The 81036-nt window shown below is 52.7% G+C and carries 68 protein-coding genes and 1 riboswitch (1 of these 69 running past the window's edge); of the genes, 41 read left to right on the forward strand and 27 right to left on the reverse strand.

Going from position 1 to position 81036, the window contains the following annotated elements; translation table 11 throughout:
- Positions 1-1136, reverse strand: partial view of an acyltransferase family protein gene (locus GCU45_RS29435; protein WP_152402547.1) — the 5' portion only. Its footprint begins 973 nt before the window's first position; 1136 of the gene's 2109 nt are visible here — the first part of the coding sequence; its start codon is at positions 1134-1136; its stop codon lies off the left edge, out of view.
- 268 nt (positions 1137-1404) lie between these two features.
- On the opposite strand from GCU45_RS29435, the gene GCU45_RS29440 reads away from it, so the two are divergent.
- The 9 genes from GCU45_RS29440 (at position 1405) to GCU45_RS29480 (ending at position 14250) form a co-directional block, all read left to right on the forward strand.
- Complete coding sequence (locus GCU45_RS29440) at positions 1405-2295, forward strand: GNAT family N-acetyltransferase (protein WP_152402549.1); 891 nt, start codon at positions 1405-1407, stop codon at positions 2293-2295.
- 298 nt (positions 2296-2593) lie between these two features.
- Entirely contained in the window at positions 2594-3997 is a 1404-nt protein-coding gene (locus GCU45_RS29445; RefSeq protein WP_145156888.1) for an NAD-dependent malic enzyme, read from the forward strand.
- Positions 3998-4265: 268 nt separating this feature from the next.
- Positions 4266-5285 (forward strand): glycoside hydrolase family 130 protein, encoded by a 1020-nt coding sequence (locus tag GCU45_RS29450; protein WP_152402552.1) that lies wholly within the window; start codon positions 4266-4268, stop codon positions 5283-5285.
- A 52-nt stretch (positions 5286-5337) separates the two neighbouring features.
- Positions 5338-6642, forward strand: a complete 1305-nt coding sequence (locus GCU45_RS29455) for an ABC transporter substrate-binding protein (protein ID WP_152402554.1) — start codon at positions 5338-5340, stop codon at positions 6640-6642.
- Positions 6643-6760: 118 nt separating this feature from the next.
- Positions 6761-7636, forward strand: a complete 876-nt coding sequence (locus GCU45_RS29460; protein WP_152402557.1) for a carbohydrate ABC transporter permease — start codon at positions 6761-6763, stop codon at positions 7634-7636.
- Positions 7637-7653: 17 nt separating this feature from the next.
- Positions 7654-8484: a carbohydrate ABC transporter permease gene (locus GCU45_RS29465; RefSeq protein ID WP_076167609.1), complete on the forward strand. Its 831-nt coding sequence runs from the start codon at positions 7654-7656 to the stop codon at positions 8482-8484.
- A gap of 30 nt (positions 8485-8514) precedes the next feature.
- Positions 8515-10323 carry a cache domain-containing sensor histidine kinase gene (locus GCU45_RS29470; RefSeq protein WP_152402558.1) on the forward strand — a complete coding sequence of 603 codons (1809 nt, stop codon included), beginning with the start codon at positions 8515-8517 and terminating at the stop codon, positions 10321-10323.
- Positions 10313-11902 (forward strand): response regulator, encoded by a 1590-nt coding sequence (locus GCU45_RS29475; RefSeq protein ID WP_167527262.1) that lies wholly within the window; start codon positions 10313-10315, stop codon positions 11900-11902. Before GCU45_RS29470 ends, GCU45_RS29475 begins: the two co-directional genes overlap by 11 nt.
- Before the next feature lie 29 nt (positions 11903-11931).
- Entirely contained in the window at positions 11932-14250 is a 2319-nt protein-coding gene (locus GCU45_RS29480; RefSeq protein WP_152402562.1) for a glycoside hydrolase family 3 N-terminal domain-containing protein, read from the forward strand.
- 110 nt (positions 14251-14360) lie between these two features.
- On the opposite strand, the gene GCU45_RS29485 is transcribed toward GCU45_RS29480, so the two are convergent.
- The 5 genes from GCU45_RS29485 to GCU45_RS29505 all read right to left on the reverse strand — a co-directional run bounded on the left by GCU45_RS29485 (position 14361) and on the right by GCU45_RS29505 (position 19762).
- The gene (locus GCU45_RS29485; protein WP_089546679.1) at positions 14361-15197 is read right to left on the reverse strand and encodes a 1,4-dihydroxy-6-naphtoate synthase; all 837 of its coding nucleotides are present in this window, start codon (positions 15195-15197) and stop codon (positions 14361-14363) included.
- Positions 15194-15862 (reverse strand): futalosine hydrolase, encoded by a 669-nt coding sequence (locus tag GCU45_RS29490; RefSeq protein ID WP_152402565.1) that lies wholly within the window; start codon positions 15860-15862, stop codon positions 15194-15196. The genes GCU45_RS29485 and GCU45_RS29490 overlap by 4 nt, the downstream gene beginning before the upstream one ends.
- Before the next feature lie 176 nt (positions 15863-16038).
- Positions 16039-17187, reverse strand: a complete 1149-nt coding sequence (locus tag GCU45_RS29495) for a Ger(x)C family spore germination protein (RefSeq protein WP_152402567.1) — start codon at positions 17185-17187, stop codon at positions 16039-16041.
- A 3-nt stretch (positions 17188-17190) separates the two neighbouring features.
- On the reverse strand, positions 17191-18675 hold the full coding sequence (locus GCU45_RS29500) for a spore germination protein (RefSeq protein WP_152402569.1): 1485 nt from the start codon (positions 18673-18675) through the stop codon (positions 17191-17193).
- Positions 18665-19762 carry a GerAB/ArcD/ProY family transporter gene (locus GCU45_RS29505; protein ID WP_152402571.1) on the reverse strand — a complete coding sequence of 366 codons (1098 nt, stop codon included), beginning with the start codon at positions 19760-19762 and terminating at the stop codon, positions 18665-18667. The genes GCU45_RS29500 and GCU45_RS29505 overlap by 11 nt, the downstream gene beginning before the upstream one ends.
- 211 nt (positions 19763-19973) lie before the next feature.
- On the opposite strand from GCU45_RS29505, the gene GCU45_RS29510 reads away from it, so the two are divergent.
- Together GCU45_RS29510 and GCU45_RS29515 are read left to right on the forward strand one after the other, a co-directional pair.
- The gene (locus GCU45_RS29510; RefSeq protein WP_244169189.1) at positions 19974-20996 is read left to right on the forward strand and encodes a UDP-N-acetylmuramate dehydrogenase; all 1023 of its coding nucleotides are present in this window, start codon (positions 19974-19976) and stop codon (positions 20994-20996) included.
- 196 nt (positions 20997-21192) lie between these two features.
- Entirely contained in the window at positions 21193-21792 is a 600-nt protein-coding gene (locus GCU45_RS29515) for a nitroreductase family protein (protein ID WP_152402573.1), read from the forward strand.
- 77 nt (positions 21793-21869) lie between these two features.
- Here the strand turns inward: GCU45_RS29515 and GCU45_RS29520 are convergent, their stop codons facing one another.
- Positions 21870-22307 carry a MarR family winged helix-turn-helix transcriptional regulator gene (locus GCU45_RS29520; RefSeq protein WP_145137697.1) on the reverse strand — a complete coding sequence of 146 codons (438 nt, stop codon included), beginning with the start codon at positions 22305-22307 and terminating at the stop codon, positions 21870-21872.
- 173 nt (positions 22308-22480) lie between these two features.
- Here GCU45_RS29520 and GCU45_RS29525 point away from each other — a divergent pair, with 173 nt between their 5' ends.
- Complete coding sequence (locus GCU45_RS29525) at positions 22481-24025, forward strand: MDR family MFS transporter (protein ID WP_152402575.1); 1545 nt, start codon at positions 22481-22483, stop codon at positions 24023-24025.
- Positions 24026-24149: 124 nt separating this feature from the next.
- Here GCU45_RS29525 and GCU45_RS29530 read toward each other — a convergent pair whose 3' ends face one another.
- Both GCU45_RS29530 and GCU45_RS29535 read right to left on the reverse strand, forming a co-directional pair.
- Positions 24150-25175 carry a sensor histidine kinase gene (locus GCU45_RS29530; protein ID WP_244364333.1) on the reverse strand — a complete coding sequence of 342 codons (1026 nt, stop codon included), beginning with the start codon at positions 25173-25175 and terminating at the stop codon, positions 24150-24152.
- Between the two features lie 89 nt (positions 25176-25264).
- The gene (locus tag GCU45_RS29535; RefSeq protein WP_152402579.1) at positions 25265-25951 is read right to left on the reverse strand and encodes a response regulator transcription factor; all 687 of its coding nucleotides are present in this window, start codon (positions 25949-25951) and stop codon (positions 25265-25267) included.
- Between the two features lie 366 nt (positions 25952-26317).
- Between GCU45_RS29535 and GCU45_RS29540 the strand changes: the two genes are divergently transcribed.
- On the forward strand, positions 26318-26725 hold the full coding sequence (locus tag GCU45_RS29540) for a DUF6223 family protein (RefSeq protein ID WP_152402581.1): 408 nt from the start codon (positions 26318-26320) through the stop codon (positions 26723-26725).
- 139 nt (positions 26726-26864) lie between these two features.
- On the opposite strand, the gene GCU45_RS29545 is transcribed toward GCU45_RS29540, so the two are convergent.
- Positions 26865-27650 (reverse strand): alpha/beta hydrolase, encoded by a 786-nt coding sequence (locus GCU45_RS29545; RefSeq protein WP_208837083.1) that lies wholly within the window; start codon positions 27648-27650, stop codon positions 26865-26867.
- Positions 27651-27887: 237 nt separating this feature from the next.
- Here GCU45_RS29545 and GCU45_RS29550 point away from each other — a divergent pair, with 237 nt between their 5' ends.
- Together GCU45_RS29550 and GCU45_RS29555 are read left to right on the forward strand one after the other, a co-directional pair.
- A complete protein-coding gene (locus tag GCU45_RS29550; RefSeq protein WP_341874533.1) occupies positions 27888-28856 on the forward strand; it encodes a helix-turn-helix transcriptional regulator in 969 nt (322 codons plus the stop codon).
- Between the two features lie 217 nt (positions 28857-29073).
- The gene (locus GCU45_RS29555) at positions 29074-29670 is read left to right on the forward strand and encodes a TetR/AcrR family transcriptional regulator (RefSeq protein ID WP_152402585.1); all 597 of its coding nucleotides are present in this window, start codon (positions 29074-29076) and stop codon (positions 29668-29670) included.
- Positions 29671-29759: 89 nt separating this feature from the next.
- Here GCU45_RS29555 and GCU45_RS29560 read toward each other — a convergent pair whose 3' ends face one another.
- Positions 29760-30650, reverse strand: coding sequence for an NmrA family NAD(P)-binding protein (locus GCU45_RS29560; protein WP_152402588.1), 891 nt, complete (start codon positions 30648-30650; stop codon positions 29760-29762).
- 38 nt (positions 30651-30688) lie between these two features.
- Entirely contained in the window at positions 30689-31081 is a 393-nt protein-coding gene (locus GCU45_RS29565; RefSeq protein ID WP_152402590.1) for a nuclear transport factor 2 family protein, read from the reverse strand.
- Positions 31082-31365: 284 nt separating this feature from the next.
- On the opposite strand from GCU45_RS29565, the gene GCU45_RS29570 reads away from it, so the two are divergent.
- The 5 genes from GCU45_RS29570 to map all read left to right on the forward strand — a co-directional run bounded on the left by GCU45_RS29570 (position 31366) and on the right by map (position 41532).
- Complete coding sequence (locus tag GCU45_RS29570) at positions 31366-36831, forward strand: HAMP domain-containing protein (protein WP_152402591.1); 5466 nt, start codon at positions 31366-31368, stop codon at positions 36829-36831.
- 255 nt (positions 36832-37086) lie between these two features.
- Positions 37087-37425, forward strand: coding sequence for a protein YmzB (locus GCU45_RS29575; protein ID WP_152402593.1), 339 nt, complete (start codon positions 37087-37089; stop codon positions 37423-37425).
- Between the two features lie 121 nt (positions 37426-37546).
- On the forward strand, positions 37547-38128 hold the full coding sequence (locus GCU45_RS29580; RefSeq protein ID WP_105443472.1) for a TetR/AcrR family transcriptional regulator: 582 nt from the start codon (positions 37547-37549) through the stop codon (positions 38126-38128).
- Positions 38129-38354: 226 nt separating this feature from the next.
- Positions 38355-40619 carry a YhgE/Pip family protein gene (locus GCU45_RS29585; RefSeq protein ID WP_152402595.1) on the forward strand — a complete coding sequence of 755 codons (2265 nt, stop codon included), beginning with the start codon at positions 38355-38357 and terminating at the stop codon, positions 40617-40619.
- A gap of 166 nt (positions 40620-40785) precedes the next feature.
- Positions 40786-41532 (forward strand): type I methionyl aminopeptidase, encoded by a 747-nt coding sequence (gene map / locus GCU45_RS29590; protein ID WP_076169476.1) that lies wholly within the window; start codon positions 40786-40788, stop codon positions 41530-41532.
- A gap of 81 nt (positions 41533-41613) precedes the next feature.
- On the opposite strand, the gene GCU45_RS29595 is transcribed toward map, so the two are convergent.
- The 6 genes from GCU45_RS29595 to fabV form a co-directional block, all read right to left on the reverse strand.
- Positions 41614-41814, reverse strand: coding sequence for a hypothetical protein (locus GCU45_RS29595; RefSeq protein WP_076167546.1), 201 nt, complete (start codon positions 41812-41814; stop codon positions 41614-41616).
- Between the two features lie 78 nt (positions 41815-41892).
- The gene (locus GCU45_RS29600; RefSeq protein ID WP_152402597.1) at positions 41893-43038 is read right to left on the reverse strand and encodes a Ger(x)C family spore germination protein; all 1146 of its coding nucleotides are present in this window, start codon (positions 43036-43038) and stop codon (positions 41893-41895) included.
- Positions 43035-44885, reverse strand: a complete 1851-nt coding sequence (locus GCU45_RS29605) for a spore germination protein (RefSeq protein WP_244364335.1) — start codon at positions 44883-44885, stop codon at positions 43035-43037. The genes GCU45_RS29600 and GCU45_RS29605 overlap by 4 nt, the downstream gene beginning before the upstream one ends.
- Positions 44882-45973: an endospore germination permease gene (locus tag GCU45_RS29610; protein ID WP_152402598.1), complete on the reverse strand. Its 1092-nt coding sequence runs from the start codon at positions 45971-45973 to the stop codon at positions 44882-44884. Before GCU45_RS29610 ends, GCU45_RS29605 begins: the two co-directional genes overlap by 4 nt.
- A 266-nt stretch (positions 45974-46239) precedes the next feature.
- Positions 46240-47649 (reverse strand): aspartate ammonia-lyase, encoded by a 1410-nt coding sequence (gene aspA / locus GCU45_RS29615; RefSeq protein ID WP_152402600.1) that lies wholly within the window; start codon positions 47647-47649, stop codon positions 46240-46242.
- A 642-nt stretch (positions 47650-48291) separates the two neighbouring features.
- Complete coding sequence (fabV, locus tag GCU45_RS29625; protein WP_152402602.1) at positions 48292-49482, reverse strand: enoyl-ACP reductase FabV; 1191 nt, start codon at positions 49480-49482, stop codon at positions 48292-48294.
- Positions 49483-49776: 294 nt separating this feature from the next.
- On the opposite strand from fabV, the gene GCU45_RS29630 reads away from it, so the two are divergent.
- Entirely contained in the window at positions 49777-50112 is a 336-nt protein-coding gene (locus tag GCU45_RS29630) for an antibiotic biosynthesis monooxygenase (protein ID WP_076167530.1), read from the forward strand.
- 55 nt (positions 50113-50167) lie between these two features.
- Here GCU45_RS29630 and GCU45_RS29635 read toward each other — a convergent pair whose 3' ends face one another.
- Positions 50168-51352, reverse strand: coding sequence for an MFS transporter (locus GCU45_RS29635; protein WP_152402604.1), 1185 nt, complete (start codon positions 51350-51352; stop codon positions 50168-50170).
- Between the two features lie 163 nt (positions 51353-51515).
- On the opposite strand from GCU45_RS29635, the gene GCU45_RS29640 reads away from it, so the two are divergent.
- The 3 genes from GCU45_RS29640 to GCU45_RS29650 all read left to right on the forward strand — a co-directional run bounded on the left by GCU45_RS29640 (position 51516) and on the right by GCU45_RS29650 (position 54001).
- A complete protein-coding gene (locus tag GCU45_RS29640) occupies positions 51516-52280 on the forward strand; it encodes an exodeoxyribonuclease III (protein WP_145137695.1) in 765 nt (254 codons plus the stop codon).
- Between the two features lie 202 nt (positions 52281-52482).
- Entirely contained in the window at positions 52483-52761 is a 279-nt protein-coding gene (locus GCU45_RS29645) for an ArsR/SmtB family transcription factor (RefSeq protein ID WP_076167525.1), read from the forward strand.
- Between the two features lie 70 nt (positions 52762-52831).
- Positions 52832-54001, forward strand: a complete 1170-nt coding sequence (locus GCU45_RS29650) for an MFS transporter (protein WP_152402606.1) — start codon at positions 52832-52834, stop codon at positions 53999-54001.
- A 100-nt stretch (positions 54002-54101) separates the two neighbouring features.
- Here the strand turns inward: GCU45_RS29650 and GCU45_RS29655 are convergent, their stop codons facing one another.
- On the reverse strand, positions 54102-55331 hold the full coding sequence (locus tag GCU45_RS29655) for an aminopeptidase (protein WP_152402608.1): 1230 nt from the start codon (positions 55329-55331) through the stop codon (positions 54102-54104).
- A gap of 209 nt (positions 55332-55540) precedes the next feature.
- Here GCU45_RS29655 and GCU45_RS29660 point away from each other — a divergent pair, with 209 nt between their 5' ends.
- The 3 genes from GCU45_RS29660 to GCU45_RS29670 are packed head-to-tail and all read left to right on the forward strand — an operon-like array spanning position 55541 to position 59042.
- Positions 55541-57124 carry an efflux RND transporter periplasmic adaptor subunit gene (locus GCU45_RS29660; protein ID WP_167527263.1) on the forward strand — a complete coding sequence of 528 codons (1584 nt, stop codon included), beginning with the start codon at positions 55541-55543 and terminating at the stop codon, positions 57122-57124.
- Complete coding sequence (locus GCU45_RS29665; protein WP_145021275.1) at positions 57121-57813, forward strand: ABC transporter ATP-binding protein; 693 nt, start codon at positions 57121-57123, stop codon at positions 57811-57813. The genes GCU45_RS29660 and GCU45_RS29665 overlap by 4 nt, the downstream gene beginning before the upstream one ends.
- Entirely contained in the window at positions 57810-59042 is a 1233-nt protein-coding gene (locus GCU45_RS29670) for an ABC transporter permease (RefSeq protein ID WP_152402612.1), read from the forward strand. The genes GCU45_RS29665 and GCU45_RS29670 overlap by 4 nt, the downstream gene beginning before the upstream one ends.
- Before the next feature lie 189 nt (positions 59043-59231).
- On the opposite strand, the gene GCU45_RS29675 is transcribed toward GCU45_RS29670, so the two are convergent.
- Together GCU45_RS29675 and GCU45_RS29680 are read right to left on the reverse strand one after the other, a co-directional pair.
- The gene (locus GCU45_RS29675; RefSeq protein ID WP_152402614.1) at positions 59232-60077 is read right to left on the reverse strand and encodes a bifunctional 5,10-methylenetetrahydrofolate dehydrogenase/5,10-methenyltetrahydrofolate cyclohydrolase; all 846 of its coding nucleotides are present in this window, start codon (positions 60075-60077) and stop codon (positions 59232-59234) included.
- A 67-nt stretch (positions 60078-60144) separates the two neighbouring features.
- Positions 60145-60228, reverse strand: a riboswitch (ZMP/ZTP riboswitch).
- A gap of 61 nt (positions 60229-60289) precedes the next feature.
- Positions 60290-60898 (reverse strand): TetR/AcrR family transcriptional regulator, encoded by a 609-nt coding sequence (locus GCU45_RS29680; RefSeq protein ID WP_152402616.1) that lies wholly within the window; start codon positions 60896-60898, stop codon positions 60290-60292.
- A gap of 274 nt (positions 60899-61172) precedes the next feature.
- Between GCU45_RS29680 and GCU45_RS29685 the strand changes: the two genes are divergently transcribed.
- On the forward strand, positions 61173-61940 hold the full coding sequence (locus GCU45_RS29685) for an SDR family NAD(P)-dependent oxidoreductase (RefSeq protein ID WP_152402617.1): 768 nt from the start codon (positions 61173-61175) through the stop codon (positions 61938-61940).
- 207 nt (positions 61941-62147) lie between these two features.
- Positions 62148-62939, forward strand: a complete 792-nt coding sequence (locus GCU45_RS29690; protein WP_152402619.1) for a hypothetical protein — start codon at positions 62148-62150, stop codon at positions 62937-62939.
- 46 nt (positions 62940-62985) lie between these two features.
- Here the strand turns inward: GCU45_RS29690 and GCU45_RS29695 are convergent, their stop codons facing one another.
- On the reverse strand, positions 62986-64101 hold the full coding sequence (locus GCU45_RS29695; protein WP_152402621.1) for a VanZ family protein: 1116 nt from the start codon (positions 64099-64101) through the stop codon (positions 62986-62988).
- Positions 64102-64339: 238 nt separating this feature from the next.
- Here GCU45_RS29695 and GCU45_RS29700 point away from each other — a divergent pair, with 238 nt between their 5' ends.
- Positions 64340-65692, forward strand: coding sequence for an amino acid permease (locus tag GCU45_RS29700; RefSeq protein ID WP_152402623.1), 1353 nt, complete (start codon positions 64340-64342; stop codon positions 65690-65692).
- Positions 65693-65836: 144 nt separating this feature from the next.
- Positions 65837-66817, forward strand: coding sequence for a hypothetical protein (locus GCU45_RS29705; RefSeq protein WP_152402625.1), 981 nt, complete (start codon positions 65837-65839; stop codon positions 66815-66817).
- Between the two features lie 88 nt (positions 66818-66905).
- Here GCU45_RS29705 and GCU45_RS29710 read toward each other — a convergent pair whose 3' ends face one another.
- Complete coding sequence (locus tag GCU45_RS29710; RefSeq protein ID WP_152402627.1) at positions 66906-67562, reverse strand: DUF2306 domain-containing protein; 657 nt, start codon at positions 67560-67562, stop codon at positions 66906-66908.
- A gap of 234 nt (positions 67563-67796) precedes the next feature.
- On the opposite strand from GCU45_RS29710, the gene GCU45_RS29715 reads away from it, so the two are divergent.
- The 4 genes from GCU45_RS29715 to GCU45_RS29730 all read left to right on the forward strand — a co-directional run bounded on the left by GCU45_RS29715 (position 67797) and on the right by GCU45_RS29730 (position 71175).
- Positions 67797-68384, forward strand: coding sequence for a TetR/AcrR family transcriptional regulator (locus GCU45_RS29715; protein ID WP_152402630.1), 588 nt, complete (start codon positions 67797-67799; stop codon positions 68382-68384).
- 453 nt (positions 68385-68837) lie between these two features.
- Positions 68838-70022, forward strand: coding sequence for an MFS transporter (locus GCU45_RS29720; RefSeq protein ID WP_152402632.1), 1185 nt, complete (start codon positions 68838-68840; stop codon positions 70020-70022).
- A gap of 166 nt (positions 70023-70188) precedes the next feature.
- On the forward strand, positions 70189-70401 hold the full coding sequence (locus tag GCU45_RS29725) for a hypothetical protein (protein WP_076167490.1): 213 nt from the start codon (positions 70189-70191) through the stop codon (positions 70399-70401).
- A 225-nt stretch (positions 70402-70626) separates the two neighbouring features.
- Positions 70627-71175, forward strand: a complete 549-nt coding sequence (locus GCU45_RS29730; protein WP_152402634.1) for an NADPH-dependent FMN reductase — start codon at positions 70627-70629, stop codon at positions 71173-71175.
- Between the two features lie 201 nt (positions 71176-71376).
- Here the strand turns inward: GCU45_RS29730 and GCU45_RS29735 are convergent, their stop codons facing one another.
- Positions 71377-72252 carry a LysR family transcriptional regulator gene (locus tag GCU45_RS29735; RefSeq protein WP_152402636.1) on the reverse strand — a complete coding sequence of 292 codons (876 nt, stop codon included), beginning with the start codon at positions 72250-72252 and terminating at the stop codon, positions 71377-71379.
- A gap of 117 nt (positions 72253-72369) precedes the next feature.
- Here GCU45_RS29735 and dapA point away from each other — a divergent pair, with 117 nt between their 5' ends.
- On the forward strand, positions 72370-73269 hold the full coding sequence (gene dapA, locus GCU45_RS29740; protein ID WP_152402639.1) for a 4-hydroxy-tetrahydrodipicolinate synthase: 900 nt from the start codon (positions 72370-72372) through the stop codon (positions 73267-73269).
- A gap of 75 nt (positions 73270-73344) precedes the next feature.
- Here dapA and GCU45_RS29745 read toward each other — a convergent pair whose 3' ends face one another.
- Positions 73345-73878, reverse strand: a complete 534-nt coding sequence (locus GCU45_RS29745; RefSeq protein ID WP_152402641.1) for a GNAT family N-acetyltransferase — start codon at positions 73876-73878, stop codon at positions 73345-73347.
- 459 nt (positions 73879-74337) lie between these two features.
- On the opposite strand from GCU45_RS29745, the gene GCU45_RS29750 reads away from it, so the two are divergent.
- From GCU45_RS29750 to GCU45_RS29765, 4 genes are all read left to right on the forward strand, one after another.
- The gene (locus GCU45_RS29750) at positions 74338-75297 is read left to right on the forward strand and encodes an AAA family ATPase (protein WP_152402643.1); all 960 of its coding nucleotides are present in this window, start codon (positions 74338-74340) and stop codon (positions 75295-75297) included.
- 12 nt (positions 75298-75309) lie between these two features.
- A complete protein-coding gene (locus tag GCU45_RS29755) occupies positions 75310-75942 on the forward strand; it encodes an RNA ligase family protein (RefSeq protein WP_105443449.1) in 633 nt (210 codons plus the stop codon).
- Positions 75943-76249: 307 nt separating this feature from the next.
- On the forward strand, positions 76250-77056 hold the full coding sequence (locus tag GCU45_RS29760; RefSeq protein ID WP_152402645.1) for a hypothetical protein: 807 nt from the start codon (positions 76250-76252) through the stop codon (positions 77054-77056).
- A 48-nt stretch (positions 77057-77104) separates the two neighbouring features.
- On the forward strand, positions 77105-78355 hold the full coding sequence (locus GCU45_RS29765) for an MFS transporter (RefSeq protein WP_152402647.1): 1251 nt from the start codon (positions 77105-77107) through the stop codon (positions 78353-78355).
- A 209-nt stretch (positions 78356-78564) separates the two neighbouring features.
- Here GCU45_RS29765 and GCU45_RS29770 read toward each other — a convergent pair whose 3' ends face one another.
- On the reverse strand, positions 78565-79623 hold the full coding sequence (locus tag GCU45_RS29770) for a 2,3-butanediol dehydrogenase (protein WP_152402649.1): 1059 nt from the start codon (positions 79621-79623) through the stop codon (positions 78565-78567).
- A gap of 323 nt (positions 79624-79946) precedes the next feature.
- On the opposite strand from GCU45_RS29770, the gene GCU45_RS29775 reads away from it, so the two are divergent.
- A complete protein-coding gene (locus tag GCU45_RS29775) occupies positions 79947-80972 on the forward strand; it encodes a LacI family DNA-binding transcriptional regulator (protein ID WP_076167468.1) in 1026 nt (341 codons plus the stop codon).
- Positions 80973-81036: the final 64 nt, after the last annotated feature.

The raw sequence follows: 81036 nt of genomic DNA on the forward strand, positions 1-81036 counted from the left end.
AGCGGAATCTGATCAACGCCCAGTTTGCCGGAGCGCAGCTTCTTCAACCCTTTTCCCAATAACCCTTTGCGGATCGGTTCTTCGATTAATGTATACGACAGCGCAGCCAGCGCAATGCTGGCAGCCACCTGAAATACGGCTTTCAGGACGCTCACGTCTCCGGCTCCGCTTGTTGTGGATAAAATGATTACTGGATAATGCCATATGTATATGCCGTAGGAGCGAACGCCGAGCCATCGCAGCGGCTTGCAGCCAATCAGACGGCCCACCCGGCTAGCCGGGTGGGCGAGCACGGCCACGGCGGCGGCTGCGACCAGCGACAGAAGGACCAAGCCGCCGGGATACAGAAATGCGTCGTATTCGTTGGTGGTCCAGATCATGACCAGAATCGCTGCTATGCTGAGTATGCCGATGCCGTCCAGCAAGCGCCTGGAGAACCGGTCGATCCGGGGAGACAGCTTGCGGCTAGGCCAAATAATGCTGAGCGCGGCTCCTATAAGGAGCGAAAACGCCCGTGTATCCGTCCCATAATAAACCCGGCTGGGATCCGTCCCCGGATCGTAGATGACCAGCATCGCCAGGGCCGATACCGCCGCGGCTGAGAGCATGAACAGAAACATTTTTCCCCGCCGCGGGGCGAGCTTCAGACCGATCAGCATAAGCAGCGGCCACAGCACGTAAAACTGCTCCTCAACCGATAACGACCACAGATGTCCGAGCGGCGAGACGGGACCGAATTTTTCAAAGTACGAAACCTGGTGGTAGATCAGATACCAATTGTTGACATAAAAGAGTGACGAGATCGCGTCGCCCTTTAAAACCGGCATCGTAGACGGCCGCGCCAATGTTACCCAGGCGGTCACGGCAGCGAGCATGACGATCATGGCGGGAAGCAGCCTCCGGCACCGTCTGATCCAAAACTGCTTCAGGTCAAGTGTTCCGCTCCTTCGCCACTCGGCAGTAAGAAGATCGGTGATCAAATATCCGGACAGGACGAAAAATATGCTGACGCCAAGCAGTCCCCCCGGCGCCCAGCCGACGTTCAGATGGTACAAAATGACAGCGAAAACAGCCAGGGTCCGGAGTCCGTCCAGTCCCGGCATATATCTTTTATCATTCGGCGAGAGATGAATCATAGCGGCTTACCCGGCTTTCCAGGCAGGTGAGCGGCGCTGTTGTTAACGGCTATGTATGAACCTCCTGAGATGTATGTGCGCATTCTTTAGCTGCCTCCAGACATGGATGATCGGTGAAACATAAGTTTACCATGTCATACTTTATCATAGGCCACCGGAGGGAAAGTTACAAAATGATTGCGTTCATTTCACATTTTATTCATTATGTATATAGATTGAACTAAAGCTTTGATGAACTTCCGTTAGATCTGCTGAAAGTGGGGAATGAATGAAAATGAATGTAATCATGAGAAGAATGAGTGAATTTTCGCCTGCCGAGCTTACGGATCTTTGGAACGAAGGGTTTAAGGGGTATTCGGTCCCCATCACGATGAGCATGGACATGCTCCTCAAGAGAAGTGCAGATCAAGGATTGTCGCTCGCCCAGTCGATCGTCGGCTGTGTGGACGGTATTCCCGTCGGTTTTGTCATGAACGGTCTGCGGAATACCGGCGGCGTGAAGACAGCATGGAACGGGGGAACAGGGATCATCCCGGCGTATCGGGGCAAAGGCATCGGCAAGCTGCTGATCAAGGCCAGCCTTGAGCTGTACAAAGCGGAGGGTGCGGATGTCGCCCTGCTCGAAGCGCTGAGCGATAACAAGCCGGCGATATCGCTGTACGAGCGGATGGGATATGAGGTCATTGACGATCTCGTCTTCTATGAATGCAAAAGCCTGAAAGATGAAGTGCTGACGAGTGGCGGTTCCGGGAAGTACGAATTCCGCAGGGGCATTCCGCAGGATATCCAAAGGCTGCACGTGCCGGTCAGTAACCAGCCTTGGCAGACGCAATGGGAGAGCGTGGTGAACGGCGAATCGCTGATCGCGTTCGATCCGGAAGGTCAGCCTGCCGGTTACGCACTGTATAAAAGGGGTTTCGATGATCAGGGGACGCATACCTCCACGTCGCTGTTTCAATGCAAGGTTCTGGGCGGGCAAAGCGAAGACGCTTTGGCGCTGATGAAGGGCCTCCTAAGCGAAGTGTTTGGGCCGTCCAGCCTTGGACTGACCCTGCGTACCGTCAATATTCCCGGGTCCGAAACGATGCTGACGGGCGTGCTGAAGGAAGCTGGTTTTGGCATATCGGTCAGCCAGGTACATATGAAACGCAGCGTGTAACGGCTCAAGCGTTTATAAACTATACACGGGCCGAAGCTGCCGGTGGGAGCGCTGAGTTACTCCCGATCTTCATGGATATGTCTGACGCTTGTGCAGTTTCGCGGTTATTGTTAAGATATGATGCGGGCGGTTTCGATCCGAAAAGTCAAAACCGGACGAGCTTTTGGCCTGAATATGGATCAGCTTATGATAGAATTGCAATCGGTTACAAAGCCGGGTCGTCAGACTTCGGACAAATGACAAATGGCTTTAACAGCACGGGTGACTATTTTTAAACCTTGAATCAGGAGGATGCATCATGGCGAATACGAGTATTATTCTTAGGGTTGAGCTGGATCACGGGAAGGTAACTTTTGGAGATGTCGCAGCCGCGATCAGTAAATCGGGAGGGGACATCACCTCCATCGACGTCATCCGCCCCGGGAAGGATTCTTCTGTACGGGATATTACGGTAGAAGTGGTCGACACGCAGGAGGACCGCGTCGTTGAATCGCTGAAGCGGCATGACGGTATCAAGCTGATCAACGTGTCCGACCGGACCTTTCTCGTTCACTTGGGCGGCAAAATCAAGGTTCAGCCGACGCTGCCGATCAAAAACCGGGACGACTTGTCGCGTGTGTATACGCCAGGCGTGGCCAAGGTGTGCACTGCGATCCACGAAGACCAGGATAAGGCTTATTCGCTCACGATTAAACGTAATACGGTAGCGGTCATCACTGACGGTACAGCCGTTCTCGGGCTTGGGGATATCGGTCCGCATGCGGCGGCTCCCGTGATGGAAGGCAAGGCGATGCTGTTCAAGCAGCTTGCCGGCGTCGATGCGTTTCCGATCTGCCTGGACACGACGGACACGGAGGAAATTATCCGGACGATCAAGGCGATCAGCCCGATTTTCGGCGGCATCAACCTGGAGGACATCAGCTCTCCGCGCTGCTTCGAAATCGAGACGCGGCTGGCCCAGGAGCTGGATATGCCGATATTCCATGATGACCAGCATGGTACGGCCGTAGTCGTCATCGCCGGTCTCTTGAACGCCCTGAAGGTGGTCAACAAACGGATGGAGAATATCCGGGTCGTCGTGAACGGCATCGGTGCGGCGGGCGTATCCATTTGCAAAATGCTCCTCAGCGCCGGCGTAACGAAGCTGGTTCCGGTTGACCGAGAAGGCGCTATCGTCAGGGGAGGTACATACAGCCATCCGATGTGGCAGTGGCTGGCAGACCAGCCGCAGGTCGAAGCGAACGAAGGCTCGCTTAAAGAGGTCATCAAAGGGGCCGACGTATTCATCGGCGTATCGCGCGGCAATCTGCTGAACGGGGAGGATATCCGCAGTATGGGGCCGGATCCGATCGTCTTTGCGATGGCGAATCCAGAGCCGGAGGTGTCGCCGGAAGAGGCGATTCCGCATTCCCGGGTCTACGCGACCGGGCGCAGCGATTATCCGAACCAGATCAACAACGTGCTCGTCTTTCCGGGCCTGTTCCGTGGAGCACTTGACTGCCGGGCCCGCTGCATCAACGAACCGATGAAGCTGGCGGCGGCGCGGGCGATCGCTTCGGTCGTCTCGGGCGGAGAGCTGAACGAGCTGTACATTATCCCGAGTATTTTTAACGAGCAGGTTGTAATCGAAATCCGCAAAGCCGTAGTCCAGGCGGCGATCCTGACCGGGGTGGCGCGCAGAATTCCGAAGGACTTCAGATAAAACGCGGGGTTTCCCGGCTTAGAGCAGCTGACTTGTTCTCGTGCATACAACAATAGCAAAACCGTCCCATGTAAAGCGGTGTCACCCGGACATCGCAGCAAGGGGCGGTTTTTGTTTGCTCTCCGTGATTTATAACTGACAACTGACATAAGTAAAACGATCTGCATTATTCGGATGTTTTCGAAAGTCTATGGGATATTTTGTGTTTTGGCCGGGAGCTATAATAACCGTGACGAGAAAATAAAGGGCTTACAAGGAGGCTTTCCCCATGAAGATCACAAGACATCCGGAAAATCCGATCGTCGTTCCGGGCATATATAATTGGAGAAAAGTAACCGTATTCAATCCGGCGGTAATCATGGATAACGGTAAATTCTACATGATAGAACGGACGGCGGAATCACTGACTCCGTGCAAAAACGTGCTGGGGCTTCTCGAAAGCGAGGACGGCGTCCATTTCTCCCATGTCAAGGATGAACCGATTATCACACCGGACATGCTCGGTTTTCCTTACGGGAGTGTTCAGGACCCGCGGATTGTCAAGATTGAGGGCACGTACTATTTGAATTACGCGCTGCGCCCATGCGCGATGAGCTACTATCCGACCGGATCGGGTGTACCTGAGCGTTCCATACCTTCCTATCCGGACGGGTGGGGCGAAGAAGAGGGACACTGGCTAACCCGTTCCTCTATACTTAAGTCGGACAATCTCTTGGACTGGGAGTTTGTATCGGACACGACGCCGCTGGATATCAATGACCGCGACAATATTCTGTTCCCCGAAAAAATAAACGGGAAATACTACCTTCTTCGGCGTCCTGAAGAATATGTCGGGGAAGCTTACGGCACGGAGAAAGCCGCGATGTGGATCACAAGCTCGGAAGACCTCATCCACTGGGACGAGCCTGTGCTTCTCGCCAAAGCCGAAAATCCGGATTGGGAATCTAAAAAAATCGGCGGTTCCACCCCTCCGGTACGTACGGATCACGGCTGGCTGGTCCTTTACCATGGGGTGGACGAGGACACGGTGTACCGCGTTGGAGCGATGCTGCTGGATTTGGAACAACCGGAGAAAGTCATCGCCCGGACGAAAAATTACATTATGGAGCCGGAAACTTATTACGAGAAATTTGGCTACCAAATCCCGAACGTCATTTTCCCGACGGGCAACGTGGTAAAAGACGGACTTCTCTATATTTATTACGGCGTGACAGATACGGCGATTGCGCTGGCTACCGTTCCGCTGGATGACCTGGTGCAGCATATTTTGAGCGAATCTTTGGTGTAGGACAGCTCCGGTATTCGAGAATATTACTTTATATGAAAAGAAGGGGAAAGGTATGAAAAAATCACAGAATCGATTGAAATGGCTGATGACAGGATTGGTTGCCGTCATGATGGTGATTACTGCTGCATGCGGCAATAATCAGGCGGATGGAGGAGCAGATGCCAAGAACGGGAAAGTGACGCTGACCATGATGCATCCTTGGACATCGCCAAACGTGGACAATGATGTGTATAAGAAACGGATCGAAGAGTTCGAAAAACAGCATCCCGATATCATCATTAAGCAGGATGGAGTGCCTTCTGCCCAATACAAGACCAAGCTGCGTACCCTCGCTGCAGGCAACAATTTGGCCGACATCGACGTGTTATGGCCGGGAGCGGATCTGGCTCCGCTTGTAGACGGTAAACTGCTTGCACCGATCAATGACATGATGGACCAGTGGAACAGCATTCTTCCAGAAAGCGCGCTGGCCGGCTTTAAAGTCGGCGACCAGCAATACGCCATCCCTACCAAGCAGACATTCGTGGATATTATCTACTATAACAAAGAGATGTTGGCCAAAGTGGGCTACGATCAATTCCCGGATACCTATGAGAAATTCATCGATGCAGTGAAAAAGCTGAAAGACGCGGGAATGACGCCGATTTCTTTAGGAAACAAAGAGCAGTGGCCGCTGCAATCCTCCTACCTGTCCATCATTGGTGACCGGTTTACGGGCAGCGACTTCTTGACGAAAGTGATGAACAAGGAAGCCAAGTTTACCGACCCGGATTTCGTCAAGGCGATCTCCGTCATTGATGAGCTCAGCAAACTGAAAGCGTTTAATACCGACGCTAACAATATGGATACGGTGCAGGCCCAGGATTACTTTATCCAGGGAAAAGCGGCAATGCATATTTCCTCTTCGACCGTTGACGGCCGCATTCGTATCCAAAACGATGAAGGGGACAAGTTCGGAATCGCGCTGTTCCCGAAAGTGGATGGCGGAAAAGGTGATCCTGCCAAGAGCGCCGGCGTCGTACAATACGGCATCGGGATTAAGAGCGGACTGGACGAGAAAAAGCAGCAGGCCGCCGAGGAATTTCTGAAGTTTTTTGTGAACGAGGATTTGTATAAACAATTGATCAGCAGCGGGGTCGTTGTTCCTGCAAAGGTGGACATTCCCACAGATGCAAGCAAGTATTTGAAAGAAATGATGGAACTCACCAGTAAGGGAACCGCTCCGGTATTTGACAGCGTGATTCCGACACAGGTGGTTGACGTCATGCAAAACGGCCTGCAGGCGCTAACTGTTGGCCATGGGACTCCGGAGCAGGTAGCCAAGGATGTTCAGGAAGCTTTCGATAACATGAAATAGAATGGCACTGCGAGCCTGTTCGTGTCTGAAATGAAAAACGTGAAGGAAACCTGGGCTACCGGGTTTTCTTCCTTTTATCAGATCGCATGAGCGGGGTGAAGAAAAGGAGGGACCACATATGCACACCTTAAAAAGGACGAAGCTGGCCATCTTTCTTGGCTTGTTTCCTGCGCTTCTCATCTACCTGGGAATCGCCATCGTTCCGATCGGACTGTCGCTGTACTACTCGCTAATGGATTGGAACGGCATCGGCTCCATGAGCTTTGTCGGCTTGGATAACTACTTGGATATTTTGAAGGACGACATTTTTTGGCTGTCGGTCAAAAACAATCTCATCATCATGGTAACAGGGCTGGCAGGCCAGATCCCGCTCGGGCTTGTGCTCGCCCTTTTGCTTAACCGCAAGATGAAAGGATCCGGATTCTTCCGGACAATAGGTTTCATGCCCGTTGTCATTTCTTCGGTCATGGTGTCCATGATCTGGGGTATGGTGTACAACACGGAATATGGAATGCTGAACAATGTACTCGGTTTATTCGGTGCTGAGAGCTGGAAGCAGAATTGGCTAGGCGATTCCAAATGGTCTATGCTGTCCATCAGCATCGCCTACATTTGGCAAAACTGCGGACTCTATATGGTTATCTTTCTGGCTGCATTGCAGAACATTCCGGACGAGGTTAACGAAGCGGCCGCACTGGACGGGGCGACCGGTCTAAAGCGTACGCTGCGCATCACGATTCCGATGATCCGCGGGACGATTATGGTGGGCGTTGTATACAGCATAAGCAACTCTTTCCGTGTATTTGATCTTATTCAGATCATGACCGGAGGCGGTCCTGCCCATCAGACCGAGGTCATGACGATTTACATGTACAATAGCGCCTTTATGAATATGCGCTACGGATATGGGAGTGCCGTTTCGATACTGATACTACTGTTCAGTTTGATTGTCATAAGTCTGTTAAACCGACTCGGAAGAGAAAAGAACGCTTAAAGGAAGGAGGTTATCCCTTGGTCAGAAAGTCCAAACTGTTCCATATAATTGCATACACTTTTTTGAGCCTGTTCGCTATTATAAATATAGTTCCGTTATTTTGGATGGTCGTCAATTCGTTTAAGGAAGAGCAGGAATATTCCAGAAGTCCGTTTTCGCTCCCGTCGCATTTGCAGTTTTCCAACTATGCCGGTGCCTGGAAAGTTGCCAATATGAACACGTACTTTTTGAACAGCATCATCATTACCTTCGTGTCGTTGGCCGTCACGGTACTGCTCGGTTCGCTCGCCGCCTATTTTTTGTCTCGGTTTACGTTTAAGCTGCGGGGTACCGTGTATGGGTTGTTTCTGTTAGGCATGCTGGTGCCTATTCACGCGACACTCATTCCGATCTTCCTGATCATGCAAAAGGTACATTTGCTGGATACGCGGTTAGCATTGATTCTGCCCTATACGGCGTTCCATCTTTCCTTGACCGTGTTTATCCTGGAAGGCTTCATGCGGGGATTTCCGAAGGATCTGGAAGAATCGGGGGTCATGGACGGTGCAGGAATTTATCGTATTTTCTGGTCGATCCTTCTTCCGATCACAAGACCAGCCCTGGCTACGGTCGTTATACTAAATTTCATTTATAACTGGAATGAATATTTGTTCGCCCTTGTACTCATTACTTCGGGTTCCCTAAAGACGCTGCCTCTGGGTCTTTCTAACTTTGCCGGCATCGAAACGGCCAGTATGACACTGCAGATGGCCGCGCTTACGATTGCCTTGATCCCGATTATTATCTTCTATCTGCTGCTGCAGAAGCAGCTGGTAAGCGGTATGACGGCAGGGGCGGTCAAAGGGTGATGCGCAGGGCAGCTTGAAGGAGAAGATCGCATGAAGACAAGCTTCAGAAGGCATCTAGGCAATTTCAGCTTGAAAAAGAAGGCGCTTGTCATATTTTTGCTGTTCGTCCTTTTGCCGACTCTCGGCGTTGGCGTCGTCGTTCAGCATAAATTTAATCAGATCCTGGAAGAGCGCTTTATCAACTCGACCAAACGCAATTTGGACAATGTAACGAATCAGCTTGAAGAACAGACCGTGATGGTGAAGGACATTGCCAATTATTTGATTCTCAGCCCGGATATGAGAACTTTTCTAAGAAGCAGCCCTCCGCTCACGAGCGATCAAAAGACGGATCTCAAGCGGAAGATCGAAGACTTTCTGACGTTCCAGCTGATGTCGAAAAGCTACATCCGTTCGATTGAAATTTCCGGACTGAACGGGAGTTTTATCGGGATGGGAGAACCGTTCTACGGGGACGAGTCGCGGTGGATGGAGCTGGCAAGGCAGCGGAAGGGAGGGATCGTCTGGACGGAAGGCTACGATCTGGACAGCGGATGGAACGGACGTGTCCGCGTGCTGTCCTTGTTTCGTTTGCTTAACTCGTACAGCGAAATTACTAAACCTCTGGGCAGCTTGATCATTCGTCTGGATGAGGCGAGCATCGTGGAGCTTCTGGAAAAAGGGATTTTCGAGGAGGGCAGCGGGAGCGTGTTCATCGTTGGGGATCAGGGGCAGATGATTATGGAATCGAAGCATCATTTGCCGGAGGCCTATGTGCCGGACAACGCCCTGATGAATGAGCTTGAGAACAGCAAAGATGGCTTTATTACGGCAAAAATAGAGGACAAGCGGTATCTGACGCTTTATAACCGGATCGAAAATACGGACTGGACGATCATCTCGATGATTCCGGAAGTGAAGCTTAATCAGGAATTCCGTAGCGTCAAAATATTGATGATCTTCATTATCGCCGTGATACAGCTTCTCGGACTCACGGCGCTCATCGGGTTCCATTATACGATTATCCGTCCGATTCTCCGGCTGAAAAAGGAGACGAACCGCGTGACCTACGGCGATTATAACGCTCGGGTTCCGGTCAATTCCCATGACGAAATTGCCGAGCTTAACCGTAAATTCAATGAAATGGTGGTCACGATTAAGGAATTGATTGAGCATAAATATAAGCTCGAGCTTCGCCAGCGGGAATCGGAACTAAAGCTTATGCAGAACCAGATGGACCCCCATTTTTTGTATAATACGCTTGATATGATCCGCTGGACGGCAAGGCTGGAAAAAGCGTCGAAATCGAGTCAGCTGATTGAGATGCTCTCGAAGTTTTTCCGCAGCAGCATCGACAACGGGAACTACGAGACGACTCTGTACAAAGAAATGGAGTTCGTGCGGTCGTATTTGTTTTTGCAGCAGAATCGCCTTGGTGACAAGCTTCAGTATGCGCTGTTCATGGAGGCTGGGATCGAGCAGGTGCCGATTCTGAAAGCGACCATTCAGCCCTTGGTGGAGAACTTTATCAAACACGGTTTGGACAAAAATAAGCCGCGGTATATCGTACATGTGAAATGCTACAAAAACGCCGGCGAAATCTGGATCGATGTGGTTGACAATGGGTCGGGAATGGAGCCGGAGCGTAAAGAAGAAGTTCAGGCCGCGCTGGAACATGCGGGGGCGGACGTCAACAGGGAGGGCGCCATGATGAACATACACGATAGACTTTCGATCTATTTCGGTGAAGGGTTCGGGCTGCAAGTCGTTCAGACTTCTACGGACGGGACTTGGGTGCGGCTCCGGATTTCCGATGCTGACATACAGCTTAGCCTGGCGGTGGATGAAAATGACGGTTAACCCGGAACAGTCCAGAAAAATCAGGATGCTCATCGTCGATGATGAAGCCGTGATCCGCAAAGGACTTCATCATACGATCGATTGGGCAGATTATGGCGTCGAAGTTGTCGGAGAAGCGGAAGATGGCATAGAGGCGCTGCAGCGAATCGCCGAATGCGGCGGCGTAGATCTCGTTCTCTCAGATATCCGCATGGACGGCATGGATGGGCTTCAGCTTGCTGAGCGGTTGAAGGTCCTCTTTCCGGAGGTGTGCATGATTCTGGTCAGCGGCTACGAGGATTTTGATTACGCGCGCCAGGCAATGCGGCTTGGTGTGACGGATTACTTGCTTAAGCCGGTGGACGTCGATGAACTGACAGCCGTCGTGAAGGGCGTTGTCAGCCGGGTCGACCGACAGGAGCATATGGGACTGCAGGAAGCGAGACTTTGGTTTGCAGGTCTTGTAAGAAGCGGTTTTGCTTCCGGCAAAGTTCCCGCCTGCCTGCTGGGGACGGAGTATCGTATTGTGGCTTCGCAGATCGCCGATTATCATACCCGGTTTGGCGGAACGGCGTCAGATGAATTGGAAGCGCTCCAAAATCGATGGAGTAAGGCGATTAACCATCTGTTTAACGACAATCATTGCCTGGAATCGGTATCCGTCCTGAAGAACGAAAATCTGATGATTTCGCTGATCGTGGTGAAAACCCCTCAGGAGCGTCCGGTCTGGGATGAACTGCTAAGCGGAATGATTGCATGCCTTGAAGAAATAGGTACCGTTTACCTCGGCGTCTCAGCACTTTTCAATACGCTTGAGCTTGCTGCATCCGCATGCACGGAAGCGGTCAGTCTGCTGCCGTATTATGTTCTGGAAGGTCAGCAACTGCTGCTTCCTGAATACCGGAAAGCCATGGAGATGCAGAGGGTGATTCCAAACTATGACACGGTGACGGCTGTCCGGGAGCTGGTCAGCAGGCTTTTTAAACAGGATCCTGTAGAATTGGGTGCATTTATCGCTGATATGTTTGCCGTTTTTCGGGAAAATGGACTTTTACTGGAGGATATCCTTCATATTTATGAAGAATTATGGGTACTGCTGCGCCAGCAGCTGCGCCGAAGCGGAATGCCGGATATGGATGCCGGATTCAAGGCGGCTGCCGACTTGAGCATTTACAATTCTTATCCTTCCCTTCAAAATCTAGTGCTGGACGAGATGCTGGAACTGCAGCACCAAGTCAACGTCAGCGGGCTTGATAAGTCTTACTGGATTATCGAGAAAGCGAAGAGGTACATGGATGATCAATTCAGGATGGATTTAAAGGCTTCTGAGGTTGCTTCCTGGCTGAAAATCACGCCAAGCCATTTCAGTTATATATTTAAGCAGAGTACGGGCAAGGGCTTCACCGAGTATATGAATGAGAAACGGATTAACCATGCCAAAAAGCTCCTTGCGACGACCCATGATAAAGTATTCGAGATTGCAGACCAGGCGGGGTACAAGGAGTATAAATATTTTGTGTCGGTTTTCAAGACCTATACGGGAATGACTCCGAAGGAATACCGCGGGTTGATGGCCGGTAAAAAGGCCGAGGGAGAGTAGCGAAGGAGATATCGGAAGGAGACCTAAGGATGGAGAAATATAGGCAGCCCGGTTATTCAATCGAAGAAAGGGTCCAAGATTTGATCGAGCGGATGACGCTGCAGGAAAAAGTAGGACAGCTGAATCAGCGGATGTATGGATGGGACGCTTATGTCCGGACAGGCGAAGAGATCACGCTGACCGATGAGTTTAAAGAGGAGGTCGCCCGCTTCGGAGGAATGGGTGCGCTGTACGGATTGTTCCGCAGCGATCCTTGGTCTGGCGTTCATTATGGTAACGGAATCCCGACAGAGAAAAGCGCGGAAGCCGCCAACAAGGTTCAGCGTTATGTCGTCGAAAATACGCGCCTCGGGATACCGGTTCTGCTGACAGAGGAGTGCCCTCATGGGCACCAGGCGTTGGACGGAACGCTGTTTCCAGTCAACCTGGGCGTAGGCGCCACCTGGAATCCGGATCTGATGCAGCGCGCCAGTTCATACATCGCGTCAGAGATCCGGAGCAGGGGAGCCCATATTGGACTTGTATCGGCTCTTGATATATTGCATGACCCGCGCTGGGGGCGTTCCGAAGAATGCTTCAGTGAAGATCCTTATCTGGCTGCGCGGTTTACGGAAGCGGCCGTACAGGGAATGCAGGGGACTACGCCCGAAATGCTGGCGGGTTCAGACAAAGTGGCTGTTGTGCTCAAGCATCTCTGTGCCCAAGGGGCTGCACAAGGCGGGCGGAACGCCGGGCCTGCGGCGATCGGCGAACGGGAGCTGAGAGAGATTCATCTGCCTGGCGCCAATGCTGGGGCAAAGGCGGGAGCAGCGGGCTTTATGGCTGCCTATAATGAAATCGACGGAATTCCCTGTCATGCCAATCATGCCCTATTAACAGGCATCCTTCGGGAGGAATGGGGATTCGAAGGGATCGTCATGGCCGACGGCGTCGCCGTAGACAGGCTTATAGCGCTGACGGGGAGCCATGAGTCTGCTGCTGCCCTCGCATTGTCTGCAGGGGTTGATCTGAGCTTATGGGACACTGCGTTTTCCACTCTGGAAAAGGCGGTGAGCCAGGGGTTGGTCTCCGAACAAACGATCGATCGTGCAGTAAGCCGGGTGCTTCGCCTCAAGTTCCGGCTCGGACTGTTTGACCGCCCATATGCAGATGAGACCCGGGCCATTTCGGCTGTAGGCGCGCCGGCAGCGCGGGAAACCAATCTTCAGCTGGCACGGGAGTCCATCGTCCTGCTTAAAAATACGAATCAGCTGCTGCCGCTGAACATTCCGAAAGGGGAGAAGCGGAAAATCGCAGTGATCGGTCCAAACGCCGATCGCTTGTACAATCAATTGGGTGATTATACGAGCGTGCAGCGAGAAGGGAATGGGACGACCGTTCTACAAGGCATTCGAACGCGCGCACCGGAAGGGACCGAAGTGGTCTTTGCGCTTGGCTGTGGAATCCGGGACGAATCAACAGCAGGCTTTACGGAAGCTGTAGCCGCCGCCCAGGACGCGGATGTGGCGGTGTTGGTGCTCGGTGGAAGCAGCGCCCGTCAGTTTAACGGGGCCTTTGACAGCAATGGTGAAGCCATCGTGGGAGAAGGAAGTCCCTCCGAAATGGACTGCGGCGAAGGCGTAGATTTAGCCAGTCTTTCTCTTGGCGGTGTTCAGGAACAGTTGGTTGAGCGAATCGCTGCTACGGGCGTACCGATCGTTGCCGTCATGATTCAAGGCCGCCCTCATGCATTAACCGGTATTGAGGCGCACTGCGATGCGATATTATGTGGGTGGTATCCTGGAACGGAAGGGGGACAGGCCATTGCGGAGATTCTGTTCGGGAAGGTGAATCCAAGCGGGAAACTGCCGGTTTCGATGCCCCGTTCCGCGGCTCAGCTGCCCGTTTACTATAATCAGAAGGACCCGGGAAGACCGCGTCATTACGTTGATATGCCTTCATCTCCACTGTTTCCTTTCGGTTATGGGCTTAGCTACACGACATTTGAATACAGGAATGTTTCCCTTTCAACTGATCGGATCAAGGTGAGCGAGTTGGAAGCTGGAGGACACGTAAGCGTCACTGTCGGGATTGTTAATGCCGGGCCGCGCAGTGGCGCCGAAACGGTCCAATTATATATTCAAGTGCGGGAATCTGGAATTAGCCGGAGGATCGCCGAACTCAAGGGATTCCGGAAGATCGAATTGGCGTCAGGGGAACAGCAGAGCGTTGTCTTCAAACTTGGTCACGAGGAGCTGGCTTTTTGGAATCAGGACATGCAGTTTAAGGCACAGTCCTGCCGGGTGCGGATCATGATCGGGGGAAGTTCCGTGGATACAGTTGCAACGGAATTATTGATCGTCCCTTAAATGAAGCCAGATCGTTGTCATCGAATTTGCCTGACATAGATAAAACCCGCCTTCCAGGAGGCGGGTTTTTATGCTGTTTGATTTGATAGGTTTTTGTTACGATCATCTGCTTATTTGCGCAGCGCTTCCGGATCAATCGGAGGAACCAGGCCTTCGCCGGCCGCCCGGGTCAGCAGCGAAGTGATCGCGGCGTATCCGTCGTCCCCGAGGTTGCGCGTAAAGTCGTTGACATACAGGTCAATATGCTGCTGGGCAACGTCAGGATCCAGCTCCTGGGCATGGCTCAGCACGTATTCCCGGGAAGCTTCGGGATGGGCCCAGGCGTATTCGACGGACTGGCGGATCCAGTCTTCGATCGCGTCCAAGTCGAGGGAGCGCTTGGCAATAATCGCGCCGAGCGGAATCGGCAGGCCGGTATCGCTTTCCCACCAGCTGCCAAGATCCGTCATCAAGGATAATCCGTAGGACGGATACGTGAATCTGGCTTCGTGAATGACCAGTCCTGCGTCAATCAAGCCGTCGCGGACGGCAGGCATAATTTGGTCGAACGGCATGACCACGATTTCGCCAATCCCGCCGGGTACGTTCTGGGCGGCCCACAGGCGGAAGAGCAGGTAGGCCGTCGATTTTTCGCTCGGGACGGCAACCCGGCGTCCGCTAAGTTCCGAAGGGTCGGCTTGGCCGCCTTTGGTCAGTACAAGCGGTCCGCAGCCGCGGCCCAAGGCTCCGCCGCATGGAATCAAGGCGTATTCGTCCAGAACCCATGGCAGGGCGGCATAAGAAATTTTAAGCACGTCCAGGTCGCTGCCCGGGTTCGATGCCAGGTTATTCGTAATATCAATATCCGCGTAGGTGACTTCCAGCTCCGGTGCGGCGGGAATGAGGCCGTGCGCCGCAGCATGGAAGACAAAAGTGTCGTTGGGACAAGGGGAAAATGCAATTTTCATCGTTTTAATACCTCCACTAAGATTGAGCTTGCTGCTTCAAGTGCTTCGAAAGCTTCTTTCATCCGCCAGGCGGAACGGTCCCGGGGACCGATGGCATTCGATATCGTACGGATTTCCAGGCAGGGGAGTCCGAACAGCCGGGCGGCTTCAGCCACGCCGAAGCCTTCCATCGCTTCCGCGGCAGCGTCCTCGTACCGCTGCCTTAACGCGGCGGCGGTTTGCGCCGAGCCGGTCCCGGTCGTGACCGTCAGGACGGCACCGCTGCGAACCGCCAGTCCGGCAGTAGCCATGGCTTCTTCGAGGCGGCGGACGAGCGGAAGATCCGGCTCGAGGCGGGAAGAGCCGAACCCAAGCTCGTCCACGCTGAGAAAGCCGTCCGGCGTCTCCGCGCCAAGATCAGCCGCGATCAGCTGATCGGCAATGACGATCGAGCCGATGTCGGCCCGATCCGTAAATCCGCCGCCGATGCCGGCGCTGATGACCAGGCCGTATTCATTACCGGCAAGAACACGAGCCGTACGGGCGGCGGCGGAGGCCGGTCCGACGCCGGCCAGCTCGACGTCGATAAAATCCGGGCTGCCGAGTCCGCGAAGAACCGCCTCCCGCTCGGCCTCGACGGCCGTCATGATCAGCACCCGGGAGTGATTGGTTGTTGGTGAATTCATGTGCGTACCTTCTTATCGTATATTTTACAGGCCGTATATGCAGCTTCAATATATAACCTTATCCTGATCGGAGGCTTGTGTAAAGTGCAGAAGGCGTGAAGACGGATCGCTGAGTGTTGATAAGGAAGAAAACCCCTGGGCCTATTTTGGCCACAGGGGGGTGATGTACCATGCATTCATTCGATGGTGTAGGTGTTGGCATGCTTAATCAAGACTTTCACCTTCACGTCATCAACGTTAATTTTAGAAAGAACCGGCCCCCTGGAGAGGGTTTGTTTCCAAAGGTCATAGTGATGACGGTATAACCATTCCTCGAACCCGAACAAGTCGATATGTTTGCTCTTCGCGTCGTTAAACTCCTTCAAGATGTCCTCTTTCAGGATCGACTGGGCCTTCTGTTCCATCGCATGATCCGTCGCGCCAAACCCTGTACCGGTACGCTTCTCTAGTACTGTGGCATTGACCGTAAGGTTGATATTTAAGTTTATGCTGTCTGACGTATCCCGATTTAACGAAATTTTTGTATTTGGCGTCGTCAAATTCAACGTGTTATTTCCGCCGGCTTTTTCGGTAATGTTGAGCGGATATCTCGGCATGTGGCTGTACCGGATCAGTCTGGCTCCCATCATGTCCTCCTCACCGACCCATCCCTCGTTCGCTCCTTTGTTGATGACGAACACGCCGGTGAGCTCCATCATGGAGGGAGTTTTATCTTTCTGATTGGCCACCCATTTGCGCTCCGTTACGGACAGGACGGGAAGCAGGACGCTGGTTGCAGGCTCCCGGACGCTGCTTACTAATTTTTGCAGCTGGATTGGCATGATCCCGGATCGCTGTTTATAGGTCTCCTTTGGCTCGAACATTTCCAGCATCAAGGGAGATTGATTAAGGGTTGTGTCTGCCGTAAAAATCGACGTGATCGGCTTTTCGGTTCCGTACACCCAGGAAGTATACCGCAGCTCCCTGGAACGCAGGAGGCTGTCGAAAATTTCCTCGAGCTTTCCGACCGCGGATTTCGTAAGGACAATCGCTTTTACGTGCGTCCACAGCGTATGATGCTGGGCAGTTCTATAAAGATCGTTGATGGCCAATAACACGGTGGGGCCTTCTCCGATGCCTACCCAGGTGGAAGCAGGCTTGGATTCTCCGCTGCCTTCCTTGGTGCCGACGGCGGAGAAATCGGTCAGCTTGACGTATACGACGTAATGGTCCTTCTCGTAATCGATGCCGAGCGCCGTCACGATATTCATATCCTGTACAGCCTTCAAGTCCCAGCAGCCGGTCAACAGCAGGGAGCAGACCAGAACAACGATGATGGCTTTCATCCGTTAATCTCCCTTGCGCGTATCGTCCTGTGCCCGCAGCACCCGCGGACGGTACTTGAACAGCTTGATCGGCTTTCGGAACAATCCTTCCCAGAAATCCCTGGCAATATAGGGGGAAGCGGGAGCGAGATAAGGAACCCCGAAGTTTTCAAGCGTGGCGAGGTGAAGGAGGACAGAGAACATCGCAATAAAAAATCCGAACATGCCAAGGGAAGAAGAGAGCAGGAGCACGTACAGCCTAATGATGGCCGTCGTCCCGGAGAGAATTTGATTGACCAGCGTATAGGTGGCGATAATCGTCACGGCCACCGACACCACCATTGTCGGCGACGTAATTCCTGCCCGGATCGCCGCATCGCCGACAATGAGCCCGCCGACCACCGTTACCGTCTGGCCGACCGATTTGGGTAGGCGGGTGCCCGCTTCATGAAACACCTGGAACAGGAAAAGTATCAAGAAGCATTCCAGCGGAATTGAGAACGGAAGTCCGATTCTGGAATTCATAATGGTTGCCAGCAGCGGAGTGGGAACCTGCTCGAGGTTGAAGGTTGTCAGTGCCACGTAAAATCCAGGCAGGAACAAAGCGATGAGTAGGCCCGAAATCCGTAAAAACCTTTGCACCGAAACGATGTGAAAGGGCATGTTGGCATCTTCAGGCGATTTGATCAGGCTGAAGAGGGTGATGGGTGCGATAATTCCCATCGGGGAACCGTCGAACATGATTACGAATCGGCCTGCCAAAAGGCTGGATGCCACATAATCCGGCCTCCCTACATAGTCGGTGAGTGGAAATATACTTTTTAGCTTCCCTTGAACGAGGTCTTCGATTTGTGTGGTGCCGATGATCGCATCCCCGTTGAAATTTTGAATCTTTTTCCTGATTTCATCGACGATATCAGGGTTAATGATATCCCGGATGTACATCAGTGCGATCTGGTTGTGGCCCCGCTCGGAAAGCACGAATTTTTCCACGCAAAACGACTGTGTACGAAGCCGCTTGCGGACGAGCGCCAGGTTCATGCTCAGGTTCTCGGTGAATCCGTCCTGGGGCCCCTTGATGGAAGATTCCGTGGAAGACTCCTCCGGAGACCGGGATGGCGTGCTGCTGACATTCAACTGGTAAAAGGCGTTCATGTGCTGGAAGTACAGGATCAGCATTCCCTGGAACACCTGGGTATCGAGCTCGTATAGTATATTTTGCGTCTTCATTCTTTTCAATGGCAGCGTTTGATAAGCGCGGATGCCGTCCTTGTAGGCGAATCCCGTTTCTTTGTGCATCTGTTCCAGCCTGGGAAGGACAAACTGATTAATTTGCACCGCGTCCACCATTCCTTCACAATAGATCAGAAGAATGGACTGCATCAGCTCTCCTTCCCCAACAACAAAGGGATGAAGGACGACGTCGCCGCATTGCTCGTAATACTTTTGAAGGAACGGGATATCGATATCTTCCAGTCTGGCCTGAGGCTGCTCTGTGCTAGGTGTCATGGTGTTCTTGTCCTTTCTTTCCGGATGAAATGAGAGCCAAACCAAACAAGACGAGGGCCAAGGCTCCCAAAAAAACGGCAGAAATCGGGAAATACATGTTTTTTAGAAACCTTAAGAAATTGATATCGTTTGGCCCGAGTAGGCAGATGAGCAGAATCATGCCAGCTGCCGCAACGTATGATACTATCCGCGGTATCTTTTGTTTAATATTCCAAATATCAACCATAAAATACAGGGCGAGAGCAATCCGAATGAAGGCTCCCGACAGCCACTGATAGATAGAGAAAAAGTCGGTTTGAGCGATATATCTGCCAATCGTGGCCACACGCCATTCCTCATACGCAGGGTACATTTGCCTGGACGCCTCATACGGATCAAAGATCGTGATGGCTCCGATCAGCGGCCCCATGGTTAGTCCGATCAGGGCCAGGGCAAGAACGTATAGCTGCCAGGCCTTTGCAGGCTTAGCCAATTTGGGCTGAATGAACAGGTACATGATGATTTCAAAGGATCCTGCACATGAATTGGCTAAGCCGTTAAATACGGGCCCCCAGCCTTTGGACAGAACAGGCAGCAGCTGGCTGTAATCCTTGGATTGAAAGTTAACCGTCATGATAAAAAATCCGAGGAAGACAACGAACGGCAGGAGAAGGCCAGCTGAAATGGCTATGGGTTTAAATCCCATGATCGCCGCATACAGGCATAGAAGCAGCAGGAGAATGGTTGTTACGGTTATCGGCGTTTCGGTCAAAAAGGTGATTTTGGCCCAAGTGGTTGTATCAAACAACGTGTAGAAGCAAAGCATGTATAAAAATAAGCTCATGACGATGCGCAGAACAACGGCGGCAGCAAGGCCGTACTCCTGACTCAGCCATTCGTGAATGGAGCGATCCCCCATGCGTTTGGCCACAAAATAAGTCATTCCAGTCACCGCTAACAGCGGCAGGGTGGACAAGGCGACCGAAATCCAAGAATCTCGGCCTGAGCTCTGGAGAAGGAACGGGATAATAAAGACATGGTTCATCAATCCGACGGACAGCAGGATCATCATGAAGCCTTGCGACAAGCGGGCTTTAAGAACTTTCATACAATAACCTCCAAGTATGCCGTGAATCTAGATCCATTATTAACCGGGAGGTTCCCCGCAATACTTCCTATATTTAAAATGACACATGGCGCGAAGACCGACGATATATTAGAATAGATAGGTCTGTATATTTAGTTAGGCTTCTTATGAGGCGCGGATTCCCGATCCAGGGACCGTGCAAAGACAAGAAAGTTGAAAGTGAGAATTTGCCATGATGATTAATAACCGGATGACATTTGAAAATCTGTGCTTGCGGAATGAACCGCTTGCGAACCACTCGTCCTATCAGATCGGCGGAGAAGCGAATTTCTTCGCCATGCCCGAAACGGCCGAAGAGCTGATCACGCTGCTGCAGGGATGCAGAACCCATGGGCTGGACTATTTTTTCTGCGGGATGGGATCTAATCTTCTGTTTCCCGACAATCCGCGCAAAGATACGCTGTACATTTCTTTGAAAAGGCTGGTTTATTGGGACATTACCCCGGACAAATGGTTTATTTCTTCGGGAACGCCGATGTCCATGCTGTCGATCGCAGGCCTGATGTATAACATCCCGGGTTACGAGTTTACCTACTTGCTGCCGGGCGGCCTAGGGGCCGGCATTTACATGAACGCCAAGTACAACCACCGACAGATCAGCGACATTATCAAAACGGTGTATTATGTGGACTTGGAGGATCCTTCCCTGTCCGTTCAATCGATTGATGTCAGCCAGTGCAAATATGGCTATAAGCAGTCCATATTCCAGATGAATCCGTGGCTCATTTTGGGTGCGGATATGCTGGCCGTACCGGAGCAATTGGATCCGCAGCAGGCAAACCGCCTTCTGAGCCGCTGGAAGGACAAAGAGGGGATGTCGTCCCTGTCTTCGTTCTATTCGTATATGGCTGAAGAGGCGAAGGCGCTCCAAAGCCGGGGAATCCATCTGCCCGCCCCGATGACCCAGATTGAGGAGTACCGGAACGGCAAGCGCCATTTCGAGTATCCTTCCTGCGGATCCGTCTTTAAAAACAATTACGATTACGGCGTTCCCGTCGGTGCTTTGGTCGACCGGCTTGAATTAAAAGGGAAGGCATACGGCGGCGCCATGATTTCCCCTTTTCACGGGAACATGATCATCAACACGGACCATGCGACCGCCGAGCACATTAAATATTTGATGAATGTGATTATGGAGGGTGTCGACAAGGCGTTCGGCTTCGTTCCTGAACCTGAGGTCGTCGTCGTCGAGTAGTCTGTTTCAAATCCGAATATGTGAACATTATGTGACCGTAACCCGCCTTCTCCCGCGATTGGCGGGTTATTTGTGTCACATTCGTGAGCGGGGTGACAATCAAGTTAAAAATCTTTAAATTAAGGTATTGTAATTGGACGAGGGTGTATGTATACTAAAAAAGTAAGTAAGTAACAAAAAGGAGGAAGATATAAAAATGTCTAAACAGTTTATTGATGCACTCAAGAACAGACGTTCCATATATGGAATCAGCAAGGAGCAGGTGATCTCCGACGAGAAAGTTCAGGAGATCGTCAACGACGCGGTGAAATACACGCCGTCTTCTTTCAACTCGCAAAGCACACGCGTTGTCGTTCTGCTTGGCGAGCAGCATGACAAGCTGTGGAATGTAACGGAGAACGTGCTGAAAGCCGTTGTTCCGGCTGACAGCTTTGCACCCACTGCTGAGAAAATGGCTGCTTTCCGCGCCGGATACGGCACGATCCTGTTCTTCGAAGATTATGAAGTCATTGAAGGACTGCAAGCAAGCTTCCCTTCTTATGCAGACAACTTCCCTGTATGGTCCCACCATACTTCGGCGATGCACCAATTGGTCATCTGGACCGCGCTTGAAGCCGAAGGTCTTGGCGCCAGCCTGCAGCACTACAACCCGCTGATCGACCAGAAGGTTGCCGCAGAGTGGAACATTCCTGCGAGCTGGAAACTGATCGCCCAAATGCCTTTCGGCAAACCGACAGTTCAGCCAGGCGAGAAAGAATTCAAGCCGCTTGAAGACCGCGTTAAAGTATTCAAATAAGCGGTACGGAATTTTTATACTTAATCAAAGAGAAGCACCTCACGTATTAGGCGTGGGGTGCTTTTTTGCGTGCCATGCTATTCTGCAGCCGATTTGGAGCGTCCGCCGCCAAGCGTGCGAATCTGCTCCTCCATGATGCCGCTGACCTTGGCTGCAAAGTCAATGAGCAGCTCGATCTGCTCCGCCGTATAGGACGAGCCGAGCCGGACCACGGAATCGTGCAGCGGCTTGAAGGTCTCGCGAACTTCGTCCCTGGCAAAATAGTCGGGGACGATCATGACCCGGCGTCTGTCGGACGGGTCCTGCTCCCTCCGCACGTAACCCGCTTTCTCCAGACGGTCGATCAGGGCGGTGACGGTGCCGGTGGAGAGACCGGTTATTTTGGAGAGCTCTCCGGCCGTAATCGGACCGGTTTCCCACAATATATCTACGGATTTCAAATCGGTGTTGGATAAGCCGAGGGAACTGGCGACATGCTGTTGGTACAGGACGGTCCTGGTTCCCAGTTTTCTCATTTGCGAAGCCAACCGTTCTTCAGGTGATGTGTTGCCCTCAGCATTTTGACTTGACAAAAGCAAGACCTCCTCTTAGAATCTGAATATCTTGATGATCGAGATACTTGAATTCCGAGATAATGACTTGGTTTCATTTTATCGGAAGGGACAATACATTGTAAAGGAGATAACCAATGGAAGCGACGAAAAGCAACATAAAAATGGTCGTAGCAGGGCTGCTGCTGGCCATTTTTATGTCTGCCATTGACAATACCATTGTCGCCACCGCCATGGGTACGATCGTATCCGATCTTGGGGGACTGGACAAATTCGTCTGGGTCACCTCAGCCTATATGGTGACGACGATGGCCGGCATGCCGATCTTCGGCAAGCTGTCGGACATGTACGGGAGGAAGCGTTTTTTCATTTTCGGCTTAACCGTGTTTTTGCTGGGGTCCGCGCTGTGCGGCCTGGCTCAGACGATTGAACAGCTGAGCTTGTACCGGGCGATTCAGGGGATCGGGGGAGGAGCACTCCTGCCGATTGCGTTTACGATTATTTTCGACATTTTTCCGCCGGAGAACCGGGGTAAAATGACTGGGCTGCTCGGAGCCGTGTTCGGATCTGCCAGCGTGGTGGGACCGCTGCTCGGTGCGTATATTACCGAATACGCCGGCTGGGAGTGGGTATTCTACATCAACGTGCCAATCGGCATCGTGTCCCTGATTTTCATTTTGCGCAGTTACAAAGAGTCCCCCTCCCATAATAAGCAAAAAATCGACTGGTGGGGCGCCTCGACGCTCGTTATCGCCGTCATCAGCTTGATGTTCGCATTGGAGCTTGGCGGCAAGGAGTATGCATGGGGCTCCGCACCGATTATTGCTCTGTTTGCCAGCTTTGCGGTGTTCTTCATCATCTTCTTCTTCGTGGAGCTGAAAGCGAAGGAGCCGATCTTGCCGTTCTTCCTGTTTAAACGCCGGCTATTTGCGGCATCGCAGCTGCTCGCGTTTTTGTACGGCGGAACCTTTATCATCATGACGGTATATATCCCGATCTTCGTGCAGGCGGTGTATGGCGGTTCAGCTACGAACGCCGGGTTGATCCTGACGCCGATGATGCTGGGATCGGTGGCCGGGAGCGCCATCGGCGGGATTTTCTCCACCAAGACAAGCTACCGGAACCTTATGATCATGTCGGTCATTTTCTATTTGGGCGGCATGTATCTGCTCAGCACGCTGACCCCCGATACCGCCCGGATGTATCTGACGATCTTCATGATCATCGTCGGCTTCGGCATGGGCTTCTCGTTCTCGCTGCTGCCGACGGCATCCCAGCATAACCTGGAGCCTCGCTTCCGCGGTACCGCAAACTCGACCAACCAGTTTTTGCGGTCGCTCGGCATGACGATGGGGATCACGATTTTCGGCACCATTCAGAACAATTTGTTCACGAACCGGCTTGCCGAAAATTTCAAAGGCATGGGCGGCGGGGCCAATTCGGCCATGGCCAACGTCGGCAGTCCGCAGGAAATTTTCCAATCGGCCAACCGCGCCAAAATTCCGGCCGAAGTGCTCAACAACATCGTGGATGCCATGTCTCATTCCATTTCCCGCGTATTCCTGTTTGCGCTGATTCCGATCGCCATCGCCGCGGTCGTGGTGGCCTGCATGGGAAATGCCAGAGTCACCGTCAGCAAGGAACAAAAGGCCGCTTCAGCAAAACAGCAGAAAACGGTATAAATCGGTTAAAAAAATGCAAGGGCTGTCCGTTTCCACGGGCAGCCCTTGCTGATTGAAGGCAAACTTTTAATTACAACACGAATGTGGACATTATTTTTATATAGGACAAGAGCGATATATTTTTTCAAGTATGCACAGGCAAAAAAACGCTAAATGTCGTACCTTGACCGGGTTCACTCACAACGCGGATGAACCCGCCGTGGGCCCGGACTAAATGATGAGCAATCGATAATCCGAGGCCCGTTCCGCCTGTGTGCCGCGAACGGGCCTTTTCCACGCGATAAAAACGATCGAACAGGTGAGCCAATTCATCAGCTGGAATACCGATGCCGGAGTCTATCACCGAGACACAGACATAAAGTGCATTCTGATCCCAAACTTGATCTTCAATGATAACCGAAACCTTTCCGCCTTCCGATGTGTAGCGAACTGCATTTGTCAACAAATTGATGAACACCTGCGTCATTCGTCTCGCGTCTGCCATCACCGTTACCGGCCTTGTGTTTGAAGAGAAGCACATTTCCAGCCCGTTCTCCTCAGCCTCCACGTTCATATCGTCCACAAGTTGTTCAAGTCTTGCTGAGAGATCGAGCGGTTTGCAATCCAGCGCCAATCGGCCCGCCTCAGCCAGCGACAAGACATGAAGATCTTCCACAAGCAGGCCTAAGCGGATCACTTCGTCATGGAGTCTAAGCAGCATTTCCGGGGGGACGGATTGACCGGCCTGCTGAGCATTTTCTAGTTTGAGCTGCATGATCGACAGCGGGGTCCGCAGCTCATGAGCGACATCCGCTACCAACCGCCTGCGGGCGTCCTCGGCTTCCCGGAGACGGAGCGTCATGTCATTGAATGTCCGGATGACTTTGCCGTATTCGTCCTTTGATTTTACAGGAACGTTCACGTCCAGATCTCCCTGCGCAACGCGTTCGATCGCGGCAACAAGCTTTCGAAGCGGGATCGTGAGCACCCCTGAAATCCATAAACTAGCGAACAGCCCGGTTGCGATGAAAAAGAACCAATTCCCAAGCTCGAATTTCCGCATTTTTCCTGAAACGTAAGTTTTCAAGTGCTCAATTTGTTCCGCGGCTGATGCGCTCAAATAAGCTGTACTGATTTCTTCCTTGCGATATTGATCGAACAACGACTCCATATAAGCCTGCTTGGTAACGGCATGAACACCTCCGATAATAAAAACGAGCAGTCCCATGCAGACAAATATTTTTTGGCGAACCGTGAGCGTCATGATTGTTCACCGAATCGGTAACCGAAACCGTAGACCGTTTGAATATAACGGGGATTGGCCGAATCGTCTCCCAGCTTGCGGCGAAGATTCCGGATGTGGGAATCCATCGTTCGCTCGTAGCCCATATATTCATCCGCGAGGGCGGCTTTTAACAATTGCAGGCGGCTGAAAACCATTCCGGGACGCGCAGCCAATGTGAGCAAAATTTTGAATTCGGTCGGTGTCAGTTGAATCTCCTGACCATCCTTGAACACCTGACATTTGGTCTCGGAAATGGTCAGGTTGTCTCTTTCAATAAGTATTGGCTTGTCTTCAGGTCCACGCAAGCGGCGAAGCAATGCACGGATTCGCGATGACAGCTCACGCAAGCTGAACGGTTTCGTCAAATAATCGTCCGCACCGATTTCAAGACCGACGATTTTATCCGTTTCATCCGAACGGGCTGTGACCATAATAATGCCGCAATTCGAGGTTTGTCTGATTTCACGGCACACGTCGATGCCGCTTTTCTCCGGAAGCATCCAATCAAGCACAATGAGATCTGGTCGTTCAGACCGGGCAATCATGAGCGCTTCTTTCCCGGTACGGGCGGTCAATACTCGAAACCCCTCACGATGCAAATAGGTCTGCATCTCCTCAAGCATGCCTGGTTCGTCCTCCACAAGCAACAACTTCGCTTCCATTCGAATCCCATCTTTCCAGTTTAGTCTGCTTCGAGTAGGTGAGCTCCATCACTTACCCCCAATTATACTGTGTTTTAACACGATCATGAATAAATCCATACAAAAGGAGCGGGATCTGCATAAGTTCTCGACATTTATTGTTTACACTGACTGTGCAATCAGAGCGATAGACGCATAAGAACAAAAATCTTAAATTAACGAAGGCGAGGATTCAAAGATGAGTAATCTACCCGTAAACCGCAGTGAACCTGAAGCCCTGGATCGTACGGTGGAAGCAGCCGATCTTTCACTGCTCGCAGTTAGAACGCGTGTCGTGTACACGGCAGTGGTGAAGAACGAATCAAAAACAAAAAGGAGCTTTGACCAATGAAAATAAAGATGGTGATGTTCGCTATATTTTGTGTTTTTCTACTTGTTCCATCAATTGCTTCCGCTGCTGCGGCCAATGGTAATGTCGGATACGGAGCAGCTACCCCTGGGCGAATCTGGGCTTCGTTAGATGCGATGTTGGGCTTGATCGGCGCGATCCTCGGCGGGCTTTCTTTGGCTCGCTCGGCAGGTCGATTCGGTAAGGGCAGTGGGAGGCGCGGGGCCATCGTGTCCGGGGTGGTGGGGCTGATTGTCATAGTCTACGCCCTGCTGCATTTGACCATTTTTACCGGAGATTTCGGAACCGGCAGCGGGCGGGCCGGAGCCATCATTGCCATTGTAATGGGGTTGGTCGGCATCGTCCTTGCCGGGTTGACTTTGGCTCGATCTCGCCATTCGGGCTGATGCGTAATCGTTAAATACCTGATTTTGGCCGACTTGGACCGCTGCAAGCGGTCCAACAAATGAAATGCAATAAAGAAAAAAATGCTCTCCTTATCGTATAAGGGAGCATTTTTATTAGCAAATCTTTAAACATTTGCATTCAACATCTGAGATGCTGTGTGATGAACAGTGCAGCACGGTCCAGGGCTTGATCGGCTTCATCAAGCATACCTGTGAACGCCTGGAACACATGCGGGACGTCGGCGGTAACGTCAAGGATGACATCGACGCCTGCTGCACGTGCACGATCGGCTAACTGCGTGGAATCGTCAAGAAGCAGCTCATTGGTTCCGGCCTGCAGCAGGATCGGTGGGAATCCGGTAAGATCGGCGAACCTGGCGGGGCTTACGAGTTCATGATTCGGATCCTGTCCTGCGAGGTACATCTCGTCCGTCAATGCAAAGCCCTCACGGGTGAAGAACGGATCGAGCCCCGTTTTGTTACCCATACTTGCTCCGGAATGCGTCTTATCGAGCCCCGGCGAGAACGTCACGACCGCTGCTGGCATCGGCAGGCCTGCGTCCCGTGCCATCAGGCAAGTCGAGACAGCAATACCGCCGCCGGCAGAGTCGCCGGCAAACGCAATAGACGACGCCTGGGCTCCTTTGTCCAGAAGCTCACGATAGGCTGCGAGAGCATCCTCAAGAGCCGCAGGGAACGGATGTTCCGGGGCGAGGCGATAATCGAGTGAGACGGACCGGATACCGGTCTTGTCGACCAGGTTCGCGGTAAGGGACATAGCCGTGTAGGGGGAGCCCATAATATACGAGCCGCCATGGAAATAAAGAATGACTCCTGGGCGGGTATCCTGTGCAGGGTCAACGATCACACCGGGCCGATTACCAAGGGTCGTCGGTGTGGTCCGCACGCCGGCAGGTACTAACATAGTTGCCATCATGGCAGCGAAGTTCATGCGCATCTCCTCGACAGTTTGCGGCTTGGCGGGCTTAGGACGCCGCAGCATTTCATCCAATTTGTTACGTTGTTCTCTAGACATATGAATAATCTCCTTCTCTTTTTTTATATCGCTTTCTACCGTCAATCTCTCCCAACGATCCGGCGTAATCATAGTGTATAATATGAATGTGACAGAACTTGTCACTATAATTTTTTGGGGGTGAATATGATGGGGAAGTCGAGGCGCCTGATTGAATTGATGATGGCGGTAAATCGAAAACGGAAATTCACCGTCAAAGAGCTTGCCGAAGAATTTGGTGTGTCTACCCGAACCATGCTGCGCGATTTGCAGGAGCTGAGTGGTATGGGAGTGCCTTTATACTCTCAAGTTGGTGCAGGAGGCGGATACCATGTTCTGACAGAGCGAAGCCTTCCACCGATCTCATTTACGGAAAATGAGGCATTCTCCATGTTTTTTGCTTCCCATGCCCTTCGACACTTCAGCTCGCTGCCTTTCGAGGCATCTGCAACATCCGCACTTCGAAAATTTTACAGGTATTTACCGGAAGATGTGAAAAGTCAGATCGACGAGATGCGAAACCGAATTGACTTCTTTACGCATACACGCCCAGAACGAGCTGGCTACCTTGAGTTATTGCTCCAAGCGTCCATTAGAAGGTTGCCCGTAACAATCAATTATGGAATTCGAAAGAATGGTACCCATGAAAGAACGATTCAACCCATCGGTATATATGCCCATGAGGGATATTGGTTTTGCCCGGCTTACTGCTATTTCCGAAAAGCTTTCCGATTATTCCGGGTAGATCGGATAGGGTCAGCCGTCTTGGCGGATGCCGAAGCGTCAACGCCTACAGTGGATGTTTCAGAGGTAGATTTAACGAACTGGGGGCCTCATTTCTACAACACTCTGGAAAGCGTAGATGTTAAAGTGAAACTAACGGCAAAAGGGATTGAGTTATTCCGAGAAAAGAGCTGGATTTTCCCTTGGGGAGAAGTACATCGTTCCGAGGACGGCACAGGCATACTGGAAATGGGGATCTTTCCGTCCGAAATACCATTCTTTGCTGATTATTTTTTTTCGTTCGGTGCTGAAGCGGTCGTGCTCCAACCGGAAGAGCTGAGAGAAGCGGTCAGAACAAAGCTGGTCCGTGCTCTCGAAGAGTATAAAGTTTAAAAACTGCCAGTCTCCCGATTTCAAGTTTATTGGTGGATCTAGATTTCTTTCGCAAGTTAGGTGCGGAGAATATTCCGCATGTTTTCTCACCCATTGTTCCCTGTCCACGGCAATCGATAGAGGTTTGTTGGCCGACTGTGCATATGGGAATTGTGAGGGTTCGCCCGCAATTATAGTATAATAACTTATATGAATAACTGGAGAAAGGGGGAGGACCGTGGCAAGAACGAAGGCTTTTGATACGAATGAGATCCTGCATAAGGCTATGAACATCTTTGGGAACCGCGGCTATGAAGGCACCTCATTACCGGATTTAATCACTGGACTGGGCATTGCCCGTCAAAGTATATACGATACGTATGGAACGAAGTGGGATTTGTTTTTCGCAGCAGTCAAGCACTATATGGATCAGAAGAATCAGGAGCTGAGGAAGCATTGTGAAGGGCCTGGAACGGTGGTTGACAAGGTAGAGCTCGTCTTCACTACCGTCATTAAGGTCCTAATGGACCCCGAACAGCGCCTGCAATGCTTCATTATTAGTAGCGCGATCGAGCAGGCCCCTCATCATGAGGAGCTGGCTGCTTATTTGCAGGCGAATACCGAACTGTCGGAGCAGATCTTTTACACGATGCTGGAACATGCGGTGACAGAAGGGGAAATAAGCACAGAGGTGAACATCCGAGACCTTGCCCGTTTCCTCGTTCACGAGCGGATCGCTCTGATAACGTCAGCCAAGCTCGGAATGGATGAGCCGAAGCTGCTTGGCATCATGCAAATGGTACTGTCCGTCTTCCGGACGATGCAAGGCAGCTAAGCGGTAAGTCTCTTATACAAGTGAATCCCTGAACCCAAAAGGCTCTCCTGTGGTCATCTTAAACGATGATCACAGGAGAGCCTTTTTTCTCAAAGTGCCCTTTGGTTATCTATTGAAAACCATGTCTTGTTTAGCGAAATGAATTGTTCAAGGGAACGCGGCTCTCGCCCGGTTACACGAAGTACCGTGTCCGTAACGTGATCCTCCATTCCTTTGAGGCGGATGCCGACATCCATACCGGCCAGGTATTTGGCATAGCTTTCCGGCAAACCGGAGGCCTTATGCCGCTCTGTAAGTTGCTCTGATGTGATATGGATATGCTTGGCGTTCAGGCCGGTAACGCTGCGTATGACTTGGGCCACATCGTCATAAGTAAGGGATTCCGGGCCAGTAATGATAAGCTCCCGGTTATAGGGCTCCTTGTCGGTTAGGGCATGGAAGCCTACAGCTGCAATATCATCGGCGTCGACGAAACCTACCCTGCCGTCCCCAGCTGCAGTATAGATGCACCCGCTATGGCGCAACGAGTATCCGTGCCCGTGTCCGGCATTCGTGAAGTTCTGCATGAAGTAGGAAGGGCGCAGTACGGCCCATTCGGGGGCGTGCTGACGAAGATAATGGTGAACGGCGCCGAAGATGGGTCCTTTTTCCGGAATCGAGGCACTGGATAACAGGACGAAGCGCTTAACTGAGGCGTCAAGTGCTCTGCGGATAAAAGGAATCATGACCTCTTCAGGGTGCATACTTGCAGGTGCAACCAAATACACGGCATGAACGTCCTTTAGGAGGTCATCGTGGTTAGAGTCATCGAACCAGTCGAACGGGACGTGTTCACCCATTTTCTTATCCCCAGGCTTGGGTATACTGCGTCCGGCTCTTCGAATCAGGTAACCTTGACTGTCGAGCAGCTGTGCAATGCGGGAGGAGGTATTGCCCTCTCCTCCGGTTAGTAGAATGCGCGTGAATGATTCATTATGCATACGGTTCTCTCCTTCAGTTCTAATAATTGTCCTATATCTTACGCTAATGGATTCCAGTAGTCCTGATAGTGGACAATCTTTCCATCTTGAACTTCGACTACGGATATATAGCTTTGCTCATAAGGTTTGCCTGTGACCAGGTTTTTGCCGCTCGCCCCGAACTGAGCGAAGAACACCGGGGCGCCGGCCGCTACATGAATGACCGGTGAAGTGAATGAGGTGATCTCAAGCACTTTTCCTAACTTCTCCAAATACTCCAATAGCACGGTCTTTCCTTCCAGGCGTTTAGGATTAGGTTCCTGAGCATAAGGAAATTCGAAGACGATATCTTCAGCAAACAAATTGATAAATGCAGCATAATCCTTACGAATATAACGGTCTGCGAAAAGATGAATGAGCTGTTCGGCTTGCTCGTGTGACAAAGTACTCATTTCTGTTGCCTCGCTTTCTTGATGGAATAGGTGTTATTACATAATGATGGATGGCCTAGACTCACTATATCACTTTCCGGACTGAACAGTCAAATATATTCGGACTGATCGATCAAAAAATATCCGGGCTGTTCGGGCAGTTTTTTGTACTTTCGCTAAAGTGTAATTTTTAACTTTTACCTGGCAGAAAAATGACAGATTTTAATCGGCATAGTAGAATAATAGAGAAATCATGTTTACCAGCAATGAACGGTGTAAAATTATGTCGAGAGAGGGATTTGACCATGTCGGATCAGCATTTGAAACCGGATTCGCAAGAGAGCCAGGTTCAGTCCAAGGAACTGCTCGATGCGCTGATGGCTTTTAAAAAGGGAGATTTTACATACCGCATGCCATATGATCAGACGGGCATCGCCGGAAAAATCGCAGACACCTTTAATGAGATCATGGAAATGCAGGAGAGCCTTGTGTCCGAAATCGATACCGTTGCCAGGGTTGTCGGTAAAGAGGGCAAGCTGTCGCGCAGGTTTTCCCATAAAAATACCGGCGGGTCTTGGGAGGCGGCTGTAGAATCGTTAAACGGTCTTGTCAGTGACCTGATCCAGCCGACCAGCGAGATGGTGCGCGTGATCAACGCGGTTGCCCAGGGCGATTTGCGGCAAAAGGTGGATCTGGAGTTTGAAGGGCGGCCGCTGACCGGCGAGTTCAAAAAATCCGCCAACAACATCAACAAGATGGTTAACCAGCTGAGCAAGTTTGCTTCCGAAGTAACTCGCGTAGCCAAAGAGGTGGGGACTGAAGGCATTTTGGGCGGTCAAGCCGATGTTGAAGGCGTCTCAGGGACATGGAAGGATCTGACCGACAGCGTGAACGGCATGGCGGCTAATCTGACGAGCCAGGTGCGCAGCATCGCCGAAGTGACGACGGCAGTGGCCAAGGGCGATCTCACCAAGCAGATCACGGTCAATGCCAGCGGCGAAATTCTGGAATTGAAAAATACGATTAATACGATGGTGGAACAGCTGTCGACCTTTGCGTCCGAGGTCACCCGAATGGCCCGCGAGGTCGGCACGGAAGGAAAGCTCGGCGGGCAGGCGAACGTCAAGGGTGTGTCCGGCACGTGGAGAGATTTGACGGAGAGCGTCAACGACATGGCCACGAATTTGACGGATCAGGTCCGCAATATTGCGGTCGTTACGACAGCTGTTGCCAACGGGGATTTATCGAAAAAAATTACTGCCAACGTTCAGGGTGAAATCCTGGAACTTAAAAATACGATCAACACGATGGTGGACCAGCTGTCCATGTTCGCTTCCGAAGTGACGAAGATCGCCCGCGAAGTCGGCACCGAGGGCATATTGGGCGGACAGGCGGAGGTCAGCGGCGTAGCAGGAACATGGCGTGACTTGACCGAAAGCGTCAACTCCATGGCCAGCAATCTGACCAACCAGGTCCGTAACATCGCCGAAGTGACGACAGCGGTGGCAAAGGGCGACCTGTCCAAGCACATCACGGTTAACGCCAAGGGTGAAATTCTCGAGCTGAAAAATACGATCAACACGATGGTGGATCAGCTCAGCACGTTTGCGTCCGAAGTTACCCGCGTGGCCCGCGAGGTCGGAACGCTCGGCATGCTTGGCGGTCAGGCGCAGGTGAAGGGCGTGGCCGGCACGTGGCGCGATCTGACCGAGAACGTCAACTACATGGCCTCGAACCTGACGAATCAGGTGCGCAATATCGCCGTCGTGACGACGGCGGTGGCGAACGGGGACCTGTCGAAGAAGATCACCGCGGACGTTCAGGGCGAAATCCTTGAGCTGAAAAATACGATCAACACGATGGTGGATCAGCTCAGCACGTTTGCGTCCGAGGTTACCCGCGTCGCCCGCGAGGTCGGCACCGAAGGGAAGCTCGGCGGACAGGCCGAGGTCCGGGGCGTCGGCGGCACGTGGAAGGATTTGACCGAAGGCGTTAACAATATGGCCCGTAACCTGACGAATCAGGTGCGGAACATCGCCGAAGTGACGACGGCTGTAGCGAAGGGCGACTTGTCCAAGAAGATTACGGTCGACGTCAAGGGCGAACTGCTCGAGCTGAAAAACACAATGAACACGATGGTAGACCAGCTCAGCAATTTCGCGTCGGAAGTAACGCGGGTGGCCAGCGAGGTCGGAACAGAAGGCAAGCTCGGTGCCCAGGCGAACGTCAAGGATGTGTCGGGTACCTGGAAGGACCTGACCGATACGGTGAACAACATGACCCGCAACCTGACGATCCAGATGCGGAACATTGCCGGTGTGACCACTGCGGTCGCCAACGGGGATTTGTCCAAGAAAATTACGGTCGACGTCAGCGGCGAGCTGCTGGAGCTGAAAAATACAGTCAATACGATGGTGGACCAGCTGAACTCGTTTGCCTCCGAGGTCACGCGCGTCGCCCGCGAAGTCGGAACAGACGGCAAGCTGGGCGGACAGGCACAGGTGAGCGGGGTCGGCGGCATCTGGAAGGATTTGACCGACAACGTTAACATTATGGCGAACAATCTGACGGATCAGGTCCGCGGTATCGCCAAGGTCGTGACCGCTGTGGCGAACGGGAACCTGAAGCAGAAGCTGAACGTGGATGCGAAGGGCGAAATTGCCGAATTGGCCGATACGATCAACAATATGACCGAGACGCTGGATACGTTCGCCGATCAGGTCATTACCGTCGCCCGTGAGGTCGGCGCAGAAGGAAAGCTGGGCGGTCAGGCCAGCGTTCCGGGGGCCGCCGGCACCTGGCGGGATTTGACCGACAATGTCAACTATATGGCGAGCACATTGACCACGCAGGTCCGCGCAATCACCAATGTGGCCACGGCGGTAGCCAAAGGGGATCTGTCCCGGACAATCGATGTCGCTGCGGCCGGCGAGGTTGCCGCGCTGAAGGACAATGTGAACGAAATGATCCGGAACTTGAAAGAGACGACCCGCATCAATACCGAGCAGGACTGGCTGAAGACCAATCTCGCGAAGTTTTCGAGATTGCTGCAGGGACAGCGTGACCTGTATGCCATCAGCCGCATGATCCTGTCGGAGCTGGCGCCGCTCGTGTCGATGCAGCACGGCGTCTTCTATATCAACGAGCCGGAGAACGACGAACCGGTGCTGACGCTGTTTGCCAGCTACGCCTACCAGAACCGGAAGCATCTGTCGAACCGCTTCCATGCCGGCGAAGGGCTGGTCGGCCAGTGCCTCGTGGAGAAGCAGCGTATCCTGTTGACGAATGTGCCGCATGATTATGTCATGATATCTTCGGGTCTCGGCGAAGCCGTGCCGCTCAATATCGTGCTGCTGCCGATTATATTCGAGGAGCATGTGCTTGGCGTGCTGGAGCTGGCGTCCTTCCGGGCGTTTACCGAGATCGATCTGGCTTTCCTGGATCAACTGACCGAATCGATCGGCATCGTCGTGAACACGATGCAGGCCAACCGCCGGACGGAGGAGCTGCTCATGCAGTCGCAGTCCTTGACGGAGGAGCTGCAGAAGCAGCAGATGGAGCTTCAGCATACGAATGAGGAGCTGGAGGACAAGGCGAAGCTGCTCGTCCTGCAAAAGGCCGAGGTCGAGAGCAAAAACCAGGAGGTCGAGGTTGCGAAGCAGTTCCTGGAGGAGAAGGCGGAGCAGCTTGCGCTGACCTCACGCTACAAATCGGAGTTTTTGGCCAATATGTCGCATGAATTAAGAACACCGCTCAATTCTCTCCTCCTACTTGCCGAACAACTTGCGGATAACCCGGATGAGAATTTGAGCGAACATCAGGTCAAATTCGCCAAAACGATCCAGGATTCGGGTCTGGAGCTGCTGAACCTGATCAATGAAATTTTGGATCTGTCCAAAATTGAATCAGGCACCGTAACGCCGGACTTCAGCGAAGTGTCCCTCAAAGCGCTGACGGACAGCCTCGACCGGTCATTCCGCCCGATGGTGGATAACAGCCTGCTTGAGTTCAGCATCAAGGTGGACCCGAACGTGCCGGATACGGTGGTTACCGATCAGAAGCGGCTGCAGCAGGTGCTCAAAAACCTCCTGTCGAACGCCTTTAAGTTCACGGAGAAGGGCCAGGTTACTTTGGCCCTGCGGCGGGCCAGCGAAGGCTGGAGCAGGGATAACGAGTCGCTGAACCAAGCGCCGAACGTGCTGTGCTTCTCGGTCAGCGACACCGGAATCGGCATTCCGGAGGACAAGCAGCAGATCATTTTCGAGGCGTTCCAGCAGGCGGACGGCAGCACGAACCGGGTGTATGGCGGCACGGGGCTCGGATTGGCCATTTCCCGTGAGATCGCCCAATTGCTTGGCGGGGAACTGACGCTTTACAGCGTCGTCGGCAAAGGCAGTATTTTCAACCTCTACCTGCCGGTCGACACTGAAATGGGGCCGCAGGAGGAAACGCCGAAATACGTGCCGGAAATCATCGATGTCACGCCGCCGGAGCAGAAGCTGACCTTCAGCCGCAGGGCGGATGACGTGAACGACGACCGGGAGCGGATCGAGCCGGGAGATCGCGTCTTTCTCATCATTGAAGACGACGTGAAGTTTAACGAAATCCTGCTGGAGCTGCTGCACCGGAAGAATATCAAGGCCGTCATCACGACAAAAGGATCCGGCGCACTCGAGCTGGCGAGAAAATACCAGCCGGAGGCGATTACGCTCGATCTGCGCCTCGGCGACATGGACGGCTGGATGGTCATTGAGCACTTGAAGAACGACTTGGCAACCCGGCATATTCCGGTCTGCGTCATCACCGTCGAAGAGGATGAAGTTGAACTGCTCCGCAAGGGAGTCTATGAGTATGTTTGCAAGCCGGTCACCAACGAAGACCTAGAGAAGGCGCTGGATCAGCTGAGCCGGTTTGCCGCTGAACAAAGCCGCAGCCTGCTGCTGGCCGCAACGGAAGATGAGCGCTGCCAGGAATGGGCGGCTCTTCTGGGCAGCGAGGACGTGCGGATCATCATGACGCAGACCGCCCGGGAAGCGCTCGAGACCTTGAAGAATGAGCATTTTGACTGCGTGCTCGCGGATAACGATTTGGAGGATATGAACGTTCTGCAGTTCGTCCGGGAAATGCAGAAAAATCCAAAGAACAAGCACACGCCATTGGTCTTGAACCGGAGCGTCAAATGGAACCATGACCAAGAGGAGGAACTGGAAGAGCTGACCAAATCCGCGGTCATCAAAGAGGTCAAGACGCCGGCCCAGATGATCGACGAGACGAGCCTGTTCCTGCACCGCAAGCCGGATGACCTGACAGAACAGGCGGGAGAGCTTGTGCGCAAGCTGTATCAATCCGACGAGATGATTCAGTATAAAAAGGTTCTGGTAGTGGACGACGACATCCGCAACATTTTTGCCTTGACTACCATCCTGGAGCGTCATCAGATGATGGTCGTTCCTGCCGAAAACGGTCACGAGGCCATTCAAATTCTGGAGCAGACGCCGGATATCGAGATTGTGCTGATGGACATCATGATGCCGGTCATGGACGGCTACGAAACGACTCGGGCGATCCGCAGCAAGCCGCTGTTCAAAGATCTCCCGATCATTGCTCTGACCGCCAAGGCGATGAAAGGCGACCGGGAGGAATGCCTGGAAGCCGGAGCATCCGACTACATTACCAAGCCGGTGAACAGCGCGCAGCTGTTGTCGATGATCCGCAGCTGGCTCGGAACGACGGCACCTGAGGAAGATGCCGGGCCGGACCAGGAGGAGTAGAAGGAACGGACATTTAGAGATGTTTCCCGCTGTTTGTGGTGGGAGGCATCTCTTTTTCTATTCTCGGCAATGTCCCTATCACAATAAGCCACTGTTCTTTGATCCTGCTTGGCGGGGAGATCGTGATCTCCAGGGATGTTTTGCCTTTCGGCGGAATGGTTAGACTCTTTATAGACGGGCCGCGGCCGCTTCATCGGCATCAACAGCACCCGGAGATGAAGGCAATGACTACTACGCAGAAAGAAGGGCTTTTCAATGAACGAATCTCTCAAATCCGTAACCGACTGGCTGAACGCGCATAAACAGCAGACCGTTATGATCCGCAAACAGGAGCTCGAGGACACCGACCAGACACGAATCACGCTGGAGGATGTGGAGTACAAGCCGAGCACACCGACGATTGACGAATATACCGAAGGGGATTCGCTGATCCTCCACGGCAGCGGAGCTGTGGTGAACGAGCAGGGAGATATCCCACTTCCGCAGAGCACATACCAAATTTACGTTGACGGATTGAAGTACGCGGAAGTACAGGAGCAGCAGCTTTCCATGGAAACGGAACGGGCAAAATATGAAATTTTCATACAATCTTGAAAAATTTCAATAAGTATCTTTGCATATTCCAATAAATGTGGTAAAGTAAAAATGACCTTATGACTGAAATTGAAAATTGGTCAGTTTTTGCTGATACGCGTTTAGATGGGAGGAGAACATCATAGGATCGGTCGACCGGAAGAAACAGGTGCTGGGCGCGGCTGCCCAGTCCTTTTCCTTGTTCGGGTACAAGGCGACGACGATGGAGCAGGTAGCGAAGATCGCTAATGTGGGAAAAGGAACGATTTATACGTTTTTCGATACGAAGGAACAGCTGTTTGACGAAATTCTGCACGGCGTCATCTCCGAAATGAAGACGATCATTGAGCGGGAAGTGGATCACCGGAAGCCGTTTTTCGACAACCTGTTCCGGGTTCTGGACTCCCTTCTGGAATTCCGGGGGGAGCATGAGCTACTGATCAAGCTCTCACAGGAGGTCAGAGACTTTGGGACGCCACAGTCCCAAGAGGCGATGAGCCGGGTGGAGGGTGTCATCCTCGGCTATATGGAGAAGGAAGTCCGGTTCGCGGTGGAGCAGCACGAAATCCGTGAATGCGATCCGTCCGTCGTCGCTTTCCTCATGCTGAAAATGTATGTCGCCTTGACGTCCGAATGGAACAAACAGCATCAAGAAACGTTAACCAAGGCGGAAATCAGACAGCACTTCCGGCTGTTTCTGGAAGAAGGGCTGTCTGTGAAATAACCGGGCATGCGTTATATCCCTTTATAAGAGCAGGGACCGCTGCGGCCTTTATCAGGCGCCACGGCGAAGTACCCGAGTACGTCTCGGAGCAATGGCCCCACGATGTGGGGGCCATTTGTCCGGAGTATTTCCGTATGCGCAAAACTGACCAATTGAAGAAATCAGTCAATGATACTCGGGAGTGTCTGAGTCATACTAAATAACGTAAAGGGGGAAGCCCGGAAACATGAAATCAATAGCCGTGTTTTTTAAAGATTTGGCGGCGGCCGTAAAAAATCCGAAAGTGCTCATTCCGGTCATTGCCGTCATGTTTATTCCGATTTTGTACAGCGGCGTATATCTGGCGGCCTTTTGGGACCCCTACGGTCATCTGGACCAACTGCCGGTAGCGGTGGTCAACAAGGATAAGGGCGCCGAATTCAAAGGCAAGCAGCTCCACATCGGAGACGATTTAGTGGACGAACTGAAGAAAGGCAAGGACTTTGACTGGGAATTTGTCAGTGAAAAAGAAGCTGAGCAGGGAATCAAGGATAACCGTTATTATATGAAAATTACGATCCCCGAGGATTTTTCCAGCAAAGCGACGACGCTGATGGATGAAAATCCGCAGCCGGCCAGCATCGAATACGAGCCGAACGGAGACTACAACTTTGTGGCCTCCCAGATCGGCAATACGGCCGTAAAAGATATCAAGTCCAAAGTATCCGCGAAGGTAACGGAATCGTATACCGACAGCCTGCTGGACAATTTTACGGAGGTATCGGACGGTTTGGCCGAAGCCGGTGAAGGCGCGGGCAAGCTGCACAACGGCACCAACGATCTGGATGAAGGAGCCGTCAAGCTGAAGGAGAACCTCGGCAAGCTGGCCGCAGGCACCCTGGAAGCGAAGGACGGCATGGGTCCGCTGGCCAAAGGGGCAAGCGACCTGACCAAAGGTGTAGGCGACCTGGAAGGCGGCGCCAAGAAGCTTGCCGGCGGGCTCAGCCAGCTGAGCAGCGCACAGGGTCAGCTGACCGCAGGGGCCGTGTCGGCCCAGAAGGGCGGCGAGCAGCTGTATCAAGGGCTGCAGTCCTCGCTCAAGGGCGCCCAAGACCTGAATTCCGGTCTGAAGAGCGCCGATGAGGGCGCAGCCGGACTGGAATCCGGCCTGAAGGCGTCGGAGAAGGGAAGCGCCGATCTGGCGAGCGGCCTTGAATCTTCCGCAGGCAGCGCTCAGAAGGTCGCCGACGGCGCCAAAGGCGTGGCCGACGGCCTGCAGCAGCTGGCCAAAGCGAGTCCTGAGCTCGCGGCAAACCCTGAGCTGCAGAAGCTCATCGCAGCCAGCCAGGCGGTAGCTGACGGCAGCGCCCAGCTCGCGCAGGGTCAGCAGCAGCTGCTCAGCGGGGCGAACTCGCTGAATGCCGGCCAGAAGAAGCTGGCTAGCGGCGCGGCCCAGCTGCATGCGGGCACGCAGCAGCTCACCGCAGGCAGCGGACAGCTCGTACAAGGCCAGCAGCAGCTCGTGGCCGGCGCATCCAAGCTGAATGCCGGCCAGCAGCAGCTAACGGCCGGCCTGCAAACGTTCGGCCAGAAGCTGTCCGAAGCGGCCGGCGGCAGCCAGAGCCTGGTGGGCGGCGCTCAGCAGCTCCTGGCAGGATCCAGCCAGCTGCAGGGCGGCGTGAACAAGCTGGCCAGCGGGCTCGGAACACTTGCCGACGGTTCGCAGCAGCTGAACAACGGCGCAGGTGACCTGAAGAGCGGCATCAGCAAGCTGGAGGACGGTTCGAAGGAGCTGCAGACGAAGCTGACAGACGCGGCGGATAAAACCTCCGAGCTCAAGAAGACCGATGCGCTTGTGGAAATGTTCGCTTCCCCGGTTGATACGAAGGAAATCGATGACCGCAAAGTGCCGAACTACGGCACAGGTCTGACGCCGTACTTCATGTCGCTCGGCCTGTTCGTCGGAGCGCTCATTTCGACGCTGGTCATTTCGCTCAAAGTAACGACGGTTCCTGGCGCTTCCGGCTTCAGCCGGTTTGTCAGCCGTTCGCTGTCCTTCGCGGGCATGAGCTTGTTCCAGTCCGTGGTCGCGGCAGCGATCATTCTGTACGGACTGGGGCTGGAGGTTCGAAGCGTACCACTCTTCTTCCTCTTCTCTTTTATTACGAGCTTGACGTTTATGTTTATCGTGCAGGCGTTCGTCACCTGGATGGATATGCCGGGACGCTTCCTGATCATCATCCTGCTGATTCTGCAGCTGGCAACCAGCGCCGGAACGTTCCCGCTGGAGCTGATTCCGGATTGGCTGAAGCCGCTGAATCCTTGGCTTCCGATGTCCCACAGCGTGCTCGGATACAAGGCGATTATTGCCAGCGGCGATTTCGATCTGGTGTGGAAGCAGGCAGGCATCCTGGGTATCGACGCCGTGATTTTCCTTGCTTTGACCCTTGTCTACTTCCTGATCAAGGGCCGCAAGGCGAAGGAAGTTCCTGCAGAGCCGCAAACGGCTTAATTGCACTCGCGATAACCATCCATTCACAGGAGTTCCGGTTCTTCCCATCGAAGGACCGGAGCTCCTTTTCGCCTTATTACGCATAAGATGAAACGGGTAGATTTCGGACATTGACGATATTGGGTATAATAAGAAGATACAGACAGGAATGAGGGTAGATAAAAAAATGATAATTCTGAAGACGAAAGACCAGATCAAGTACATGAAAGAAGCGGGCGAAATTTTGGCTGCCTGCCACCGTGAGATCCGCAAGATGATCGCTCCCGGCATCACCACTATAGAGATTGACCGTTTCGCAGAACAATTCATCCGCAAGCATGGGGCTACACCCGAGCAGAAAGGATACAACGGTTTTCCTTATGCGACCTGCACTTCGGTAAACGACGTGATCTGCCATGGCTTCCCAGGCAAAACGGTGCTGAAGGACGGGGATATCATTACCGTGGATATGGTGGTCAACCTGAAAGGCTGGCTGGCCGACTCTGCATGGTCCTATCCGGTCGGAAACATTTCCGAGCAGGCGCAGCGCCTGCTGGACGTGACGCATGAATCCCTGTACAAAGGAATCGAGAAGGCGGTCATCGGCAACCGGATCGGCGACATCTCGCATGCGATCCAGGTTTATGCCGAAGGTGAAGGCTTCTCGGTCGTACGCGATTTCATCGGCCACGGCATCGGGGAGGAAATGCACGAAGCGCCGCAGGTTCCCCACTACGGACCGGCGAATGTGGGTCCACGGCTGAAGGAAGGCATGGTGATTACGATCGAGCCGATGCTGAATACCGGTACTTACCGGAGCAAGATGGACAGCGACGGCTGGACGGCCAGAACGCTGGACGGCGGACTGTCGGCCCAGTACGAGCACACCCTCGCGATTACAGCGAACGGTCCGGAAATTTTGACAGCACAGTAATCGAACTCCCCAGACGGCCTTCAGAAATACAAAAAGAGAAGCATCCTTGTGGTGCTTCTCTTTGTTCATGTGGAGCGCAAGCTATTTCAAATACACCGCAACGCAGATGATGATGGCCAGGACCACGGTCACCACGTACATGGAAGTCAGCTTGGACAAATTCTTCTTCGTACGATGCTCGTATTCCGGGTTACGCTTCTTATTTTCTGCGGAAAAACCGACCCAGAACGTCCCGACAGCAGCCAGCAGGGCGATGCCGATCACGACGATGTAAATCCACATATACAATCACCTTCCTTGATCCTTGGCTGTGCATGACAGGAACGCATTCTTTGCTTCATCATACCATGCTCCGGTGGATCAGTGAACCCTTTGCTTGTACTTTCCGGAGTTCACCATCGTAATGGTGACGTCCACGTTTTTGAGCATATCCTCGGTCAAAATAAAATCGGACTGCTTGCTGAGCTCCCTCCATTTGCCAGGGTATTTCCGGTACAGCTTGTCTTCCAGCATGAGCACGTCGGATTTCAAGGCAACGCCTTTTTTATAGCTCTCGATGACTTCTTTCTTGACCAGTTCAGCGGCCATTTTCTCGAGCGTCGACTCCGGTGTATCCTTGATGAGCAGATCTATATAGGATTTAAGCCCGATCCGGATATTGAAGTGTATTTTATCGTTCTCCAATTTGGGTTCCACGACAAAATGCGGTTTCATCAGAATCAGGCTGGCCACAGGGGTTTCGCCGACTGGGATGTTGATGGGTGTCTGTTCAAGCTGCTGCTGAATCCAGCGGGTTCCCCTCAGGTCATCCTCCGACAGCCATCCGCGGAGCTCCCGGTTGTCAAAGAAATAAGCTCCGTTCACCCGGAGCATCGGGTGGTCCTTTTTATCTTCATACCAGTCCTTAATGTCGATCGTCAACGATGGAAGAATCGCCGTACCGCTTGGTTCTTTTAACATGGCCAAAATTTTGAATTCGTAAATGGGCAGGATAAACGAACGCTGCGTATAAATTTGCTGCGGTGATTCCAATACGCTTTCCAGTGGAGAAAAATTCAGGATGGACTTCTCCGTCAAAATGTCTTGAATCGGATTTTTCGTCCCGTACAGCAGCACGTTATAGCGGATCTCCCGAAACCGGTTCAGCATGTCAAACACTTGGTCCATGCCATGCTTGAGCAGCCGCTCGGAACAAACGACTGCTTTCATATGGCCCCAAAATACACGGCGCTGGGCCGTCGAGTAGATGGACGTCAGCGATTCGGTCACGGTCTTCCCTTCTCCCGTACCGATCCAGATCGGCACGACTTTACCGACCTGGGCATTTTGGGATTGAGCAACATTCGAGAAGTTCAGCACCTGAATGTAGCTTTTATATTTTCCATCCTCGTAATCAAGTCCGATCGCTGTCACATAAGCCATATTCTGAATATCCTTGGAGTTCCAGCATCCCGGCAGGAGAAGCAGCAGCGCACAGCACACGATGGATAGCACCGTTCTTTTCATGTCGGAGATTCCCCCTGATGATCCGGATCCTGCGGATTCAGGAAGGAGGTGCGGCTTTTGACTTTTTCCCACGGCAGACGGATGACCGAGTTGATAAAATCCTTGAACCGGAAAGGCGAAACCGGCGCAAGATAGGACTCTCCGAACGTCCGGAGGCGGGATACGTAGATCAGCAGCAGAATCAAGCCGAGAATGAGACCGTACATGCCCAGAAACGAGGCGATCAGGAACAAGGTGAACCGGATAACACTGATGACCGAGGTTAAGCTTTGGTTGACCAGGGTCGCGCCGGTGACGGTCGTAATGGCGCCTACGACGACCGATGACGGAGAGACCAGCCCGGCACGGATGGCGGCGTCGCCGATGATGAGACCGCCAATGACGGTCAAGGTCTGGCCGATCGTGGTGGGCAGCCGGATGCCGGCCTCGCGGAAGATCTCAAACAGCAGGAGCAGCAGAAACAGCTCCATCTGAGCGGAAAAGGGCAGGCCCAGACGGGTCACTGAAATGGTCGCCAACATCCGGTATGGGAGCTGGTCCTGGTGAAATGCGGTCAAGGCCACCCAGAATCCCGGAAGAGCCACGGACAAGACGAGACTGAGCACGCGAATCAGGCGCACGAAGGAGACATAAATGTAGTTAAAGTGGATGTCTTCCGGCGACTTCATGAGCAGGGACAGTGAGCCGGGTCCCGTAAGCGCCATCGGATTGCCGTCTACGATGATGACAAATCTCCCGTTGATTAACGAGCTGACCGCGTAATCCGGCCGGCCCGTAAAATCGATCAGCGGCAGCAGGGAATACTTCGAGTCGGACAACAATTCCTCCAACTGGCTCGCCGTATATAGTCCGTCCATGTCGATCTTGGACATCCGCTTTTTGACTTCCTCCAGGAGCTTCGGTGAGATGATGTCATCAATGTAAAGGAGCGATACGCGCGTCCGTGTTCGTCTGCCCATAATAAACGTCTCATTGCAGAGTGTTGTGCTGCGGAGCCGCTTGCGGATCAGTGCGACGTTTGTGCTGATATCTTCGGTGAAACCGTCTTTCGGGCCTTTGACAGAAATTTCAGTTGTAGACTCTTCCGGGGTCCGCTTGGGCATGCTGCTGATGTCCATCGTATACAGCTCGTTGGTATGCGGGAGGAACAGGACGACACTCCCCTGAAAGACCGCTTCTTCCACCGCGCTGCTGGGCGCATTGTGCTTTAGCGCGCTCAGCGGAAGTTTGCCTGCAAGCAGTTCGCCTTTTTTGGATGGAAGGCCGTCTTTCTCATACATGTCGTAGAGCTCCGGCAGAATGACTTTGCCGATCTGCGACGACTCGCACAGACCATCAGCAAAGACCAATACGATTTCCGAATAAGGATTGGATTTGCTGAGCCGATGCATTTGGACTTTAATATCTGCACTTTTCGCAAATAAATCGTTCAGCTTACTGAAATTCCAAAGCGTCGGATCCTCCGAGGGGTTGTCGTCCTTTTGGTCTTTTTGGGACTTGTTATCATCCGACTGGCCGTCTTCTGAAGTTTTGTTATCTGTATTTTCATTTCTACTGTTACCTTTGCCGTGCTCTGCATCTTCATCGTTTCTTTTATCCTTGTCATGTTCAGGGCCGATGTTGTCCCCGTTGTCATCTTCGGTGTCGTCCAGCGGTGCGCGATTTTCCTGGCCCGATTCTTCTGAAGACGGATCTTCCAATGAATGGTCGCGCCGTTTACCTTGATCCCCGCTTTTTTCGTGATCCTGGTCACGTTTATCACCATGCGGATGACCTTCTGATTTCTGGTCCTCTGCTGGTTCATTGCTCCCTTGGGGCATGTTATGTTTATTTTCAGTATCCGTCATGTCGTACGTTCCCTCCTTTTCTCCGGAATGAAGGACATGCCAACGCACAGCAGGGAATACGCGATTCCCAAGATCAGCGATGCCGGAAAATAAATCTGGTACATCATGTTATAAAAGTTCTGCTGGCTGTACGGAAACATGCACAGCACGATGTAACTGAACGTAAGGGCGAGGATAAATCGGTTCCGCATCGTTTGACTAGAGAAAGGCATAATATCCGCAAGCAAAAACAAGGATAGGCTGACCCGTACGGTTGACCCGGCAAGCCACTGATACACCGACAAAAAGTCCACATGTTCCACATAATCGCCGATTTTGACAAGCCGCCACTGCTCATAAGGGGACGTGGCCTGCTTGGCCGCTTCATACGGCCCGAATTCGGTGATGGCTCCTATAACGGGTCCCAGCGTAATCCAAACCATCAACAGCGCAAACACGACCATATGCCAGGGTTTCACATTCGACCGGATCCGGTGCTGCATCGTGACGATGACGATGAGTTCGATGAACGCACCTCCGGCATACAGCATGCCATGAACAGGTGGCACCCAGCCGTGCTCCATCAGGGGGAACAGCAATTTGTAATTTTTGTGCGCCGTATTGGCAACCGAGACGAAAATCCCCAGGAAGACGACAATAGGAAGCAGGACGCCAGCTCCAATGGCCATGGAGCGCAGCCCGGTTTTTGCCATGTACAGGCAAACAAGCGCCAGTACGGTAACGAGCACCAGCTTCGGCGTGGCCGGCAGGTAATTGGTGATCGTCCAGGTGGAGGTATGAAGAAGCGTAAGGCCACCTATTAAATACAAATACAGGCATATCGGGGCCATGAGGACCCAGGAAATCCATGGTTTGGTCCGATCGGCAAGCCACGGCTGCAGCTTCCGATTTCCGGATCTCTTCATGAACAAGACGAGCAGCAGCGACCAGGGCACGTAAAAGACCGCCGCCATGATGACGGAAACCCAGGCATCTCTGCCGGACGAATCCAGAATCATGGGATTCACAATGACATGACTGGTCAGCCCGTTCATTAACATGAGGATCATACAGATTTGGGAGAAACTCATTCGATTGACAGAACCCATTGCGTTAATCACTCTATTCCGGTTTAGGCTTTGATAAAGGGTAGTATGGTAAGGAAAGGGGGATTTTATGTATTTACATAGATAGAACTAAGGATTTGCATGAAAATTGCTGTTAGATCGGCCCAACAAAGGCCAATGAGATTCTTTATTTCATTCTATGTACATAGAAATTTTCAAAAGATCCAGGTGGAAGAGGAGGAACAACGCTGCGTTTATATGATAAAAAAAACGACCGTGCCATTGCCGGCACGGCCTGTTCCCATAATTTATTCCTTCCGCAGCAGCGCTTCGCCTGCAATGCCCGGATTGGTCATTTGGTAAGGATCGAGGATGATGTTCAGCTCTTCTTCCGTCAGCACGTTGTACAGCAGGCACAGCTCCCGAACCGACTTGCCGGTCGTGATCGCTTCGCGCGCAATGCGGGAGACGACTTCGTAGCCGAGGTGCGGATTCAGTGCCGTAATGATGCCGACGCTGTTCTCGACATATTCCCTACACCGCTCCACATTAGCCTGAATGCCCTCGACGCAGTGCTCGCGGAACACCCGGAAGCCCTGATTCATAATTTCCAGCGATTGCAGCAGGTTGTAGACGAGAACCGGCTCCATGACGTTCAGCTCCAGCTGGCCGGCTTCGGATGCCAGGCAGATCGTATGGTCGTTACCGATCACCTGGAACGCGATTTGGTTGATAACCTCGCACATGACCGGATTGACTTTCCCCGGCATAATGGAGGAACCCGGCTGGCGTGAAGGGAGAGAAAGTTCCCCAAGTCCTGCCCGTGGGCCGGAAGCCATTAGCCGGATATCGTTGGCGACTTTGGACATGTTCATCATGCAAATTTTTAAGGCGGCGGACACCTCGGTATAGGCGTCGGTATTCTGGGTGGCATCGACAAGATGATCCGCTGCCTGCACCGGAAAACCGCTGAGCTCTGCCAGAATTTCGGCCACGCGCTTGATGTAGGTCAAATCGGCATTGAGGCCTGTACCGACCGCCGTTGCGCCCATGTTAATATGCAGCAGGTTGTTCTTGGTGGCTTTGACCCGCTCAATGTCACGGCCCAGCACGCGGGCGTATGCCTGGAATTCCTGCCCGAGACGGATCGGAACGGCGTCCTGCAGATGGGTTCGGCCCATCTTGATCACCGCGTCAAACTCGTTGGCTTTATCGACGAAGGCCTGGTGCAGATCAGTCATGGTGGCCACGAGCTTGTCAATCATGGTCAGTGTTGCCAGATGGACGGCGGTCGGGAACGAATCGTTGGTCGATTGCGCCATGTTGACATGGTTGTTCGGGCTGATATCGGCGTAGCTGCCTTTTTCCTTGCCCATCAATTCCAAAGCCCGGTTCGCAATGACTTCGTTCGTATTCATATTTATCGATGTACCGGCGCCGCCCTGGATCGGATCCACGATAAATTGGTCGAGCCACTCACCGCCAATGATCTCATCTGCGGCTTGTACAATGGCCTCACCTTTGGCTGGAAGCAGCCGTTTGATTTCCATATTAGCCAATGCTGCAGCCTTTTTGACCATGGCCATCGACCGGATCAGTTCAGGATGCAGATGCTGTCCGGTAATCGGAAAGTTCTCCTTTGCGCGCAGGGTTTGAATGCCGTAGTATGCATGGTTGGGAACTTCTTTGGTGCCTAGAAAATCTTTTTCCAATCTCATGAAAATCAATCCTCCGGGTATCTGTACTGGATAAGTCAAAGAGCCGCATGTAAACGCTGTGATTTGTCGGACTCGCTACCATTATACGCTGGTTGTCTTGAAATTTGCTAGTTTATTGTCAACGAGGGGTGTAAAGATCATTCATTTGTCCACTGAAAACGGACGATACGAACCCTTGGGGGACGGTGAATGACATACTTCTACACACATACATTTGAACTTTGTATTGGTGGCAAGGCTTACATTGAAGGAGCTTTTACACTTCGCACAGCTTGGCATAAAAAAGAGGAGGCGTATCATGTTCATTGTCTGGCAGTCGGCGGTTGTAGCGCTGGCGGGTATCCTGCTGCTTCGGATTAGCGGCCGCAAGTCGATTTCCCAGATGACGGTTGGGAACTGGAAAAGATTTTGAAGGCCAATTTCCCGCAGATGCTTGTTCCCGAGTCTCCGGAGGAGAGGAACATGTTCAGAGAAGTCATTGACAATGCCGACCAACCGATCGTTCAGGATCGTCTTCATTAACATACCCGGAGGATGGCCGTTTATGATTCGTCATATCGAAGAATTGGTGAACAAGCCAAAAAGCCCGGGTATGCGAACAAGCATACCCGGGCTTCTCTATAAAATAAGCGTATAAATCTGTTAAACGGAATGCGGAACCTTTACGTCAGGATTTACGTCGGCTTCATAATCGACGCCATCCGTCTCAAAGCCGAACAGCTGGAAGAATTCACGGCGGTACCCATGAAGATCGGTCAGATCATAGATGTTGTCCGATGTGATGCTGTTCCAGATGTCGGCGACTTCAGCCTGCACATCTTCCCGGAGCTCCCAGTCGTCGATGCGGATTCTGCCGACTTCATCCACAGGTGTTTCGCCGCCGGTATACAGCCGGTCGGTGAACAGGCGGTAGGTCTGCTCGATGCAACCTTCGTGGATGCCTTTTTCTTTCATGACCTTGTACAAGGCGGAGATATACAGCGGCACGACCGGGATCGCCGAACTGGATTGGGTCACCAGCCCTTTGCTGACAACGACATAAGCACTTCCGTTTTTGGCTGCCAGCTGGTCGTTCAGCTTCAGCGCAGTGGCTTCCAGGTGATCCTTGGCTTTGCCGATGGAGCCTTCCCGGTACACGGCCTGGGTGATGTCCGAACCGATGTAGGAGAAGGAAATGGTGGCGGCTCCGTCGGCCAGCACGCCGCCCTGCTCCAGCGCATCGATCCACAGCTGCCAGTCGTCCCCGCCCATGACCGCAACCGTACTGCGGACTTCTTCTTCCGTAGCGGGTTCAATGGTCACTTCGCTGATTTCGCCGGTGTGGAAGTTGACGGTTTTATTCGTATAGGGCTTGCCCAGCGGTTTAAGGGTGGAATTGTACACTTCGCCGGTGACCGGATCGGTTCTCCGGGCGGATGCCACACTGTACACCACCAGGTCGACCTGACCGAGTTCGGAACGGATCAATTCCACCGTTTTCTCCTTCGTTTCCGTCGAGAAGGCGTCCCCTGTCACGCTGAAAGATTTTAGCCCGGCCGCTTCAGCTGCTTGTTCAAACGCGGCGGAATTGTACCATCCGGCCGAGGCTGTCCGTTTCTCGGAACCGCTGCTTGGGCGGTATACGCCTACGGTATTCGCTCCGGCTCCGAATGCAGCTGTGATGCGTGCCGCCAAGCCATAGCCGGTCGACGCGCCGATCACGAGCACGTTTTTCGGCCCTTGGACGGCCGGCTTGGATTTGACGTAATCGATTTGGGCCTGGACCTGCGCAGCGCATCCTACAGGATGTGCCGTCGTGCAGATAAAGCCCCGGGTTCTTGGTTTGATGATCATGTGAATGATTATCCTCTCTTTGTTAAAGTAAAGTATCGTTTGTTTGGATTCAGGTTTATGTATCCCATACTACAGCCATGAGGAAACTCCTTTAATGATATTATATCTAAAAACCGAAATACAAGGGTTTAAGCGGTGAATGGTAGAAGCGGAGAGATTTCGGGATGTCCACCCATTTGACAATGAGAATCATTATCAAGTAAGATGAATACAGTCCGGAAATCACGGAGCCGACATGAGGCGATGATTCCGCAGGAATACAGCAATCATATCGATTGACGGGAGGAACCACCTATGTTTATTCAATTGAGAACAATGGCTGTGCAAAAAGGGTACAGCGAACAGGTTGCGGCCAGATTCACCAAGGACGGCCCAATGGACGAGATGAACGGTTTGATCGACAGAACGGTCATGGTCAATACCCGTGGAAGAGAGCAGGACGAAGTCGTCGTCATGATCCGCTGGGAGTCCCAGGAAGATTGGAAAAATTGGGAGAAAAGCGACGCGCATCTTCAAGGTCATCGCGACAAGAAGGGCCAGGAGCCGCCAGCCTATATGATCAGCACAACCGTCAAAATGTATGAAGTGCAGGCTGTGAAGCCGGGCAAGGCTTCTTCCAGCACCAATTAATATCGGGAACCAAGAAAAAACCGCCACTAATGGCGGTTTTTTGTAGTCTTCATGATTATTCTGGGGCGTTCTCTCCGGCCGTCTCTGCAGTTGCTGCACGGTTTCTGCGCCCGTAAATCCGGTACAGTACAATACCGAACAGCGTTCCCGCCAGCGACATGCCGGAAATCGTCAGAAACAGTGTCCTCCCGCCGAATGCCTCATACAGCGCACCGCCTGCAAAGGAAGCGATAATGCCGGAAACCCCGAAGAACAGCAGCGCCAGCACCGTTTGCCCGGTTGCCCGCCATTCGACTGGAACGATGCGGTACAGGTACTGAATGGCGGCGGAATAAAACACCGGAAAGGTGAGCAGCTGCAGTAACTGCAGATAGGCGAGGAGATGCGGGTCCTCAATCCAGGCCGATGCGAAAAAGCGTATAAAGTAAAAAAATCCCGAAAAGGCGATCAGCATCAGCTCGCTGCCTTTGCGAAGCCACCAGAAGCTCAAGGCGAACACAACGATCTCGCTTCCGGCTGCCAGAAACCAGGCTTGTCCCACCAGGCTGGCCGTCCCGCCCAGCTCCTTGATGTAAACTCCTAAATAAGTATCGTTCATCCGCGCGGGGATCGAACTGATAAAGACCAGGATGAGAAAGAGCAAAGTTTCTCTGCTGCTGAGAAAATGCTTCAGGCTGGAAAGGGTGACCGGTTTGCCCGACACCGGAGCGTCCGGCATGAACAGCGTAATGACAAAGCTGATCAGACCAATGGCCGCAAACAAATACGCCAAGCTGTGCGCGCCGAACGAAGTCATGATATAGCCTGCGAATAATGACATCACTGCATAGCCAAGCGCCCCATAGGTGCGAAGCGAGCCGTAGCTGATCCCCGCCGATTCCGCGACGCGGAAGTTCAGGCTTTCCGTCAGCGGATCGACCGGCATTAGAAAAAAGTAGGTGAGCATGGCAAACAGGATGATCAGGCTGTAAGTGCCGGTATGGTACAGGATAAAGCCGGTCATGATCGCGCAAACGAGAAGGAGCAGCAGCACTTTCCGGATCGTTTTGGTCCGGTCGCTGATCATCCCCCACAGCGGCTGGGCCACAATCGTGATAAATCCTCCCGTACCGACGATGAAGCCGATCTGGGAAGGCGATAGTCCCTGCTCATCAAAATATACGGGGAGAAATGGAATGAAAATGGCCAGCAGGGCGAAAAACAGAAAATTAAACGCTTTAACAGGAGCGGAAGTTCTCATTGGTACAATAGATCCCTCACGTCATTTTGGAAATAAGTTGAATTGCGTTAGGACATTGTATCATGAATCTATCATTTTCTAAATCACCGATTTGTCACGGAAGGGGTGGACGTAGTATGGTAGACTAGAGTTACAGACTTCAACAACAGCGGGGGAAATGATGATTAAATTGGTATCTTGGAACGTGAACGGGCTTAGGGCCTGTGTCAATAAAGGTTTTATAGAATATGTAAAGCAAGTGGATGCGGACATCTTCTGCGTGCAGGAGACGAAGCTCCAGGAAGGGCAGATCTGCCTGGACGGCATGGACGAGTATTACCAATACTGGAACTACGCCGAGAAGAAAGGCTATTCCGGTACCGCCGTCTTTACTAAGCAGAAGCCGTTGTCCGTGTACTCCGGGCTGGAAGAGGACGTGGAGCCGGAAGGGAGAATCCTTACGCTCGAGTACGAAGGCTTTTACTTGGTCAACGTGTATACGCCCAACGCGCGCCGCGATCTGTCGAGACTGGATCTCCGGCTGGAATGGGAGGACCGGTTCAGAAGCTACATTCAGCAGCTGGATGCGCGAAAGCCTGTCATCATTTGCGGGGATCTAAACGTCGCCCATCAGGAAATCGACCTGAAGAATCCGAAGTCGAACCGTGAAAACTCGGGCTTTACTCCTCAGGAACGCGGCAAAATGACTGAACTGCTGAATACGGGGCTGATCGATACGTTTAGACATTTTTACCCGGAGCAGGAAGGCGCCTATACCTGGTGGTCCTACATGCCCAAAATCCGTGAGCGGAACGTGGGCTGGCGGATCGACTATTTTCTCGTATCGGAACGGCTTGCCCCGTCCCTGATTGACGCCCAGATCGATCATCTGATCCTGGGGAGCGATCATTGTCCGGTGAAGCTGCTGATGGACGAAACGAAGCTGTAAACGGTGGATCTTGTCCTTGTAATCCGTCATCCCTTGGCTCACTGCGGCAATCAACATGATCAGACATTGCAGCGGTGAGTGAGGGGCATGATCCCACTTTTTAATACCACCCACAAAGATAGGGTGTTGACAATCCGGTAAACCGTATGCTAATTTATTTCTATAAATTTAGAAATACGAAATCAGGAAGGAGGAGGGGAATATGAACGAAGATGTGGAGTCCAAGCAAGCCGTAAAAATATACAAAGCACTGGGCGAACCGACTCGTTTGAAAGTGGCGATGATCCTTTCCCGGGAAGGTGAAGCCTGCTGTTCCACGCTTGGGACCAAGCTGGAAACTGTAGCGGACTCCACGCTGTCCCATCATCTGAAGCAGCTGGCAGAGAGCGGTCTGCTGGATTCGCGTAAGGAAGGCACCTTCATTTTCTACTGCCTGAACCGTGAGGTAGCGCAGAAATATGCGCCATTTCTGTTGAACTAATTTTTTTTGTCCTTTATTTCTATGATTGTAGAAATACGAAAATATTATTCAAAGGAGTTTGATTGCATTTATGACCAGCACCTGGAAGATTTACATTTTGGCCATTATCAGCTTTTTGGTAGGTACCTCGGAATACATCGTTTCCGGTATTTTGGATAAAATTGCGGATTCGATGGGCATTACAGTCGTTGCCGCGGGCCAGCTGATTACCGTGTTCTCACTGACATACGCGATCGCTACGCCTGTTCTCATGGCCCTGACGGCAAGGTGGGACCGTCGCAGGCTGATGATCACGGCCCTTGGCATTTTCGTTGTCGCCAACATCTTGTCGTTCGTGCTGCCCGGATATGAACTGCTGCTGGCGTCACGCATACTGATGGCGCTTGGTGCGGGGATGGTCGTCGTCACGGCGCTTAGCATCGCCGCCAAAATTGCGCCTGAAGGTAAACAGGCTGGCTCTTTGGCCACCGTCATCATGGGCTTTACAGCTTCGCTTATCATCGGTGTGCCGCTCGGAAGAATGGTCGCGGCTGCTTTTGGCTGGAAAGCGGTATTTATCGGGATTGCTCTGCTCGGCATTGTCGCGATGCTCATCATTTCGGTGACCATCCCGCGGATCCAGGGAGACGCGCATGTGCCCCTTCGGCAGCAGTTTTCTCTTCTGAAAAATCCGAAAGTTGCGCTGGGCCTGTCTATCAGTTTCTTTTGGCTGGGCGGCTACTCGGTGGCTTACACGTATTTGTCGCCTTATTTGCTTCAAATATCCGGATTGCAGGAAAGCCTGCTGAGCACGGCCTTGTTAGCTTTTGGTATCGCCAGCCTGGTCGGCTCAAAATTGGGAGGTTTCAGTGCCGATAAGAAAGGGGTGACCTTCACCCTATTGAGCGGGATGACTCTTCACGTGATCGCTCTTATTCTGCTCAGTCTAGCCGGCCACTCGGCGTTCGCCGTGTTCGCCATCCTGATCTTGTGGTCATTCGCCGCATGGTCGACAGGACCGGCACAGCAGTACAATCTGGTGACGATCAAGCCGGAATCCTCCGGTGTCATGCTGGGGCTTAACCAATCCATGATGCAGCTGTCCATGGCGGCCGGCGCCGGCATCGGCGGCGTAGTCGTCTCGGGCGTCTCGCTGTCAGCGGTTACTTGGATCGGGGCCGTGGGGGTTCTGGTTGCGATGCTGGCGCTGCTCGGCTTGAATCAGCTGTCCGCACGGAGAAAGGTTGCAGCGGCGGAATAAAGGAACGGGTCTTTCACTCGCATGGAGCAGAGAAACTGCGTTCATATCTAAAAAAAGAAAGCGGCCAGTCCTCTTTAGGGACTGACCGCTTTTGTTATTTTTAAACCCATTTGCCCGCGCGGAACACCGGCTCGACGGTGCCGTCCGGCAGTTCACCGTCGATGTCCAATTGGTCCGAACCGATCATGAAATCGACGTGCGTCAGGCTGACGTTGCCGCCTTTGGCGAGCAGCTCCTCTTTGCTCAGCTTGGTTCCGCCCTCGATATTGACCGGATAGCAGCTTCCAAGCGCGAAATGGCAGGAAGCATTTTCGTCCACGCCCGTATTGTAGAAGACACGGATCATGAGCGAAATCGGGGAGTCGTGCGGCACCAGCGCCATCTCGCCGAGGTAGGACGCGCCTTCATCCGTTTCCAGCAGCGATGTCAGGTGCTCGCGGCCCGAAACGGCGTCGTATTCCGTCACTTTTCCGTCTTTGAAGGTTAACTTGATGCCTTCCACCAGCCGGCCGTTCAGGTTGAGCGGAAGCGTGCTGGATACCGTTCCATTGACTCCGGTCCGCAGCGGCATCGTGTAGATTTCCTCCGTCGGCATGTTCGCCACAAAATACACGCCGTCCTCCTTCAGATCCCCGCCGCCGAGCCACAAATGCCCTTCCGGCATCTCGACCCGCAGGTCGGTGCCTGGAGCACGGTAGTGCAGGCTCTTATACCGCTTGTCGTTCATGTACTGCTGCCGTTTTTTCAGCTCAGCGATATGTTCCCGCCAAGCAGCAACGGGATCCCCGCTGTCGACGCGGTTCATGCGGAATACGGCTTCCCACATAGCCGGGACGCGTTCTTCTTCCGGCAAATCGGCGTAAACCTTGTTCGCCCAGGCGCGGGTCGGCGCCTTGATCAGCGACCAGCTGACCTTGTTGCTGCGTACGTAGGCCTGATACTTCTCGCGGGCCACCGCCGCCGCTTTCACGGCCGTCGATACTTTGGCGGAATCGATGCCGCGGAACAGCTCAGGGTCGGGCACCTTGATGTGCAGTACCGCGCCGCCGCCTTCGGCGAGCTGCTCCATCATGTCGGCCTGCCACTTCGGATAATAAGCGAAAGAATCTTCAGGCGCTTGTTCATACCGGATGCGGGTCACCTTCTCGTCGTCCCAATCGACCTGAACGTATTTGGCGCCGGCCTCATAAGCTTTGGACACGATCTGCCGCGTGAAATCTACGGTTTCCAGCGGGGATTGCACAAGCAGCACCTGGCCGGGCTGGATGTTCACCCCGACCTTGATGACCAGTTCGGCGTATTTCTCCAGCATTTGTTCAAAATGATCCATGATTCAAGTTCCTCCATCGTATGTGAAATGGCATTCCTGCCGAGAAAAGAATGTCTGTCTACCAGTGTATCTCTATCCATTTCATTGATGCAAGCTTATCGGGGCTTCCCGTCTTTTTCGGAAAACTTTTTTGCATGCCTACCCGAGTTTAGGTTTTTTTAAGTTTCGGCTGATATCGTGTTTGTCATATGAAGGAAGGGAGAATGGACATGAACAAAGCGGTAAAAAACGTGCTGATCATTTGCGGATGCGTCATTGTGATCGGCGCGGGGGGGACCTATTTTTATCAAAAAAACGCGAGCGCGACGAAAACGGAAACGGCGACCATTACATATGCCGTCGAGAGGGGAGACTTGTCCAAAACGGTAACGTCCTCCGGCAATGTGGAAGCACCCGAATCGGTGAACCTGAGTTTCAGCGGAAACTCCAAAGTGACCAAGGTCGACGTAAGCGTCGGGGAAGCGGTGAAAAAGGGACAGCTGCTTGCAGCGATGGATGCAACGGCGCTGCAAAACGAGCTGCTGTCAGCCCAGGCGAAGTATGACAGTGCAGTGGCGAAGCTGGACAGCATCCAGGCTGGAACGGACTCGGCTACCTTAAGCGAACAAAAAGCCCAGGTGTCCAAGGCGGAGTCCGATCTGGAGAACGCCAAGGCGGCGCTTACGAACGCGAAAAAGGCGGCCAATGCATCGTACCTGCAGGCACAGGTGGACAAGGCGAAGGCTGCTGTCATCAGCACGCAGGCCAAGCTGGACGAAGCAAAGAAGGGAACGGACCCGTCCCAGATTTTATTCGCTCAAGTCGCGGCGGATAATGCCCAGAACGCTTATAAACAAGCGGTATCGCAGCAGAGCAATCTGGATCAGCTGAAAGAAGCGGTTACCAATGCCGAATCACAGGTGGATAGCGCGTCCCGCGCCTATGATCAGGCGGTTTCGCAGCTGGCCAAGCTGCAGGAAGGGCCGGCTGAAAGCGACGTGGCCAGTGCCAAAGCCGACGTGGCCATGGCACTCGCTGCCTTGAACGACGCCAAGGCCAACGCTGCCGGGGCCAAAATTTATGCGCCGTATGACGGGATCATTTCCGCCGTGAACGCCAAGGTCGGAGAGACGGTTGCCGGCGACGCTGCTTCGGCCATCTCCATGTACTCAACCGGCGGGAGCTTCCGGATTTCGGCCTCCATCGACGATACCGATATCACCGATGTGAAGGTCGGCCAGGACGTAAATATAACATTTGACGCGCTCACGGGCATAACGCTGAAAGGCAAGGTCGTGTCCAAGGCGGTGCTCGGGGAAGCGCAGACCAGCGGCGTCGTGACGTTCCCGGTCGGCATTGAAATCACGGCGGGTCAAGATAACGCAGACAAGCTGATTCCGGGTATCAGCGCGACGATTGCCATTATTACCGACGGTAAGAAGGATGTATTGAAAGTTCCTGATGCGGCGATCAAGTCGTTTGGCGGACGGAAAATTGTCATGATCGACAAAGGCGGCAAAGAGGAGCAGGTGGAAATTACGACCGGCCTTGATGACGGGGCTAATTCCGAAGTGCTGACCGGATTGTCCGAGGGCGACAAGGTAACCATTACGATGACGACGACAAAGACGAGCACCGGAACGAGCCAGGGAACCATGGGCGGCTTTGGCGGCATGGGCGGTATGGGCGGCTTCGGAGGCATGAACGGAGGCGGCGAGATGCGGCAGTTCAACCGCGGCGGCGGAACGGGTGGAACCGGAGGAACTGGCGGAGGCGGAGCACGCAGCGGCGGCATGGGAGGTGGCGGACAGTGATCACCTTTGATCAAGTGAAGAAGGTCTATGCATCGGGCGAGAACGAGGTCCAGGCGCTGAAGGGCGTCACCCTTCAAATCGATGAGCGCGAGTTTGTTTCCATTATGGGACCGTCTGGTTCAGGAAAATCGACCATGATGAACGTGATCGGCTGTCTGGATAAACCGACTTCCGGCAAGTACATGCTGGACGGCATCGACATCGGCTCGGCATCGGCCAAGCAGCTGTCGGAGGTGCGCAACCGCAAGATCGGTTTCGTCTTTCAAAACTTTAACCTGCTCAAGCGAACCTCTGCCATTGAAAACGTCGAGCTTCCGATGCTGTATGCGGGCAAAAACAAAAAGGAGCGGCGGGAGAAGGCCGAATACTGCCTTGAGCTGGTCGGCCTGAAGACCCGGATGCATCACAAGCCGAATGAGCTCTCCGGGGGACAGCAGCAGCGGGTGGCTATTGCCCGCGCCTTGAGCAACGACCCCGCCATTATTTTGGCGGACGAGCCGACGGGCAACCTGGATACAGCATCATCCGAGGAAATCATGGGCATATTCCGGAGACTGAACGAAAAGGGGCATACGATCGTCATCGTCACCCACGAACCGGACATCGCCGCGCATACGAAACGGGTCATTTGGTTTCGCGATGGCTTGATCGAGACGGACCGGCTGAATACGGAGCGTGAGCGGGTATGAATGTGGGGGAACTGCTGCGCATTTCAATCCGAAGCTTACGGTCCAACATGCTGCGCTCCTTCCTGACGATGCTTGGAATCATCATCGGCGTGGCGACCGTCATTGCCATGATTTCCATCGGTCAGGGAACGAGCAAGCAGGTGACGAGCCAAATCCAAAGCCTGGGATCCAATCTGATCACGGTTACCGCAGGCTCGGGGTCGTCAACCGGCACAGCGGCAGGAGGCAACCAAGGCGGAAGCACGGGCACACTGAACATTTCGGACGCTGACCCGATTTCCAAAATAGATACCGTGAAGTACGTTGCGCCGGTCTCGCAGGTTAGCGCGCAGCTGCTGAACGGATCGAACACAGCCTCCGCCACGATCATCGGCTCGACGCCGGGTTATGCCGACATCAAATCGTGGGAGACGGACATCGGACGTTTCTTTACCGAGGATGAAGTCAATGACCGGGCAAAGGTCGTGGTCCTTGGCGCAACGACGGCGGAAACGCTATTTGGTGAAGCGGGCTTCGATGCGGTCGGCAGCATGATCAAAATCAACAACATCCCGTTTCGGGTCATCGGTGTGCTCAAAGCAAAGGGTTCTTCGGGAACGGTTGACCAGGACGACACCGTCATCGCGCCGATCACGACGATTCAGTCCCGGTTTCAGACCGGGAGCTCCCGGAGCAGTGTCCGGCAAATTTTGGTCGAAGCCAAATCTACCGACGTGATCAACAGCACCATGGCGCTGATCCAGTATACGATGCGCCAAAGCCATAAACTTGGCGGGGCCGACGATGATTTCAGGGTTCAAAGCCAGGAGGATGTCATGTCCTCCGCCGAAAGTGTCACCAAAACGCTGACCCTGTTTCTTGGCGGCGTGGCGGCAATATCCCTGTTGGTCGGCGGAATCGGCATCATGAACATCATGCTGGTGTCCGTTACGGAACGGACACGGGAGATCGGTATCCGGAAGGCGATCGGGGCCAAGGAAGGGACGATTCTATCGCAGTTTCTGTTTGAATCGGTCACCTTGGCTATCCTGGGCGGTGTGATCGGCGTCATCCTTGGCTTCGGCGGCTCCAAGTTCGTCGGCAAGCTGATGGACGTGACCACCGCGGTGTCCATGAACTCCGTGCTGCTTGCAGTCGGGTTCTCGGCCTGCATCGGCATCGTATTCGGCGTATTCCCGGCCAGACAGGCCGCGAAGCTGGATCCGATCGAGGCGCTGCGGTACGAATAGGCCGCCATTTGTGACGGACGGATTGATGTGAATCGGTTACCAGCCGACTCATGAACATTACATCTTGGGCAGAAAAAAAGGGCATTTCACCGAATGATGTTCGGCGGAATGCCCTCTTGCCATTTATGAAGCCGTTACCCGGCGTATTTGTGATGCCCCTTGGAAAACCTGGCCATACCGATGACTGGTTTATCCCAGTTGTTTTTCCGCCGCATCCACTGTGTGCTTCAGCAGCATGGCGATGGTTACCGGTCCGACGCCCGCAGGGACGGGGGTAATGGCGCTCGCTTTTTCCAAACATGCCTCATAATGAACGTCCCCGACGTTGCCTTCATTGTAGCCTGCGTCCAGAATGACGGCGCCGTCCTGAATCCAGTCTCCCTGAATGAATTTCGGTTTGCCTACTGCGGCAACAACGATCTCTGCCTGGGACACGATATTACCAAGGCCTTTTGTTCTCGAATGGCAGATCGTGACCGTGGCATTGCGGTTCAGCAGCATCAGCGAGACGGGCTTGCCGAGAATCGGGCTGCGGCCGACAACAACAGCGTGCTTGCCTTCTACAGGAATCCGGTAGTAATCCAGGATGGCGATGATGGCCGCCGGGGTACAGGAAGGATACGCGGCAAAGCCGAAAGCATTCTGCGCAAATCCCAACGTGGTGACGCCGTCGACGTCTTTTTCAATGGCGATCGCGTCGAATGCGGCTCTTTCATCAATCTGATGGGGAACCGGATGCTGCAGCAGAATTCCGTGAACGTTCGGGTCGGCGTTAAGCTTTTGGATTTCCCGGATAAGCTCCTCGGTCGTCGTCCCCGCATCCAGTGTGATTTTTAACGATTCCATCCCGAGCCGTCTGCAGGCATTGCCTTTCATGCGCACGTATGTGGCCGATGCCGGGTCGTCGCCTACCAAAATGGTCGCCAGGCAGGGGGTAATCCCTTGCTCGGACAGCCGTTTCACCCTGCTAACCAAGCCGTCCTTAATGTCCTGCGCCACGCGCGCTCCGTCCAAAATCAGCGTTTGTTCTGTCATTGTCTGCATCTCCTTTAAATCATGGTAAGGTCCAGAAAAACATAAAGAGGCAAGGGGAAATTCCCCTTACCTCTGCCCAGGCGTACGGCTGTTTATATCCATGTGCTCCCTCATGGTTCATCCCATGTTTCCGCCAGTCGCACACAGTCCATCTATGTAGAATGATACCTTATTGTGCTTACAGGCACAATGGGGAGTTTTGAGAATGATGCTTATGTGCCGCCGTTTCTTTTAAACACGATGTAATCCATTTTTGTCTCAACCAGCACCATCAGCTGCTGCGCCATATAAGACGCCGTGTATTTAAAATCAACCTCTGCCCAGTGCATAATGACCCCCACCGTGGCCGACATCCGGTAGCTCAGCATGATTTCGTAGTCGATCGGCGGCTCGGTCGGTTCCATTTCGATATGCATGTCCTTCCGCATCGACTCCCTGAGCCTGTCGTACATGTCCATCGCCAGCTTTCCCCGTTCGACTCGTGATAAGGCCAGGAACACATCTTTATGCTGTTCGATATGCTCAAACAAGCGCAGCCCCGATGGGTAGGTCATCGAGGCTTCAATTCGCTCCAGGCCCTCATACGGCTTGACGAGCAGTTCGGCGATGCCCTGCAGAAACTCGTCGTGGATTTCCTTGAGCAGGTCTTCCTTGCTGACGAAATGCTTGTAAAAGGTGCCCCGGTTATAGTCTGCACGGGCCGCGATATCGATAATAGTCACCGAATCGAAGCCTTTATCGAGAATTAAGGAAACGAGAGCGGATTTGAGCGCCTGCCGGGTTCTTCTGGCTCTGCGGTCAAGAATGTGTTCATCTGTCAAAATGCATCTGCCTCCAGCTTGTCGTTTCTCCTATTATAACGCAAGTTGGGATGCCGCCAAAACGCAGAAAATCATCAACAAAGAGAAGGTAAATGTTCAAGATTGTCATGGTTCGGTGACATACGGCGGCAATCTGTTGGATAGATGACATTATTTCGAAATATGATTATTGTGTAAACAATTAATAAGGGTGTAACCTATACATGTAGCAGACATGAGCTATAAAGCCTTTAAATCATTTTATAAACTTTGTTGAAAAGGAAGCGATTCAGTCATGAGTCAAACACAAACGAAAACTGCAGTCATTACCGGCGCGGCCGGCGGAATCGGGAAAGAGCTGGCACGGCGTTTGGCCGAGCGCAATCTGAACCTCGTTCTGGTCGATTTGAAGGAAGATGCGGTCAAGAGCGTCATCGAGGAGCTTGGCCTGAACGATACCAATTCACTGGCGATCGCTGCCGACGTATCCAAAGAGCAGGACGTGCAGAACTATGTGAACCGTGCTGTTGAAAAATTCGGCACCATCGATTACTTTGCGAACAATGCAGGGATTGAGGGCCCTACCGGGCTGATTGAAGAGCAATCGGTGGAAGCGCTTGATCTGGTATATAACGTCAACGTCCGCGGGGTGTTCCTGGGACTGCATTATGTTATTCCAGTTATGAAAAAGCAGAATTCCGGCGCAATATTGAACACGTCTTCGCTTGCAGGCCTGATGGGTGCGCCAGGAGTGGCCCCATACATTATGTCCAAGCATGCCGTGATCGGCTTGACGCGCGTTGCTGCCAACGAGCTGGCTTCGCTGGGCATCCGGGTTAACGCGGTTCTGCCTGGAACGATCAACACCCGGATGATGCGGCAAATTGAGGCGAACTCCGGCAATGCGGAAGCGTACAAAGCCGCCAATGAAGCGGCAACACCGATGGGCCGTTACGGCGAGCCGCAAGAAGTAGCGGCGGTAATGAACTTCCTCCTCTCCGATGAAGCTTCATTCGTTACGGGTTCCCTGTACACGGTAGACGGCGGGATGGTCGGTCAGTAATCACGACAACCGTATTCGTCCCAAAAAAATAGAGGAACGAATGTTCTGGGAATTTATTGACAATCGAGAGAAATAACGATATATTGAGTTCAACATAGTTAATGGAAGCGGGAGAAGCACCCTGCAGGAAAGGCGTCATGCCTTACTTGCGGGGTGCTTTTTTTGTCCATTCATTATGAATTTTGATGATTTGGGGGAGAGATGAAGATGACGTATGTAAAAGTTTTATGGAAAAACAGCTTGGTGACGGTTTTATGCTGTACGGTCGCGTTGTTCATGCTGGGTCCGGTTAAGGCGGACGCTGCATCGGACAGTGCTTGGGACGCCGCTTTGCAGAGTATTGGTGTGCTTCATGACAGCTATAAGGCGCTGGATGAGGCCAACAAGCTGAAGAAGCAGCAGATTCAAGTGCTCCGGAAACAGAATGATGACCGGTTAAAGTCTGTCAATGCGAAGGTGCAGGGGATCGACAAAGCCAAGATCGACAAGCTGAAATCCGAAGCCGATCAGGCCCAGAAGAAATATCAGCCGCTGCTTAATGAATATACAGACCTTGGGAAGAAGGCGGCGGATGCGAGAAAGCGCAAGGACCAGAAGGCCGCGCTTCAGTACGATCTGAAGCGCAACCAGATCAAGGCTTCGGCCAGTGCGGCCCGTGCGGAAATCAAGAGCCGTAAGGATGCGCTCGCTGCCGCAAAGAAGGAAGCTTCGGCCAAAGCCAAGGCGGTGAAGGATACGTTGGCGCAGGTCCAAACGTTAAAGAAGCAGGTGACTGCCGAGAATAAGAAGATTACGGCAGCGAACAGCACCCGGAGCGCGTCGGACAAGCGGTATAAAGCGGCAGTCAAGCTCGGGAACGCGATCACAGCCACGGCTGAGCTGACCGTGATGTATAAGGAACTTGGTAAAATCAGCGCCTCCCTCAATCAAATTTACCAATGGGAGAAGCAGATCGATTCCGTCATCCGGACAGCGGAAACGAAACTCCCCAAGTCTTGAAGAACAAGCGTGTATGTTCTTGAGAAGTACGTTCTGCCAAGGGGAACTACTCCTTTTTCTCCGGTTCGGGTGCTGCGGCCGGCTGCCATAGGATAACATGCCGGGTTTTGCTCCATTTTTCATAGAACAGCTGCGGCTCCTTCTTGAATACGCAGATGACGACATGAATAAAGAAGACGGTATTCATGGCGAACACAATGAGTCCCAGGATCATGCGAAGGACTGGCGGAACGGTGTCAAGGGAGCCGGCCAGAACCCGGTTGGCTCCAAAAAACAGCCAGTAGAGGATTCCATATCGAACCACAAGCGATTTAAGGGAGATTCGCTCCCCTCCATCGGCAAGACGGATGCGGACAAGCCATTTGCCGGGAGTCAGACCTCCAGTCAGCCAAGGTACCAGCATGAAATACAGTCCTGTCGCAACCCAGAAGGAAGCCGGTACATGCAGGATATGCAGAATGCCAAGCAGGATCGCCCAGACGATCCCGTCCGCCATAAAGGCGATTCCCCGCCGCGTATAGGTCACCCGCTTGGCGGCCCGGTCGATATTGGCATCCAAATGCTCAATGCGGGGAAGAAGGCCGGATAACCATTCGGCTGCCAAGAATCCAAGCAAACCGCCGAGCGTGTTAGTGATCAGGTCATCGACGTCGAATACCCGGTACGGGTGATCGTAGAACCCGAATATTCCGGTGAGCTGGGTCGTCTCAAACAGCAGCGACAGCAAAAACGACAGCAGAATGGAAAGTTTCCATCCCGTCCGGAAATAATAACGGAGGATCATACCAAACGGCACGGTAAGAAAAACGTTGAACACCACTTGAAGGAAGGCGCGTTCCGTAAGCAGCCGCAGGTACGTCGAGGGCTGCGATGACACGACGGACGTTTCTTTCAGGATGTCGTGAATGAAATTCAGCGGCACCAGCTGAAGCGCCCCTCCGGCCATGGCGGGATTGTGCCGTGAAGACGGCAGCGGAAGGATGACCAGAAACAGTGCGTTGAGCAGGTACAGCAGGAACAGGTACAGCACAAACGCCCTGATTTTATGGATATAACCGTGTCTGCGGTACTGGACGACCATGAAGGGAATGGTAAAAAATAGTGCCGCAAAGGGGAAAGACAGAAATGCATATGAAATTGGAAATACATACGAATGAAACACGACTAAACTGCACCGCCTTAATTTCTTTATGTTTTCTTTCGGCCTTGCCATCGGCTGAATGTACATCATAGCATATGTATGATCGGTTTCTGGTTAAATTTTGTTTAAAAATCATAAAGAATCGTGAAGCAAATGCAGAAAATTCGGCTAAATTTCTATCAGGATGCTTAAGCAAAATGTTATACTTGAACTTATGGTTTTTGTTCTAATACAACAAGATTCAGCAGGAGGATATTTGATGTCACAACCAGATGGGGTTTCATTGCAGAAAAAATTAAAACCAAGGCACATCAGCTTGATGGCCATGGGCGGAGTCATCGGCACCGGCATCTTCAAAGGTAGTGCCGAAACGATCGGTCTTGCCGGACCGGGCGTCATTATCTCTTACGTCTTCGCCGGGCTGCTGCTGCTCGTCGTCATGGGAGCCATGGCGGAAATGGCTACCGTTTACCCGGGTAAAAATATGAAGGACTTCGTCCGTGAGGCCTTTGGCGAGAGAGTGTCCTTTATTATGGGGTGGATGTACTGCTTCCTGTGGCTTTCCGTGTGCGTCATAGAGATTATAGCGGCCGGCAGCTTTTTGCAGTATTGGTTTCCCGGAGTACCGTTATGGTTGCTTAGTCTAGCCAGCGCTGCCTTCATTATTCTGATTAATCTGATGAGCGTGGGAAGCTTCGGCGAGTTCGAATTTTGGCTGGCGGGGATCAAAATCGCCATGATTATCGTCTTTATCGTTTTAGGGACATGCTTGATCTTCGGGATCATTCCGAGCGGCAACACGCCGTATCTGCATAACTACTCGGCGGCCGGAGGATTTCTGCCCAACGGATGGACGTCCATCTTTTCCGCTTTGCTTGTGGTCATGTTTTCCTACGGGGGCTCGGAACTGATCGGTTTGACATTGACGGAAACGGAAAACAGCGAAAAGGTGCTGCCCAAAGTGGTGCGCAATTTTATTTTGCGGATCATATTATTTTTCACGCTGCCGATCCTCGTGATATGCGGGCTGATTCCCTGGAACCAGCTCGGCCCTGAGTCGAGTCCGTTTGTCCAGGTACTGACTGCGACCGGCTTATCCGGGGCGGCGGATCTCATGAATTTTATTCTGGTTACAGCAGTGCTGTCCGCAGCCAACTCGGGAATTTACGGAGCTTCACGCATGCTCCACTCCATGGCTGCAGCCGGCGAAGCATCGCCGGCTCTTGCCCGCACGAACCGGAGGGGTATCCCGGTAAATACGCTGTTATTGTGTGCCGTGATCTTGATATTGGGATCCATGCTGGGCATGTTTGCGCAGGATCAGTTGTTCCGCGTGTTAATGGCTGTTCCGGGATTTTGTGTCCTGCTGGTCTGGATTTGCATCTCCTTGGCACAAATTAAGCTGCGGAAGTCGTATCCGGTCGAGCCATCCTTTAAGGTTTGGGGGTACCCTTATGTTACGTCTGCCGTCGTGGCCTGCTTGGCAGTAATCGCGGCTATGTTTTTATTCGATGCGCAGAACCGGCTTAGTATCGGCGTATGCATTGCCGTACTTATCGTGCTGATTATCTGGTCGATGATCCGGTTTTCGAGGACAGGAAGAAGCAAGTAAGCGAAAGAAAGCGAATGATGCGCTTATGAAGCGGTTTGGATTGTCTCGTATGACCCATCCCATTTGATATTTTTATCAAGACTATCGAATTTATTGAAACCTGGAGCTGCCTCCGTCCGTCTAAGATGGTAACGGAGGTGCAGCATGAAGAATACGATTAAAATCAGTTCGATTCTGCTGGCGCTGGCTATAGCTGTTGCGGTAACAGCATGCAGTGACAAACAGGAAACGGCGCCGGGTACGCCGCCAGACCAAATGGATGAGCAGAACAATCCGTCAACCCAGCCTGGGAATGCTGAACAGGTACCGTCCGTGAAGGAAGGAACCGGAACATATACCGGCCAGGCTGATCCGCATACGGTGGAGATTGTGGTTGACGGCAAGCCTACCGCTTTTCAGTTTGATGACGGGCTGGATCAAGCGGTAGCCGATTTACAGGAGCAGGACCAGGTGCAATTCAAATACGAGGAAAAGGCTATTGAAGGCGAGGATACGCTAAAGCAGCTCGTACTGACCGAAATTAAAAAATCGGACAGCGTGCAAGGAGCAGGCCAAGGCGGCGAAAGCGACACATCCGGCAAGGATTCATCTTCCAGTGCTTCGGCCGGCGGCCAATCTGATTCAGGGGACTCTAAATCATCCGCAAGTAGCGGCAGTGTCAGTAAGCGCCCTGCCGAGGGCAAACTGGAGGTCACCTTGGAAGGCAACGACGAAGTGCGGCCCGCCAAGCTTGTTCAGGCTGAAGGGTACTCGCTGTATATTCCCGAACAGTTTTCTTTTGATGCGGGCAAGCATCTGCTGTATATGAACGTTGACCACGAGTACTCGGTCCGTATTGAGAAGCTGCCTGCAGATTTCAATTTGGACCAGCTGGAACTGCAAGGGAAGAAAGAGCTTAAGCCGTATGGCGAAATCAAGAAGCTTGGGGCGGCAGACCTTACCGGTCCGATGAAGGACGCTCTTATCTTTTTGACGGCATTCGATTCTTCGGGAACCCATGAATATATCGTGAAGGAGCTTGACGGCAGCAGATTTGTTTTTCATGTCACACAGCCGCAGAGGGAAGCTTCTGAAGGTTTTGGACCACTGGCGTTTGCAGCGCTGAATTCGATCGAGAACGAATAGCTTTTAAACGAAAAGTACCGTTGTTTGTACGGGAATTTGCAGGGATAAGAAGAAAAACCGCCATCTGGCGGTTTTTTTTGCTTACGGTTTATTGTTTTGGGGTACGCCGGGAACCGGCTGACCCAGGCCACGCAGTGCGAATAACAAGCTCTGCGATGAGAAGCAGCAAAGGAATCGTGATAAACACGCTGATCCGGTAGCTGACCGGGTACGGACTTCCGGCAAGCGTGCGGATCGTCCACGTGAGGACGTGTACAACCAGGTTTGTAAAGCAGAAAGCATAGCTGCGAACCATCCACTTTCGGTGGCTGGCCATTTGCTTTTTCCTGATCTGAATTACAGCGATCACCGTGAATGCCGGCCATAGCATCGTTAACAGATTAAACGCAATGCTGACCGACCTTCCTCCCGTGGCGACCGGTGCCATATAACCTGAGGTGAGGCCAACCAGCATGACGCAAATGACATATAAATATCCGTTGAACCGGTGGAATTTTATGTGTCTGATCCGGATTCGTGCTGCGAAGTTGACGGCTCCGCAGATCATGGCCAAGCAGGCCAATCCGGCATGGATCCTCATGACGATCAGCCACAGCTTAGGGTTCAGGGGATGGTTCAGGTCCGTTTTGAAGCCGAGAAAAGCCGAGGCCTGGGGATCCTGAATGATCTGCATATAGGCGACATATAAAATAAAGGCGATCACAACGATTAGCATCAGGGCATAATAGCGCTTGCTTTTTGACATGGCATAATACTCCGCTCCGTTTGGCGATAATGTTCGAATCACGGCTGTGCCAGTAGACGAACTTCGTTCGGAAATTTATGCTATAGGAAAACGCTTTTGGTTGCAACGCATGTTTGGTGTCGTTTTTGTGACGGAATGGATATTATTAGAAAAATAATATTTGACAGAACAGTACAGAATTAAGTATGCTAAGAATCAATCCAATCATCAAACCTATGAAAGGGATGCCTAAACATGAGTAAAAGCGGTAGACCCCGTGAGTTCAAAGACACAGCCGTCATCGATGCCGCTGTGGAGGTGTTTTGGTCACAGGGATACGGGGCCTGCTCAACAGACGATTTATGCAAGGAAACCGGTCTCGGCAGAGGAAGCCTGTATAATGCCTTCGGGAGCAAGCATGAGCTGTATGAGCAGGCGCTGATTCGGTACCATCAGGTGGGGATTGAGGCGCAATTGGAAATCCTGAACAACGACGCTCCGGTAAAGGAGCGGCTGCAAGAGCTGTTGGAATGGGAAATCCGGGAGGGCTCGACAGCCAAGGACCGTGGATGTTTGCTTATTAACGCGTCGGTAGAGCGTGGAAAGACTGACCCGACTGTTGAGCGGATCTTCAAACAGCATGTGGCGCTGCTGGAGCAGGCTCTCGAGAAAACGATTCGCGAAGGACAGTCCGCCGGCGAAATTTCCCGTGAACGGGATACATCGGAGCTGACGGCTCTGTTCCTCAGCTGCTGTTATGGCCTGCGTGTGATTTATCCGGGGACTATGAACCGTGCGTTGGCCCGGCAAATTATTGAAGGCACGCTTGCGGCCATTTTTTAGCAGAATCCCTGGGAGTCAGAGATTTATTTAAACTATCGTATGCCTATCTAAATCATTGTTTGCTGTTGTGTTCGTATTCGAGCTGCCGCTTTGCGCTGGACGATGTTCACGCGATGGACGCGGCTGTGTTTTTTGAACAATTTTGTACTAGTTGTTACAAAAGTGGGATGTAAAATTAGCCGCAAAGTTATAACCGATTGAAAAATGGAGGTGAGGCATAAGTGAAGACGGGAGCAAGGTGGAGATATAGAGAACACACAGAGGAAATACAGTGAGGAATAAAGATGAGATTCCGAGGAGCTTTCGAGTAGATTCCGAGGAGTTGTAGAGGAGATGCAGAGAAAATTTAAAGAAAATACAGAGGATGATTCCTAGGTGAGATGCCTAGAGAGATCCCTGTGTCTAATTTTGTACTAATTGTTACAAAAATAATGGATAAAGGAGCTGTTTGCATTGCCGCTTGCGATTTATGTATTGGGACTGATGATTTTCTCCATGACGACTTCCGAATTTATGGTGGCTGGAATCATGCCTTCGCTATCAGAGGAGTTTGGTGTATCTGTCGCCGCCATCGGATATCTGATATCCGCTTATGCTGCGGGGATGATTATCGGCGGGCCTCTATTGACAGTCGGATTGTTAAAAGTGCCGCGCAAAAAAGCCTTCCTGGCATTGTCCACCGTGTTTCTGATTGGGCAGACGCTGGGAGCGCTCGCGCCGAACTATGAGCTTATGATGGCGGCCAGGATTATTACCGGGATTGCTTCGTCGGCCTGCTTTGGCGTGTCCATCGCGATTGCACTCACCTTGGTCCGCCCGGAAGCAAGCGGCCGTGCCGCCTCCATTGTACTTGGCGGATTGATGGTCGCGACCGCTGTGGGGCTTCCCGCCGCCATGCTGTTTGACCAGTATCTCGGCTGGCGGGCGAGCTTCTGGGCTGTCGTCTTCCTTGTGCTGATTTCGGGAATAATGGGTCTCCTGCTGATCCCGAAATCACCCAAGGAAGAGGCTGAATCGATCAGTCTCCGCGGCGAATTCGCTGCATTCAAGAACCGGCATTTATGGGCGGCCTTTGCAACCAGCATGCTGATCATCGGGGCGACGTTTGCGGCATTCAGTTACTTTTCACCGATACTTACCGATGTAGCGGGCTTCAGAGCATCCATGGTGCCGCTTCTGCTCGGGGTTTACGGGGTGGCAACGGTCATCGGCAACACCATCACCGGCAGACTGGCCGACCGGTACATGATGCCGATTATGACCATCGGCCTAGTCGTGCTTACGGGCGCGCTGCTCATGTTCGGCCTATTTGCCGCACACCAGGTCGTTGCGGTTATCGCCGTCATCGTGATCGGCCTGGTCGGGGTCTCCATGAATCCTCCCATGGTGACCCGAGTGGCGAGAGCTTCGAACGGTGGCTCGCTCGTCAATACGTTCCACGTCTCGGTCGTCAATTTCGGCATTGTCGTCGGTTCCACCATTGGCGGGCTCACGATCGATCATGGCTACGGCCTGGCATCACCGTTGTGGGTTGGTGCGGTTCTGGCCGTGCTTGGCCTGCTGTCGCTGATTCCATATTTGAAAAAGATCCCGGCTCCAGCTGATTCCGCAGCGGTTCCGGAAAAAACCTGTGCGTAAGCGTGAAGAACTGGTCCGGTTACGTTGTCAGAGTCTGCAGGTTCCTGCTTCCATCGTTCCTACCCGCTTCAATCATTTCCATTTAAGTCATGAACGGCTACAATAAAGGAAGAGCGAGCACCCGTGATCGTATCTAATTTCATATCCAAAGGAGAACCCGTAATTCATGGCAACGATTCGAGAGCTTCTGACGGAAGCGGATCTGCAGGAGGCCGAGCGCAGGAAGCTTCCCATACGCGTGTTTAAAGATGACCATTTGATCGATTCAGATACGCGGATCATCCGGTTCACCGACTCCACGGTGATTACCCAGTCCGGTGTAAGTGATGTTACTTACCACTCGCGTAAAGAATGCCAATTTTATGAGATCCGCAAATAGATTCGATTACACTGCCCGATAAACGCTTAGGCAGAGCCACCGGTGCTCTGCTCAGGCGTTTGTTTTTTTTGGCATCAACCACCCATAGACCGAAATATATATAGCCATGCCGGAATTGATATTATCTTTCGTCTTCAAGCCGCTATAAGATAAAAGTACCGGTTCGGGTTTACAGGCAGGTTACAGGACCTGCGGAAATTTATGAATATAGGGAGAGATCTAGAAATGGAACAATCACACTTGAATATTGGAATCATCCTTGGCAGCACTAGGGAAGGGCGGGTCAGCCCGCAGGTCGGAACATGGCTCAAGGAGCTGGCCGACGGGCGTGGAGATGCGGAGTACCACCTGATCGATTTGGCTGATTATCCGCTGCCGTTCCTCGGACATCCCGGCGGAGAGGACGCCATCCAAAACTGGGCCGCGGTCATCGGTCGCATGGACGGATTCGTGTTCGTCACCGCGGAGTATAATCACAGCATTTCCGGTGTATTGAAAAATGCGATCGACCTGCTGCGGGATGAGTGGGGGAATAAAGCGGCAGGCATCGTGAGCTACGGGTCCACTGGAGGCGCCCGGGCGGCCGAGCATCTGCGCGGCATTCTTGGGGAGCTGAACGTGGCGGACGTCCGCATTCACCCGACGCTGTCGCTCTTTACCGATTTTGAAAGCTTTAGAACATTCAAGCCGGCCGAGCTGCATCATAAAAATGTCAACGGCATGCTGGATCAAGTGATTGCCTGGTCCGCGGCTCTAAAGACGATTCGGGCATAAATTCGATTGGATATGTTGAAAAACGCACAGAGGAAGCGATTAGACGCTGCCTGAGTGCGTTTTTTTGCTGTATCTCCGAGTGCTAAAGGAATTCGCCGCGCTCAGGTGGTCATGGAGTATTGGGTGCTGGGAACATGGAGATCGACTTGCTGCAGACGGTTTACAGCTGATTCTGGGGAATCACGAACAGCCAAGCTGGACTTACGGCGACTTCCTGACCAACTCGATAAAATCGCTGAGTGCCCGGGAGATCCACTTCCTCGGATGGGTCATCAGCTGCAGGCTGAGCCGCAGATCGGGATGACTGAACGGAAGTGGGGCGAGCAGCCCTCTGCGGATTTCATCGTCTGCCGCCATGCGGGGCAAGAGGGAGATTCCTGATCCCGCCATGACGCAGCGTTTGATCGCTTCGGGGTTTCCCAGCTCCAAGCCAAGCCGGCATGGGATTCCATGCTGCTTCAGAAGCTTCTCCAGCATGACCCGGTAATTACAGGTTTCTTCCGGCAGAATCCACTCGGCATCGTACAGATCTTGAAGACGGATGATCTCTCGATCTGCTAGTGGATGTCCTGGCCCTGCAATGAGAACGAGCGGTTCCTCGCGGACCGTCTGCCAGTGAAGCGCCGGATCCTCCGGTTCGTTATCGAGAATCAGGCCGATGTCCAAATCTCCCTCTTTGACCCTCTGGACGAGAAGGTCCTCCCGGTCCGTCCATAATCGGATGGACAATCCTTCGTACTGCTTGCGCAGCTGCTGGATCAGCGGGGGGAGAAAGTAAGCGGCGAGGGAATCCATCGTTCCGACGGAGATCGTGCCACCTCCCTCGGTCCGAAGCTTCTCCTTCGATTCATCGAACAAATCAAGCATTTGTACCGTAAGCTTAAGCAGCTCTTCCCCCGAGGAGGTCAGCCGAACCCCCTTGCCGAAACGCTCGAACAGCTGCGTATCGTATGCTTTCTCCAGCTTCTGTATTTGCGCCGTAACACTCGACTGCGCATATCCCAGCACTTCGGCCGCCCGGGTAAAGCTTTTGCGGTGCGCGACCTCGCGAAAGGTATGAAAGTACGTTAGGTCCATGCTATTCATCTCCATGGTATCAATATTATCGATGATGCTCATCAACTATTATAGATAACACTGATAATAATTCCTATGCTAAATTAGAGGCACAACCTATAGAGGAGGTCATCGAAAATGATCGGAAGAGATGAACTGCATGGCGTTTTGGTTCCTGTGGTCACGCCATTTTTGCCAAGCGGAGAGCTTGATTTGGCATCATACACCCGTTACGTGGAAAAGCTGGCTGAGCATCATATCAACGGCTTGATCATAAACGGGACGACTGGAGAGGCTCCGACGGTACGCTGGGACGAAGTCGTACAGCTCACCCGGGCCACGCAGCAGATTTTGAAAGAAAAGCAGCGAAGCATCCCGGTGATCATCGGAACGGGAACCAACGACACGTTGACGACCGTGCAGCGGACGGAGCAGGCCGCCGCCTTAGGGGCGGATGCCGTCCTCGTTGTGGTTCCCTATTACAGTAAACCGTCGCAAGAAGGGATCATCGAGCATTTTCGCCGGGTGACGGAAGTCGGGGTACCGGTTATTGCTTATGAGATCCCTGCCCGTACCGGGGTCCACTTAACGATGTCTACGGCCAAAACCATTATGGAGATGGAAGGTATGATAGGAATGAAAGACAGCTCCGACGGCCTGGAACTGGTTACCGAGTTGACTCGTCAAGATGCGGGGGCGGTGTTATGCGGTGACGACCTGTACTACCATGCCAAACTCAGCCAAGGGGCGAGCGGGGGGATTCTGGCTTCGGCCAACTTGTACACAGATATCTTTATTGAGGTCCATGACCTGGTGCAAAAGGGGATGGTCATGGAAGGCAAACGATCTTTTGACCGTGTCGTCCCGCTCATTCGCAAACTGTTCCAGGAACCGAATCCCGCTCCAATAAAATGGGTGCTGGCTACTCAGGGTGTCATTGCTTCAGATCACCTTCGGCTGCCGATGACACGTATATCCCAGCCGCTCCAGAATGAACTGGCCCAACTGCTGACAGGAATCGAAGCAGCGCAGAACTAAAACCACGGACGTTAGCATGAAAGCGGCCATCCATCCTTCAAAGGAAGGGCGATGGCCGCTTTCTTGCTTCCCGTATCAGACGCCTGATTCCAGATCCAAGCGCCAGTCATTGCAGTGCATAAAGCTGCCTTTCGGGTATTCAAAATCACATTCACCCATGAAAGCGAAGCCGAGCTTCCGGCAAATCGCATTGGAACCCGGGTTATCCACGGACGGAAAAGCGTGCATAAATCGGTGCTTCCTCTGCTGTTTCGCCTGCTCGATCACGGCTGCTGTCGCGGCCGATGCAATGCCCCGCTGTTGAAAGGAAGGCAGGACGCCCCAGCCGATCTCATAAATGGTCGATCCCTGCCAACCACTCTCCCAAAATCCCGCATTGCCTATTGGCACCGGATGATCTGCCAGCCATATGCTATACATGCAGCCGTTCCCGAGGGACTGAACCTCAACATATCGCTTATGGCGCTTCTCGACCTGCACGTCACTTTCCGGGCCGCCCAGATGTTCCAGCATCTCTGGAACATTCAAACGATAGAGCAGCTCCAAATGCAAATGGTCTTCCGACCAGGGCCTGATCTGTACTTGCAAACCCGCCATATGATTTCCCATGGATGGTTATCCCCCTCAAATATAATCATGGATGAAACTTGGAATAAGAACCTATGTTCCTACTATATATCAAATAAATGGAAGTGTCATGTTTTTTTTATGCAAGCTTTACGTTGCGGCCGCTAGTTGGCCCTGAGCGATCAAATTTCAGCCGGCATCCCCGCGAGATCGAATTCCCGGTGACGGGCATAAAGACCTGTTTTGCGTATGCGTCCAAGGTCCCGTGTGCTTAGCAGGCATGATCCCATATAATTGAAGAGAGCGCCTCCTTCATCAGGAACCCGGCTTGTTTTCGGGGAAGGGCTTTTTTTGTTGCATTCATGATCCATGGTCCATCATCAGGTAAAAGTCAACAAGAACACTTCATACGTGATCAATGGGTGTCCAGCGATGAATGGATGGTGACTATCAAGAGGATGGTGAAGGAAATCAACCATTTATGGAAGGGAGGTGATAACGATGAGTACGATTCACATGCTGGTCGGCATTCCAGGAAGCGGCAAAAGCTTCTATGCCAAAAATTTGTGCAAACATGAGCGGGCCGTGGCGGTTTCGACCGATTCCATCCGGGAGCGGCTGTTCGGCAGCGAGTCCAGGCAAAAAAATTCGTATCTGGTGTTTGACGAGGCTTTTGCCGAAATAGACCGTCTGCTTGGGGAGGGCCGCAGTGTCGTATTTGACGCAACCAACGTGAGCCGCGACCGCCGTGTAAAGTTTCTGAAGAAATTCAAGGATGTGCCTGTCGAAGGCCATGTGTGCGATACGCCGTATGCGACGGCCAGGCAGCGAGCGGGGACGCGCAAACGCCGGATCGACGACGCAGTGCTGACGAAATTTGCCAAAAACTTCGAGTTTCCGGTCATGGCCGAAGGGTTCCAAGCGCTGCATATCGTGCACAGCTCAGAGGATGTGAAGCTGGACAGAAACCAATTGGAAAAACTGCTCGCAGAACGTCCAGGTCACGATGAGCTTTTTGCCTATTTAAGCGCCTGCCCGCATTTTTCCGTCATGCTTGGGTACGACCAGGAGAATCCCTATCACTCCAAAACCCTGTCTGAGCACACCTACGCCGTGCTTGCCTATATCAATGCGCAGTACGAAGGGGATGACCTGCTGGCGATGCAGTATGCGGCGTTGTTTCACGATGCGGGCAAACCGTTCTGTAAGGTCTGGAAGGAAACCCGCGGCTATTACTCCTATTTCGGCCACGAGCATGTCTCTGCGGCCATTGCCTGTCATGTACTGAAGGAGCTCGGATATGATGAGGCATTTGTGTTGAAGGTTGTGTATATGGTCAGCTTTCATATGGAAATTCTTCACGGGGGAGACGCAGGAGCGTCAAACATTTATCATTTGCTAGGCGGGGATCTGCTGGCCCGGTTGTATTTTTTCGCGGAAGCGGACACGAACGGCAAATAAAGAGGTGGTTTCATGAAAATCAAATATCCGAAAACGATGCATCTTCCCTGGTCACGAGGATACACCGATGATGACAAAATTTTGCGCAGCACGGACCATTTCGTGGGAAAAGAAGTGGTGATCACCGAGAAAATGGACGGCGAGAACACCACGATGTACCCGGATTTCATTCACGCGAGATCGCTGGACAGCAAGGATCATCCGTCACGGCATTACGTCAAGACGCTGCACGGCGGCATCAGGTACTTGATTCCGGAAGGGTATCGTCTCTGCGGGGAAAATGTGTACGCCAAGCATTCGCTCGCTTACGATGCGCTGCCTGGATACTTTATGCTGTTTTCGGTGTGGAATGAGCAGAACCTGTGCCTTTCCTGGGATGAGACGGAAATCTGGGCGGATCGGCTTGGAATACCTACGGTGCCGCTGCTGTACAGGGGCATATGGGACGAAGAAGCGGCCAAACGGTGCTACACGAAAAAGTCCTGCTGCGGCGGGGAACAGGAAGGGTATGTTGTGAGGCTGGCATCTTCTTTCCCTTACGAGCAGTTCAGGCAAAGCCTGGCCAAATTCGTGCGGAACAATCATGTCCAAACGGATGAGCACTGGCTCAGCAGACCGGTCGAGCCGAACGGACTCCAACCGTGAAGCTGCTGAAACAGGGGGGGGCAGACAATGTAAGCTGAGGAGCTTTATGTACAGAGTCTAAGCATGATCTAGATTACTTTAGCGGATTGCAGTTATAAGCTATATTTGTTGTTCATAGAAAGATGAAATGGATATGGAAGGTGGAGTTGGTCATGTAATTCTCAAGCAGCAGTACCCACATCGGAGGAAATTGACGGGTCTTGAAATTATATTTTTTTGAGCTATAGCTTTGAATACATATTTGAATACATAATAGAAGATTTAGAATAAGTAAAAAATGCGAACATTCTATCATGGAGGGGACGGTATGCCGGGATGTGCAGGTGTTGCGCTGTATCATACGGAACGGATTGGGGCGATGCAGGCTTTTGCCGCCGGGGAGGCTTTTTTTGAAAAGATCGACAGGGCTGTAACAGGGACGAGTTACTATGAGCTTTTGGAGTACGGAGATCATGAAGGCGATCACGATCTGGTGGAAACTTCCCCGGAGCAATTACGGGCGAAAATCGGCACTGGAGAGGCTGAAGCCTTCTGGATGTACAGCCAGCAGCGCGGAACTTTGCCATGGGACGCCGCTTTTACTTATCATACGAGCGGATACGGCAGTTTCCCGCATATCGCCGCTTTTTGCGACAGCCCTCCGGAAGACACATATTCCGTTCTTAAAGAATGGCTGCGCCATATGGCAGAACAGTTCACCTTTCCTTATGCAATCATATACGAGGCGAGAAAAATGACGGATGCGATGAGCTACGCCACAGGGGACAACGGAAAAACCGCATTCCCTTATGAAAAAGCGTTTGCCTTCAACAAGGAGACCCCCGGCTTATACGGTGGACAAGCCCGCTATACCGGCAGCAAGCTGAGAATGGTTTACCCTGCCAATGTACTGAACGGAGAGCATCTCAACATCGGGATTGCGGGTACGAATCTGGAAAACTGGATACAGAGCAGCCATGATCATGGTATACTTTACCGGGTGGGCGAAGAACGATGGATGTGGGAAGTCGACCCCGCGAAACTTGAACAGGTGAATCAAATCTGTGGAGAGGCGGGTGCCTTGATCGCCTGGCAGCCCCGGCAGTCGAAGAAACCGCGGCGCAAGCTGCCTTAATCGCATCGATCACACTCATTTACATTTCATCAGGACCCGGAGGATGGTATGTCACGACCTTTATTCCCGCGCTTAAAAGGAAACAGCAGGGGCTGTCTCGCCTTTGAGCCTTTTTTTCTTATACCGTACAGTATGGTGAGCACCTACGCGACGCTGTATATGTACGAGCTTGGCATCGCCGAAACCAGCATCGGCTGGATCACTACGATCGGCCTGATCGTTCAGGTGTTTTCTTCGTTTATCAGCGGTTATTTGACCGACCGGATGGGCCGCAAATCGGCCATCCTGTATTTTGACCTGTTCAGCTGGAGCTTGGCCACCATCCTGTGGGCGGTTTCGCACAATGTGTGGTTCTTCCTCATGGCGGCGCTCGTCAACGGGTTTCAGCGCGTGCCGCATACCGCGTTTTACTGCTTGATCGTCGAGGATACGAAGCCCGCCGACCGAACTTACGTCTTTACGCTGCTGCAGATTATTAGCGTGATCGGGGGGCTGTTCGCTCCGCTCGGCGGACTCCTGGTGGATCATTACGGCCTTGTGTCCGGCACACGCATCATGTACGTGCTTGCGTTCCTGATGATGACGTTCCAGTTCGTGGGGCGGCATCTGTCGACGCGCGAAACCGAAATCGGCCAGAGAAAGATGCGGGAGACCCGCGATCTCGGGCTGAAGGAAAGCCTGATCGATTATGGCGGGGCGATTCGCGACATTGTAACGAGCAAGTCGCTCATGCTGATCTTTAGCGTATATATTTTGTTCAACTTCCAGGCCACGATGAAAACGACTTATCTGTCGCTGTACATGGCGGATTACCTGCATGTGGGAAGCGGGCTGATTTCCCTGTTCCCAGCGGTGTCCTCCGTCATTATGCTGCTGACGCTGTGGCTGCTGATGCCCAAAATACCGGAGCACGCGGCGAACCGCTCGATGATGGCTGGTTTCTTCCTGTCGGTCGCTTCAAACGTCATGCTGGTGCTGTGGCCGACGTCGAACCTGGTTTGGATCGGGCTCAGCACGATTTTGGCCGCCGTAGGGCTGATGATCAGCTCGCCCTATTTGGAAGCAGCCGTGCAGAACGCGATCGACGATGACAAACGGGCAAAAGTGTTCTCCATGCTGTCCGTGCTGATCCTGCTGCTTACATCTCCGGCAGGCATTATCGGCGGTTGGGCGTACAAGCTCGATCCGCGGATTCCCGTGTGGCTTGTGGCGGCTGCGTTCGCCGGCGCCGTTCTTCTGATGATGCTGCATCAGCGGCGGGAGAAGAGCCAAGAGACGCAGGCTGCGCTCCGGCAATAAGGTTAACATAGCAAAGATCCCCTGCCGTATGTTCGGCAAAGGGATCTTTTTTGAAGAGATCAGAAAGTATAAGTTTCGGAGGCTCCGCTTCCTGATCTCGCAAGAAAAACTTCCTTTAGACGCGGTCTGTCTTCTCTGAAGGTACGTCGATAGACGTTTTTCTTATTCGTTATGAAAAGCACCTAAGGTGCAGTAATATTCGCAGTCGGTTATTTGGACGGTTGTGGCGATACCAAAATTTTGACTTGGCTTTTCTCTTTCAGCAGCGCCTCAAAGCCCTGTTCGACGATCTCGCTTAAAGCAATGCGCTTCGTAACGAGCTTATCAGCCGCGAAATAGCCCTGCTGCATCAGGCTGATTACAGCCGGGAACACGTCCCGGTAACCGATGATGCCGGCGATATTGCGTTCCTGCATGACGATCTGGTTCGGATGGATCGGGGCTTCCCGTTCGAAAATGCTGACAATCATAATTTGACCGCTGATTTTCGTCGATTGAATCGCTTGGTTCAAGACAGCCGGGACGCCTGTAACTTCATAGGCAACGTCCGCGCCGCCTTGTGTGAGGCGATGGATTTCTTGGACGACGTCAACGTCTGCAGGGTTGAGCGCGATGGCCCCCAGCTCTTCCGCCTTGCTCCGCCGCTCAGGCGATAGTTCTACGGCGTAGATTTCCGCAGCACCCGACGCTTTCAGCGCTTCGATGACTAGCAGGCCGATCGGCCCCGCCCCGAATACGACCGCGCGGTCGCCCACCTTGAAGCGGCTGGAACGGACGGCATACAGCGCAACTGCCGACGGCTCGACCAAAGCGCCCTGCTCGTAGGAGACGCTGTCCGGAATATGATGAACCATATGCTCATCGGCCGCCACGTATTCGGAGAAGCCACCCCCGCCGCCGGCGAGTCCCAGGAAGCCCATTTTTTCGCAAAGGTTATATTTTCCCTGCTTGCAGGCGGCACAATGTCCGCAGGCGAACACAGGCTCAACAACGACCCGGTCGCCGGCTTTGAAGCGGGTCACGCCTTCGCCGACTTCCACGACCTGGCCGGAAAATTCATGTCCCATCACGACCGGGGCTTTCTCACCGGTTAATGGATGAGGCGCACCCTCCGGAATGAATATCGGCCCGGCGGCGTATTCATGCAGGTCGCTTCCGCAGATGCCGCACCATTCCACCTTGATTTTGACCTTACCTTGGAGGGCCGAAGGCTCCTCAATCGTTTCCACGCGCAAATCTTTCACGCCATGCCATCTCAATGCTTGCATGAATCCGTCATCTCCCTATCAGGCAGTAAATAATATGGCGAGCGATATATCGAAAAATAGGAAACGTTTCCGATCCATATGATGTCACATTCTATTCTGCGTGTCAAATCATTTTTTAGGGCTATAGCGGGTGTTTTTAACCATGGTGCGAATGGAAGATTTACATGTCTATGTATAGAAATAAGCTGGGGTTATGCGTTGATTGCAGCGTCTGTCGGCTAAGCTGAGGCAACGGAATGGCGGGTATGTTATAATATATACTGAAAAAGAAAAAAATGTCTTCCGGATAGGAAACGATTCCGAAGTGAGAGGGATTAATTCGCATGTCCAACAAGAAAAAGGTGACCATTGAGGACGTCGCCAAGCAGGCGGGCGTCGGCATCGCCACCGTCTCCAGGGCGCTCAACAACAGCGGGGGAATCAGCGAGAAGACGAAGGCGAGGATCATGCAGGTGATCGATGAAATGGGCTTTGTCCCCAACACGTCGGCCCAAAGCCTCAAAATCCGCCAAACCCACCAGATCGCGCTTGCCGTGCCGGATATCCGCAACGCGATCATTCCGGATATCGCCTGGTCGGTAGAGCAAGCCGCCAAGCAGCATGGATACCGGGTGGTGCAGATTAATACGCTTGGCAACGCCCGTCTGGAGCTGGAGACGCTGCGGGAGATCAAGAAGCTTCATGTGGACGGCCTCGTCCTGATGCCGCTGGCGTATCCCAAGCAGCTGGAAAGCTTGATTAACCAGGCGAGCATCCCGGTATCCGTCATCAATTACGGCAAGAAGCTCAGCCCGGATCTAAAGGCGGATATCGTGGGTCTCGCCCGCCAGGAAGGAAGGCTGGTCATGGAGCATCTGCTCCAGATCGGACGGGCACGGATTGCTTACGCAGGCGCGCCCAAGGACAAAATTGAAGAACGGTACCTGGCATACGAACAGTCGCTTAGGCATGTCGATGCTTCGCTGGTTTATTTCGGGGAAGATTTTTCGTTTGAGACCGGACGCCAGGCGGCCGATTATTTTTACAGCCTGAAACATATGCCGGACGCGATTTACGCCGTCAACGACATGGTGGCGATCGGGATCGTTAACCGCTTCAAGGAGCTTGGTATCCGGGTACCGCAGGATGTGGCGGTGGTCGGCATCGACAACAACTTGTGGGCGACCGTAACCACTCCGCAAATCAGCTCGGTGTCCATCATGGGCAGCGAAGTCGGCCGGCTGGCGGCAGAGCTGCTGCTGAAGCGGATCCAGTCGCACAATCCGCCGGATTACGAGCGGGTGGAGTTTGAGCCGCGTCTCATCGTAAGGGAATCCAGCGTTTCAATGACGCAGTATTCGAATAAATAACATAAGGAAATGCTTCGGCACACATGGGAAGGGGACAGGATGATGAACGAAGAAATCGGCGCAC

It is taken from the genome of Paenibacillus cellulositrophicus, from assembly GCF_009363095.1.
Taxonomy (GTDB): domain Bacteria; phylum Bacillota; class Bacilli; order Paenibacillales; family Paenibacillaceae; genus Paenibacillus_AQ; species Paenibacillus_AQ favisporus.

Bases quoted from the DNA above. Each gene is read 5' to 3' on its own strand.
- GCU45_RS29610 (WP_152402598.1), bottom strand. From the start codon at position 45,973: ATGGGTTCTGTCAATCGAATGAGTTTCTCCCAAATCTGTATGATCCTC.
- GCU45_RS29735 (WP_152402636.1), bottom strand. From the start codon at position 72,252: ATGGACCTAACGTACTTTCATACCTTTCGCGAGGTCGCGCACCGCAAA.
- GCU45_RS29520 (WP_145137697.1), bottom strand. From the start codon at position 22,307: ATGAGAAAACTGGGAACCAGGACCGTCCTGTACCAACAGCATGTCGCC.
- GCU45_RS29655 (WP_152402608.1), bottom strand. From the start codon at position 55,331: ATGGATCATTTTGAACAAATGCTGGAGAAATACGCCGAACTGGTCATC.
- GCU45_RS29755 (WP_105443449.1), top strand. From the start codon at position 75,310: ATGAAAATCAAATATCCGAAAACGATGCATCTTCCCTGGTCACGAGGA.
- GCU45_RS29730 (WP_152402634.1), top strand. From the start codon at position 70,627: ATGGAACAATCACACTTGAATATTGGAATCATCCTTGGCAGCACTAGG.
- dapA (WP_152402639.1), top strand. From the start codon at position 72,370: ATGATCGGAAGAGATGAACTGCATGGCGTTTTGGTTCCTGTGGTCACG.
- GCU45_RS29630 (WP_076167530.1), top strand. From the start codon at position 49,777: ATGTTTATTCAATTGAGAACAATGGCTGTGCAAAAAGGGTACAGCGAA.
- GCU45_RS29560 (WP_152402588.1), bottom strand. From the start codon at position 30,650: ATGCATAATGAATCATTCACGCGCATTCTACTAACCGGAGGAGAGGGC.
- GCU45_RS29565 (WP_152402590.1), bottom strand. From the start codon at position 31,081: ATGAGTACTTTGTCACACGAGCAAGCCGAACAGCTCATTCATCTTTTC.
- GCU45_RS29715 (WP_152402630.1), top strand. From the start codon at position 67,797: ATGAGTAAAAGCGGTAGACCCCGTGAGTTCAAAGACACAGCCGTCATC.
- GCU45_RS29545 (WP_208837083.1), bottom strand. From the start codon at position 27,650: ATGTTAGTACCTGCCGGCGTGCGGACCACACCGACGACCCTTGGTAAT.
- GCU45_RS29510 (WP_244169189.1), top strand. From the start codon at position 19,974: ATGATGATTAATAACCGGATGACATTTGAAAATCTGTGCTTGCGGAAT.
- GCU45_RS29470 (WP_152402558.1), top strand. From the start codon at position 8,515: ATGAAGACAAGCTTCAGAAGGCATCTAGGCAATTTCAGCTTGAAAAAG.
- GCU45_RS29475 (WP_167527262.1), top strand. From the start codon at position 10,313: ATGACGGTTAACCCGGAACAGTCCAGAAAAATCAGGATGCTCATCGTC.
- GCU45_RS29505 (WP_152402571.1), bottom strand. From the start codon at position 19,762: ATGAAAGTTCTTAAAGCCCGCTTGTCGCAAGGCTTCATGATGATCCTG.
- GCU45_RS29535 (WP_152402579.1), bottom strand. From the start codon at position 25,951: ATGGAAGCGAAGTTGTTGCTTGTGGAGGACGAACCAGGCATGCTTGAG.
- GCU45_RS29460 (WP_152402557.1), top strand. From the start codon at position 6,761: ATGCACACCTTAAAAAGGACGAAGCTGGCCATCTTTCTTGGCTTGTTT.
- map (WP_076169476.1), top strand. From the start codon at position 40,786: ATGATAATTCTGAAGACGAAAGACCAGATCAAGTACATGAAAGAAGCG.
- GCU45_RS29650 (WP_152402606.1), top strand. From the start codon at position 52,832: ATGACCAGCACCTGGAAGATTTACATTTTGGCCATTATCAGCTTTTTG.
- GCU45_RS29765 (WP_152402647.1), top strand. From the start codon at position 77,105: ATGTCACGACCTTTATTCCCGCGCTTAAAAGGAAACAGCAGGGGCTGT.
- GCU45_RS29585 (WP_152402595.1), top strand. From the start codon at position 38,355: ATGAAATCAATAGCCGTGTTTTTTAAAGATTTGGCGGCGGCCGTAAAA.
- GCU45_RS29495 (WP_152402567.1), bottom strand. From the start codon at position 17,187: ATGAAAGCCATCATCGTTGTTCTGGTCTGCTCCCTGCTGTTGACCGGC.
- GCU45_RS29705 (WP_152402625.1), top strand. From the start codon at position 65,837: ATGAAGAATACGATTAAAATCAGTTCGATTCTGCTGGCGCTGGCTATA.
- aspA (WP_152402600.1), bottom strand. From the start codon at position 47,649: ATGAGATTGGAAAAAGATTTTCTAGGCACCAAAGAAGTTCCCAACCAT.
- GCU45_RS29500 (WP_152402569.1), bottom strand. From the start codon at position 18,675: ATGACACCTAGCACAGAGCAGCCTCAGGCCAGACTGGAAGATATCGAT.
- GCU45_RS29700 (WP_152402623.1), top strand. From the start codon at position 64,340: ATGTCACAACCAGATGGGGTTTCATTGCAGAAAAAATTAAAACCAAGG.
- GCU45_RS29440 (WP_152402549.1), top strand. From the start codon at position 1,405: ATGAAAATGAATGTAATCATGAGAAGAATGAGTGAATTTTCGCCTGCC.
- GCU45_RS29605 (WP_244364335.1), bottom strand. From the start codon at position 44,885: ATGACGGATACTGAAAATAAACATAACATGCCCCAAGGGAGCAATGAA.
- GCU45_RS29645 (WP_076167525.1), top strand. From the start codon at position 52,483: ATGAACGAAGATGTGGAGTCCAAGCAAGCCGTAAAAATATACAAAGCA.
- GCU45_RS29685 (WP_152402617.1), top strand. From the start codon at position 61,173: ATGAGTCAAACACAAACGAAAACTGCAGTCATTACCGGCGCGGCCGGC.
- GCU45_RS29450 (WP_152402552.1), top strand. From the start codon at position 4,266: ATGAAGATCACAAGACATCCGGAAAATCCGATCGTCGTTCCGGGCATA.
- GCU45_RS29570 (WP_152402591.1), top strand. From the start codon at position 31,366: ATGTCGGATCAGCATTTGAAACCGGATTCGCAAGAGAGCCAGGTTCAG.
- GCU45_RS29675 (WP_152402614.1), bottom strand. From the start codon at position 60,077: ATGACAGAACAAACGCTGATTTTGGACGGAGCGCGCGTGGCGCAGGAC.
- GCU45_RS29480 (WP_152402562.1), top strand. From the start codon at position 11,932: ATGGAGAAATATAGGCAGCCCGGTTATTCAATCGAAGAAAGGGTCCAA.
- GCU45_RS29485 (WP_089546679.1), bottom strand. From the start codon at position 15,197: ATGAAAATTGCATTTTCCCCTTGTCCCAACGACACTTTTGTCTTCCAT.
- GCU45_RS29550 (WP_341874533.1), top strand. From the start codon at position 27,888: ATGATGGGGAAGTCGAGGCGCCTGATTGAATTGATGATGGCGGTAAAT.
- GCU45_RS29750 (WP_152402643.1), top strand. From the start codon at position 74,338: ATGAGTACGATTCACATGCTGGTCGGCATTCCAGGAAGCGGCAAAAGC.
- fabV (WP_152402602.1), bottom strand. From the start codon at position 49,482: ATGATCATCAAACCAAGAACCCGGGGCTTTATCTGCACGACGGCACAT.
- GCU45_RS29575 (WP_152402593.1), top strand. From the start codon at position 37,087: ATGAACGAATCTCTCAAATCCGTAACCGACTGGCTGAACGCGCATAAA.
- GCU45_RS29635 (WP_152402604.1), bottom strand. From the start codon at position 51,352: ATGAGAACTTCCGCTCCTGTTAAAGCGTTTAATTTTCTGTTTTTCGCC.
- GCU45_RS29515 (WP_152402573.1), top strand. From the start codon at position 21,193: ATGTCTAAACAGTTTATTGATGCACTCAAGAACAGACGTTCCATATAT.
- GCU45_RS29710 (WP_152402627.1), bottom strand. From the start codon at position 67,562: ATGTCAAAAAGCAAGCGCTATTATGCCCTGATGCTAATCGTTGTGATC.
- GCU45_RS29525 (WP_152402575.1), top strand. From the start codon at position 22,481: ATGGAAGCGACGAAAAGCAACATAAAAATGGTCGTAGCAGGGCTGCTG.
- GCU45_RS29775 (WP_076167468.1), top strand. From the start codon at position 79,947: ATGTCCAACAAGAAAAAGGTGACCATTGAGGACGTCGCCAAGCAGGCG.
- GCU45_RS29690 (WP_152402619.1), top strand. From the start codon at position 62,148: ATGACGTATGTAAAAGTTTTATGGAAAAACAGCTTGGTGACGGTTTTA.
- GCU45_RS29455 (WP_152402554.1), top strand. From the start codon at position 5,338: ATGAAAAAATCACAGAATCGATTGAAATGGCTGATGACAGGATTGGTT.
- GCU45_RS29490 (WP_152402565.1), bottom strand. From the start codon at position 15,862: ATGAATTCACCAACAACCAATCACTCCCGGGTGCTGATCATGACGGCC.
- GCU45_RS29660 (WP_167527263.1), top strand. From the start codon at position 55,541: ATGAACAAAGCGGTAAAAAACGTGCTGATCATTTGCGGATGCGTCATT.
- GCU45_RS29530 (WP_244364333.1), bottom strand. From the start codon at position 25,175: ATGGAGTCGTTGTTCGATCAATATCGCAAGGAAGAAATCAGTACAGCT.
- GCU45_RS29600 (WP_152402597.1), bottom strand. From the start codon at position 43,038: ATGAAAAGAACGGTGCTATCCATCGTGTGCTGTGCGCTGCTGCTTCTC.
- GCU45_RS29725 (WP_076167490.1), top strand. From the start codon at position 70,189: ATGGCAACGATTCGAGAGCTTCTGACGGAAGCGGATCTGCAGGAGGCC.
- GCU45_RS29760 (WP_152402645.1), top strand. From the start codon at position 76,250: ATGCCGGGATGTGCAGGTGTTGCGCTGTATCATACGGAACGGATTGGG.
- GCU45_RS29770 (WP_152402649.1), bottom strand. From the start codon at position 79,623: ATGCAAGCATTGAGATGGCATGGCGTGAAAGATTTGCGCGTGGAAACG.
- GCU45_RS29670 (WP_152402612.1), top strand. From the start codon at position 57,810: ATGAATGTGGGGGAACTGCTGCGCATTTCAATCCGAAGCTTACGGTCC.
- GCU45_RS29745 (WP_152402641.1), bottom strand. From the start codon at position 73,878: ATGGGAAATCATATGGCGGGTTTGCAAGTACAGATCAGGCCCTGGTCG.
- GCU45_RS29595 (WP_076167546.1), bottom strand. From the start codon at position 41,814: ATGTGGATTTACATCGTCGTGATCGGCATCGCCCTGCTGGCTGCTGTC.
- GCU45_RS29540 (WP_152402581.1), top strand. From the start codon at position 26,318: ATGAAAATAAAGATGGTGATGTTCGCTATATTTTGTGTTTTTCTACTT.
- GCU45_RS29445 (WP_145156888.1), top strand. From the start codon at position 2,594: ATGGCGAATACGAGTATTATTCTTAGGGTTGAGCTGGATCACGGGAAG.